The organism is Paraburkholderia sp. J10-1 (genome assembly GCF_905220165.1).
Classification (GTDB): domain Bacteria; phylum Pseudomonadota; class Gammaproteobacteria; order Burkholderiales; family Burkholderiaceae; genus Paraburkholderia.
Genome location: NZ_CAJMYW010000010.1, coordinates 171546 through 286888, shown reverse-complemented (window position 1 = coordinate 286888; position 115343 = coordinate 171546). Strand labels below are relative to the sequence as shown.

At 65.3% G+C, this 115343-nt stretch carries 97 protein-coding genes, 1 other RNA gene and 1 pseudogene (2 of these 99 cut by a window edge); 51 read left to right on the top strand and 48 right to left on the bottom strand.

Annotation, left to right across the window (positions count from 1 at the left end):
• On the top strand, positions 1-321 hold the 3' portion of the coding sequence (locus U5A65_RS28415; protein WP_415765773.1) for a YadA-like family protein. The gene continues 4215 nt to the left of window position 1, outside the view; 321 of the gene's 4536 nt are visible here — the last part of the coding sequence; its start codon lies off the left edge, out of view; it ends in the stop codon at positions 319-321.
• Between the two features lie 171 nt (positions 322-492).
• Here the strand turns inward: U5A65_RS28415 and U5A65_RS28410 are convergent, their stop codons facing one another.
• The gene (locus U5A65_RS28410) at positions 493-1350 is read right to left on the bottom strand and encodes a MurR/RpiR family transcriptional regulator (protein WP_321948582.1); all 858 of its coding nucleotides are present in this window, start codon (positions 1348-1350) and stop codon (positions 493-495) included.
• Positions 1351-1640: 290 nt separating this feature from the next.
• On the opposite strand from U5A65_RS28410, the gene edd reads away from it, so the two are divergent.
• The 4 genes from edd (at position 1641) to U5A65_RS28390 (ending at position 6395) form a co-directional block, all read left to right on the top strand.
• Complete coding sequence (gene edd / locus U5A65_RS28405) at positions 1641-3533, top strand: phosphogluconate dehydratase (protein WP_321934286.1); 1893 nt, start codon at positions 1641-1643, stop codon at positions 3531-3533.
• 23 nt (positions 3534-3556) lie between these two features.
• Positions 3557-4198, top strand: a complete 642-nt coding sequence (eda, locus tag U5A65_RS28400; protein WP_321934285.1) for a bifunctional 4-hydroxy-2-oxoglutarate aldolase/2-dehydro-3-deoxy-phosphogluconate aldolase — start codon at positions 3557-3559, stop codon at positions 4196-4198.
• A 311-nt stretch (positions 4199-4509) separates the two neighbouring features.
• Entirely contained in the window at positions 4510-5871 is a 1362-nt protein-coding gene (locus U5A65_RS28395) for a GntP family permease (protein ID WP_321913190.1), read from the top strand.
• A 14-nt stretch (positions 5872-5885) separates the two neighbouring features.
• Positions 5886-6395 (top strand): gluconokinase, encoded by a 510-nt coding sequence (locus U5A65_RS28390; protein ID WP_321913189.1) that lies wholly within the window; start codon positions 5886-5888, stop codon positions 6393-6395.
• Positions 6396-6464: 69 nt separating this feature from the next.
• On the opposite strand, the gene purB is transcribed toward U5A65_RS28390, so the two are convergent.
• Positions 6465-7853: an adenylosuccinate lyase gene (purB, locus tag U5A65_RS28385; protein WP_321913188.1), complete on the bottom strand. Its 1389-nt coding sequence runs from the start codon at positions 7851-7853 to the stop codon at positions 6465-6467.
• A gap of 255 nt (positions 7854-8108) precedes the next feature.
• Between purB and U5A65_RS28380 the strand changes: the two genes are divergently transcribed.
• The 7 genes from U5A65_RS28380 to U5A65_RS28350 all read left to right on the top strand — a co-directional run bounded on the left by U5A65_RS28380 (position 8109) and on the right by U5A65_RS28350 (position 15790).
• Complete coding sequence (locus tag U5A65_RS28380; protein WP_321948581.1) at positions 8109-9911, top strand: tetratricopeptide repeat protein; 1803 nt, start codon at positions 8109-8111, stop codon at positions 9909-9911.
• A gap of 99 nt (positions 9912-10010) precedes the next feature.
• Positions 10011-10967, top strand: coding sequence for a LysR family transcriptional regulator (locus tag U5A65_RS28375; RefSeq protein WP_321913186.1), 957 nt, complete (start codon positions 10011-10013; stop codon positions 10965-10967).
• A gap of 189 nt (positions 10968-11156) precedes the next feature.
• A complete protein-coding gene (locus tag U5A65_RS28370) occupies positions 11157-12443 on the top strand; it encodes a Glu/Leu/Phe/Val dehydrogenase (protein WP_321913185.1) in 1287 nt (428 codons plus the stop codon).
• Between the two features lie 224 nt (positions 12444-12667).
• On the top strand, positions 12668-13561 hold the full coding sequence (locus tag U5A65_RS28365) for a glutamate/aspartate ABC transporter substrate-binding protein (protein WP_158756957.1): 894 nt from the start codon (positions 12668-12670) through the stop codon (positions 13559-13561).
• Positions 13562-13650: 89 nt separating this feature from the next.
• Complete coding sequence (locus U5A65_RS28360; protein WP_321913184.1) at positions 13651-14391, top strand: amino acid ABC transporter permease; 741 nt, start codon at positions 13651-13653, stop codon at positions 14389-14391.
• Positions 14391-15068: a glutamate/aspartate ABC transporter permease GltK gene (gene gltK, locus U5A65_RS28355; protein WP_201694307.1), complete on the top strand. Its 678-nt coding sequence runs from the start codon at positions 14391-14393 to the stop codon at positions 15066-15068. Before U5A65_RS28360 ends, gltK begins: the two co-directional genes overlap by 1 nt.
• A complete protein-coding gene (locus tag U5A65_RS28350; RefSeq protein WP_254314498.1) occupies positions 15065-15790 on the top strand; it encodes an amino acid ABC transporter ATP-binding protein in 726 nt (241 codons plus the stop codon). Before gltK ends, U5A65_RS28350 begins: the two co-directional genes overlap by 4 nt.
• Positions 15791-15881: 91 nt before the next feature.
• On the opposite strand, the gene U5A65_RS28345 is transcribed toward U5A65_RS28350, so the two are convergent.
• Entirely contained in the window at positions 15882-16790 is a 909-nt protein-coding gene (locus U5A65_RS28345; RefSeq protein WP_321913183.1) for a class II glutamine amidotransferase, read from the bottom strand.
• Positions 16791-17153: 363 nt separating this feature from the next.
• On the opposite strand from U5A65_RS28345, the gene pyrC reads away from it, so the two are divergent.
• The 3 genes from pyrC to rnpB all read left to right on the top strand — a co-directional run bounded on the left by pyrC (position 17154) and on the right by rnpB (position 19628).
• Positions 17154-18209 (top strand): dihydroorotase, encoded by a 1056-nt coding sequence (pyrC, locus tag U5A65_RS28340; protein WP_321934282.1) that lies wholly within the window; start codon positions 17154-17156, stop codon positions 18207-18209.
• A complete protein-coding gene (locus U5A65_RS28335) occupies positions 18206-19147 on the top strand; it encodes a DUF3025 domain-containing protein (protein WP_415765754.1) in 942 nt (313 codons plus the stop codon). The genes pyrC and U5A65_RS28335 overlap by 4 nt, the downstream gene beginning before the upstream one ends.
• A 70-nt stretch (positions 19148-19217) precedes the next feature.
• Positions 19218-19628, top strand: an RNA gene (rnpB, locus tag U5A65_RS28330) — RNase P RNA component class A.
• Between the two features lie 94 nt (positions 19629-19722).
• Here the strand turns inward: rnpB and U5A65_RS28325 are convergent.
• On the bottom strand, positions 19723-20145 hold the full coding sequence (locus U5A65_RS28325; RefSeq protein WP_321913181.1) for an OsmC family protein: 423 nt from the start codon (positions 20143-20145) through the stop codon (positions 19723-19725).
• A 635-nt stretch (positions 20146-20780) separates the two neighbouring features.
• Here U5A65_RS28325 and rplM point away from each other — a divergent pair.
• The 3 genes from rplM to erpA all read left to right on the top strand — a co-directional run bounded on the left by rplM (position 20781) and on the right by erpA (position 22201).
• The gene (rplM, locus tag U5A65_RS28320; protein ID WP_027795838.1) at positions 20781-21209 is read left to right on the top strand and encodes a 50S ribosomal protein L13; all 429 of its coding nucleotides are present in this window, start codon (positions 20781-20783) and stop codon (positions 21207-21209) included.
• 11 nt (positions 21210-21220) lie between these two features.
• The gene (gene rpsI / locus U5A65_RS28315) at positions 21221-21613 is read left to right on the top strand and encodes a 30S ribosomal protein S9 (RefSeq protein ID WP_133196235.1); all 393 of its coding nucleotides are present in this window, start codon (positions 21221-21223) and stop codon (positions 21611-21613) included.
• 222 nt (positions 21614-21835) lie between these two features.
• Complete coding sequence (erpA, locus tag U5A65_RS28310) at positions 21836-22201, top strand: iron-sulfur cluster insertion protein ErpA (RefSeq protein ID WP_042262553.1); 366 nt, start codon at positions 21836-21838, stop codon at positions 22199-22201.
• An 87-nt stretch (positions 22202-22288) separates the two neighbouring features.
• Here the strand turns inward: erpA and U5A65_RS28305 are convergent, their stop codons facing one another.
• Positions 22289-23443, bottom strand: coding sequence for an anhydro-N-acetylmuramic acid kinase (locus U5A65_RS28305; protein ID WP_321948580.1), 1155 nt, complete (start codon positions 23441-23443; stop codon positions 22289-22291).
• Between the two features lie 298 nt (positions 23444-23741).
• On the opposite strand from U5A65_RS28305, the gene U5A65_RS28300 reads away from it, so the two are divergent.
• From U5A65_RS28300 to U5A65_RS28275, 6 genes are all read left to right on the top strand, one after another.
• Positions 23742-24020: a type II toxin-antitoxin system RelE/ParE family toxin gene (locus U5A65_RS28300; protein ID WP_321948579.1), complete on the top strand. Its 279-nt coding sequence runs from the start codon at positions 23742-23744 to the stop codon at positions 24018-24020.
• Between the two features lie 3 nt (positions 24021-24023).
• Positions 24024-24344, top strand: a complete 321-nt coding sequence (locus U5A65_RS28295; protein ID WP_321948578.1) for a HigA family addiction module antitoxin — start codon at positions 24024-24026, stop codon at positions 24342-24344.
• A gap of 154 nt (positions 24345-24498) precedes the next feature.
• A complete protein-coding gene (gene tyrS / locus U5A65_RS28290; protein ID WP_321913177.1) occupies positions 24499-25764 on the top strand; it encodes a tyrosine--tRNA ligase in 1266 nt (421 codons plus the stop codon).
• Positions 25761-26231 carry a D-aminoacyl-tRNA deacylase gene (gene dtd / locus U5A65_RS28285; protein WP_321913176.1) on the top strand — a complete coding sequence of 157 codons (471 nt, stop codon included), beginning with the start codon at positions 25761-25763 and terminating at the stop codon, positions 26229-26231. Before tyrS ends, dtd begins: the two co-directional genes overlap by 4 nt.
• A 3-nt stretch (positions 26232-26234) precedes the next feature.
• Positions 26235-26918: a histidine phosphatase family protein gene (locus U5A65_RS28280; RefSeq protein ID WP_321948577.1), complete on the top strand. Its 684-nt coding sequence runs from the start codon at positions 26235-26237 to the stop codon at positions 26916-26918.
• A gap of 325 nt (positions 26919-27243) precedes the next feature.
• On the top strand, positions 27244-28389 hold the full coding sequence (locus U5A65_RS28275) for a branched-chain amino acid ABC transporter substrate-binding protein (protein ID WP_321948576.1): 1146 nt from the start codon (positions 27244-27246) through the stop codon (positions 28387-28389).
• Between the two features lie 88 nt (positions 28390-28477).
• Here the strand turns inward: U5A65_RS28275 and U5A65_RS28270 are convergent, their stop codons facing one another.
• From U5A65_RS28270 to U5A65_RS28230, 9 genes are all read right to left on the bottom strand, one after another.
• Positions 28478-29422, bottom strand: a complete 945-nt coding sequence (locus U5A65_RS28270; protein WP_321913173.1) for an oxygenase MpaB family protein — start codon at positions 29420-29422, stop codon at positions 28478-28480.
• 62 nt (positions 29423-29484) lie between these two features.
• Positions 29485-30561: a Holliday junction branch migration DNA helicase RuvB gene (ruvB, locus tag U5A65_RS28265; RefSeq protein WP_321913172.1), complete on the bottom strand. Its 1077-nt coding sequence runs from the start codon at positions 30559-30561 to the stop codon at positions 29485-29487.
• A gap of 98 nt (positions 30562-30659) precedes the next feature.
• Positions 30660-31241 carry a Holliday junction branch migration protein RuvA gene (ruvA, locus tag U5A65_RS28260; protein WP_321934277.1) on the bottom strand — a complete coding sequence of 194 codons (582 nt, stop codon included), beginning with the start codon at positions 31239-31241 and terminating at the stop codon, positions 30660-30662.
• Positions 31242-31373: 132 nt separating this feature from the next.
• Entirely contained in the window at positions 31374-31916 is a 543-nt protein-coding gene (ruvC, locus tag U5A65_RS28255) for a crossover junction endodeoxyribonuclease RuvC (RefSeq protein WP_028201962.1), read from the bottom strand.
• Between the two features lie 176 nt (positions 31917-32092).
• Positions 32093-33658 carry a bifunctional phosphoribosylaminoimidazolecarboxamide formyltransferase/IMP cyclohydrolase gene (gene purH / locus U5A65_RS28250; RefSeq protein WP_321913170.1) on the bottom strand — a complete coding sequence of 522 codons (1566 nt, stop codon included), beginning with the start codon at positions 33656-33658 and terminating at the stop codon, positions 32093-32095.
• A 64-nt stretch (positions 33659-33722) separates the two neighbouring features.
• On the bottom strand, positions 33723-33956 hold the full coding sequence (locus tag U5A65_RS28245; RefSeq protein ID WP_028216158.1) for a Fis family transcriptional regulator: 234 nt from the start codon (positions 33954-33956) through the stop codon (positions 33723-33725).
• Positions 33953-35020, bottom strand: coding sequence for a tRNA dihydrouridine synthase DusB (dusB, locus tag U5A65_RS28240; protein WP_321948575.1), 1068 nt, complete (start codon positions 35018-35020; stop codon positions 33953-33955). The genes U5A65_RS28245 and dusB overlap by 4 nt, the downstream gene beginning before the upstream one ends.
• 206 nt (positions 35021-35226) lie before the next feature.
• Entirely contained in the window at positions 35227-36507 is a 1281-nt protein-coding gene (locus U5A65_RS28235) for a UbiH/UbiF/VisC/COQ6 family ubiquinone biosynthesis hydroxylase (protein WP_321948574.1), read from the bottom strand.
• A gap of 53 nt (positions 36508-36560) precedes the next feature.
• Positions 36561-37958 (bottom strand): aminopeptidase P N-terminal domain-containing protein, encoded by a 1398-nt coding sequence (locus U5A65_RS28230; RefSeq protein WP_321948597.1) that lies wholly within the window; start codon positions 37956-37958, stop codon positions 36561-36563.
• 270 nt (positions 37959-38228) lie between these two features.
• On the opposite strand from U5A65_RS28230, the gene U5A65_RS28225 reads away from it, so the two are divergent.
• Positions 38229-38840 carry a glutathione S-transferase family protein gene (locus tag U5A65_RS28225; RefSeq protein WP_158756974.1) on the top strand — a complete coding sequence of 204 codons (612 nt, stop codon included), beginning with the start codon at positions 38229-38231 and terminating at the stop codon, positions 38838-38840.
• 87 nt (positions 38841-38927) lie between these two features.
• Here U5A65_RS28225 and U5A65_RS28220 read toward each other — a convergent pair whose 3' ends face one another.
• The 3 genes from U5A65_RS28220 to U5A65_RS28210 all read right to left on the bottom strand — a co-directional run bounded on the left by U5A65_RS28220 (position 38928) and on the right by U5A65_RS28210 (position 42523).
• Complete coding sequence (locus tag U5A65_RS28220; protein WP_321913168.1) at positions 38928-40535, bottom strand: FMN-binding glutamate synthase family protein; 1608 nt, start codon at positions 40533-40535, stop codon at positions 38928-38930.
• A gap of 269 nt (positions 40536-40804) precedes the next feature.
• Positions 40805-42004, bottom strand: a complete 1200-nt coding sequence (gene mnmA, locus U5A65_RS28215; RefSeq protein WP_321913167.1) for a tRNA 2-thiouridine(34) synthase MnmA — start codon at positions 42002-42004, stop codon at positions 40805-40807.
• Positions 42005-42016: 12 nt separating this feature from the next.
• On the bottom strand, positions 42017-42523 hold the full coding sequence (locus U5A65_RS28210; RefSeq protein ID WP_321913166.1) for an NUDIX hydrolase: 507 nt from the start codon (positions 42521-42523) through the stop codon (positions 42017-42019).
• Between the two features lie 302 nt (positions 42524-42825).
• On the opposite strand from U5A65_RS28210, the gene U5A65_RS28205 reads away from it, so the two are divergent.
• Genes U5A65_RS28205 through U5A65_RS28195 form a run of 3 tightly spaced genes read left to right on the top strand, consistent with a single transcriptional unit; the run spans position 42826 to position 45775 of the window.
• A complete protein-coding gene (locus U5A65_RS28205; protein WP_321913165.1) occupies positions 42826-43977 on the top strand; it encodes a Re/Si-specific NAD(P)(+) transhydrogenase subunit alpha in 1152 nt (383 codons plus the stop codon).
• A 13-nt stretch (positions 43978-43990) separates the two neighbouring features.
• Complete coding sequence (locus tag U5A65_RS28200) at positions 43991-44320, top strand: NAD(P) transhydrogenase subunit alpha (protein ID WP_158756979.1); 330 nt, start codon at positions 43991-43993, stop codon at positions 44318-44320.
• The gene (locus tag U5A65_RS28195; RefSeq protein WP_321913164.1) at positions 44321-45775 is read left to right on the top strand and encodes an NAD(P)(+) transhydrogenase (Re/Si-specific) subunit beta; all 1455 of its coding nucleotides are present in this window, start codon (positions 44321-44323) and stop codon (positions 45773-45775) included.
• 76 nt (positions 45776-45851) lie between these two features.
• Here the strand turns inward: U5A65_RS28195 and U5A65_RS28190 are convergent.
• Positions 45852-46544 (bottom strand): annotated as a pseudogene (locus U5A65_RS28190) (helix-turn-helix transcriptional regulator); the annotation flags it as partial.
• 90 nt (positions 46545-46634) lie between these two features.
• Positions 46635-47024 (bottom strand): VOC family protein, encoded by a 390-nt coding sequence (locus tag U5A65_RS28185; RefSeq protein WP_042262509.1) that lies wholly within the window; start codon positions 47022-47024, stop codon positions 46635-46637.
• 225 nt (positions 47025-47249) lie between these two features.
• Here U5A65_RS28185 and U5A65_RS28180 point away from each other — a divergent pair, with 225 nt between their 5' ends.
• Entirely contained in the window at positions 47250-48041 is a 792-nt protein-coding gene (locus U5A65_RS28180) for a glycosyltransferase family 2 protein (RefSeq protein ID WP_321913163.1), read from the top strand.
• 60 nt (positions 48042-48101) lie between these two features.
• Here U5A65_RS28180 and U5A65_RS28175 read toward each other — a convergent pair whose 3' ends face one another.
• The 5 genes from U5A65_RS28175 to U5A65_RS28155 all read right to left on the bottom strand — a co-directional run bounded on the left by U5A65_RS28175 (position 48102) and on the right by U5A65_RS28155 (position 53430).
• Positions 48102-49418 (bottom strand): class I SAM-dependent RNA methyltransferase, encoded by a 1317-nt coding sequence (locus tag U5A65_RS28175; protein WP_321913162.1) that lies wholly within the window; start codon positions 49416-49418, stop codon positions 48102-48104.
• A 236-nt stretch (positions 49419-49654) separates the two neighbouring features.
• On the bottom strand, positions 49655-50359 hold the full coding sequence (locus U5A65_RS28170) for a PqiC family protein (RefSeq protein WP_321913161.1): 705 nt from the start codon (positions 50357-50359) through the stop codon (positions 49655-49657).
• Entirely contained in the window at positions 50356-51969 is a 1614-nt protein-coding gene (locus U5A65_RS28165) for an intermembrane transport protein PqiB (protein WP_321948573.1), read from the bottom strand. Before U5A65_RS28165 ends, U5A65_RS28170 begins: the two co-directional genes overlap by 4 nt.
• Complete coding sequence (locus tag U5A65_RS28160) at positions 51962-52624, bottom strand: paraquat-inducible protein A (protein WP_321913159.1); 663 nt, start codon at positions 52622-52624, stop codon at positions 51962-51964. The genes U5A65_RS28165 and U5A65_RS28160 overlap by 8 nt, the downstream gene beginning before the upstream one ends.
• Positions 52621-53430: a paraquat-inducible protein A gene (locus tag U5A65_RS28155; protein ID WP_321948572.1), complete on the bottom strand. Its 810-nt coding sequence runs from the start codon at positions 53428-53430 to the stop codon at positions 52621-52623. The genes U5A65_RS28160 and U5A65_RS28155 overlap by 4 nt, the downstream gene beginning before the upstream one ends.
• Before the next feature lie 384 nt (positions 53431-53814).
• Here U5A65_RS28155 and U5A65_RS28150 point away from each other — a divergent pair, with 384 nt between their 5' ends.
• Both U5A65_RS28150 and U5A65_RS28145 read left to right on the top strand, forming a co-directional pair.
• Complete coding sequence (locus tag U5A65_RS28150) at positions 53815-54414, top strand: YceI family protein (protein WP_321948571.1); 600 nt, start codon at positions 53815-53817, stop codon at positions 54412-54414.
• A gap of 39 nt (positions 54415-54453) precedes the next feature.
• On the top strand, positions 54454-55029 hold the full coding sequence (locus U5A65_RS28145; protein WP_321934507.1) for a YceI family protein: 576 nt from the start codon (positions 54454-54456) through the stop codon (positions 55027-55029).
• Between the two features lie 86 nt (positions 55030-55115).
• Here the strand turns inward: U5A65_RS28145 and secF are convergent, their stop codons facing one another.
• The 5 genes from secF to queA form a co-directional block, all read right to left on the bottom strand.
• Positions 55116-56066: a protein translocase subunit SecF gene (gene secF / locus U5A65_RS28140; RefSeq protein ID WP_321913156.1), complete on the bottom strand. Its 951-nt coding sequence runs from the start codon at positions 56064-56066 to the stop codon at positions 55116-55118.
• Between the two features lie 15 nt (positions 56067-56081).
• Positions 56082-58139 (bottom strand): protein translocase subunit SecD, encoded by a 2058-nt coding sequence (gene secD / locus U5A65_RS28135; protein ID WP_321913155.1) that lies wholly within the window; start codon positions 58137-58139, stop codon positions 56082-56084.
• Between the two features lie 167 nt (positions 58140-58306).
• Positions 58307-58636 (bottom strand): preprotein translocase subunit YajC, encoded by a 330-nt coding sequence (gene yajC, locus U5A65_RS28130; RefSeq protein ID WP_028201984.1) that lies wholly within the window; start codon positions 58634-58636, stop codon positions 58307-58309.
• Positions 58637-58855: 219 nt separating this feature from the next.
• Complete coding sequence (gene tgt, locus U5A65_RS28125) at positions 58856-60067, bottom strand: tRNA guanosine(34) transglycosylase Tgt (RefSeq protein WP_321913154.1); 1212 nt, start codon at positions 60065-60067, stop codon at positions 58856-58858.
• Between the two features lie 141 nt (positions 60068-60208).
• Positions 60209-61270, bottom strand: coding sequence for a tRNA preQ1(34) S-adenosylmethionine ribosyltransferase-isomerase QueA (gene queA, locus U5A65_RS28120; protein WP_321934271.1), 1062 nt, complete (start codon positions 61268-61270; stop codon positions 60209-60211).
• Between the two features lie 122 nt (positions 61271-61392).
• On the opposite strand from queA, the gene recG reads away from it, so the two are divergent.
• From recG to ubiA, 6 genes are all read left to right on the top strand, one after another.
• Complete coding sequence (recG, locus tag U5A65_RS28115) at positions 61393-63804, top strand: ATP-dependent DNA helicase RecG (protein ID WP_321934270.1); 2412 nt, start codon at positions 61393-61395, stop codon at positions 63802-63804.
• A 159-nt stretch (positions 63805-63963) separates the two neighbouring features.
• The gene (locus tag U5A65_RS28110) at positions 63964-64923 is read left to right on the top strand and encodes a hydrogen peroxide-inducible genes activator (RefSeq protein ID WP_069268466.1); all 960 of its coding nucleotides are present in this window, start codon (positions 63964-63966) and stop codon (positions 64921-64923) included.
• 396 nt (positions 64924-65319) lie between these two features.
• On the top strand, positions 65320-66759 hold the full coding sequence (locus U5A65_RS28105) for a catalase (protein ID WP_321948570.1): 1440 nt from the start codon (positions 65320-65322) through the stop codon (positions 66757-66759).
• A 96-nt stretch (positions 66760-66855) separates the two neighbouring features.
• The gene (locus tag U5A65_RS28100; RefSeq protein ID WP_321913149.1) at positions 66856-67032 is read left to right on the top strand and encodes a hypothetical protein; all 177 of its coding nucleotides are present in this window, start codon (positions 66856-66858) and stop codon (positions 67030-67032) included.
• 170 nt (positions 67033-67202) lie between these two features.
• Positions 67203-67691, top strand: a complete 489-nt coding sequence (locus U5A65_RS28095; protein ID WP_158756997.1) for a Dps family protein — start codon at positions 67203-67205, stop codon at positions 67689-67691.
• Positions 67692-67844: 153 nt separating this feature from the next.
• Positions 67845-68708 (top strand): 4-hydroxybenzoate octaprenyltransferase, encoded by an 864-nt coding sequence (ubiA, locus tag U5A65_RS28090; RefSeq protein ID WP_321913148.1) that lies wholly within the window; start codon positions 67845-67847, stop codon positions 68706-68708.
• Between the two features lie 78 nt (positions 68709-68786).
• On the opposite strand, the gene proC is transcribed toward ubiA, so the two are convergent.
• From proC to U5A65_RS28060, 6 genes are all read right to left on the bottom strand, one after another.
• Positions 68787-69602: a pyrroline-5-carboxylate reductase gene (gene proC / locus U5A65_RS28085; protein ID WP_321913147.1), complete on the bottom strand. Its 816-nt coding sequence runs from the start codon at positions 69600-69602 to the stop codon at positions 68787-68789.
• Between the two features lie 22 nt (positions 69603-69624).
• Positions 69625-70323 (bottom strand): YggS family pyridoxal phosphate-dependent enzyme, encoded by a 699-nt coding sequence (locus tag U5A65_RS28080; protein ID WP_321913146.1) that lies wholly within the window; start codon positions 70321-70323, stop codon positions 69625-69627.
• A 176-nt stretch (positions 70324-70499) separates the two neighbouring features.
• Positions 70500-71729, bottom strand: coding sequence for a glycolate oxidase subunit GlcF (glcF, locus tag U5A65_RS28075; RefSeq protein WP_321913145.1), 1230 nt, complete (start codon positions 71727-71729; stop codon positions 70500-70502).
• Between the two features lie 18 nt (positions 71730-71747).
• Positions 71748-72836 carry a glycolate oxidase subunit GlcE gene (glcE, locus tag U5A65_RS28070; protein ID WP_321913144.1) on the bottom strand — a complete coding sequence of 363 codons (1089 nt, stop codon included), beginning with the start codon at positions 72834-72836 and terminating at the stop codon, positions 71748-71750.
• A gap of 141 nt (positions 72837-72977) precedes the next feature.
• Complete coding sequence (locus U5A65_RS28065) at positions 72978-74483, bottom strand: FAD-linked oxidase C-terminal domain-containing protein (protein WP_321913143.1); 1506 nt, start codon at positions 74481-74483, stop codon at positions 72978-72980.
• 72 nt (positions 74484-74555) lie between these two features.
• The gene (locus U5A65_RS28060) at positions 74556-75971 is read right to left on the bottom strand and encodes an FAD-binding oxidoreductase (RefSeq protein WP_321948569.1); all 1416 of its coding nucleotides are present in this window, start codon (positions 75969-75971) and stop codon (positions 74556-74558) included.
• Between the two features lie 192 nt (positions 75972-76163).
• On the opposite strand from U5A65_RS28060, the gene U5A65_RS28055 reads away from it, so the two are divergent.
• On the top strand, positions 76164-76739 hold the full coding sequence (locus U5A65_RS28055) for a cob(I)yrinic acid a,c-diamide adenosyltransferase (RefSeq protein ID WP_321948568.1): 576 nt from the start codon (positions 76164-76166) through the stop codon (positions 76737-76739).
• Positions 76740-76946: 207 nt separating this feature from the next.
• Positions 76947-78149 carry an NO-inducible flavohemoprotein gene (hmpA, locus tag U5A65_RS28050; protein WP_321913140.1) on the top strand — a complete coding sequence of 401 codons (1203 nt, stop codon included), beginning with the start codon at positions 76947-76949 and terminating at the stop codon, positions 78147-78149.
• 108 nt (positions 78150-78257) lie between these two features.
• Here hmpA and U5A65_RS28045 read toward each other — a convergent pair whose 3' ends face one another.
• The 3 genes from U5A65_RS28045 to U5A65_RS28035 all read right to left on the bottom strand — a co-directional run bounded on the left by U5A65_RS28045 (position 78258) and on the right by U5A65_RS28035 (position 82227).
• Positions 78258-79262, bottom strand: coding sequence for a GlxA family transcriptional regulator (locus U5A65_RS28045; RefSeq protein ID WP_321934264.1), 1005 nt, complete (start codon positions 79260-79262; stop codon positions 78258-78260).
• 352 nt (positions 79263-79614) lie between these two features.
• Complete coding sequence (locus tag U5A65_RS28040; protein WP_321913138.1) at positions 79615-80067, bottom strand: GDP-mannose mannosyl hydrolase; 453 nt, start codon at positions 80065-80067, stop codon at positions 79615-79617.
• A gap of 183 nt (positions 80068-80250) precedes the next feature.
• Positions 80251-82227 carry a hypothetical protein gene (locus U5A65_RS28035; protein ID WP_321948567.1) on the bottom strand — a complete coding sequence of 659 codons (1977 nt, stop codon included), beginning with the start codon at positions 82225-82227 and terminating at the stop codon, positions 80251-80253.
• A 628-nt stretch (positions 82228-82855) separates the two neighbouring features.
• Here U5A65_RS28035 and U5A65_RS28030 point away from each other — a divergent pair.
• The 7 genes from U5A65_RS28030 (at position 82856) to U5A65_RS28000 (ending at position 92959) form a co-directional block, all read left to right on the top strand.
• Positions 82856-83860, top strand: coding sequence for a GlxA family transcriptional regulator (locus U5A65_RS28030; protein ID WP_321913136.1), 1005 nt, complete (start codon positions 82856-82858; stop codon positions 83858-83860).
• An 89-nt stretch (positions 83861-83949) separates the two neighbouring features.
• The gene (locus U5A65_RS28025; protein WP_321948566.1) at positions 83950-85458 is read left to right on the top strand and encodes a mannose-1-phosphate guanylyltransferase/mannose-6-phosphate isomerase; all 1509 of its coding nucleotides are present in this window, start codon (positions 83950-83952) and stop codon (positions 85456-85458) included.
• Positions 85459-85498: 40 nt separating this feature from the next.
• The gene (locus tag U5A65_RS28020) at positions 85499-86890 is read left to right on the top strand and encodes an undecaprenyl-phosphate glucose phosphotransferase (protein ID WP_321913134.1); all 1392 of its coding nucleotides are present in this window, start codon (positions 85499-85501) and stop codon (positions 86888-86890) included.
• 76 nt (positions 86891-86966) lie between these two features.
• Entirely contained in the window at positions 86967-89198 is a 2232-nt protein-coding gene (locus tag U5A65_RS28015; RefSeq protein WP_321913133.1) for a polysaccharide biosynthesis tyrosine autokinase, read from the top strand.
• Positions 89199-89298: 100 nt separating this feature from the next.
• Positions 89299-90417: a GDP-mannose 4,6-dehydratase gene (gmd, locus tag U5A65_RS28010; protein WP_321913197.1), complete on the top strand. Its 1119-nt coding sequence runs from the start codon at positions 89299-89301 to the stop codon at positions 90415-90417.
• 4 nt (positions 90418-90421) lie between these two features.
• On the top strand, positions 90422-91381 hold the full coding sequence (locus tag U5A65_RS28005; protein WP_321934260.1) for a GDP-L-fucose synthase: 960 nt from the start codon (positions 90422-90424) through the stop codon (positions 91379-91381).
• Between the two features lie 189 nt (positions 91382-91570).
• Positions 91571-92959, top strand: coding sequence for a glycosyltransferase WbuB (locus U5A65_RS28000; RefSeq protein ID WP_321948565.1), 1389 nt, complete (start codon positions 91571-91573; stop codon positions 92957-92959).
• Between the two features lie 30 nt (positions 92960-92989).
• On the opposite strand, the gene U5A65_RS27995 is transcribed toward U5A65_RS28000, so the two are convergent.
• A complete protein-coding gene (locus U5A65_RS27995) occupies positions 92990-93589 on the bottom strand; it encodes a hypothetical protein (protein WP_321948564.1) in 600 nt (199 codons plus the stop codon).
• 247 nt (positions 93590-93836) lie between these two features.
• Here U5A65_RS27995 and U5A65_RS27990 point away from each other — a divergent pair, with 247 nt between their 5' ends.
• Positions 93837-94538 (top strand): putative colanic acid biosynthesis acetyltransferase, encoded by a 702-nt coding sequence (locus U5A65_RS27990; RefSeq protein ID WP_321913129.1) that lies wholly within the window; start codon positions 93837-93839, stop codon positions 94536-94538.
• Between the two features lie 66 nt (positions 94539-94604).
• Here U5A65_RS27990 and U5A65_RS27985 read toward each other — a convergent pair whose 3' ends face one another.
• The 3 genes from U5A65_RS27985 to U5A65_RS27975 form a co-directional block, all read right to left on the bottom strand.
• A complete protein-coding gene (locus U5A65_RS27985) occupies positions 94605-95840 on the bottom strand; it encodes a polysaccharide biosynthesis/export family protein (RefSeq protein WP_321934256.1) in 1236 nt (411 codons plus the stop codon).
• Between the two features lie 195 nt (positions 95841-96035).
• Positions 96036-97265 (bottom strand): glycosyltransferase, encoded by a 1230-nt coding sequence (locus U5A65_RS27980; RefSeq protein WP_321948563.1) that lies wholly within the window; start codon positions 97263-97265, stop codon positions 96036-96038.
• Positions 97262-98659, bottom strand: a complete 1398-nt coding sequence (locus U5A65_RS27975; protein WP_321948562.1) for a sulfite exporter TauE/SafE family protein — start codon at positions 98657-98659, stop codon at positions 97262-97264. Before U5A65_RS27975 ends, U5A65_RS27980 begins: the two co-directional genes overlap by 4 nt.
• Before the next feature lie 314 nt (positions 98660-98973).
• On the opposite strand from U5A65_RS27975, the gene U5A65_RS27970 reads away from it, so the two are divergent.
• The gene (locus U5A65_RS27970; RefSeq protein ID WP_321948561.1) at positions 98974-100137 is read left to right on the top strand and encodes an acyltransferase; all 1164 of its coding nucleotides are present in this window, start codon (positions 98974-98976) and stop codon (positions 100135-100137) included.
• Between the two features lie 51 nt (positions 100138-100188).
• Here U5A65_RS27970 and U5A65_RS27965 read toward each other — a convergent pair whose 3' ends face one another.
• A complete protein-coding gene (locus U5A65_RS27965) occupies positions 100189-101469 on the bottom strand; it encodes a glycosyltransferase (RefSeq protein ID WP_415765735.1) in 1281 nt (426 codons plus the stop codon).
• A 279-nt stretch (positions 101470-101748) separates the two neighbouring features.
• Between U5A65_RS27965 and U5A65_RS27960 the strand changes: the two genes are divergently transcribed.
• Positions 101749-102996, top strand: a complete 1248-nt coding sequence (locus U5A65_RS27960) for an oligosaccharide flippase family protein (RefSeq protein WP_321948559.1) — start codon at positions 101749-101751, stop codon at positions 102994-102996.
• 32 nt (positions 102997-103028) lie between these two features.
• On the opposite strand, the gene U5A65_RS27955 is transcribed toward U5A65_RS27960, so the two are convergent.
• A complete protein-coding gene (locus tag U5A65_RS27955; protein ID WP_321913122.1) occupies positions 103029-104195 on the bottom strand; it encodes a glycosyltransferase in 1167 nt (388 codons plus the stop codon).
• A 433-nt stretch (positions 104196-104628) separates the two neighbouring features.
• On the opposite strand from U5A65_RS27955, the gene U5A65_RS27950 reads away from it, so the two are divergent.
• Positions 104629-105573, top strand: a complete 945-nt coding sequence (locus U5A65_RS27950; protein ID WP_321948558.1) for a glycosyltransferase family 2 protein — start codon at positions 104629-104631, stop codon at positions 105571-105573.
• A gap of 57 nt (positions 105574-105630) precedes the next feature.
• On the opposite strand, the gene aroG is transcribed toward U5A65_RS27950, so the two are convergent.
• The 4 genes from aroG to U5A65_RS27930 form a co-directional block, all read right to left on the bottom strand.
• Entirely contained in the window at positions 105631-106704 is a 1074-nt protein-coding gene (gene aroG / locus U5A65_RS27945) for a 3-deoxy-7-phosphoheptulonate synthase AroG (RefSeq protein WP_321913120.1), read from the bottom strand.
• 427 nt (positions 106705-107131) lie between these two features.
• Positions 107132-108598, bottom strand: a complete 1467-nt coding sequence (tldD, locus tag U5A65_RS27940; RefSeq protein ID WP_321913119.1) for a metalloprotease TldD — start codon at positions 108596-108598, stop codon at positions 107132-107134.
• 121 nt (positions 108599-108719) lie between these two features.
• Positions 108720-109547: a carbon-nitrogen hydrolase family protein gene (locus tag U5A65_RS27935; RefSeq protein ID WP_321913118.1), complete on the bottom strand. Its 828-nt coding sequence runs from the start codon at positions 109545-109547 to the stop codon at positions 108720-108722.
• Between the two features lie 87 nt (positions 109548-109634).
• Positions 109635-114116: a YhdP family protein gene (locus U5A65_RS27930; RefSeq protein ID WP_321913117.1), complete on the bottom strand. Its 4482-nt coding sequence runs from the start codon at positions 114114-114116 to the stop codon at positions 109635-109637.
• A gap of 341 nt (positions 114117-114457) precedes the next feature.
• On the opposite strand from U5A65_RS27930, the gene glnE reads away from it, so the two are divergent.
• Positions 114458-115343, top strand: the 5' portion of a protein-coding gene (glnE, locus tag U5A65_RS27925; protein ID WP_321934248.1) for a bifunctional [glutamate--ammonia ligase]-adenylyl-L-tyrosine phosphorylase/[glutamate--ammonia-ligase] adenylyltransferase. The gene runs 1934 nt beyond the window's last position; only the first 886 of its 2820 coding nucleotides appear in the window; its start codon is at positions 114458-114460; its stop codon lies beyond the right edge, outside the window.

Here is a 115343-nt window from a genome sequence, read left to right as displayed (position 1 = left end):
GCGAATGGCGTCAACCCGACCGACGCTGCGAACATGGGTCAGCTCCAGAGCGGCTTGAACGCGCTCCAGAGCAACGTCAACTCGGTGGCGCGCACCGCGTACAGCGGCGTAGCGGCGGCAACGGCGCTGACGATGATTCCGGACGTCGATCAGGGCAAGACGATCGCAGTTGGCGTCGGTACGGCCAACTTCCAGGGCTATCAGGCCGTGGCGCTGGGTGCATCGGCTCGTATCACCCAGAACCTCAAGGTGAAGCTCGGCGGTGGTTACGGGTCGAGTGGCGGCGCCACCTTCGGCGGCGGTATGTCGTACCAGTGGTAAGCGTTTGAGGCTCAACCGGTTGCGGCGCGGTATGGCCGCTTCCGGTAAGCCGCGCTTTTCCTGTTGGTCGGCCCCGTAGTTCGGGCCAAAACGCAAGGCGGACCCCTCGGGGTCCGCCTTTTATTATGTAGCGAAGTCTGCTGCGGGCCGCGCCATGTGAGGCGCGAACGCTCAGCCTTTCTCGTCCAACCTGCGCCGCGCGATGATCTCCTTCGCGTCGGCGAGTTTTTCCGCAAGCTCCGGCCCCCGCTGCAGTGCCACGCCCACCGCGAGTATGTCGCCGATCGCGAGATGCGAGGTGCGCGAGGTCATCGGCGAAAAAATGTCGGTGTCCTCATCGACGTTTGCGTGCAGCCCAACGCTCGCGAGGCGCGCAAGCGGCGAGGTGCCGTGCGTGATCGCGATCACCTTCGCGCCGCGATCGAGCGCAGTGCGCGCGGCGTCCACAATGTCTCGCGTGCGCCCGGTGTTCGAGATCGTCACGACCACGTCGCCGGGACCGAGCAGCGCCGCCGACATCAGAAACGTTTGTGGATCGGAATACGCGACGCTCGGCATGCCAAGGCGAAAGAACTTGTGCTGCATGTCCTGAGCGGCGATGCCCGAACCGCCCGCGCCATAGAACTCGATACGCGAAGCGCGCGCGAGCAGATTGATGGCGGCGGCGAGCGAGTCGGTCGAAAGGTTGTTGCGCACTTGAACGAGCGCGCCGATCGTCCGATCGAGCACTTTGGCCGCGACGCCCGGCACCGGTTCGTCCGGGCTCACGTCGCGGTAGACGGCTGGATGCTCCGTCGGCAGGTCTGCGGCGACCGCTTGTGCCAACCGGATCTTGAACTCCCGGAACCCCGAGAATCCGAGCGCGTGGCAAAACCGCGCGATGGTCGGCTGGCTCACGCCCGCGCGCTCGGCGACCTCGGTCATCGAAAGATCGAGCACTTCGCGCGGGGCTTGGACAACGTAGTCGGCGAGCTTGCGCTCCGAAGGACGCAATTGCTCGCGCATGGCTTTCACCTGGGACAGCAGCATCAGGAAACTCGCACTATGCTGAAAGATCCGTGGACTATAGCGGATCGGAGGTTATGTACAAAAACTACAGGATCGCCGTTTGCTTCTTTCCGGGCTGGCTGGTGTCGTTCGCTGTGTGGCCCGCCCATAATGAGACTAGGCGTTCGTTTAATGCTACGTTCCCAGGGTCTTTCCGGGATTGTCGGCTTGTAGTTTTTCTACTAACATCGCGCCATCGCTGATCGGACCGTCGAAAACACGCCCGATCCGGCCCCGAGCGTCCCCGCCGAGACAAGAAGGAAGGAGATTCGATGGTTTCCCCGCATTCTCAGTTGATGAAGGTCACGCAACGCGTGATCGAGCGCAGCAAGCCCACGCGCGAGGCCTATCTGGCGCGCATCGCGGCGGCTCAGGACCGGTTCCCGGCGCGCGGCGCGCTCTCGTGCGCGAATCTCGCGCACGGCTTCGCCGGCCTCGAAGGTCGCGACAAGATCGCGATCAAGTCGATTCGCGAACCGAACATCGGCATCGTCTCGGCGTATAACGAGATGCTCTCGGCGCACGCGCCGTACAAGGATTTCCCCGACATCATCAAGAAGGCGGCGCGCGAAGGCGGCGGCGTCGCGCAGTTCGCGGGCGGCGTGCCGGCGATGTGCGACGGCGTCACGCAGGGCAACGCCGGCATGGAGCTGTCGCTCTTTTCGCGTGAAGTGATCGCGATGAGCACGGCCGTCGCACTCACGCACAACATGTTCGATGCGGCGTTGTGCCTGGGCGTCTGCGACAAGATCGTGCCGGGCCTTCTGATCGGCGCGCTGCAATTCGGCCATTTGCCCACGATTTTCGTGCCCGCCGGTCCGATGACGAGCGGCATCACGAACGACGACAAGGCCAAGGTGCGCCAGCAGTTCGCCACGGGTCAGTGCGATCGCGCGGCGCTGCTCGAATCGGAGGCGGCCGCCTATCACGGCCACGGCACCTGCACGTTCTACGGCACGGCCAACAGCAACCAGATGCTCATGGAGATCATGGGCCTGCATCTGCCGGGCTCGGCCTTCATCCACCCGCATACGCCGCTGCGCGACGAACTGACCGCCGCCGCGGCTCGCCGCGTGCTCGAACTCACCGTCGAGCGCGGCAACTACACGCCTATCGGCCATGTGGTCGACGAAAAGGCCGTGATCAACGGCATCGTCGCGCTGATGGCAACGGGCGGCTCGACCAATCACACGCTGCACCTCGTGGCGATGGCGCGCGCGGCGGGCATCATCATCGACTGGAACGACTTCGACGTGCTGTCGGACGCCGTGCCGCTGCTCGCGCGCGTGTATCCGAACGGTAAGGCCGACGTGAACCACTTCCACGCGGCGGGCGGCATTGCGTTCCTCGTGCGCGAACTGCTCGACGGCGGCCTGCTGCACGAGGACGTGAATACCGTCGCGGGCCGTGGCCTGCGTCACTACACCGAGGAGCCGAAGCTCATCGACGGCAAGCTCACGTGGGTGCCGGCTGTCGAGAAGAGCGCCGACGAGTCCGTTCTGCGTCCGCTTCCGACGCCGTTCCAGCCGGACGGCGGCTTGCGCCTGATGCAGGGGCGTCTGGGCCGCGGCGTCATCAAGGTTTCCGCTGTCGCGCCGGAGCGCCGCAAGGTGCGCGCTCCCGCCATCGTGTTCGATTCGCAGGAGGCCGTGCAGGAAGCGTTCGACCGCGGCGAACTCGAGCGCGATTTCGTGGCCGTCGTGCGCTTCCAGGGCGCGCGCGCCAACGGCATGCCGGAACTGCACCGCCTCACGCCGCTGCTCGGCGTGCTGCAGGACAAGGGCTTTCACGTGGCGCTCGTGACCGACGGGCGTATGTCGGGTGCATCGGGCAAGGTGCCCGCCGTGATCCACGTTTCGCCGGAAACGCTGCTGCACGGCCCGATCGGCAAGGTGCGCGACGGCGATACGATCGTGATTGACGCGGTGGAAGGCGTGCTCGACATCGAAGTGGAGGATGCCGAGTGGGACGCGCGCCCGGTCGCGCAGCCCGCGCATCAGGAACTCAACGAAGTGGGCTTTGGCCGCGAGCTGTTCGGCGTGTTCCGCGCCACTGCCGCGCCTGCTGAACTGGGCGCGACGGTGTTCGGTCCGCTCGTGGGCGAGCAGGCCGCACCCGCAGCCGCCGCTGCGGCCGCCCATGCGCCGGCACACGCCGCGAACTGAATTCATCATCAAGGAGCCTGAACATGGCAAGTAACACAGTCGCCGATATCGTCCGCCTGGGTCCCGTCATCCCGGTGCTCGCATTCGACACGCCGGAGCAGGGCGAGCACGTTTCCCGCGCGCTCCACGCGGGCGGCGTGAAGGTGCTGGAAATCACGCTGCGCACGAAGGCCGGCCTCGAAGCCATCGAGCGCGCCGCGAAGATCGCGCCGGACATCGTCGTGGGCGTGGGCACGATCACGAAGCCGGAGCACTGCGCGCTCGCGAAGAAAGCCGGCGCACAGTTCGGCGTTTCGCCGGGCCTCACGCGCGAGATCCATCAGGCCTCGCTCGACGCGGGTCTGCCGCTGCTGCCGGGTGTGATGACGCCGACCGACATCATCGTCGCGATGGAACTGGGCTACGAGATCGTCAAGTTCTTCCCGGCGGTTCCTGCCGGCGGCCTGAACATGCTGCAAGCGTTCCACGGCCCGTTCCCGACGCTCAAGTTCTGCCCGACGGGCGGCATCAGCGCCGAGTCGGCTCCGACCTTCCTCGCGCTGCCCAACGTGGTGTGCGTGGGCGGTTCGTGGCTCACGCCGAAGGCGGCGATCGCCGCGCAGAACTGGGACGAAGTCACGCGCCTGGCGCACGCCGCGAGCGAGCTTTCGCGCCCGGTGCGCTGAAAGCGCGCTACTGCCTGACGCACGCGCCGTATGCTGCGGCGCAACGATGACTGGAACGCCGCGCCCCCCGCGTGTATGAGGGGTGTGCAACGAGCCGCGCAAACGGCGCCTTTCCGGCGCTCGCCTTGCGCGGCTCGCTCGTCTTTCAAGCACGCCACACCAAAAGTCGTTATAAGCTCTACAATCCCCGGCCCGGCGACGGCCGGCCCTTTTGTACCCCATCAGTTCCACGTGTGCCGCAGCCGCTGCGCGCCACACGCGTCGCCGCTCAGGGCGAAAGGACTTCGAACAACTACCTGGAGAAGAGCCTCATGGGAGTGGCCCACGGCAGTTCGCTGCTGATCTACGCGCTCGTCGCGATTGCCGCGCTGATCTTCATGATCACGCGGTTGAAGGTTTATCCGTTTCTCGTCCTGATCATCGTTTCGCTGCTGCTCGGTCTCGCCGTCGGCATGCCGATGGATCAAATCGTCAAGTCGTTCGAGACCGGTAACGGCAACACGCTTGGCCACATTGCCATCGTGGTGGGCCTTGGCACCATGCTGGGCAAGATGATGGCGGAATCGGGCGGCGCCGAGCGCATCGCCACGACGCTCATTCGCTGGTTTGGCGAGAAGAACATCCACTGGGCGATGATGTTCGTCGCGATCATCGTCGGCCTGCCGGTGTTCTTCGAAGTCGGCTTCGTGCTGCTCATTCCGATCGCGTTCAACGTCGCCAAGCGCACGGGCAAGTCGCTGCTGCTGATCGGCTTGCCGATGGTGGCGGGGCTCTCGGTCGTGCACGGCCTGATTCCGCCGCACCCGGCCGCGCTGCTGGCCGTGCAGGCGTATCACGCCGACATCGGCCGGACCATCGCTTACGGTCTGATCGTGGGCGTGCCCACGGCGATCATCGCCGGGCCGCTTTTCGCGCTCTTCATTCACCGCTTTATCAAGCTGCCGGAAAGCAACCCGCTCTCCGAGCAGTTCGTGAGCAAAGCCGACCCCAAGCCCGATAGCGAGCTGCCGGGCTTTGGCATCACGCTCTTCACGATCCTGCTGCCGGTGATCCTCATGCTGGTTGGCAGCTGGGCCGATCTCGTGTTCACGCCCAAGACGTTGCCAAACAATCTGTTGCACTTTATCGGCACCTCCGACGTCGCGCTGCTGATCGCCGTGCTGGTAAGCTTCTGGACCTTCGGCGCGCAACGCGGCTTCACGCGCGAGCAGATCCAGAAGTTCTGCGGCGACTGCCTCGCGCCGATCGCGGGCATCACGCTGATCGTGGGCGCGGGCGGCGGCTTTGGCCGCGTGCTGATGGACAGCGGCGTGTCGAAGCAGATCGTCGAGCTGGCGCAGAACGAACATCTGTCGCCGCTTTTGCTCGGCTGGCTCGTCGCCGCGCTGATCCGTCTCGCAACGGGCTCGGCCACGGTCGCCATGACCACGGCCTGCGGCATCGTCGCGCCGATCGCATCGGCCAGCGCCATGACGGTGAAGCCGGAACTGCTCGTGCTTGCCACCGGCTCGGGTTCGCTGATCTTCTCGCACGTCAACGACGGCGGATTCTGGCTGATCAAGGAATATTTCGGCATGACCGTGGGTCAGACGTTCAAGACCTGGTCGTTGCTCGAAACCATTATTTCGCTGCTGGGGCTGGGCCTGACGTTCGTCCTGGCGGCGGTGTTGTGAAACTGGAGCAGTAAATGATTCTGATAGCGATGGGCGTGTCGGGCGCGGGCAAGACACGCATCGGCGAATTGCTCGCCGAGCGCCTCAAGTGCACCTTCACGGATGGCGACGCCTTCCACAGCGAAGCCAACAAGAAGAAAATGCACGACGGCATTCCCCTCACCGACGAAGACCGCTGGCCGTGGCTGCGCACGATTCGCGCGGCGATCGAGGAGAAGCAGCGCGCCCACGAAACGGCCGTGTTCACCTGCTCGTCGCTCAAGCGTTCGTATCGCGACATCCTGCGCGGCAACGATCGCGACGTGTGCTTCGTCTACCTGAAGGGCTCGTTCGAAGTGCTGCACGAGCGCCTCGCCTCGCGCACCGGCCACTTTTTCGACCCGTCGCTGCTGCAAAGCCAGCTCGATACGCTCGAAGCGCCCAGCGCCGACGAGGCGATCGAGGTGAGCATCGAGCTCACGCCGGAGCAGATCGTCGACGAAGTGATGAAGCAGATGGAAACGCGCCGCAATCAGGCCTCCTGAAATCGCGGCGGTAAACGAAAAAGCGCTCGATTCAATCGAGCGCTTTTTTTGGGCCTTGCGGGGTTGCGATTACGAAATCCGCTTCGCCAGTTCCACTGCCTTGCCGACGTACGACGCGGGCGTCATCTCGAGCAGACGCTGCTTCGCGTCTTCAGGAATCGCGAGACCGCTGACGAACGTCTGCAGCGCTTCGCGCGTGATGCCCTTGCCACGCGTGAGTTCCTTCAGCTGCTCGTACGGATTCTCGATGCCGTAGCGGCGCATCACGGTTTGCACCGGCTCGGCCAGCACTTCCCACGTGGCGTCGAGGTCGTCGTTCAGGCGCTGCGGGTTCACTTCGAGCTTGTCGAGACCGCGGATCAGCGCGTCGTACGACAGCAGCGAGTAGCCGAACGCCACGCCGATATTGCGCAGCACCGTCGAGTCGGTGAGGTCGCGCTGCCAGCGCGAAACGGGCAGCTTGTCGGCGAGGTGGCGCAGCGTCGCGTTCGCGAGGCCGAGGTTGCCTTCCGAGTTTTCAAAGTCGATCGGGTTGACCTTGTGCGGCATGGTCGACGAGCCGATTTCGCCGGCTTTCGTCTTCTGCTTGAAGTAGCCGAGCGAGATGTAGCCCCACACGTCGCGGTCGAGGTCGAGCAGGATCGTGTTCGCGCGCGCGACGGCGTCGAACAGTTCCGCCATGTAGTCGTGCGGCTCGATCTGGATCGTGTACGGGTTGAACGTGAGCTTCAGGCGCTGTTCGACGACTTCCTTCGAGAACGCTTCCCAGTCGAATTCCGGATACGCCGAGAGGTGCGCGTTGAAGTTGCCGACCGCGCCGTTCATCTTGCCGAGCAGTTCGACCTTCTCGATGCGCTGGATCGCGCGAGCCAGACGCGCGGCGACGTTGGCGATTTCCTTGCCGAGCGTCGTGGGGCTGGCCGGCTGGCCGTGCGTGCGCGAGAGCATCGGCTGCGCGGCATGCGTGTGCGCGAGCGTGACGAGGCGTTGATGCACCGAGCGCAGCGCCGGCAGGATCACGTGCTCGCGGGCGCCCGCGAGCATCAGACCGTGCGACGTGTTGTTGATGTCTTCCGAGGTGCAGGCGAAGTGGATGAACTCGCTTGCGCGCTCCAGTTCCGGCTGGCCCTTCACCGACTCCTTGAGCCAGTACTCCACGGCCTTCACGTCGTGGTTCGTCACGCGCTCGATGTCCTTGATGCGCGCGGCGTCGTGCGCCGTGAAGTTCTCGGCGAGCTTGAGCAGGAACTGCTCCGACGCTTGCGAGAAGCGCGGCACTTCAGCGAAGCCGGCTTGCGACAGCGCGATCAGCCAGTGAATTTCCACCGTCACGCGGTTGCGCATGAAGGCGGCTTCCGAGAGCCAGTCGCGCAGCGCTTCGGTTTTCGAGGCGTAGCGGCCGTCGAGCGGGGAGAGCGCGTTGAGCGCGAAGAGGGTATCGGGACGAGTGTCGGACATGATGGGGACGTAACGTGGCGCGTTACGCTCAGTTGGCAGTCGGTTGCAGTCAGATTCGAGACGGCGTGAACCCAAGATTTTATCACCTTGCCGACAGGGGCCGACGCCGGCGCTCTCAGCGGCAGCCGAGCGGTGGGATGCGATGTTCCCCTGAGGCCTGATGTCGCGCCCGCCAGTTAACGGGAATTGGAGTTTTGAGACGGTTATAGAGTGCGTTCACATCAAAAGTTTGCGCTTAATCAAATATTTGCCGCCATGACCACCGATGCCCCCACTCTCTCTTCCGACGAGGCCGCTGTGCTGATCGAAGCCGGTCTTGCTTGCCACCGCGCGGGCCGGATCGACGACGCCCATGCCCACTATCAGTCCGCGCTCGCGGCGCATCCCGAACACTCCGGTGCACTGCACTACCTGGGCGTGATTGCGCTCGGCCGCGACCAGCTGAAGGAAGCCGCGGCACTGATCGACCGCGCGCTCGCGACGGCGCCCGACAATGCCGAATATCTTGCCAACCGCGGCGTGGTCGCGACCCGCCTGGGCGACCACGCGGGCGCCGCCGCCTGGCAGCGCAAGGCGCTCGCGCTCGCACCCGAATTTGCGAACGCACACAACAATCTCGGCAATGCGTTGATGGAGCTCGGCGATATCGCGGGCGCCTCGCAGCACTATCGGCGTGCGCGTGCGCTGGCGCCGCAATCCGCACACTTCGCGTTCAATCTCGGCCGCGCACTGGAAGCCGAAGGCGCAAAAGACGCAGCACTTGCGGAGTTCCGCGCCGCCGCGGCGCTCGATCCCCGTGATCTGAAAGCGCTGATCCACATGGGCCGGCTGCTGCGCGCTAAAGAGAAGCACGCCGAAGCGGCCACCTGCTTCGAAGCCATGATCGCGCGCGAGCCTGACAACGTACTCGCGCTTTTCGAACTCGGCTATGCCTACGACGCGATGCATCGCTATGAAGAGGCGATTCCGCTTTACCGGCGTGCCGCGCAGCTCAAGCCCGATGGCGCGGGCATCATCAACAATCTGGCATTCGCGTTGACTGCGCTCGCGCGCTACGACGAAGCGGAGATCGACTATCGGCGCGCACTCGAACTGAACCCGGACCTGCCTGAATCGGGTTTTCAGCTCGGCATGCTGATGCTGCGGCGCGAAGACTACACCGGCGGCTGGCCGCTCTTCGAGAACCGCAAGCTCACCTCGACCGCCAAGGCCAACTACCGCAAGCTGCCGTGCCCCGAGTGGCAGGGCGAGCCGCTCGCTGGCAAGCGCTTGCTGATCTGCCGTGAGCAGGGTGTGGGCGATCAGATCCAGTTCGTGCGCTATGCGGGCCTGCTGGCGCAGATGGGCGCGCAGGTTCACGCGTGGGTCGCGCCGGAACTGGCGTCGCTCGCGGCGACGGTGCCGGGTGTCGCGCGCGTGCTCGACGCCGCGCCGAGCGACGAAGTCATCGCCTCGGAATACGACTTCTGGTGCGACGTGATGAGCCTGCCGCTGAAGTTTCGCGGCCGGCCGATTTACGCCGACACCCCCTATATGCACGCCGATATCGTGCAGGCCGCCGCCTGGCACGCACGCGTGAACGCGCTGGCCGGCGCCGCGCGTCGCCGCATCGGGCTCGTCTGGGCGGGCAATCCGCGTCACCATTTCGACGCTTTCCGTTCTGTGCCGCTCAAGTCGCTTCTGCCGCTCTCCGCACTCCCTGGCAACGCCTGGTTTGCGATCCAGAAGGGCCCGGGGGCCGCGCAGCTCGCACCGGTCGCGGGCCGCTGGCCGATGGACGCGCTCGGCGACGAGTTGCACGACTTCTCGGCCACGGCGGCGCTCATCGAGGCGCTCGACCTCGTCATCACGGTCGATACGTCGGTCGCGCACCTCGCCGGCGCGCTCGGCAAGCCGGTGTGGGTGCTGCTCGCCGCGCAGCCCGACTGGCGCTGGGGCAAGGATCGCGCGGACTCGGTCTGGTATCCCTCGGCGCGCGTGTTTCGCCAGTCCACGCTCGGCGACTGGAGCGGCGTGGTCGCCGAACTGGAAACCGCGCTCACCGAGCTGCCCCGCTAATGGCATCTGCCCGGCGCGGCGCGATATTCGCCGCGCCGGCGCCCAGGCAAGCGCCCGCAGGCCTAGAATGCGGACTTCTCATCCGCTCGCTGGCCCCGCATGGAACTCAAATGGCTCGAAGACTTCGTTTCGCTCGCGGAGACGCATAGTTTCAGCCGCTCGGCCGAGCTGCGCCACGTGACGCAGCCGGCTTTCTCGCGCCGTATCCAGGCGCTCGAAGCGTGGCTGGGCACCGAGCTGATCGATCGTTCGGTTTATCCGACGCGCCTCACGGCGGCGGGCCAGGTGTTCTACGAGCAGGCGCTCGCGATGCTTTCCCAGTTTCACGAGGCGCGTACCCTGTTGCGCGGCCACACGGCCACGCCCGCCGCGACGATCGAGTTCGCGGTGCCGCACACGCTTTCGCTCACGTACTTTCCGCGCTGGCTGCAGCGCATCGAAGCGAAGCTCGGCCGCATCCACACGCGGCTGCGCGCGCTGAACGTGCACGACGCCGTGCTGTCGCTCGTGGAGGGCGGCTGCGACCTCGTGATGGGCTATCACCACCCGAGCCACCCCGTGACGCTCGACCCCGCGCGCTACGACACGCTAACGCTCGGCATCGAGTCGATCAGCCCGTACTCGGCGGCGCAACGCGCGGGGCGTGCGCGTTATACGCTGCCCGGCACGCCCGATGCGCCCGCGCCGTATCTCTCCTACACGCCGAACGCGTATCTCGGCCGCATGACCGAGGTGATCGTTGCCAACGCTCCGGCGCGGCTCTATCTGGACCGCGTGTACGAAACCGACATGGCAGAAGGGCTCAAGGCGATGACGCTCGCGGGTCACGGCATCGCCTTTCTGCCGCACAGCGCAGTGGAAGACGCGGTAGCCCAGGGGGAACTGATCCGCCTCGACCGGGGCACGCGCGGCGTGCCGGAGGGCCAGTTCACGCTCGACATGGAGATCCGCCTCTATCGCGACAAGTTCGCGACGCAAGGTGACGACGCACGCCAGGCGCTCGTGCGTGAATTGTGGGAGGCGGTGAGCGAGGAGCTCGCGCAGGGCAAGCGCTGACACAGCATCGGCCCGGCGCGCAAACAGTCAGGCTATTTCAACCTGTAAGGCTTGCAATACGAAGCCCGCGACACGTTTTTACGACTTCGGGGACGTTATGCACGAAAAGCATAACGGGATGATCAAACGGCATTGGATTTCACGTGGGCGTTTTCTGACAATGGCACCACTTGTTCGATCGGAGCGTTCATGTCATCCCAACTGCAGTCGGTTCCTTCCTATCTCCACGCCGATGATCTCGGCCCCTGGGGCAACTATCTTCGTCAGGTCGACCGCGTGGCGCCGTATCTCGGCTCGCTTTCGCGCTGGCTCGAAACGCTCAAGCGTCCGAAGCGTATCCTGATCGTCGATTGCCCGATCGAACTCGACAACGGCACCGTTGCGCACTTCGAAGGCTATCGTGTCCAGCACAACGTTTCGCGTGGTCCTGGCAAGGGCGGCGTGCGTTATCACCAGGACGTTACGCTCTCCGAAGTGATGGCGCTTTCCGCGTGGATGTCGGTGAAGAACGCTGCAGTGAACGTGCCGTACGGCGGTGCGAAGGGCGGTATCCGCGTCGACCCGCGCACGCTTTCGCGTGGTGAGCTCGAGCGCGTCACGCGCCGCTACACCAGCGAAATCGGCATCATCATCGGGCCGAACACCGACATTCCCGCGCCGGACGTCAACACGAACGAGCAGATCATGGCGTGGATGATGGACACCTACTCGATGAACCAGGGCCAGACGGCCACGGGCGTCGTGACGGGCAAGCCCATCTCGCTCGGCGGCTCGCTCGGCCGCCGCGAAGCCACGGGCCGCGGCGTGTTCGTCGTCGGTTGCGAGGCGGCGCGCCGCACGGGTCTGTCGATCGAGGGCGCACGCATTGCCGTGCAGGGCTTCGGCAACGTGGGCGGCATTGCTGCCCGCCTGTACCAGGAAGCCGGCGCGAAGATCGTCGCCGTGCAGGACCACACCGGTTCGCTCTACAAGTCGAGCGGCATGAACGCGGAAGCCCTGCTCGAGCACGTCGCGAAGACGGGCGGCGTGGCGGGTTTCGCCGGCGCCGAAGTCATGCCGAACGACGAATTCTGGACCGTCGAAACCGACATCCTCATTCCGGCCGCGCTGGAAAACCAGATCACCGAGAAGAACGCCGGCAAGATCCGCACGAAGATCATCGTGGAAGGCGCAAACGGCCCGACCACGACGGCAGCCGACGACATCCTGCACGACAAGGGCGTGCTCGTGATCCCCGACGTCGTGGCGAACGCGGGCGGCGTGACGGTTTCGTACTTCGAGTGGGTGCAGGACTTCTCGAGCTTCTTCTGGACCGAGAACGAGATTAATGAACGTCTCGAACGCGTGATGCGCGAAGCATTCACGGCGGTCTGGCAGGTCTCCAGCGAGCAGAAGGTCTCGATGCGTACTGCGGCGTTCATCGTTGCATGTAAACGCATCCTGATGGCGCGCGAAATGCGCGGCCTGTACCCCTGATCGCACGCCCGGCGCGCTCGCGCCGCAAGGTGACGGAACCATGACGGCGCAGTGACCGGGCAGTGACACGTTTTTGCGCTGCACATCAAGGCGCATAGAAGGCGGATGTTCTCCACAAGGGAGCGTCCGCCTTCGCACATCCAGCGTTGCGCCAGGGTCACCCTTTATTCTTTCAGAATAATTACTTTGCTAAACTGACGGCGGTTCTTGTACCGGAGAAAACAATGCAAATCAAAAAGACCGCCTCTCTGCTCGCACTCCTTGGTTTCGTCGCCACCAGCGCTTTCGCGCAGGACGCGGGCACGCTCAAGAAGATCAAGGACACGGGCGTCATCTCGCTGGGGCACCGCGAATCGTCCATTCCTTTTTCGTACTACGATGACAAGCAGAATGTGATCGGCTACTCGCAAGACTACGCGATGAAAATCGTCGAGGCGGTCAAGCAGAAGCTGAACATGCCGAACCTGAAGGTCAAGATGGTGCCCATCACGTCGCAGAACCGTATTCCGCTCGTGCAGAACGGCACGGTGGACATCGAATGCGGCTCGACCACGAACAACGCCGAGCGTCAGCAGCAGGCCGCCTTCACGAACACGATCTTCGTGATCGGCACGCGCCTCATGACGAAGAAGGATTCGGGCATCAAGGACTTCGCCGACCTCAAGGGCAAGACCGTCGTGACGACGGCTGGCACGACGTCCGAGCGTCTCCTGCGCAAGATGAACCAGGACAAGAGCATGGGCATGAACATCATCAGCGCGAAGGACCACGGCGAGTCGTTCATGACGCTCTCCACGGGCCGTGCCGTGGCGTTCATGATGGACGATGCGCTGCTCGCGGGCGAGCGCGCCAAGTCGAACAATCCGGGCGACTTCGTGATCGTCGGTCAGCCGCAATCGCGTGAAGCGTACGGCTGCATGATGCGCAAGAACGATCCTGAGTTCAAGAAGGTCGCCGACGACGCCATCGCCAAGGTCCAGACCTCGGGCGAAGGCGACACGATCTACAAGAAGTGGTTTGAATCGCCGATTCCGCCGAAGGGTCTTAACCTGAACTTCCCGATGAGCGACGACATGAAAGCGCTGTTCAAGAATCCGAACGACAAGGCGATCGATTAATACGGCCTCGGCCGTTCGACCCGCATTTAGCGTTTAGCACGGAACGGAAGAAGCGCCGCTTCTTCCGTTCTTTTTCTTGGAGTCTCTTGATGTCCTATCACTGGAACTGGGGCATTCTGCTCAGCCCGGTCTCGACGGGCGAACCCACCACGTATCTTGGCTGGATCCTCTCCGGCTTCTGGGTGACGATTTCGGTGTCGCTGTGCGCGTGGGTGATCGCGCTCATCGTCGGATCGTTCTTCGGCGTGTTGCGCACGGTGCCGAACAAGTTTCTCGCGGGCGTCGGCACGGTGTACGTGGCGATCTTCCGCAATATTCCGCTCATCGCGCAGTTCTTCATCTGGTACTTCGTACTGCCGGAAATCGTGCCGCAATCGCTCGGCAATGCGTTCAAGCAGTCACCACCGGGCGTGCAGTTCTTCACGGCTTCGGTCGTGTGTCTCGGGCTCTTTACCGCGGCGCGCGTGTGCGAGCAGGTGCGCTCGGGCATCAACGCGCTGCCGCGCGGCCAGCGCGCGGCCGGCCTCGCAATGGGCTTCACGCAGTGGCAGACGTACCGCTATGTGCTGCTGCCGGTTGCGTACCGCATCATCGTGCCGCCGCTCACTTCCGAGTTCCTCAACATCTTCAAGAACTCTGCGGTCGCCTCGACGATCGGCCTGCTCGATCTGTCGGCCCAGGCGCGTCAGCTCGTCGATTACACGGCGCAGACCTATGAGTCGTTCATCGCAGTCACGCTCGCTTACGTGCTCATTAACCTCGTCGTCATGGCGCTCATGCGCTGGGTCGAGGCGAAGGCGCGTCTGCCCGGCTACATCGGAGGCAAGTAATGCATCACTTCGACTGGAGCGGCATTCCGGGCGCGCTGCCCACGCTGTGGACGGGCGCAATCATCACGTTCAAGATCACGCTGTGCGCGATCGTGGTCGGCATTCTGTGGGGCACGCTGCTCGCGCTCATGCGGCTTTCCAGCGTGAAGCCGCTCGAATGGTTCGCCAAGGGCTACGTCACGGTCTTCCGCTCGATCCCGCTCGTGATGGTCCTGCTGTGGTTCTTCCTGATCGTGCCGCAGGTGCTGCAAAATGTGCTGGGTCTCTCGCCCGACATCGACATTCGCCTTGCTTCCGCGATGATCGCGTTTTCGCTCTTCGAAGCCGCGTATTATTCGGAGATCATTCGCGCGGGCATTCAGGCGGTGCCGCGCGGGCAGGTGAACGCGTCCTTCGCGCTCGGCATGCGCTACGGCCAGGCCATGCAGTACGTGGTGCTGCCGCAGGCGTTCCGCGCGATGGTGCCGCTCTTGCTCACGCAGGCCATCGTGCTGTTTCAGGACACCTCGCTCGTGTACGTGATCAGCCTCGCCGACTTCTTCCGCACGGCCACCAATGTCGGCGACCGTGACGGGACGATGGTCGAGATGGTACTGTTCGCGGGCGCGTGTTATTTCGTGATTTGCGTGATCGCGTCGAGCCTTGTGAAAGGTCTTCAGAAAAAGGTCGCAAGATGATTTCAATTAAGAACGTTTCGAAGTGGTACGGCCAGTTCCAGGTGCTGACCGACTGCACGACGGAAGTGAAGAAGGGTGAGGTGGTGGTGGTGTGCGGGCCCTCGGGCTCGGGCAAGTCCACGCTCATCAAGACCGTCAACGGGCTCGAACCGTTCCAGCAGGGCGAGATCCTCGTGAACGGCGAGTCGGTTGGCGACAAGCGCACCAATCTCTCGAAGCTGCGCTCGAAGGTGGGCATGGTGTTTCAGCACTTCGAGCTGTTCCCGCATCTGTCGATTACCGAGAATCTCACGCTCGCGCAGATCAAGGTGCTCGGCCGCGGCAAGGACGAGGCCACGCAAAAGGGCCTCAAACTGCTCGACCGTGTGGGCCTGCGCGCGCATGCCGACAAATTCCCGGGCCAGCTCTCGGGCGGTCAGCAGCAGCGTGTGGCGATTGCGCGTGCGTTGTCGATGGACCCCATCGCCATGCTGTTCGACGAGCCGACCTCGGCGCTCGACCCCGAGATGATCAACGAAGTGCTCGACGTGATGGTGGAGCTTGCCCAGGAAGGCATGACCATGATGTGCGTGACGCACGAAATGGGCTTCGCCAAGAAGGTCGCGCACCGCGTGATCTTCATGGACCAGGGCGCCATCGTCGAAGACGACCAGAAGGAAGCCTTCTTCGCGAGCCCGAAGTCGGACCGCGCGAAGGATTTTCTGGCCAAGATCCTGCACTGAGGCTGCGGGTTCGCCCGCTTCCCTCCCGCTTTGCAGAAAGCAAAAAGCCGCGCTCGATGCGCGGCTTTTTTCGTTTCGGGCGTCACCCGGCTTACTCGCCCCAGGTTTGCAGTGCGGCCACGGCCTCCGCGTCGATCTCGCCCGGCTGCGCGACGCACGGCGAACTGGCCGAGGCGTCGAGCGAAGGGTTGGCGAGCTTGTCGAGCACCCTCTGCGGCACCGGCACGCTCGTTTGGGCGATTACGTCGCCGTGCTGGAACATCAGCAGGTCGCCGGGGGCGAAGCGCGTCCAGACCTCGTTGTCGGTGAGCGGCGCGGTGGCGATCACGGCCACGCGGTCTTCTGGCGTCGTGTACTTCGCGAAGTCGATGGAGACATCGGCATCGACGAGATGCGCGGTCGAAAACGGCCAGCGCCGCACGAGATAGTAGAGATGCGTCGAGCAATGCGCGAACAGCGCCTGGCCGTTCGACATCAGAAAGTTGAAGACGCCGAATTGCGTAACCTCGCGCGTGAGCGACTCCAGCGCGGCGAACAGTTCGTCGAGCGGCGGCTGCGCGCCCGGGAACGCCTTGCGTAAGCCTTGTAGCAGCACGCAGAACGCGCGCTCGCTATCGGTCGTGCCCACCGGCTGGTACACGCCCGACATCACCGGATTGAAGTCCTGCAGGTCGCCGTTGTGCGCGAAGATCCAGTGCCGGCCCCACAGCTCGCGCTGGAACGGATGACTGTTCTCGAGCGCGCAGCTGCCTTGTGTGGCCTTGCGGATATGGGCGATGGTGTTGCGCGACTTGATGGGGTAGTGCTTGACCATCTCGGCGATCGGCGAACGCGCTGAAGCCTCGTTGTCGATGAAGAGGCGGCAGGCCTTGTCCTCGAAGAACGCGATACCCCAGCCGTCGGCGTGGTGATCGGTGGCGCCGCCGCGCGCCGCGAATCCTGTGAAGGAGAACGTGACGTCCGTCGGCGCGGCGCAATTCATTCCGAGAAGTTGGCACATGGTGCTGATGGTGCGTAATGCGACTGAGACGGCCGGGACGACTGAGGCGGTGGCTGCAGTGCCAGGCGGGACCCGCCGTCGACCCGTTACAATATGATTTTCCAAGCATATCACCGGCCTGCGGGTCGCCAATACGAATTTTGTCGGATGCATTGCAGGCTTGCGTAGAAGGGCGCGTGCCGGTGTCGATGCAGCGCAATTTGTCGTGTGTACGCGACGGTGCGGGCCATGCGTGTGTTGGACTCGCATCGGTCGACGCCTCGCTTTTTCCCCTGATATGCCCGGAATTTCCGGCGGCCTGAGCGCGTTCGAGTGAACGCGCCGGCGATTCCGCTTGACCTATTACTGCGCCTGACTCTAGCCATGAACGCCTCTTCCCTCACGACTCTCACGCTCGCCCGCCCCGACGACTGGCACCTGCACGTGCGCGATGGCGCGATGCTCGCGGCCGTGCTGCCGCACACGGCGCGCCAATTCGGCCGCGCGATCATCATGCCGAACCTCAAGCCGCCGGTCACGACGACGGAGCAGGCCGCCGCCTACCGCGAGCGCATTCTCGCGGCGCTGCCGGCGGGCTCGACCTTCGAGCCGCTGATGACGCTCTATCTCACCGACAACACGCCGCCCGAGGAAATCCGCCGCGCGAAGGCGAGCGGCTTCGTGCACGGCGTGAAGCTGTATCCGGCGGGCGCGACGACGAACTCGGACGCCGGCGTGACGGATATCCTCAAATGCGCGAAGACGCTCGAAGCCATGCAGGAAGTGGGCATGCCGCTGCTCGTGCACGGTGAAGTGACGAGCGCCGACATCGATCTGTTCGACCGCGAGAAGGTCTTCATCGACCGCGTGATGACGCCGCTGCGCCGCGATTTCCCGGCGCTCAAGGTGGTGTTCGAGCACATCACGACGAAGGATGCCGTCGACTACATCCGCGCCGATCATGCCGCGCCGGGTCTCCTCGGCGCGACGATCACCGCGCATCACCTGCTGTACAACCGCAACGCGATCTTCCAGGGCGGCATCCGTCCGCATTACTACTGCCTGCCGGTGCTCAAGCGCGAGACGCATCGCGTGGCGCTCGTGGAGGCGGCGACCTCGGGCGACCATCGCTTCTTCCTCGGCACCGACAGCGCGCCGCACCCGAAGGGCCTGAAGGAGCACGCGTGCGGCTGCGCGGGCTGCTACACGGCGCTGCACGCACTCGAGCTCTACGCCGAAGCGTTCGACAACGCAGGCGCGCTCGACAAGCTCGAGGGCTTCGCGAGCTTTTACGGCGCGGACTTCTACGGCCTGCCGCGCGCGACCGAAACGGTCACGCTGCGCCGCGAGACCTGGACGCTGCCCGCTGAAGTCGAGGCTGGCGACACGCCCGTCGTGCCGCTGCGCGGCGGCGAGACAATCGGCTGGAAGCTCGCTTGAGCGAGGCGGGGCACGGTGTGGCTGCGGGCGCAACGATTGGGCTGAGTGGGGCAGCCGATGCGCACGCACCGATGCCCGCGCGCGAACCGCGCCGGACCATGCCGTTGGGCAGTTTCACCGACATCGACTGGTCCCGCCCCTGGTTTGCGCAGCACGAAGCGCGGGGGCGGCGCTGGCAGCAGGCCGCGCTGGCGGGATACGCAGCGTACCTCGATGAACTGAACGCCGACGCGCTCGCCGCCGCCCAAAGCACGGGCCGCGGCAAGCCGCTGCGCTTCATTGCCCAGGACGACCTGCCCGATGGCTCGGCCTACGAGGCGCATATCGCGGCGACGGGCTGCGTGCCGACGCGGCACAATCTCCACGACTTCTTCAACGCGCTTGCCTGGTTCGCGTTCCCGCGCATCAAGGCGACGCTCAACGCACGCCAGGCCGCGGCGATCGACGTACTGGGCGTGGGCCCCACGCGCGGCGGCGTGCGCGACGCGCTCACGCTCTTCGACGAGAACGCGGTGCTCTATGCCTCATCGGACGCGGCGCTCATCGCGGCGCTGCGCGGCTTCGACTGGCGCACGCTGTTCGTGGCGCAGCGCTCGAGCTGGGAAGCCGCGTTCGAAGAGACGATTGGCCAGGCGCGCTGCGAAGTGCGCGTCTTTGGCCATGCGCTGCTCGAAAAGCTGATTTCGCCCTATGCGGCGTGCACGGCGCACGCATGGGTGGTCGAGGTGCCGCAAGCCTATTTCGCGTGGTCGCGCGCGCAACGCGACGCGTATCTGGACGAGACAGTGAGCGTCACGCTCGCCTCCGACGCCGCACTCAACGGGCGCAGCTTCGCACCGCTGCCTGTACTCGGCATCCCGGGCTGGTGGGCGCATAACGAAAGCCCGTCGTTCTACGACGACGCCACCGTCTTTCGCGGCGGCCGCCGCGCTCGCTAAAAGGCCGGCGGGCAGCAATCGATCCGGCCCCCGGCGCGGCGCCTCTGGCCGTGCTAATATCGCGCCTCGCAAAGCAGGCCAGGCAGTCGCGGCCCCGAGATTTCGGTCGAGGGGGCGAGGAAAGTCCGGACTCCACAGGGCAGGGTGATGGCTAACGGCCATCCGTGGCGACACGCGGAACAGGGCAACAGAGAACAGACCGCCGATGGCCCGATTTCGGTCGGGATCAGGTAAGGGTGAAACGGTGCGGTAAGAGCGCACCGCGTCTGCGGTGACGTAGACGGCACGGTAACCTCCACCCGGAGCAATTCCAAGTAGGCAGGCGCGCATCTTCGGGATGCAGGATGGGGCCCCCATTCCGTCTGCGGGTAGGAAGCTTGAGCGCGTCAGCAATGGCGCGCCTAGAGGAATGGCTGCCACGCGCGGCGCGTCTTCGGACGCGGCGCGTGCACAGAATCCGGCTTATCGGCCTGCTTTGCAGCCCAAATTTGCCAATGCGCATGCAAAAAGCCGGCGCGGTTCTTCGATGAACCGCGCCGGCTTTTTCTTTTGCCGCCAATCTTCTGCCGCAGATCTTAAGCCGCGACGATCTCGAACGAATGCGTGATCTCGGCGGTCTTGCCGATCATGATCGACGCCGAGCAGTACTTGTCGTGCGAGAGGTTGATTGCGCGCTCGACGGTGGCCGGGTTCAGACTCTTGCCGGTCACGGTGAAGTGGAAGTGGATCTTCGTGAAGACCTTCGGGTCCTCGCTCGCACGCTCGGCCTTGAGCGTCACGCTGCAGCCGCTCACTTCCTGGCGGCTCTTCTTGAGGATCAGCACCACGTCGTAGGCCGTGCAGCCGCCCGTGCCGAGCAGCACCATTTCCATCGGCCGCGGCGCGAGGTTGTGGCCGCCGCCTTCCGGCGCGCCGTCCATGTTGACGAGATGGCCGCTGCCCGTTTCGGCTGCGAACGCCATGCCGTCTTGTCCCATCCAGCTAACTTTGCATTCCATGTGCGTATGCCTCTGCGCGGTTTCTTGATTCAGACGGCATTGTAGCCCGCGCCTTACTGGTATGTCCGGGGGGACACGGCCGCGCGCGCCTTATGCCTTGTGCTTGAATGTTGCGGCGCGACATCCTGGCAACAAGGCGGATTTCCCCTAGGCAATTAGGGGTTTCGCTCTAGTGATCCTGCATGCTTTTCGCATGCTAGATTCCCAACAGACTGATTTTTATGAATTTTTCTCTCGGTGCGCTAGCGACATACAATTTCATATTGTGGTGTCGAATTTCGCAATGCAAATCCTCTTGCGTCGCACAAGGCCCATCCGTATAATTCGTCTCATTGGTTGTCGTGCTTCACGACACCTCAGCATGTCTCCTCCACCCTCCTCCAAAGAGTGGATTAAGCCCGAACAACGCGTTCGGGCTTTTTTTCGTCCGTAGCCCTCGTTTCGCCCCGTCTCTGCCTCATTGCAAGCAATTTTTTGACTTGCAGCCAAATTTCCTTTTATAATCGTGGGTTTCCCGCATCCATGCCCGCGGGGAAAATGGGGAAACCCAGACAGGGAGAGCCTGCGCCGGCGCCAACGAGCGTCACCATACAAGCAGGACCAAAACAGGGCACAAGTTATTTTTTGGATCGATCATGAAGACTTTTTCCGCCAAGGCACATGAAGTGCAGCGCGAATGGTACGTGATTGACGCGACGGATAAGGTTCTCGGCCGTGTCGCCAGCGAAGTGGCACGCCGTCTTCGCGGCAAACACAAGCCTGAGTTCACCCCGCACGTCGACACTGGTGATTTCATCATCATCATCAACGCCGGCAAGCTGAAGGTCACGGGCAACAAGACCACCGACAAGAAGTACTACCGTCACTCGGGTTACCCGGGCGGTATCTACGAAACGACGTTCGGCAAGATGCAAGAACGCTTCCCGGGCCGCGCGCTCGAGAAGGCCGTGAAGGGCATGCTGCCGAAGGGCCCGCTCGGCTACGCGATGATCAAGAAGCTGAAGGTCTACGCTGACGCAACGCACCCGCACTCGGCACAACAGCCGAAGGCGCTCGAGATCTAAGGGGAGCCCACATGATCGGTAACTGGAATTACGGTACGGGCCGCCGCAAGAGCGCAGTCGCTCGTGTCTTCATCAAGTCGGGCAAGGGCGACATCATCGTCAACGGTAAGCCCATCGCTGACTACTTCTCGCGCGAAACGTCGCTGATGATCGTGCGTCAACCGCTGGAACTCACGAACCACGGCACGACGTTCGACATCAAGGTGAACGTGACGGGCGGCGGCGAAACCGGCCAGGCCGGCGCAGTTCGCCACGGCATCACGCGCGCGCTGATGGACTACGACGCAACGCTCAAGCCGGCACTGTCGCAAGCTGGCTTCGTCACCCGTGACGCACGTGAAGTGGAACGTAAGAAGGTCGGTTTCCACAAGGCACGTCGCCGCAAGCAGTTCTCGAAGCGTTAATTTCGCATTGGCGCTTTGGCCTGTGCTCCTTGCGGAGCACAGCGCTGCTGCAAAAGCCGTCCGCGCTCACTGCGCCGGGCGGCTTTTTCGTTTTTTGTCGGCGCGTCGCACGCTTGGCGCGCAGGCTGCGAAAGTTTGGAGAAACCCTTGATTTTGTGGGCTTAAGCACGATCTCGGGAAGAGCCCTACAATAGCGGCTAGAAGCTTTTTTGGAGAGTTCGAATGAGCGCTGTCACCGAAACTACCGCGACCGAAATGCCCGGTCCCTTCGTTTTCACCGAAGCAGCGGCTGACAAGGTCAAGCAACTGATCGACGAGGAAGGCAACCCGGAGCTGAAGCTGCGCGTATTCGTGCAAGGCGGCGGCTGCTCGGGCTTCCAGTACGGATTCACGTTCGACGAGACGGTCAACGAAGACGACACCGTGATGAACCGCAACGGCGTCCAGCTTCTGATCGACTCGATGAGCTATCAGTACCTCGTCGGCGCCGAGATCGACTACAAGGACGATCTCAATGGCGCGCAGTTCGTCATCAAGAACCCGAACGCGACCACCACGTGCGGTTGCGGCTCGTCGTTCTCGGTTTGATCGATCGACTGCAGTAAAAGAAACGGGGCTTCGGCCCCGTTTTTTATTGGTGCGTGCTCATTCAGCGCGCTCAGTCAGCGGGCCTGGTCAGCGCGGATAAATCGCGCCGAGCACGCGCTCGCCGGCCGCGCCGGTGACGGCGGCAAGATTGCCGGGCTCGCGCGCTACGCAGCGCATGGCGAGCCACGCGAAGGCAAGCGGCTCCACCTGGTGCGGCGGCACGCCTAGCGCCTCGGTGGTCATGACCGGCACACCAGCCACACCGCCCGTTTCGAGCGCCTTCTGCAGCGCCGCCATCAACGCCGCGTTGCGCGCGCCGCCGCCGCAGACGTACACGGCGCGGCAGTCGCTCGCGTGACGCTCGATCTCGTGCGCCACGCTCACGGCGGTCAGCGCGACTAGCGTGGCTTGCACGTCGGCCGGCGTGAGCGACTCGAAGTCCTTGAGTTTGTCGTCGAGCCACTGGGCGTTGAAGAGATCGCGGCCTGTGCTCTTGGGCGGCTGCTGCTCGAAGAACGGTTCGTCCAGCAGGGCGTTCAAAAGCGGCTGATGCAGATGGCCGCTCGCGGCGAACTTGCCGTTCTCGTCGTAGGGCTTGCCCAGATGGCGTTCGGCCCAGAGGTCGAGCAGGGCGTTGGCCGGGCCACAATCGAACCCACGCACGGCACCCGTCGACGAAAGCACGGTGATGTTGCTGATGCCGCCCAGGTTGCAGACCACGCGCGTTTCTTCCTGCGAGCCGAACAGCGTCGCGTGGAACGCGGGCACGAGCGGCGCGCCCTGGCCGCCCGAGGCGACGTCGCGGCTGCGGAAGTCGGCGATCACGTCGATGTGGGTGAGTTCCGCAAGCAGCGCCGGGTTCTGTATCTGCACCGTGTAGCCCTTCTCCGGACGATGCCGCACGGTCTGCCCGTGAGCGCCGATTGCGCGCACATCGCCGGCGGAAACATTGCCCGCGCGCAGCAACTCGTGGCAGCACACCGCATAGCGGGCCGCAAGTGCGTTGCCGGCGAGCGCCTCGCGCTCGATCTCGTTCTCGCCTGGCTGCTGCAACGAAAAGAGCGCTTCGCGCAGTCCCTGTGCGAAACCGACGAAGGCCTCGGCCAGCACCACTGGCCGCTGGCCAGCCTCGAAGCGCACGGCAATGCCGTCCACGCCATCCATGCTCGTGCCCGACATCAGGCCGAAATACACGCCGTCGGCGGCGTGTGCGCTCTCGTTTCGTGCGTCGCGTGGCGCCACGTTGTGCTCCTTGATTAAGACAATTCAGTGTCCTGCGAAGGAATTATCGGCGCAATGCCGTTCGAGCGTAAGCCGAACGGCTGACTGTTGGCTGCCTTCGCGACATGCGACGCTCATCTTCGCCGCTCGAACCCGGGCGGCACTGGAGCCCTGCGCGAAATCAACTTCCAGAAGTCTGAGGGTTGACTGCGCAATGTGTGATCCGTATAGTGAAACTATACGCTATACGGGAAGGCGCGTACTGACCCGATCCTGGCTCCAGACCTATCCATGTTCGTTCTGCTTAGTCTGGAGAATCATGCTCAAGTCGTGGAATCACAAAGGGCTGAAGGCGTTCTTCTTCACTGGCAGCAAAGCGGGCATCCGGCCCGATCACATCCCGCGCCTGCGGCGTCAGCTGGCGCGGCTGGACGAGGCCGAGTCGCCGCGGGACATGAACGTGCCAGGCTGGCGCTGCCATGCGCTGGAAGGCCGTCTCGACGGGCACCATGCGATTCTCGTCAATGGCAACTGGCGCCTGACCTTCGCGTTCGAAGGCCGCCACGCGGTCTTTGTCGACTACCACGACTACCACTGAGGCATGAGCAAGATGAACGACACGATACGCATGCATAACCCGCCGCACCCCGGTGAAACGCTGCGCGAGAACATTCTTCCCGAACTGGGGCTCACCGTGACCGAAGCGGCTGCGCAACTCGGCGTCACGCGCGCCGCGCTCTCGCGCGTGCTGAACGGCCGCGCCGGTATTTCGCCGGAAATGGCACTGCGCCTCGAGGCGTGGCTTGGCGAGGAAAACGGGGGCCGCGCCGACCTGTGGCTCGCCATGCAGGCCGCCTACGACCTTTGGCAGGCGCGCGCGAAGGGCATCCCGCGTGTGGAGCGCGCTGCCGCCCGTTCCTGAGCATGAGGCTCGGGGCGCGATGCGAGTCGCCGCAGCGTGCGCGACCCGCAAAGAGCCGCAAAGACCTGCAAAGCGCCGCAAACCTCAGCCTGGCCAGTCGAATCACGTAAAATTGCGGTCTAGACCCAGACTTAACGACAGAACCGATCGAAGCATGAGCAACGAGTCCAACTCCAGCAACGGCGCCAGCGCCGCCGCAAAAGACGCCTTTCCGGTCACCGACGAAGTCCGTCACGCGCTTGCCGTCACGAAGCGCGGCGTCGACGAACTGCTGATCGAAGAAGAGTTCGAGCAGAAGCTCGCCCGCAGCGCGGCCACGGGCAAGCCGCTGCGCATCAAGCTCGGCCTCGACCCGACCGCGCCCGACATCCACATCGGCCACACGGTCGTGCTCAACAAGATGCGCCAGCTTCAGGATCTCGGCCACACCGTGATCTTCCTGATCGGCGACTTCACTTCCCTGATCGGCGACCCGTCGGGCCGCAATGCCACGCGCCCGCCGCTTACGCGCGAGCAGATCGAATCGAACGCGAAAACGTACTTCGAGCAGGCCGCGCTCGTTCTCAACCGCGAAAAGACCGAAATTCGCTACAACAGCGAATGGTCGATGCCGCTCGGCGCCGACGGCATGATCAAGCTCGCGTCGCGCTACACGGTCGCGCGCATTCTCGAGCGCGAGGACTTCACCAAGCGCTTCCAGGGCGGCGTGCCCATCTCGATCCACGAGTTCCTGTATCCGCTCATGCAGGGCTACGACTCGGTCGCGCTCAATGCGGACCTCGAGCTCGGCGGCACGGACCAGAAGTTCAACCTGCTCGTTGGCCGTGAACTGCAAAAGCAGTACGGCCAGGAACAGCAGTGCATTCTCACGATGCCGCTGCTCGAAGGCCTCGACGGCGTCGAGAAGATGTCGAAGTCGAAGAACAACTACGTTGGCATCAGCGAAAAGCCCAACGACATGTTCGGCAAGCTCATGTCCATTTCGGACACGATGATGTGGCGTTACTTCACGCTGCTCTCGTTCCGTCCCATGGACGAAATCGAGGGCTTCAAGCGCGAGATCGAAGCGGGCCGCAACCCGCGCGACTTCAAGGTGCTGCTCGCGCAGGAAATCGTCGCACGCTTTCATTCGCAGGCCGACGCCGAGCGCGCGCTCGAAGACTTCAACCACCGCGCCAAGGGCGGCGTGCCCGACGACATTCCGTCGATCACGCTCGCAGGCGCGCCGCTTGCCATCGGCCAGTTGCTCAAGCAGGCGGGGCTCGTGCCCTCCACGAGCGAAGCACTGCGCAACATCGAGCAGGGCGGCGTGAAGATCGACGGCGCGACTGTGTCCGACAAGGGCCTCAAGGTCGAGGCGGGCGAGTTCGTCGTGCAAGTGGGCAAGCGGCGCTTTGCGCGCGTGACGCTCACCGCATGATTGCCCTGATCCAGCGCGTGCGCCGAGCGGAAGTACGCGTGGCGCAAGGTGGCAGCGAACGCGTGACCGGTGCGATCGGCCAGGGGCTGCTCGCGCTGGTGTGTGCCGAGCGTGGCGACACCGAAGCCAACGCCGACAAGCTGCTCGCGAAGCTGCTCGGCTATCGCGTGTTCAGCGACGCGGCGGGCAAGATGAACCTGAGCGTGCAGAACATCGACGGCAATGGCGCTCCCGGCGGCTTGCTGCTCGTCTCGCAGTTCACGCTTGCCGCCGATACGAACAGTGGCCTGCGCCCGAGCTTCACGCCGGCCGCGCCGCCCGAAGAGGGGCGGCGTCTGTTCGATTATTTCGTCGCCGCCGCGCGCGAGAAGCATCCGACCGTCGAGACCGGCGAGTTCGGCGCCGACATGCAGGTGTCGCTCGTCAACGACGGCCCCGTCACGTTCTGGCTGCAAGTGCGCAACTGAACCATGAACACGCAGATCCTCTTTATCCGCCACGGCGAAACGGACTGGAATCGCATCAAGCGCATCCAGGGGCATATCGACATTCCCCTCGCGCAAAGTGGTGTGGTGCAGGCGCAGCAGCTCGGCGCACGGCTCGCGAAGGAAGTGCAGTCGGGCGCGCGGATCGATGCAATCTGGTCGAGCGACCTGTTGCGCGCGCAACAGACGGCACAGCCCGTTGCGGAAGCCCTGGGTTTGCCGGTGCAGCTCACGGCAGGGCTGCGCGAACGCAACTATGGCGCGTTCCAGGGCCACGACAGCGACGAAATCGCCGAGCGCTTTCCGGACGAGTACGCGCACTGGCAAACGCGCGACCCCGGCTTCGCGCCGCCCGAGGGCGAGTCGCAGCGCGAGTTGTATCACCGCGTGTTGCACGCGCTCGAGCCGATCCTGGCCATGCATCCGGGCGGGCGCATTGCGTGTGTCGCGCACGGCGGCGTGCTCGACTGCGTCTACCGCTTCGCGAACGGCCTCTCGCTCGACGCGCCGCGCGCGTGGCCGCTCCTCAACACGAGCGTGAACGTCGTCGATTTCGAACGCGGCGACTACGTGACGCAGGCGCGCGTCGTCGCATGGGGCGACGTGGCGCATCTGGGCGGCGTTAGCGCCGACGATGGCTTCAAGCGCACGCCGGAGCCGGGCCGCTAATCTGTTTCCTCACACAGCGCGGTGGGCCGCCGCGCTGTCCTGTTTCTCCAGCCTTTCCCTTCCCCGCGTTGATCCCAGTCCCGTCTGACTCCAGGCTAAGGCTCCAGCTATCTCCTTTCCGCTCGCTTGCGGATTCCTTCCAAAGCCCAACCACAAAGTTAAGCGTCCTGCTAACATTTGTCCGACCTTTGGGTGCTCTGGCCACCGGGCTCCTGGCCCGGCTCCGCGTTGTAGAGGGACGCGCGCGCATGACAGGCGTGAAGCCGCGCGCCCAAGGTTGTTATACGAACGGGTATTCCCAGAAAAAAACGCAGGAGAAAGTTCAATGACGTTCAAGCTTCACAAGCTGCTGCCGGTGAGCGCAGCGGTCATGGCGCTCGCAGCGCTCTCGGGCAACGCGGCGGCCGACCAGGTCGTCAAGATCGGCCACGTCGGGCCGCTCACGGGCGGTTCGGCCCACCTCGGCAAGGACAACGAGAACGGCGCGCGCCTCGCCATCGAGGAAATCAACGCCAAGGGTCTTACGATCGAGGGCCAAAAGATTACGCTCTCGCTCGACGCCCAGGACGACGCCGCCGACCCGCGCCAGGCCACCCAGGTCGCGCAGAAACTCGTCGACGACAAGGTCGTTGCCGTGATTGGCCATCTGAATTCGGGCGCATCGATCCCGGCTTCGAAGATTTACAGCGACGCGGGCATCGTGCAGATCTCGCCGTCGTCGACCAATCCTTCGTACACGCAGCAGGGTTTCAAGACGACGTACCGCGTGGTCGCGACCGATGCCCAGCAAGGCCCCGCGCTTGCCGACTACGCAGCGAAAAGCCTGAACGTGAAGACCGTGGCCGTGGTCGACGACTCGACCGCGTATGGCCAGGGCCTCGCCAACGAGTTCGAGAAGACGGCGAAGTCGCTTGGCATGAAGGTGCTCTCGCACGACGCGACCAACGACAAGGCCGTGGATTTCCGCGCGATCCTCACGAAGATCAAGGGCGAGAACCCGGACGCGATCATGTACGGCGGCATGGACGCCACCGGCGGTCCGTTTGCGAAGCAGGCGAAGCAACTGGGGCTGCGCGCGAAGGTGCTGTCGGGCGACGGCGTGTGCACGGAAAGCCTCGCGGAGCTGGCGGGCGCGGCGACCGACAATATCGTTTGCTCGCAGGCGGGCATGGCGGTCGAGCGCATGAATGGCGGCGCGGCGTTCGCGGCGAAGTACCAGAAGCGCTTCGGTCACCCGATCGAATTCGATGCGCCGTTCACGTATGACGCGGTGTACATCGTCGTCGATGCGATGAAGCGCGCGAACTCGACTGATCCCGCGAAGGTCCTCGCGCAGATCCCGGGCACGGACTACAAGGGCGTGATTGGCGAGACCACCTTCGACGCGAAGGGCGACCTCAAGCACGGCGTGATCTCGCTCTACAACTACAAGGCAGGCAAGAAGACGCTGCTCGACGTGGTGAAGATGTAAGCACGCAGGCGCCAGGTCATCTCGGCGCGCTGCAAACGGAACGGCCAACCGGCGCGAGCGAGTTGGCCGTTTTGCTATTGCGCAGTGCTTATTGCGCGGGTTTGGCCGCAGCCCGCCGCCGCGCGCGTTTGGACACGCCATTGACGAGCGCCCAGCGCAATACCGGTGCGACCGCTCGCATGCCAGGCTGCACGAGCGCGCGGCGCGCAAAGGAGAAGGAATCGAAGCCGAGCATCTGCTGCGCGAAAGGCGGCAACAGGTCGATGCCCGCATTCCTGATCAGCGCGCCGGCAGGGCGCATTCCCGGTCGCGGCGCCGGCGCATCCATGAGCACGCGCACGACCTCGAACGTGCGCTCGCTCGCGACGAGTTCGGGCTGCATCGACTGCAAATACGCATCGACTTCGGCGCGCGAGCGTGGCACGTTCGCAGCGCCCAGCAGTTCGGCAATGCGCGCGACTTCGGCGTAGTACTGATCCTGCATCGCACCGGGCAGCGCGGGATTCACGAAGCGCAAATACGCGCCGAGAAAGCTCGATACTTCGGCCACGTGCACCCACGTCAGCAATGCGGGATCGCTCGCGCGGTAGGGGCAGCCATCGGGCGCGGTGCCCGTCACGGCGAAGTGAATCGTCTTGACGCGTTCGATCAAGGCCAGCGCGTCGGCGCGGCTGCCGTATGTCGTGCCCGCGATGAAAGTCGCGGTGCGCCGCAGCCGCCCGAGTATATCGATGCGAAACGTCGAATGGTCCCACACGCCGGCGAGCGCATGCGGATGCAGCGCCTGGAGCAGCAGCGCGCTCACGCCGCCCGCCATCATCGCGGCGAAATCGGCGTGGACTTTCCAGCAGACGGCGTCGGGGCCGAAGAGGCCCGGGTCGCCCGGCGGATGCGAGTAATCGAGTCTCGGGCCGCTGCCCGTGGTTAGATGCGTGATGCTTTCGGCGAGCGTCATGCGCAGGCGGCGCACGAGTTGACCGGCAAGGCCGGTCGGCTCGGGAGCGTTGGGAGGCAGGCCAGCATGATCGGACATCGTGCTCTCGCTCGCGCTGCGTTGAAGTGCGTTGAAGGTGTGCCGCGCAAATGTACTGCGGCTTACGACGCGTCCGGTTCCCAGTCGCCGCCCGTCGATGCGTCGTCTGGCACCGTGAGGCCGAAGTGGCGATAGCTCAGTTGCGTGGCCACGCGGCCGCGCGGCGTGCGCTGCAGATAGCCCTGCTGGATCAGATACGGTTCGAGCACGTCCTCGATCGTGTCGCGTTCCTCGCCGATTGCGGCGGCGAGATTGTCCACGCCCACCGGGCCGCCGTCGAACTTGTGCAGGATGGCTTCGAGCAGCTTGCGGTCCATCAGGTCGAAGCCCACGGGGTCGACGTCGAGCATGCGCAGCGCGGCGTCGGCGACCTTGGCGGTGATCGCACCGTCGGCTTTCACCTCGGCGTAGTCGCGCACGCGGCGCAGCAGACGGTTCGCGATACGCGGCGTGCCGCGCGAGCGGCGCGCGATTTCGAGCGCGCCGTCAGGGTGAATCTGCGCGCCGAGCAGCGATGCGGAGCGTTGCACGATGCGCGAGAGTTCACTCGCGTTGTAGAACTCGAGGCGCGAGACGATGCCGAAGCGGTCGCGCAGCGGGTTCGTGAGCATGCCCGCGCGCGTGGTCGCGCCCACAAGCGTGAACGGCTGGAGGTCGAGCTTCACGCTGCGCGCGGCCGGCCCTTCGCCAATCATGATGTCGATCTGGTAGTCCTCGAGCGCCGGATACAGGATTTCCTCGACGACCGGCGAGAGCCGGTGAATTTCGTCGATGAAGAGCACGTCGTTGGCTTCGAGATTGGTGAGCAGCGCTGCGAGATCGCCCGCGCGTTCCAGCACGGGGCCCGACGTCTGCCGCAGATTGACCCCCATTTCGCGCGCGATGATGTGCGCGAGCGTGGTTTTGCCGAGGCCCGGCGGTCCGAACAGCAGCACGTGGTCGAGCGGTTCGGAACGGCGCTTCGCGGCCTCGATGAAAATCTCGAGTTGGCCCCGCACCTTTTCCTGGCCGACGTATTCGTCGAGCTGGCGCGGGCGCAACGCGCGTTCGAACGCTTCCTCGTGGGTCGAGGCGGGCGTGGCGGCGATCACGCGGTCGGCGCCGGCGTGGTTGGCGGCGAGTTTGTCGGTTTCGATCATCCAGCGATTGTACCGCGCAGACTATGCGGCGGCGGGCCGTCCCGAACCCCGGGATCGTGCCGCAACTAACAGCCTGGCTCGAGCCTGCGCGGCGGCGATCAGGCCTTCGAAAGCGCCTTGAGCGCGAGCTTGATGCCTTCGGAAACGCCGGTGCCGGCGGGCACGTTCTTGATCGCGGCGAGCGCCTCCTTCTCCGAATAGCCGAGCGCGAGCAGCGCGTTGAGGATGTCGTTCGCGTGGTCGGAAGGCGAAGCGGCGGCGGCCATTGCACCGAGGTCCGCACCGAGCTTGCCCTTGAGTTCGAGCAGCAGACGCTCGGCCGTTTTCTTGCCGATGCCGGGCACGCGGGTGAGGCGCGCCGCATCTTGCTGTGTGACCGCTTGCGAGAGGTCGTGCACGCTCATGCCCGAGAGCACGGCGAGCGCCATGCGCGCGCCGATGCCGCTGATCTTGAGCAGTTCGCGAAACGTCGAGCGTTCCTCTTGCGTGCCGAAGCCGAAGAGCAGATGCGCGTCTTCGCGCACGATCATCTGCGTGAGCAACACGATTTTTTCGCCGTTGCTGGGCAGGTTGTAGAACGTGCTCATCGGCACGTCGACTTCGTAGCCGACGCCGTTGCAGTCGATGAGCAGGTGCGGCGGGTTCTTTTCCAGCAATACGCCGGCAATGCGACCGATCATGGCGGTTTCTGTGATGAGGGAAAGCTCAAGAGTGTAGCGGAGGGCAGGGCACTCCGGAGCGCATGGCTGGAACGTTGGCCGTTTGGGCGAGGCGCATTAGTCGCGTAATCAGCCACACATTCAACCGCGCATTTAGCCTATCAACCGCCCACGCCGCACCCGCATGCCCTTCTTCGCGAGCGCAGGCGCAAGTCCGCCGAGCGTGGCGAGCGCATCCCCGCCGTGCGCGTGACAGATCGCCATGCCGAGCGCGTCGGCCGCGTCGGTGCCGGGCGTGCCCGTGAGGGCGAGCAGGCGCACGACCATTTGCTGCATCTGCTCTTTGGTCGCGCGTCCGTAGCCCACCACGGCTTGCTTGAGTTGCAGCGCGGTGTATTCGGCCACCGGCACGCCGCCCGAAACCAGCCCGCAAATGGCAGCGCCGCGCGCCTGACCGAGCAGGAGCGTCGACTGCGGATTGACGTTGACGAACACTTTTTCGATCGCCGCCTGGTCGGGCGCGTGCTGGCGGATCAGCGTGGAGACGCCCTCGAAAATGGTGCCTAGGCGCGTGGGCAGATCGGCGTCGGCGGTGCGGATGACGCCGCTTGCGACATACGTGAGCTGATGGCCGTGACGCTCGATCACGCCGAAGCCGGTGACGCGCAAGCCGGGGTCGATGCCGAGAATTCTCATGAAATGCGGGAAAAACGGATGTGCTGCGATGGTACAACGAACGGCATGCCTGCCGCGAGCCTCGAGGGCGCGAGCGAACCCGGCGCGCCCTGCAAAGAAAAAGCCCGCGGGACGCAAGTCCGGCGGGCCAGGCTCAAGCGGCGCGTCACGTGCAGGTCACGCGCCGCGCGCAAGGATCAGTGACGGAAGTGGCGAATGCCTGTCATCACCATGGCGATGTTGTGCTCGTCGGCGGCGCCGATCACTTCGTCGTCGCGCATCGAGCCGCCCGGCTGGATCACGCAGGTCGCGCCCGCGTTGACCACCACATCGAGACCGTCACGGAACGGGAAGAACGCGTCCGACGCGACCGCCGTGCCCGCGAGCTTCAGGCCCGCGTTTTCGGCCTTGATGCTGGCGATGCGCGCCGAGTCCACGCGGCTCATCTGGCCTGCGCCCACGCCCATCGTCATGCCGTTCGCGCAGAACACGATGGCGTTCGACTTCACGAACTTCGCCACGCGCCATGCGAACAGCAGGTCGTCCATTTCCTTCGGCGTCGGGTGGCGCTTCGTCACGACGCGCAGTTCGTGCGGCTGCACGTTCTTCGCATCGAGCGACTGCACGAGCAGGCCGCCGCCCACGCGCTTGAGGTCGAACGCGTTATGGCCATCGCCCAGCGCGATTTCCAGCAGACGCACATTCTGCTTCGCGGCGAACACGGCCTTCGCGGCTGCCGAGAACGACGGCGCGATCAGCACTTCGACGAACTGCTTCGCCACGGCTTGGGCAGCCGCTTCGTCCACTTCGCGGTTGAACGCGATGATGCCGCCGAACGCCGAGGTCGGGTCGGTCTGGAACGCCTTCGAGTAGGCTTCGAGCGCGTTCGCGCCGATTGCCACGCCGCACGGATTCGCGTGCTTGATGATCACGCAGGCCGGGGCGTCGAACGTCTTCACGCATTCCCAGGCCGCGTCCGAGTCGGCGATGTTGTTGTACGAAAGTTCCTTGCCCTGGAGCTGCGTGTAGTTCGCGAGCGCGCCGGCGGGCGTCGTGAGGTCGCGGTAGAACGCGGCGCTCTGGTGCGGGTTTTCGCCGTAGCGCAGGTCCTGGACCTTGTCGAACGCGAGGTTCAGCACGGCCGGGTAGGTGTTGCGCGACTTGTGCTCGAGCGCTTCGGTCAGGCTCGTGAGGTAGTTCGTGATCGCGCCGTCGTACTGCGCCGTGTGCGAGAACACCTTGGTCGCGAGACGGAAGTTCGTGGCGTAGCTCACGGTGTTGCCGTTCGCGCGCATCTCTTCCAGCACCTTCGCGTAGTCGGCCGGGTCGACCACCACGGTCACGTCGCGATGATTCTTCGCCGCCGAGCGCAGCATGGTCGGGCCGCCGATATCGATGTTCTCGATCGCGTCTTCGAGCGTGCACTCTTCCTTCGACACCGTCTGGACGAACGGGTAGAGGTTCACGACGAGCAGGTCGATCGTCGGGATGTCGTGCTTTTCGAGCGCGGCCATGTGCTCGGGCAGGTCGCGGCGCGCAAGAATGCCGCCGTGGACCTTCGGGTGCAGCGTTTTCACGCGCCCATCGAGCATTTCCGGAAAGCCGGTGTAGTCGGCCACTTCGGTGACGGGAAGGCCCGCGTCCGCGAGCAGTTTCGCGGTGCCGCCGGTCGACAGGATCTTGACGCCGAGATCCGACAGGGATTTCGCGAAGTCGACAATGCCTGCCTTGTCGGAAACGGAGATGAGCGCTTGCTTGATCATGATGTGGGAGAGTTGCCGATAGATCGAGGAGTCCGCGCCGAAGGTCCAGTAAAACGCAGCGGCGTTACAGCAGGCCGTGCTGCTGGAGCTTCTTGCGCAGCGTGTTGCGGTTGATGCCGAGATACTCGGCGGCCAGCGACTGATTGCCGCCTGCCTGCTCGAGCACCACCTCGAGCATCGGTTTTTCGACGCACGCCATTACCATTTCGTAGACGTCGTGCGGATTGCTGCCGTCGAGGTCCTGGAAGTAGATGCCAAGGCTCTCGCGGACGGATTGTTCGATGTTGTGCTTGCTCATGCTGCCAGTCGATCGGTTGATTCGTCGCTGCCGTCGCTGTCGTTGTTCTCGTCGTCGACGTAGACGAGGCGCTCGGAGCGCGCCTTCTGTTCGTCGAAGAACTGGTTGACGGCGACAAGCTGCTCGCGCGTGGTGTCCAGCGTATTCATGCGATGCCGGAACGTGTTGGCGCCGCAAAGGCCGCGAGTGTACCAGCCGATATGCTTGCGTGCAGTACGCACGCCCGTAAATTCGCCATAAAACGCGTAGTGGTCCTCCAGATGCTCATTCATGATCGACTGGATTTCGTCCACGCGCGGCGGCGGCAACAGCTCGCCCGTCGCGAGGAAATGCTCGATTTCGCGGAACAGCCACGGGCGCCCCTGCGCTGCGCGGCCGATCATGATGGCGTCGGCGCCCGTGAGCGCGAGGACCTCTCGTGCCTTTTGCGGCGACGTAATGTCGCCGTTTGCGACCACCGGAATCCGTGCCGCGGCTTTCACCGCGGCGATCGTTTCGTACTCCGCTTCTCCGTGATAGAGGTCGGCGCGCGTGCGGCCGTGCACGGTGAGCATGGAAATGCCGCTTTCTTCGGCAATACGCGCGATGGTGAGCGCGTTGCGGTTGTCGCGGTCCCAGCCCGTGCGGATCTTGAGCGTAACGGGCACGGCGTCGGGGCCCACGCCCACGGCGTCGACCACGGCCTTGACGATGCGCGCGACCAGCGGCTCGTTCTGCAAGAGCGCCGAGCCGGCCGCGACGTTGCAGACCTTCTTGGCCGGGCAGCCCATGTTGATGTCGATGATCTGCGCGCCGTTTGCCACGTTGTAGCGCGCGGCTTCGGCCATCATGTCCGGATCGGCGCCGGCGATCTGCACGGAGATGGGTTCCACTTCGCCCGCGTGATTGGCGCGGCGCATGGTCTTTTCGCTCTTCCAGAGCTGCGCGTTCGACGCGACCATTTCGGACACCGCATAGCCCGCGCCGAGGCGCTTGCACAGCTGGCGGAACGGCCTGTCCGTGACGCCCGCCATCGGGGCGACGAACAGGTTATTACGCAAGGTGTGATGGCCGATAGTGAACATGACGCGCGGGCGAGGCCGGTGCCGCGACCCGGATGGCAATCCGGCTGGCGCGGCGAACGGCGTGAATTTGCAAAAGGGGAAACGCGTATTTTAGCGTTAACGGGATGCAAGGTCGCGCAGCGCGGACCCTGGTCTTGTTGCAGGGCGGCGCTTCAGCGTGAAAACAATCATGCAAAAAAAAGCGATGCGACCCTTAGTTGGCTGACTCAACTCCGCTGCCCAAACATCATCTGCCGCGCGAGCGCCGTCTTCACTGGCGGCGCGAATTCGAGCGCCGTGAGCGCGAGCCCGCGCAGCGTGGCGAGCGGACCGAAATCGACGGTGAAAAGGCGGGCGAGCGTATCCGTTGCGCCGATCGTCATGCGCCGGTCGAACGCGCGGCGGCCCGCGAACTCGGCGAGCGCGCGCGGCGTGGCGCCGTGCTGCGCGAGTGAATCGGCAAGGGCGTGGGCGTCGCGCAGGCCGAGATTGAGGCCCTGGCCCGCCACCGGATGCAGCGTCTGCGCGGCATTGCCGACCGCTGCGATGCGGCCGTTACCGGAAACGAGGGCGTCGAGCGCGTTCAAGCCGAGTGGGAAAGCGGCGCGACCGTGAATGTGCGTGAAGCGGCCCATGCGCGGGCCGAACGCCACACCGAGTTCGGCGAGGAAGTCGGCGTCGGAAAGCTGCGCGCGCCGCTCGGCTTGCGCAGGCGAGCAGCACCACACGAGCGCGTAGTCCGCGCCGCGCACGCCTCCCATCGGCAGGAGCGCGATTGGGCCTTCGCTCGTGAAACGCTCCCACGCCACGTGTGGCTGCGGGGCCGCGAGCGTCACCACGCCGACCAGCGCCGTTTGGCCGTAGTCGCGCGTGCGTTTGGTTTCGGCGGCCGGCACGATCGCATTTGCGTCGGCTTCGTCGGAATCGTTTTGCGTATCGCGCTGGGGCAGCGGGCGATACAGGCCGCCTTCGGCGTTCACGAGGATGCGCGTGCGCAACTGCCGCTCAACGCCCGCGCTCACGACCGGCAGCGTCACGCCGTCGTGCTCCACGACGGGATCGTGCGCCTGCGTGTGATGCAGCCAGTGCACCGGCGTGCCGCGCACGGCACGCGCGAGCGCCTGAACGATCGCGCCGTAGCGCGCCACGTAGCCAAGCGCGGGCAAGTCGTAGTCGTGCCGGTCGATCAGCGTGCGCCCGAAATGGCCGCGCTGCGAGACATGAATACGCTCGATAGACGTCGCGTCGTGCGGCCATGCGAGCGCCTCGAGCAGCGTGCGGCTGCCCTGCGAAACGGCAATGGCGCGCGGGTCGCCGGCGCTGTCCTCGGGTTCGCGCGCGTCGATCAGCGCGATCGAGAGCCCTTGCGTGGCGCTGCGCCGCGCGAGCCACCCCGCGAGCGCGAGACCCACCGGCCCGGCGCCGACGATCGCCACGTCGTGATCGAAATGAGCGGGCGTGTTCGCGCCGGTGGAAGTGTCGTTCGCGCTGCCGGAAACTGCGTTCATGTCGTTTGCTTCGTTTCGTGTGGGATCTTCGCGTGGTTGTGTCTGCGCTTGCGTCAGGCGCCGCGCTGCGCGTCCTGCATCAGCGCTTCGATTTCATCGGCCGCAACGGGCACGCCGCGCGTGATCAGCTCGCAGCCCGTTTCGGTGACGATCGCGTCGTCCTCGATGCGAATGCCGATGTCCCAGTAGCGCTCGGGCACGTCCTCTGCCGCGCGGATGTAGAGGCCTGGCTCGATCGTGAGCGTCATGCCGGGGCGCAGCGTGCGCCAGGGCGGCGGGGCGTCGGGTTTTCCGGCGCCCGGCGCAATATCGCGCTCACGATAATCGCCCGCGTCGTGCACATCCATGCCGAGCCAGTGCCCGGTGCGATGCATATAGAAGCGCGCATAGGCGCGCTCGGCGATCACGTCGTCGACGCTTGCAAAGCGCTGGCGGTCGATGATGCCGGTATCGAGCAGCCCCTGCGCAAGCACGCGCACCGCGGCGTCGTGCGGCGCTTCGAAGTTCACACCGGCGCGCGTGGCATCGACGGCGGCCTGCTGGGCGGCGAGCACGATGTCGTAAAGCTCGCGTTGCGCGCCGGTGAAGCGGCCGCTCGCGGGGAACGTGCGCGTGATGTCCGAGGCGTAGCCGTTCAACTCGCACGCGGCGTCGATAAGCACGAGGTCGCCCGCGCGCGCCACCGCGTTGCCCGCCGGGTAGTGCAGCACGCACGCGTTCGCGCCTGCCGCGACGATCGAGCCGTAGGCGGGGGCCTGCGCGCCGTGCTTGCGGAACGTGTAAAGCAGCTCCGCCTCGATCTCGTATTCGCGCATGCCGGGCCGGCATGTCCGCATCGCGCGCACGTGCGCGAGCGCCGAGATTTTCGCGGCGCGGCGCATCGTGTCGAGCTCGTGCGCGTCCTTGATCACGCGCATGTCGTCGAGCAGCGGCAGCAGGTCGTAGGCGGCTGCGGGCGCGGTGACGCCGCTGCGCCCCTGCGCGCGCACCGCATCGATCCAGCGCTTCACCTGCGCGTCGAAGCGCCCGGAAGCCGCGAGCGCGTAGTGCAGCGCCGGACGGTTCGCAATGAGCTGCGGGATGCGTGCGTCGAGTTCGTCGAAGGGAAACGCGGCGTCGAAGCCGAACGCCTCGCGCGCGGCGTCGGGACCGAAGCGAAACCCTTCCCACGTTTCGCGCTCGACGTTCTTCGCGCGGCAGAACAAGATCGCGGCGGGCTGGTTTTCATCCGCGTTCGAATCGAGCACGAGCAGCGCCTCGGGCTCCGTGAAGCCGGTGAGGTAGTAGAAGTAGCTGTCGTGCCGATAGGGATAGTCCGCGTCGCGATTGCGCAGTGCCTCGGGCGCGGTCGGCACGAGCGCGACGCCACCGCCTTGCGCACGCAGCGCGGCGAGCACGCGTTCGCGGCGCGCGCGATAGAGCGCCGCGCCGCCGTCGGGGCCGCGCTGCATGTCGGCTGCGTCGGCCACGTTGGCGGCTGGGTGGGCTTCGCTCGAGGCGGCCGGGGCGCTGTGCTTGAGGGTCGAGTCCATCGTGAGATTGTAGCGCTGGCTACAAACGGACGCGCGTGGTCGCGGTCAGCCGCAGTGAGCGCCGCTGCCGCCGAGGTTGTCTCCTGCCTACATCATTTGTAGGAAAAATCCTGCACTGCAACAGACGGCACGTCAGAAAAATACGAATCCAACGTATACTTCGGCCGGATTCCAGAAAAGGCAGGTGGTATGAAACTTATCGGTTCGCTCGGCAGCCCGTATGTCCGCAAGGCGCGGATCACGCTCGCTGAAAAGAAAATCGACTACAAGCTGGTGCTCGAGAACGTGTGGGGCGAGGAAACGGAGATTCACGATTTCAACCCGCTCGGCAAGGTGCCGTGTCTCGTGATGGACGACGGCGAGGCCGTGTTCGACTCGCGCGTGATCTGCGAGTACGTCGACATGCTTTCGCCTGTGGCCAAGCTCATTCCGCCCGCAGGCCGCGAGCGTATTGAAGTGCGTTGCTGGGAAGCGCTCGCCGACGGCATGCTCGACGCGACCGTGCTGATCCGCCTCGAAGGCACGCAACGCACGCCGGAGCAGCGCAACGAGGCCTGGGTAAAGCGCCAGGAGCGCAAGATCCACGAAGGTCTCGCCGCGATGGCCAAGGGACTCGACGGCAACCCGTGGTGCGCGGGCAACCGCTACACGATCGCGGATATTTCCGTGGGCTGCGCGCTCGGCTATCTCGACTTCCGCATGCCGGAGCTGAACTGGCGTGAGGCGCATCCGAATCTCGCGCGTCACTTCGAAAAGCTCTCGCAGCGCCAGTCGTTCATCGACACGGTGCCGCAAGGCTGATCGGCAGTTCATAGACAGCCGATGCAAAAACGCCCGACGGCATTGCGTGCCGCCGGGCGTTTTCGCGTCAGTCGCACCTCGCCTTCCTCAAGCGATCTTTTCCTCCGCCGGCGCGAATGAATCGCTGCGCGCGACCGGCCACCACTTCTCGTACAGCTGATAGCGATAGCGGCCTTCGAGCAGATCGCCGGGCTTCAGGTACTTGAGCAGTTCCGACATCAGCTTCACCTCGTACGACGACACGCGCCGCACGATGTGATGCGCACGCAGATCCGACGGGCTCGAAAGGCCAGCGGCCTGTATCAGCTCTTGCAGCGCGTGCAGCGTGTTGTGATGGAAGTTGAAGACGCGCTCGCCCTTGTCCGGCACGTTCAGCGCGCGCTGGCGCACGGGGTCTTGCGTGGCGACGCCGGTGGGGCAGCGGTCCGAGTGGCACTTCTGCGCCTGGATGCAGCCTACCGCGAACATGAAGCCGCGCGCCGAGTTCACCCAGTCCGCGCCGATCGCGAGCGTGCGTGCGATATCGAACGCGGTGATGATCTTGCCGCTCGCGCCGATCTTGATCTTGTCGCGCAGGCCAATGCCCACGAGCGTGTTGTGCACGAGGAGCAGCCCTTCCTGCAGCGGCGTGCCGATATGGTCGGTGAATTCAAGCGGGGCCGCGCCCGTGCCGCCTTCCGCGCCGTCCACGACGATGAAGTCGGGCAGGATGCCGGTTTCGAGCATCGCCTTGGCGATGCCGAAGAACTCCCACGGATGCCCGATGCACAGTTTGAAGCCCGTGGGCTTGCCGCCCGAGAGCTTGCGCAGACGCTCGACGAATTCGAGCAGCCCGCGCGGCGTGGAGAATTCAGAGTGGCGCGCGGGCGAGACACAATCTTTGCCAATGGGAATGCCGCGCGTTTCGGCGATCTCGGGCGTGACCTTCGCGGCGAGCAGCATGCCGCCATGGCCGGGCTTCGCGCCCTGCGAGAGCTTCACCTCGATCATCTTCACCTGCGGTTCGTTCGCGAGGCGCTGGAACTTGTCGGCGCTAAAGGTGCCGTCGTCGTTGCGGCAGCCGAAGTAGCCCGAGGCGATTTCCCAGATGATGTCGCCGCCATTCTCGCGGTGATACTTCGACATCGAGCCTTCGCCCGTGTCGTGTGCGAAGCCGCCTTTCTTCGCGCCCATGTTGAGCGCGCGGATCGCGTTGGCCGAGAGCGCGCCGAAGCTCATCGCCGAAATGTTGAAGATCGACATCGAGTACGGTTGCGCGCGGTTCGCGCCTACGAGCACGCGGAAGTCGCTGCCCGCGAGCTTCGTGGGCGCGAGCGAGTGGCTGATCCATTCGTGGCCCACGGCCTTCACGTCGAGTTCGGTGCCGTACGGGCGGCTGTCCACCGCGTTCTTCGCGCGCTGGTAGACGAGGCTGCGCTGGGCGAGCGAGAACGGCTTTTCGTCGGTGTCGTCCTCGACGAAGTACTGGCGGATCTCGGGCCGCACGAACTCGAACAGAAAGCGCAGATGGCCCCAGATCGGGTAGTTGCGCAGGATCGCGTGGCGCTCCTGGAACATGTCGTAGACGCCGAGCGCGACGAGCAGCACCGGCACGATCACGCAGTACCACGACAGGTGATGGAGGGCAGCCGCGGCGACGCAGGCTGCAAGCAGCAGCACCGCGCCCCACATGGCGAGATAACGTCGGGAAAACATTGGGGGGACTCCTCGAACTTGATGTAATGCGCGCCCTTGTGCGCTCCTCTCGTGAAGGGGCGGTGCGCGTGAGCCGCGCGGTTGCCGGGCGCGGCTTGCGGGAATGATGCCGCAAGTTCGTGAATCTGGCTGGGAGGCGGGCAAGAAGCGGGCAAGAAGCGGGCACGCCGTTTGATCGGTGTCTGGCAGGTGTCGAAAGACGCCAAAAAAAACGCGGCGCCCAGGGCGCCGCGCAGTGTTCTCTTACGTTTTGCTTGACGGTGCTTGCGTCACGCCGTCGTGGCTGCAGCGGGCTTCTTGCGCGCTACGCGCTTCTTTTTCTTCGGCGCTTCGGGCGGCAGTACCGCGGGCACGTGCGGCGCGAGCGTCGTCACCGCTTCGATGATGCCACCGCCCAGGCACACGTCGCCGTCATAGAGCACCGCCGACTGGCCGGGCGTCACGGCCCATTGCGCATCGGGAAAACGCAGCGTGAACTGGCCCGCGCCGAATTCGTCTGCGGTGTGGAACGAGCAGGGCGCATCCGCCTGGCGATAGCGCGTTTTCGCGCCGCACGCATGGTCCTGCGCCGGCGGCTCGCCCGCCACCCAGCTCACATTGCCCGCACGCAGTTCGTGCGCGAGCAGCCACGGATGATCGTGGCCTTGCACGACGTAGAGCGTATTCGAGGCGATGTCCTTGCCCGCGACGAACCACGGGTCGCCGCTGCCGTCCTTGCTGCCGCCAAGACCAATGCCCTTGCGCTGCCCGAACGTGTAGAACGCCAGGCCAATGTGCTCGCCCACGACCTTGCCATCGGGCGTCATCATCGGGCCGGGTTGGGTCGGCAGATAGCGGTTGAGGAAGTCGCGGAACGGCCGTTCGCCGATGAAGCAGATTCCTGTGGAATCCTTCTTTTTCGCGTTCGGCAGGCCGATCTTCTCGGCGATCTCGCGCACCTTCGTCTTCGGAATCTCGCCGAGCGGGAACATCGTCTTCGAAAGCTGCGCCTGGTTCAGGCGATGCAGGAAGTACGACTGATCCTTCGTGTGGTCGAGCGCCTTCAGCAGTTCGAAACGACCGCCACGCTCGTTGTTCTGACGCACGCGCGCATAGTGTCCCGTGGCGATCGTTTCCGCGCCGAGCGACATGGCGTGGTCCAGAAAAGCCTTGAACTTGATCTCGGCGTTGCAGAGCACGTCCGGGTTCGGCGTGCGGCCCGCGGAATACTCGCGCAGGAACTCCGCGAACACGCGGTCCTTGTATTCGGCGGCGAAGTTCACGGCTTCCACGTCGATGCCGATCAGGTCCGCGACCGACACCACGTCGATCCAGTCCTGGCGCGTCGAGCAGTACTCGCCGTCGTCGTCGTCTTCCCAGTTCTTCATGAAGAGACCGACGACGTCGAACCCCTGCTCCTTGAGCAGCCATGCGGTCACCGACGAATCGACGCCGCCCGACATGCCTACCACGACCTTACGTTTGCTCATTTCGTTGCTGCCTTAACTCAACTTGGGTGCGACCTGGGGTGCCGCTTTCGGTGCTGTCGCGTGCGTCTGGATGAAATCCAGCGGCACGCGCTTGCCTGCGAGGTAATCGTCGACACAGCGCATGACGAGCGGCGTGCGATGGCGCTCGCTCGCCGCGCGCAACTCGTCGGCGCTCATCCACACCGTGCGCACGATGTCAGGATCGAGCGCGCGGTTTTCCGGCTCGACTGCAACACTGCCGCAGTACGTGAAGCGCACATACGTCGCGCCGCTTTCGCCCGGCTTGCCGAAGTGCGTCATATACACGCCGACCAGCGCCTCAGGCGTGAACGCATGCGCGGTTTCCTCGAGCGTTTCGCGTATCACCGCCTCGTGCAGCGTTTCGCCCGCTTCCAGATGGCCGGCGGGCTGGTTCAGACGCAGGCCGGCTGGCGTGTGCTCTTCGACGAGCAGAAAACGCCCGTCGCGCTCGACGATCGCGGCCACGGTGACGTGGGGTGCCCAGGTTTCCTCATTCATGGGCCGGTATTTTACCGGGACGCCGCAAACGCTGCCCGGGGCCGGATCAGGCCCCCGGGCGGCGCAACGGGGGCGCATGCCCGGCTCGCCTGGTACTGCCGACCGTCCGGTCGGACGACGCAGCGTGTTGTGTGCATCGCACAAAAGCGGGCAATTCCCGCTACAAAGCCGCCGCCGCTTTCGGTTAAAGTGGTGCCGTCGTTTGCCGTTGCAATGGATGCCGGCGCCTGAATGCCGTCGGTCTCCCTTCGCTCGATTCGAGCCAGAACAGCTAGAACAAGAAGGTCGAGGAGGAAACAACGATGCATATCGGAGTGCCTGCAGAGACGCGGGCGAACGAAACCCGCGTGGCCGCGACGCCGGAGACAGTCAAGAAGTACGTCGCCCAGGGTCACACGGTCACGATCCAGGCCGGCGCGGGTGCCGGCGCGAGCTATCTCGACGAGGCCTACACGGCCGTGGGTGCGCAGGTCGCCGACGCGGCCACGGCCTTCGGCGCGGACCTCGTGCTCAAGGTCCAGTCACCCACCGTCAGCGAATTGCCGTTCATGAAGCGCGGCGCGGTGCTGGTCGGCATGCTCGATCCCTTTAATGCGGAAAACGCCGCGAAGCTGGCCGAGGCAGGCGTGACGGCCTTCGCGCTCGAAGCCGCGCCGCGTACCACGCGCGCGCAAAGCCTCGACGTGCTGTCGTCGCAGGCCAACATCGCCGGGTACAAGGCGGTGCTCGTGGCTTCGAACCTGTATCCGCGCTTCATGCCGATGCTCATGACCGCCGCCGGGACGGTGAAAGCCGCGCGCGTGCTGATTCTCGGCGCGGGCGTGGCGGGCCTGCAGGCCATCGCCACGGCGCGGCGTTTGGGCGCGGTGATCGAAGCTTCGGACGTGCGCCCGGCGGTAAAGGAACAGATCGAGTCGCTCGGCGGGAAATTCCTCGACGTGCCCTACGAAACCGATGAAGAGCGGGAAGCCGCCGTCGGCGTGGGCGGCTACGCGCGGCCCATGCCGCCATCGTGGCTCGCGCGCCAGTCGGCGCTGGTGCACGAGCGCGCCAGGCAGGCCGACATCGTCATCTCGACCGCGCTGATCCCGGGCCGCGACGCACCGACGCTGCTGCCTTCCGAAACCGTGCAGGCAATGAAGCCGGGCTCGGTGGTGATCGACCTCGCGGCAGGACGCGGCCCCATTGCCGAGCAGGCAAGCGGCCGGCGCGGCGGCAACTGCCCGCTCACCGAGGCCGACAAGGTGGTGACGCACCACGGCGTGCAGATCTGCGGCTACACGAACCTCGCCTCGATGGTCGCCGCCGACGCCTCCGCGCTCTACGCGCGCAACCTGCTCGACTTCCTGAAGCTGATCGTCACGAAGGAAGGCACGCTCAACATCGATCTCGCGGACGACATCGTCGCGGCCACGCTGCTGGCCCGCGACGGCCAGGTCACGCGCAAGACATAAGGGGAGAACAGGAATGGAAGTCATCAACCATACCGTCATCAACCTGATCATCTTCGTGCTGGCCGTGTACGTGGGCTATCACGTGGTCTGGAACGTCACGCCCGCGCTGCATACGCCGCTCATGGCCGTGACCAATGCGATTTCGGCGATCGTGATCGTGGGCGCGATGCTCGCCACCGGGCTTACGGTGGGCGGCCCGGGCAAGTTCTTCGGCACGTTCGCCGTGCTGCTCGCGGCCGTGAACGTGTTCGGCGGGTTCCTCGTCACGAGGCGAATGCTGGAGATGTTCCGCAAGAAGGAGCCGAAAAAGCTCTCCTCTCCTGCCAGCAAGGAGGGTGCGTAAATGAGCATGAACGTCGTTACGCTGCTTTACCTGGTGGCGTCGGTCTGCTTCATCCAGGCGCTCAAGGGGCTGTCCAACCCGAAGAGCGCACGCGCGGGCAACGTGTTCGGCATGGTCGGCATGGCCATCGCCATTCTCACCACCCTTGCGCTGATCGTGAAGGAGTCCGCACAGTTCGGCTCGAATCTCGGGCTCGGTCTCGCGCTGCTGTTCGCGGCGCTCGTGGTGGGCGGTGGCCTTGGGGCCTATGTCGCCGCACGCGTCGAGATGACGAAGATGCCCGAACTCGTCGCGGCCATGCACTCGCTGATCGGTCTCGCGGCGGTGTGCATCGCGTATGCGGTCGTCTCCGAGCCGGCAGCGTTCGGGCTGGTCGCAGAAGACGCGCCGTATCCGGGCTTCCTGCCGTACGGCAACCGCATCGAACTGTTCATCGGCACGTTCGTGGGCGCGATTACGTTCAGCGGTTCGGTCATCGCGTTCGGAAAGCTCTCGGGCAAGTACAAGTTCCGCCTGTTCCAGGGCGCGCCGGTGGTCTATCCGGGCCAGCATCTGATCAACCTGATGCTCGCGATCGGCATGGTCGGCTTCGGCATTCTGTTCTTCCTCACGCAGTCGTGGCTGCCGTTCATCATCATGACGCTGATCGCGTTCGCGCTGGGCGTGCTCATCATCATCCCGATCGGCGGCGCGGACATGCCGGTGGTCGTCTCGATGCTGAACTCGTACTCGGGGTGGGCGGCGGCGGGCATTGGCTTCTCGCTGAACAACGCCATGCTGATCATCGCGGGGTCGCTCGTGGGTTCTTCGGGCGCGATTCTGTCGTACATCATGTGCCACGCGATGAACCGCTCGTTCTTCAACGTGCTGCTGGGCGGCTTCGGCGGCGAGGCAGGCGCGGCGGCGGCGGGCGGGGCGCAGGAGCAGCGTCCGGTGAAGTCGGGTTCGGCCGATGATGCCGCGTTCATGCTCGGCAATGCGGAGAGCGTCGTCATCGTGCCGGGCTATGGCCTCGCGGTGGCGCGCGCGCAGCATGCGTTGAAGGAACTCACCGACAAGCTCGTCGAAAAGGGTGTGGACGTGCGTTATGCGATCCACCCGGTGGCGGGCCGCATGCCGGGCCACATGAACGTGCTGCTCGCGGAAGCCGAAGTGCCCTACGACCTCGTGTTCGAGATGGAGGACATCAACAACGAGTTCGGCCAGACCGACGTCGTGCTCGTGCTCGGCGCGAACGACGTGGTGAATCCGGCCGCGAAGAACGATCCGAAGTCGCCCATCGCGGGCATGCCGATCATCGAGGCGTACAAGGCGCGCACGATCATCGTGAACAAGCGTTCGATGGCCGCCGGTTATGCCGGCCTCGACAACGAACTGTTCTACATGGACAAGACGATGATGGTGTTCGGCGACGCGAAGAAGGTGATCGAGGAGATGGTGAAAGCGGTGGAATAAGCGCCGCTTGCTGCAAACCCACACGAAAGGCGCGCAGCGATGCGCGCCTTTTTCAATTCCGGGGTGCCGTTGCCGCTCATAGTGAAGGCGCATTCACGCGGCGCAAATAGTCGGCGAGCCGCCGCCCGCTCATGTCGGGAAATTGTTCGAGCACTTCCACGTTTTCCATGCGCGCGATGTTGAAGTTGCGAAAGTCCTCGCGCATTTCACACCAGGCGCCCACGGTCCACTGCGCGCCCCAGTACACGAGCCCAAGCGGCCAGATGCGCCGCTGCGTATGCGCGCCAATACGGTCGCAGTACGCGAAGCGCACGACGAGCCGCGTGTCGACGGCGCGATGCAGCGCGTCGAGCTTGTCCGAGAATGCGTGATCCATGTGATACGCCGGTGCGAACACGGCAAGCCGTTCCAGCACGGCGCGCTTTTCCGCGGGCATGGCTGCGGCGATCTTCGCGAGCGCGCCGCGGGCGCCGCTCGCGAGCGCCGCGCCGCCCCACGACTCGGCCATGCGTGCGCCCACGGCGAGCGCGGTGAGTTCGTCGGCGGTGAAGGTGAGCGGCGGCAGGCTCGCCGTGCGCGCGAGCCGGTAGCCAATGCCCGCCTCGCCTTCGATGGGCACGCCCGAGAGCTGCAGGTCGCGCACGTCGCGATAGACCGTGCGCGGCGAGACTTCGAGCCAGTCGGCCAGCTGCTGGGCGGTAGTGAGACGCCGGCCGCGCAGCAGTTCGGCGATGCGAAAAAGGCGGTCGGCGCGGCGGGTCATGGCTGGGCGGTTGCGAAGGCGGGCGCGGTGATCGGCGCGGTGTTCGGGATAGCTGCAGATGATAGCGCCGGGCGCGCGCGCGGCGCCCGGTCGCGATCAACCGAGCTTCGGTGCGTGCAGGCCGACGCGGTTGCCTTCGGTATCGATGAAGAAGCCGATATAGCCGTAGTTGTTCGGCAACTCGACAGCGGGCCCCTGCTGCTTGCCGCCGGCTTTTTCCACGCGGTCGAGCACGGCCGTGACCGAAGGCTGGGCGTTCAGATACACGAGTACGCCCTTCGGATCGGGCTTCGCGTCGTGCGGATTGAACACGATGCACCCGCCCGTTTCAGTATCGGTGTGAGCGAACAGCGCCATCGGGACGCCGCCGACCACTTCGCGCTGCAGCGCAGTGTCGAAGGCGGTTTCGTAAAAGCGGGCGGCACGCTCCAGGTCGTGCGCGGGAATTTCGAACCACGAGATCACACGGGACAGATCGGTAGACACGGTGCACTCCTCGAAGGCAACGGCGGACGGTGAATGGCGGCAGCCAGGCGGCGGCAGCCTCGCCGGATGGCGTAGAAGCAGTGTGCCAGGGGGCTGCTGACAGCGTGTTGTCAGTAGGTTTGGCGCGCCGCGCCGGTCGAGCCTCGGCGGCTGTTTCGAATGTTTTCGAGAGAGGCTTCGGCGCGTCTCTGCTGTAATCGAAGAGTTCGATATCCCCGCATCCGCATGTCTCCCACCGTCTCGATCATTACGCCCACGGGCAACCGCGAAGCTTTTCTGCCGGCCATCTGGCGCTGCATCCAGCGACAGCGCGTGGCGTGGGAATGGCTCATCCTCGACGACAGCCCGCAGCCCAGCGCCTTCCTGAGCGCGCTCGCGAAGCGTGACGCGCGCGTGCGCTACTACTGGTCGAAAACGCGCATGTCGATCGGCGGCAAACGCAACTTTCTTGTGAACGAGGCGCGCGGCGCGCTGATTGCCCACTTCGACGACGACGACCACTACGCCTCGCACTATCTCGCGGGTATGGTGCGCATGCTGGAGGAGAACGGTGCGGACCTCATGAAGCTCGCCACGTTCTGGATGTTCGCGCCGCATACGCGGTTCTTTGGCTACATGGACCTGAACGCACGCGTGGGGCTGCACTATGTGCTGACTGGCAATAGCGTCGCGACGGTCGAGTTCCACGACAAGATGAAGATCGGCGCGGACTTCATCCTTTTCTACGGGTTCTCGTACGTGTATCGCAAGGCGCTTTTCGAAGAAGCGCGCTTCGACGATATCGACCTGAGCGAAGACGAGAGCTTCATCCGCCGCATAGTCGAAGCGGGCCGCAAGGTGCTCGCGGCGGACGACACGCAGGCGAGCTGCCTGCACCTGATCCATCCGGCTTCGACCTCACGGTGCTTTTCGCGCTATTCGATGCCGGCGTTCACGGTGCCGAAGATGTTTCCGGAGTACGAAGGGTATCCGTTGGCGCTGAACGCGCCGGACGCGCCTGCAGTGGCGCAGGGCTGAGCCACGCGCGGCGCGGCGGCGGGTGAAATCCTCACCCGCCGTGCGCGCCGTGCGCCAGTGTCAGCTGGCGTTGTCGTTGCCGGCAGCGGGGTTCGCGCCGCCGCTGGCCGGACGCTGACGCACGCTGCCCGCGATCAGGTCGAAGCGGAACAGGCGGCATTCGAGCGCGCCATTGAAGAGCGGCGTCTTGGCGGCTTCGCGCAGGCGCAACAGGCCCGGCAGCTTGCGGTCCGAGGTGAGGACGAAGGCGCGCCAGCCCGTGAAGCGCTGCTTGAGCGCGTCGCCGAGCGCCTGGAAGAACTCGGCGTCGGGCGCTTCGTCCTTGGCGCGGCGGAATCCTTCATCATCGTCGCCGCGCAGCTCGCGCGCCGTCGGGCGCGCCTCGCCGCGCGCATTGCGGCCCCGCACTTCGATACGCTCGCCGTACGGCGGATTGGCCACGAGAATGCCGGGCGCAGCCGAGGGCGGCGTCATGTTGCGCGCGTCGAGCTGCTTGAGCGCCACATTGCCGAAGCCCGCGCGCTTGAAGTTCGCGCGGGCCTTTTCCAGCATGACATCGGAGATGTCGCTGCCATAGATCAGCAGGTCGCTGGTCTTGCTTTGCGCGAGATTGCGCGCGGTGTTCGCCTCGCTCTTGAGGTGCCGCCACGCGGCCATGTCGGCCTGCTTGAGCGACTCGAAGCCGAAGCGGCGATCGAGCCCAGGCGCGATGTCGAGCGCGACTTGCGCCGCTTCCGCGAGGAAGGTGCCGCTGCCGCACATCGGGTCGTAGAGCGGCGTGCCGGGCGTCCAGCCCGTGAGGCGCAGGATGCCCGCAGCGAGGTTCTCGCGCAGCGGGGCAGCGCCCTTGTCCAGACGCCAGCCGCGCTTGAAGAGCGGCTCGCCCGAAGTGTCGAGATAGAGCGTGCACTCGTTCGCGGTGAGGAAGGCGAAGATGCGCACATCAGGGTAGGCGGTATCGACGCTCGGACGCGCACCGGCCTTTTCGCGCATGCGGTCGCAGATCGCGTCTTTCACGCGCAACGTGGCGAATTCGAGGCTGCGCAGCGGCGACTTGATCGCGGTGATGTCGATGCGGATCGTCTCGTTCGCCGAGAACCACTTCTCCCACTGCTGCTCGCGCGCGAGCGCGTAGATGTCCTGTTCGCTGCGGTAGGGGCGCTGCGCGATCTTCAGCAGCACGCGGCTCGCAATGCGCGAATGCAGGTTGGCGGCGATGCCGCCGGCCCAGTTGCCGCGGAAATGCACGCCGCCGGGCACCTCGGCGCCGACCTGGAGTGCGCCGGGCGGCAGGCGCCGTTGCGCGGTTTCGGCCAGTTCGGCGGCGAGCGCGGCTTCGAGGCCGCGCGGGCAGGGGGCAAAGAAATCGAAAGACATGAACGAGGATGGGACGCTGCGGGGAAGGCGCTATTGTACGCGGGTTGCGGGGGCGGCCAGGCCTGCATGCCGCCTCCGCTGCGGGAGATCGCTCAATGCCCGCATGTGGCCGCCATTTGCCTCGTCACTTGCCCTGCGCCGGACGCAATGCGTGCGGGCTCTTTTTATTGGCTCCCGATCACTATCGGAGCCTACGGATCAGGCCCGCCCTAGGTCCCCGTCAGCAAGCCGCCAACTCAGCCAACGACGGCCGCCATCTGCGGACAGGCGACGCTCGGCGCCGGTTTCGCGCGCGCGCCGGCCTTCGCGCCATTCGCTGGCGTGCTCACGCGCGGTGCGGCCGCGAGTGCACGCACGCCGCTCGCGATCGACTGTGAGAGCGCCTCGACCGCCTGCCGGTGGCCGATTACAAGCGCGTCGTAGCCGTCGCCCACCTTCTCGTTGAGCACGCTTCGGCAGGTCAGGACCGTTTCCGTGTTGAGTGCGCGCACGCTCCACACGGCGTCGATCAGCGCATGCGAGCCCGGCCACGATTCGAAGCGCTGCACATTCACGCTTACGCGGTACACGGGCACGCCCTCGGGATGCGGTGAGCCGTACACGTCGATGGTGCCGAGCTGCTGCGTGAGGTCGCCCGAGAGTGCGCGGCGGATCTCGTCGCCAGGCATCGAAGCCCAGCGCTCCTGCTCGAGTACGCGCACCTGGTTGGCGTCGGTTTGCACGACCATCTGCGCTTTGGCGACCTGCGGCGGAACATCCACGGGGGCCAGCTCGATCAGCCACTGCGCGTTGCCCGCGCTGGGCGCGGCGATGGTGCGAGCGGTGTCGTCGGTCGGGCTGAGCGTATAGAACCGGCTGGCGGGCGAACTGCAGCCCGCCAGTGCGGCTGCGATGACCAGCGCGCCGAGCGTGGCAAGAGAGGGGACGCGTCGGAACGTCATGGCTTGTCTCCAGATTTGCCGCGCAGCAGCGATTCGGGATGGCGCTCCAGGTAATCGGCGAGCGTGTTGAGCGATTGCAGCGTACGCGTGAGTTCCTGCATCGCCTGGTGCACGTCGGACTGCAGCGGCGAATCCTGCTGCAGTGTGGACTGCGCGGCGTTGAAGGTCTTCTGCGCTTCGTCGAGCGTGCCTTGCAGCTGCGGCAGGATCTGCTCGTTCACCTTGCCGAACAGCTGGTTGGCGTTCTTGAGCGACTCGTTCAGGTTGTTGCCGATCTTGTCGAACGGAATCTGGTTGAGCTTCTTCGTGATGTCCGCCACCTGCTGCTGCAGCTCTTCGAGCGAGTTCGGCACCGTCGGCAGTTCGAGCGGATCGTGGTTGAAGTCGATCGTCGCCGGCCCCGCCTTCGGGAAGATGTCGAGTGCGATGTAAAGCTGCCCCGTGATCAGGTTGCCGGTGCGCAACTGGCCGCGCAGGCCGCGTGCGACGAGCCGCTTGATCAGCTCCTGGCTTTGCGGCGTGTGCGGCGCGGGCGCTTCGCCGCGGATGCGGCGCGACAGGCGCAGCGGGTAGAGGTCGATCGTCACGGGCATCGTGAAGTTGTGCTGTTTCGGGTCGTACTCGATGCCGATGTCGGTCACCTGGCCGAGCACGATGCCGCGGAAATCGACCGTCGCGCCAACCGAAAGGCCGCGCAACGACTGGTTGAAGTACATGACCACGCGTTGCGGCGCGCCGTCCGGCTCGCGCATTGCCTCGGTCTCGTCGGAGGCAAGCGCGAAGGTGGCGTTGTCGGGCGCCTGCGGGCCCATGGACTGGCCGGCCGGCGCCTGGAACGCGAGGCCGCCCACCACGATCGTGGCAAGCGACTGCGTGTTGACCTTGATGCCGTTCGAATCGAGCTGCACGTTCACGCCGCTCGCGTGCCACCAGCGCGTGTTGGTGCCCACGTACTGGTCGAAGGGCGCGCTCACGAACACCTGCACCGTCACGCCGGTGCCGTCCTTGTCGAGCGAATAGCCTGTGACCTGACCAACCTGAATGCGCCGGAAGAAGATCGGCGTGCCGATGTCGAGCGAGCCGAGTGTCGCGCTATGCAGCGTGTAGCGATGCCCCTTCTCGTCGATGGTGACGGCGGGCGGCGCCTCCAGCCCGACGAAATCGCTTTGCGAATCCTGCGAGCGGCCGGCGTCCGCGCCGATATACGAGCCCGAGAGCAGCGTGGTGAGGCCCGAAACGCCGCTTGCGCCCACGCGCGGGCGCACGACCCAGAAGCGGCTGTCCTTCACGGCGAATCGTTCGGCGTCCTTGGTCAGCTCGACCGTGACGATCACATGCGAAAGGTTGGGCGAGAGCTTGATCGCGCGCACCGAGCCAATGTCCACGTCCTTGTACTTGACCTTGGTCTTGCCGGGCTCGAGCCCTTCGGCGCTCACGAAGCTGATCGTGATGGTCGGCCCGCGCGTGGCGACCGACTTCACGACGAGCGCCACGCCGATCAGCGCCGCGACGATCGGCACGATCCAGACGAGCGAGGGGAGCCAGCGCCGCGGCTTGACGATCTCCGGCTCCGGCAGATTGGGCGGGGTCGGTCCTTTCGGACTATTCATGGGGTTGATCCTGAGAGTGTTGCGCAGGTTTGTGTTTGTCTTCGTCCACCGGATCCCAGATCAGGCGTGGATCGAACTGCATGGAGGCGATCATCGTCAGGATCACGACCGAGCCGAACGCGATCGCGCCGGGGCCCGCCGTGATGACCGCAAGCGACTGGAAGCGTACCAGCGCGACGGTTAGCGTGACAACGAACACGTCAAGCATCGACCAGCGCCCGATGAATTCGACGAGCCGATAGAGCTTCGTGCGTTCGACCGGCCGCCATTTCGAGCCCCGCTGCGACGTGAACGCGAGCAGCGCGAGCACCGAAAGCTTGAGCATGGGAACGAGAATGCTCGCGATGAAAACGATCACGGCGAGCGGCCAGTCCCCGGAGGTCCAGAAGTAGACCACGCCGCTCATAATGGTGTCGTCCTCGTCGCCGACGAGCGAGGACGTATGCATCACGGGCAGCAGGTTCGCGGGAATGTAGAGCAGCGCCGCCGCAATGAGGAGCGCCCACGTGCGCATGATGCTGTCCGGGTTGCGCTCGTGCACGGGCGAGCCGCAGCGTGCGCAGCGAACGTGCTGGCGCTCGCGCTCGTGTGGCTGCACGTGCCCGCAGGCGTGGCAGGCGATGTAGCCGGCGTCGGTGGCGGTCTGGTATTTCATCGGGGCCCCTTGGGGAGCGGGCCGCCGCGCGGCGGCGCCGGGTCTTGCGCGCCTGCGCCTGGCTCGCGGATCTCGGGCTCGGCGAGCGGGTGGGGCGCGGCCGGCGACGGCGTTTGCGGCGATTGTGGCGATTGCGGACCGTCGGCGCCGCCCGCCTGCGCGCCCGGACCCGCGCCGCCCTCGCGCGCCGCGCGTGCGGCGTCGCGCAGGCTGTCGGCGATGTCCCAGAGCGTGCGCGCGTCGAACGTGACGACCACGGTGAACATCAGCGTGAGCGTGCCGAAGGCGAACAGCGCGGTTTCGGGAATGACCCGCGCGAGGCTCACCATTTTCACGATGGTGATGAGCACGCCCAGCATGAACACCTCGAGCATGCCCCAGGGCCGCACGAACTGGATGGCGCGCAGCACGAAGTTAAAGCCTGGCGGAATGAAGCCGCGCCGTATCGGCAGCAGGACGTAGAGCAGCGCCACCATCTCCGTGAGCGGAAAGAGGATGGTTGCGCAGAACACGATTACCGCGATGATCTCCATGTCCTCGTGCCAGAGCACCACGAGGGCGCCGAACAGGCTCGACTCCGTAGTGATACCGTTCGCATCGAGCTCGATGATCGGGAACGACTGGGCGATGATGAAGGTGACGAGCGCCGCGATAGTCATGGCGCAGATGCGGTCGATCTGGGACGCGGCGCTGCTGTAGAGCGTGGCGCCGCAGCGCGAGCAGCGCGCTGTCTGGCGGCCGAGCAGCCGCGGTTTGCGGTAGAGCGCGTCGCAATCGTGACACGCGATCAGTTTGTCCTGGGCCATGCGGGCAGGTGACGCAAAACGACGTGAACGAAAGACGCGCGACGGCGGCGCGCATGCCGGAAGGTGCTGACAGCGCCTCGCGCCATGTTACCAAACGCGCCCGGCGGCGTGCCGCAACGAGCCGCGGGCCCCGGACAGGTCCGCCGCGCAGCAGGCGGCCGGGTGCGACAGCCGGGCGGCGCTCGCCCGCGCGACGAGCGGGCTGCGAGTGTGCCACGTTTGCGCCGTTCTCGCGTGCGAGGACCGCAGTGACCGGGCGCTTATCTGCAGATGTTTGCTGTCACTCAAACTGGATTATCTTTCGGGCATGGGACAGGATGGCTGCGGAACGTGGCCGAAGCCAGTTCACGAAGCGAACGACTACGCAATCAAGGCGAGACGATCATGGAAGCATTGTCGAGGTGGATTCGTTCTTATCGGTGGCAGCCGGCCGTCCGGGCCGCGGCGCTGTGTGCCGGGGCCGCTGCGGCGCTGCTCGCGGGCGGGGCCGCCCACGCGCAACTCGACGCGGCGAAGAGCACGATCGTTGCCGTGTCGCGCCAGATGAACGTGCCCGTGCAGGGCAGCTTCACGAAGTTCGACGCGCAGATCGACTTCGACCCGGGCAAGCCCGCGGGCGGCACCGCGAAGATCACGGTCGACACGGCGAGCTATGATCTGGGCGATCAGACCTACAACGATTCGGTGCGCGGGCCCGAATGGTTCGACGCGAAGACGTTCCCGCAGGCAACCTTCGTCTCGACCGCCGTCACGTCGACCGGAACGAACCAGTACAGCGTGAGCGGCAAACTCACGATCAAGGGGCATGCGCAGAACGTGGCCGTGCCCGTCGTGCTCACGCAGCAGGGCGGGACGCAGACGTTCGACGGCACGCTGCCTGTCCATCGGCTCGCCTTCGAAATCGGCACCGGCGAGTGGAAAGACACCTCGATCGTCGCCGACGCAGTGCTGATCAAATTTCATATCGTCGTCGCGCACAAGTAGAACGACGGCTTCAAGGAGATGCCTTTGAACAAGCTCGTCATGATGGCCGCTGGGGCCGCCGTGGTATCGCTGGCCGCCTTGGTGACGCAAGCCGCACGCGCCGCCGACACTTACCAGCTCGATCCGAATCATACGTTCCCGAGCTTCGAGGCTGATCACTTCGGCGGCCTTTCCACGTGGCGCGGCAAGTTCACGAAAACCACGGGCACGGTCACGCTGGACCGCGCGGCGAAAACGGGCACCGTGGACGTGACGATCGATCCGGCATCGATCCAGACCGGCAATCCGCAGCTCGACCAGCATCTGGTGGGCGACGACTTTTTCGATGTCGCGAAGTACCCCACGGCCACCTACAAGGGCACGCGCATCGTCTTCAACGGCGATACGCCCAAAGAGGTGATCGGCGAGTTGACGCTGCACGGCGTGACGCGGCCGCTCAAGCTCGAGATCGCGTCGTTCAAATGCATGCCGCACCCGGTGCTCAAACGCGAGGTGTGCGGCGTGGAGGCCGAAACCGCATTCAACCGCGACGACTTCGGCATGGACTCGGGCAAGAAGTACGGCTTCAAGATGAAGACCACGCTCCATATCCAGGCCGAAGGCATCAAGCAGTAGGCAGGAGGGCGGAGCGGCGAAGGCCGTTGCGTATGCACGAAAAAAAAGCCGGTTCGTGAGAACCGGCTTTTTTGCTGGTGCGCCGCTTAAACCTGCGCGCCCGCGTTCGGATCGTTCGGATCGAACTTTTCCTTCTTGTCCTTCACGAGGTCTTCGCGCTTCACGCCGAGCCACATCGCGAGCGCCGCCGCGACGAACACCGACGAGTAAATGCCGAAGAGAATACCCACCGTCAGGGCCAGCGCGAAGTAGTGCAGCGTCGGGCCGCCGAAGAAGAACATCGAGAGCACCATCATTTCCGTACAGCCGTGGGTGATGATGGTTCGCGACATCGTGCTCGTGATCGCGTGGTTGATGACTTCGGTGACGCTCATCTTGCGCTCGCGCCGGAAGGTCTCGCGAATCCGGTCGAAGATAACGACCGATTCGTTCACCGAGTAGCCGAGCACGGCGAGCACCGCCGCGAGCACCGAGAGCGAGAACTCCCACTGGAAGAACGCGAAGAAGCCCAGAATGATCACGACGTCGTGCAAGTTCGCGATCACGCCGGCCACGGCGTACTTCCATTCGAAGCGGAACGACAGGTAGATGATGATGCCCGCCACCACGCAGGCGAGCGCGAGCAGGCCGTCGGTGGCGAGTTCCTTGCCGACCTGCGGCCCGACGAACTCCACGCGCTGCAACTGCACTTGCGGGTCCGCCGCCTTGAGCGTGGCCATCACCTGGTCGCTTTGTTGCGCCGAGCTCAGGCCCGTCTTGAGCGGCAGGCGGATCAGCACGTCGCGCGAGGTGCCGAAGTTCTGCACCTGGGCGTCGCCGTAGCCGATCTTCGTGAGCGAGTCGCGCAGCGGCTCGAGCTGCACGGCCTGCGGGTACTGCACTTCGATGACCGTGCCGCCCGTGAACTCGATCGACAGATGCAGGCCACGGTGGAAGAGGAAGAACACCGCCGCAATGAAGGTAATCAGCGAGATCGCGTTGAAGATCAACGCGTGCTTCATAAACGGGATGTCTTTGCGGATGCGGAAAAATTCCATGTTCTTGACTCCGTATCAGCGGGACGAGCCGGTGTTGTTGCCCGAACCGCCGGTGCCGCCCTGGGCGTCGCGGCGGCGCACAACCGGCTTGGCGCGCGTGGCGCCCTTCACACCGGCCTTGGCTGGTTCGCGCTTCGCGGCGTTTGCAGCGACCGCGCGGCCCGTGTCCGTGCCGGCGTCGGCGCCTGCGAGCGCGGGCGTGCCTTCGTCGGGTTCCGGACGCCACACCTGACCCACCGCGAGCGACTTGAGCTTCTTCTTGCCGCCGTACCAGAGGTTCACGAGACCGCGCGAGAAGAACACGGCCGAGAACATCGACGTGAGAATGCCGATACAGTGCACGATCGCGAAGCCGCGCACCGGGCCCGAACCGAACGCGAGCAGCGCGAGACCGGCGATGAGCGTGGTCACGTTCGAGTCGAGAATCGTCGCCCAGGCGTGCGCGTAGCCGTTCTGGATAGCCAGCTGCGGCGGCGCGCCGTGACGCAGTTCTTCGCGCACGCGCTCGTTGATGAGCACGTTCGCGTCGATGGCCATACCGAGCGCGAGCGCGATAGCCGCGATACCCGGCAGCGTGAGCGTGGCCTGCAGCATGGAGAGCACCGCCACGAGCAGCAGCAGGTTCACCGAAAGGCCGATCATCGAGATCGCGCCGAACAGCATGTAGTACGCGATCATGAACACGGCGATGGCGGCGAAGCCGTAGATCACCGAGTCGAAACCCTTGCGAATGTTGTCCGCGCCAAGGCTCGGGCCAACCGTGCGTTCCTCGATGATGTCCATCGGCGCGGCAAGCGAGCCTGCGCGCAGCAGCAGCGCGAGGTCGGCGGCGGCCTGCGGCGTGGGCTGGCCCGTGATCTGGAAGCGGTCGCCCAGTTCCGACTGGATGGTCGCCACCGTCAGCACTTCGCCCTTGCCCTTTTCGAACAGCACCATCGCCATCGGCTTGCCGATGTTGTCGCGCGAGACGGCGCGCACCGCGCGGCCGCCCGCCGAGTCGAGGCGGATGTTGACCGACGGACGCTGATGCTCGTCAAAGCCCGCCGAGGCGTCGATGATGCGGTCGCCGGTGAAGATCACCTGCTTGCGCAGCAGCACCGGCGCGGCGTTGCCTTGCGTGAACAGCTCGTCGCCCGGCGGCACCGGCGCGTTCACGTCCGGATGCAGGCCCATCGGGTCGGCGAGGCGCGCTTCGAGCGTCGCCGTGCGGCCGATGATGTCCTTCGCCTTCGCAGTGTCCTGCACGCCCGGCAGCTCGACCACGATACGGTCGTCGCCTTGCTGCTGGATCACGGGCTCGGCCACGCCAAGCTCGTTCACGCGGTTATGCAGCGTCTGGATGTTCTGCTTGAGCGCGGCCTGCTGAACCGCCGTCTTCACGGCCGGCGTGAACGTGCCGACGAGCTGCACGCCGCCTTCGGGGTTGTTCTGCGAGGCCCACTGCAGCTCGGTAATGCCGCCCGAGCCCGCGAGGACCTTGCGCGCCTGCTCGGCCACGTCGGCGTCGGCGAAATTGACGACCACCGACTGGTTCACGCGGTTCACGCCGCCGTCGCGGATGTTCTTGTCACGCAGGAGCGTGCGCACGTCGGAAGCGTCGGAGTCGAGCTTCTTGTTGAGCGCGCCGTTCATGTCGACCTGGAGCAGGAAGTGCACGCCGCCGCGCAGGTCGAGGCCGAGATACATCGGCAGCGCGTGCAGCGAGCTGAGCCAGCGCGGCGAGGCGCTCTGCAGGTTCAGCGCGACGATGTACTGCGGGTCGCTCGGGTCGGCGTTCAGCGCGTGGTTGAGCGCGTCTTTCAGGCGCAGCTGCGTGTCCGTGTCGGCGACGCGCACGCGGATGTTCGCGTTCATCGACGAGTTGTCGAACGTGAGGTCGGTCGCCTTGATATTGTTCGCGGCGAGTGCGGCTTCGACCTGGGCAAGCGTGCCCGAGTCGAGTTTGACCGTGGCCTTGCCGCTCGACACCTGGACCGCGGGCGCTTCGCCGAAGAAATTGGGCAATGTGTACACGAAGCCGATGACGAGCGCCACCAGCATCACGACATATTTCCAGAGGGGATAACGGTTCATTGGTTGACCCAACGGGGGAGGGGAATGGCCTTAAGCGCTGCGTGCGCGTCCGGCGTTGCCTTCGGGGCGTTCCTGCATTGACGTTTTCTGGTCAGTGGCTGCGAGGGCGGGCCGGGCGCGCGAGGCCGTTCTTTCGGAGGCAACGGCCTCGATGATGCAATGAAGCTTTACAGCGACTTGATCGTGCCCTTCGGCAGGATGGTCGAGACCGACGACTTCTGCACGGTGATTTCCGTGCCATCAGCGATTTCGACGCCCACGTAGGCTTCGCTGACCTTGGTCACCTTGCCGACGATGCCGCCGCTCGTGATCACTTCGTCGCCCTTGGCCATGGCCGAGAGCATGTTGCGATGTTCCTTCTGACGCTTCATCTGCGGACGGATCATGATGAAGTACAGCACGGCGAACATCAGAATGAGCGGCAGGAAGCTCATGAGGCTCGATTCGGCACCACCTGCTGCACTGCCTTGCGCGAAGGCATTGGAAATGAACGACACGTTGGTCTCTCCGTTTTTTACGATCAAAAAGCGAGCCGGTTATTCTACCACCGGCATTCATCGCGACGATGACGCAAAATAGGCTTTGCGATCAAGTGCTTATCTCGAATCCCGCCCCGGCGCGGCATGCTTGTGCGTGAAACCGGGGTGGGTCGAGCGCAGCGAATGCCTTCTCTGCGCCAAGTTGCGAAAGGTTATTGTAATGTCTGGCGGCTGGCCTCAGTCCACGCCGCGTGCGCGCTGCTCGGCGAAGCGCTGGCGGAACGCCGCGAACGTCTTCGTTTCGATGGCCGCGCGCATCTCGCTCATCAATTCCAGGTAGTAATGCAGATTGTGGATCGTGTTGAGCTGCGCGCCGAGGATCTCGCCCACGCGGTGCAGATGGTGCAGGTAGCCGCGCGTGAAGTTGCGGCAGGTGTAGCAGCCGCATTGCTCGTCGAGCGGGCGCAGCGAGTTGCGGTGCACGGCGTTGCGGATCTTGATGTCGCCAAAGCGCGTGAAGATCCAGCCGTTGCGGGCATTGCGCGTGGGCATCACGCAGTCGAACATGTCGACGCCCGCGGCCACGCCCGCCACCAGGTCTTCCGGCGTGCCCACGCCCATCAGGTAGTGCGGCTTGTCGGCGGGCAGCTTCGGCGCGATGTGTTCGAGCACGCGCATCATGTCTTCCTTCGGCTCGCCCACCGAAAGACCGCCGATCGCGTAGCCGTGGAACGGCATCTGCGAGAGACCGGCGAGCGATTCGTCGCGCAGGTCCTCGAACATGCCGCCTTGCACGATGCCAAAGAGCGCATTCGGGTTGCCGAGACGGTTGAATTCGTCGATCGAGCGCTGCGCCCAGCGCATCGACATGCGCATGGAGTCGGCGGCTTCCTTGTGCGTGGTCGGCACGCCGTTGGTCGCGTAGGGCGTGCACTCGTCGAACTGCATGACGATGTCCGAGTTCAGCACCTTCTGGATCTGCATCGACACTTCGGGCGAGAGGAACAGCTTGTCGCCGTTCACGGGCGACGCGAAGCGCACGCCGTCTTCCGAGATCTTGCGCAGGTCGCCGAGCGAGAACACCTGGAAACCGCCCGAATCCGTGAGGATGGGCCGGTTCCAGCCCATGAAGCGGTGCAGGCCGCCGTGCGCCTCGATCGTTTCCAGACCCGGGCGCAGCCACAGGTGGAAGGTGTTGCCGAGGATGATCTGCGCCTTCATTTCCTCGAGCTCGCGCGGCTGCGTGGCCTTCACGGTGCCGTAGGTGCCCACGGGCATGAAGATCGGCGTTTCGACCACGCCGTGATTGAGCGTGACGCGCCCGCGGCGCGCGAGGCCGTCGGTGCCGAGCAGCTCGAATTTCAGGCCGTTTTGCGGGCGTTCGCCCACGAGTTGACCCAAATAAGCGCCGTGTTCGGCGCGTGCGTTGTTTTGATGACCGTCGGTCATGCGTGGACTCCTGTGCAACCGGCGCTCTGCGTGGGACTGGCGTAAGCGCTAAAGCGCTAACGCCAGTCGACAAGTCCGGCGCAGGTAGTGAAACGCCGCCGCGCGTGTGCAGATCGCGTGACGGCCTGGAAAGCGTGGGTGTTACTTGTTCAGCGCGTTGTCTGTTCTGGTGAGCAGCATCGCATCACCGTAACTGAAGAACCGATACCGCTCGGCAATCGCATGACGATACGCCGCGCGGATCGTTTCGATGCCCGCGAACGCCGATACGAGCATCAATAACGTCGATTTCGGCAGGTGGAAGTTCGTGACGAGCCGGTCGACCACGCGGAACGTGTACCCAGGCGTAATGAAGATATCGGTTTCCGCCTGCGTTGCCGCGAGTGCGCGGCCTTCGCGGTCGGCGTCGCGCGCGGCGGCTTCGAGCGCGCGCATCGAGGTCGTGCCCACCGCGATCACGCGGCCGCCGCGCGCGCGCGTGGCGGCGATCTTGTCGACGAGCGATTGCGGCAGTTCGTACCACTCGCTATGCATCTTGTGCTCGGCAATGTTCTCCACGCGCACCGGCTGGAACGTGCCCGCGCCCACGTGCAGCGTGAGCGTGGCGCGCTCCACGCCTTGCGCGTCGAGTTGCGCGAGCAGGGCGTCGTCGAAGTGCAGGCCCGCCGTGGGCGCGGCCACCGCGCCCGGATTTTGCGCGAACACCGTTTGATAGCGCGTTTCGTCGCTCGCGTCGGCGTCGTGCGTGATATAGGGCGGCAGCGGCAGACGGCCGTGTTGCTCGATGAGCGTGAGGCAGTCGTCGGGAAAGTGCAGCGTGTAGAACTGATCGACGCGCTCGCCAACCGTCACCTCGAACGCATCGGCGAGGCGCAGCACCGTGCCGGGGCCCGGGCTCTTGCTCGCGCGGATCTGCGCGAGCGCCGAGCGCGCGCCGGTCAGGCGCTCCACGAGCACCTCGATCTTGCCGCCGCTGGCCTTCTGGCCGAAGAAACGCGCCTTCAGCACCTTGGTATCGTTGAAGACGAGCAAGTCGCCCGGCGCGATGCACGCGGGCAACTCGGAGAAGCGGCGGTCGGTGAAACGCGCAGGTTGCGTGGTGTTGTCGACCTCCAGCAGACGGCTCGCGCTGCGCTCGGGCAGGGCGGTCTGCGCGATCAGTTCCTCGGGGAGGTCGAAATCGAAATCGGAAAGCTTGAACATGCGGCCTGAAGTAACGGAAATGCGCCGGAGGCCCGGCGCGCGGCGGCTTTACTGGGCCGAACCGCCAAGCGGTTGCGCCCCCAAAAGCGGCTGCAATGGCCGCCCACGTTCAGTGAGCGGCTATGATTGCGGGACATGCGCTTGTGCGACATGCGCCCGATGGCAAAGGCCGTCGCGCTGCACGCGCCGCGCCATGCCGGAAAGCCGATATTGTACTTGCGAAGCTGCCCATGCCCTCATCCGTTAGCCGATTGATGTCCGAACCCGATGCCGCGAGCGACGCGCCCGACGACGCGCGCCTGCCCGAGGATGGCGCGCGGACGCGGCAACAGGAGGCGGCGCAAGGGGCCGCACCGCCCGCGCGCAAACGCGCCAGCAAAAAAACGGCAGAAAAGGGCGCAGATGTGGCCGCAGAAAAAGCCGCGGCCAAAGACAAGCCCAAGCTCACCAAAACCGCCGACCGCCTCGCGAAACTCGGCCTGCGCAGCGACATCGATCTCGTGCTGCATCTGCCGATGCGCTACGAGGACGAAACCACGCTCACGCCCATCGGCGAACTGCTGCCGGGCGGCATCGCGCAAACCGAAGGCGTGGTGTTCGACAACGAGATCGCCTACCGTCCGCGCCGCCAACTGGTCGTGAAGCTCCAAGACCACAACGGCGACGAACTGCATCTGCGCTTCCTGAACTTCTATGGTTCGCAGGTCGCGCAGATGGCGATCGGCAAGCGTCTGCGCGTGCGTGGCGATGTGCGTGGCGGCTTCTTCGGCATGGAGATGGTGCATCCGGCCGTGAAGGTCGTGGAAGGCGACGCGCCACTGCCGCAGGCGCTCACACCGGTGTATCCGTCCACTGCGGGCGTGAGCCAGGCGTATCTGCGCAAGGCGATCGACAACGCGCTTTCGCGCGCGCATTTGCCCGAACTCCTGCCCGAAGCCGTGGCGCACGAGTTCATGGCGCCGCTGGACGTGCCGCCGCTCATGGACGCGGTCAAGACCCTGCACCACCCGCCCGTGAACGCCGACGAGTACGCGCTCATCGAAGGCACGCATCCCGCGTGGACCCGCATCAAGTTCGAGGAACTGCTCGCGCAGCAACTCTCGCTCAAGCGCGCGCACGAAGAGCGCCGCACGCGCGCGGCACCCGCCATGGCGCGGCATGTCGCGGGGCGCAAGAGCGAAGAGACGCTGCTCGCGCGTCTGCGTGGCGCGCTGCCGTTCACGCTCACCGGCGCGCAGGAGCGCGTGGTGGCCGAAATCGCTCACGATCTCGAACAGCCGCACCCGATGCAGCGCCTGCTGCAAGGCGACGTTGGCAGCGGCAAGACCGTGGTCGCGGCGCTCGCGGCCGCGCAGGCCATCGACGCGGGCTATCAGGCCGCACTCATGGCGCCGACCGAAATTCTCGCGGAACAGCACGCACGCAAGCTGCGAGGCTGGCTCGAGCCGCTCGGCGTGCAGGTGGCGTGGCTTGCCGGCAGCCTGAAGGCGAAGGAAAAGCGCGCGGCGCTCGAAGCCGCGGCGCTCGGCACGGCGCAGCTCGTGATCGGCACGCACGCGATCATTCAGGAGGCCGTGGAATTCGCGCGCCTCGGCCTCGTGATCGTCGACGAGCAGCATCGTTTCGGCGTCGAGCAGCGGCTCGCGTTGCGCGCGAAGGCGCAGAACGCGCGGTTGCCAACGCAGTCTCCGGATCAGGCGCATCGCGAGTTCCAGCCGCATCAGCTGATGATGTCGGCCACGCCCATTCCGCGCACGCTTGCGATGACTTACTACGCGGACCTCGACGTCTCCACCATCGACGAGCTGCCGCCCGGCCGCACGCCGATCCTCACGAAGCTCATTTCCGACGCGCGCCGCGAGGAAGTGATCGCGCGTGTGCGCGCGGCGGCGCTCACGGGTCGTCAGGTGTACTGGGTATGTCCGCTGATCGAGGAAAGCGAGACGTTGCAGCTGCAAACGGCCGTCGAGACTTATGAAACGCTCGTGGCCGCGCTGCCGGAACTCACCGTGGGCCTCGTGCATGGCCGCCTCGCTTCCACGGACAAGGCCGCGGTCATGGACGCGTTCTCACGCAACGAAGTGCAACTCCTCGTGGCGACGACGGTGATCGAAGTGGGCGTGGACGTGCCCAACGCCTCGCTGATGGTGATCGAACACGCCGAGCGCTTCGGCCTCGCGCAGCTTCACCAGTTGCGCGGGCGCGTGGGGCGGGGCAGCGCCGCTTCGGTGTGCGTGCTGCTCTATACGGGGCCCTTGTCGCTCACGGGCCGCGCGCGTTTGCAAACCATGCGCGAAACGACCGACGGCTTCGAGATCGCGCGCAAGGACCTCGAAATCCGCGGCCCCGGCGAATTCCTCGGCGCGCGTCAATCCGGCGCGGCGATGCTGCGCTTCGCGAACCTTGAAAACGACGCGTGGCTCATCGAGCCCGCGCGCGGCGCCGCCGATCGCCTGCTGCACGAGTTTCCGCACGTCGTCACGCAGCATTTAAACCGCTGGCTCGGCGCGCGCGAGCAATATCTGAAAGCGTAAATAGTCCATTTAGCGCATTGCGCGGAACCTGCGCGCGCCAACGCCGTCTGACCCTTTTGCTTTGATCACGCCCCGCATAGGGGTGTTGATTATTGGCGAATCGCCGCCATAGGTGTATAAGTACAAGCTATTGAATCACCCTTTTTGATTGGTCCCCGAATGACGCTCACTGAATTGAAATACATTGTCGCGGTAGCTCGAGAGCGCCACTTCGGACGGGCCGCGGAAGCCTGCTTCGTGAGCCAGCCGACCCTTTCGGTCGCCATCAAGAAGCTCGAAGACGAACTGAATGTGCAGATCTTCGAGCGCGGCACGAGCGAGGTGAGCGTGACGCCCATCGGCGAGCAGATCGTGACGCAAGCGCAGCGCGTGCTCGAGCAGACGCTCGCGATCAAGGAAATCGCCAAGCAGGGCAAGGATCCGCTCGTCGGGCCGCTGCGCCTCGGCGTGATCTACACGATCGGGCCGTACCTGTTGCCCACGCTCGTCAAGCAGATGATCAAGCGTGTGCCGCAAATGCCGCTCATGCTGCAGGAGAACTACACGCTCAAGCTCATCGAACTGCTCAAGCAGGGCGAGATCGACGTGGCAATCATGGCGCTGCCGTTCCCCGAAACCGGCCTCACGCTGCGTCCGCTCTACGACGAGCCGTTCGTCGTGGCGCTGCCTTCGGGCCATGCGTGGGAGCAGCGCCCGAAGATCGACCCGGACGACCTTAAGCAGGAAACCATGCTGCTGCTCGGCAGCGGCCATTGCTTCCGCGACCACGTGCTGGGCGTGTGCCCGGAACTGATGCGCTTCTCGCAAAACGCCGACGGCATCCAGAAGACCTTCGAAGGCTCGTCGCTGGAAACCATCCGCCATATGGTCGCAAGCGGAGTTGGCATTACCGTGCTGCCGCGCATGTCGGTGACCGAGGTGAAGCCGCACGCGGGCGGCGTCGATTCCGGGCTGCTGTCGTACGTGCCGTTCGACGAGCCGGTGCCGGACCGCCGCGTGGTGCTCGCGTGGCGCAAGAGCTTCACGCGCATGCCGGCGATCGAGGCGATCGTCGACGCCATTCACGCCTGTGAGTTGCCCGGCGTGAAGAAGATCGAGGCACCCGCCGAGGCTGCCTGACGGTCATCGCGCCGTGCGCTTTCGGGCTGCGCGGCGCGTTTTCCTCTCTGGCGCGGCATTCGCCCGCGTCACAGTTCCCTCTCCTTGCGTTTCTTGCGACCCCAATAATCAACGTCTATTCGATAGATTAAGTAAATCAAATTATCGATATAGATAGTCTTTGGTAAAGTTTCCTCCAACCGACACCAACCGGCAACCCAACTGGAGGAAGCGATGCAAACCACCCACTCGAACACGCCCGCACCCAGCACCTCGGCACGCGCCGATTCCGGCCTTCGCACTGTGTGGTTCTCGCTGCTGGTCGACCGCGCGTTGTCTGCCTGACGCTCTCGCGCCAGCGCGCCGCAGCATTCCCCGCATTCCAGAACACACCCGCAAGCAAGAAAGGAATCCAGCATGACCGACCGTACTCTCACCTCGGCAGCCGGCGCACCCGTCGTCGATAACCAGAACTCCCTCACCGCCGGCCCGCGTGGCCCCGTGATGCTCCAAGACGTGTGGCTGCTCGAAAAGCTCGCGCACTTCGACCGCGAAGTGATTCCCGAGCGCCGCGTGCACGCGAAGGGCTCGGGCGCGTTCGGCACGCTCAAGGTCACGCACGACATCTCGCGTTACACGAAGGCCAAGGTGTTCGGCGAAGTCGGCAAGGAAACGCCGCTCTTCATCCGTTTCTCGACCGTGGCGGGTGAGCGCGGTGCAGCCGATGCCGAGCGCGACGTGCGCGGCTTCTCGATCAAGTTCTATACGGAAGAGGGCAACTGGGACATCGTCGGCAACAACACGCCGGTGTTTTTCATTCGCGATCCGCTCAAGTTCCCGGACTTCATCCACACGCAAAAGCGCGATCCGCGCACCAACATGCGCAGCAACGTGGCCGCGTGGGACTTCTGGTCGCGTCACCCGGAGTCGCTGCATCAGGTGACGATCCTCATGAGCGATCGCGGGATTCCGAAGAACTATCGCCAGCAGCACGGTTTCGGCTCGCACACGTTCTCGTTCATCAACGCGAATAACGAGCGCTTTTACGTGAAGTTCCACTTCAAGTCGGCGCAGGGCGTGGAGAACTACAGCGATGCCGAAGCGGCGCAGGTGGTTGCTCAGGACCGCGAATCGGCGCAGCGCGATCTGTTCAACGAGATCGAGATGGGCAATTTCCCGAAGTGGCACTTCCGTATTCAGGTGATGCCCGAGGCCGATGCCGCGAAGGTGCCGTACAACCCGTTCGATATCACGAAGGTCTGGCCGCACAAGGACTATCCGTTGATCGACGTCGGCACGATCGAGTTGAACCGCAATCCGCAGAACTATTTCGCCGATGTCGAGCAGGCTGCTTTCACGCCGGCGAATGTGGTGCCGGGCATCGGCTTCTCGCCGGATCGCTTGTTGCAGGGGCGGTTGTTCTCGTATGGCGACACGCAGCGCTACCGGCTTGGCGTGAACCATCACCAGATTCCGGTGAATGCGCCGCGTTGCCCGTTCCACTCGTTCCACCGCGACGGCGCCATGCGCACCGACGGCAACCTGGGCGGCAACGTGAACTACGAGCCGAGCCGCTTCGGTGACTTCGCTCAGCGTCCGCAGGCCGGTGAACCGCCGCTCGCAGCGGGTGCGGTCGATCACTACGATCACCGCGAAGACGACGACTACTACAGCCAGCCGGGCGCGCTGTTCCGGCTGTTCGACGCGGGGCAGCGCGAACGGCTTTTCGCGAACATCGCGCGACACATCAGCGGTGTGCCCGCGGAGATCGTGGCGCGCCAGATCGAGCACTTCCGCCGCGCCGATCCGGCGTACGCGCAAGGTGTGACCGACGCGATCGCGAAGCTGGCTAAATAAGGTGGAAGGCGCGGTTTGTTGTCGCAACGCCGGGACAACGAGCCGCGCCCGAAGCAGGACTTCCAGGAAGCACCGAAGCACCAAAGGAGCACGATCATGACCCGTACGATGACGATGACCCTCAGGACCATGGGACGAGGCGAGGCCGCCACGATGGCGCGCACGCGCGCGGAAGGCACGCAGATCGTGCGCCGCGTGGTGGGTTTCGCGATTGTGGCGAGCGGCTTCGTGGCGATCGCCATGCAAGCCCTTGCGCACTTCACGGGGCACTAAACGTGCTGCGCACGTTGCTCGGCAGTAGGGCCGGATGAACAGGGTTTCCGATATTTCCAGGCTACACTGACGGCCGATCGAGCGTTCGCGCGCCATTATCGAGAGGCGCCAGGCGACGCAACCGGATCGCAACACGCACGCGTAGTCTCACTGCTACACAAGGAGTCGTCATGGCCAAAAAAGCAACCGTACAGCACGTGAACATCGGCATCAGCGACAAGGATCGCAAGAAGATCGCGGATGGTCTCTCGCGCCTGCTCGCAGACACCTACACGCTGTATCTGAAGACGCACAACTTCCACTGGAACGTGACGGGGCCGATGTTCAACACGCTCCATCTGATGTTCGAGGGGCAGTACAACGAGCTCGCGCTGGCCGTGGACGCAATCGCCGAACGCATTCGTGCGCTGGGCGTGCATGCGCCGGGCAGCTACAAGGAGTTCGCGAAGCTCTCGTCGATTCCCGAAGCGGACGGTGTGCCGAACGCGGAAGACATGATCCGCCAGCTGGTGGAAGGCCAGGAAGCCGTGGTGCGCACCGCGCGCGCGATCTTCCCGTCGACGGAAGCCGCCAACGACGAGCCGACCGCCGACCTGCTCACGCAACGCATGCAGACGCACGAAAAGACCGCGTGGATGCTGCGCTCGCTGCTGGCCTGATGCGCAGCGGCGCCGCACGGGAAGGGCAATGAAAGGCCCGCCGGACGTCCGGCGGGCCTTTGTATTTTGCGCGGGTGCGGCTCGCGGCAAGGGCGCGGGCGGCAAGGCGGCGCCCTGGCCTACAATAGCGGCATCGCTTTTCCCGCCCCGATCATGTTCGCCCGACTCCCGCTCTATTTGCGGCTCGTCCGCATGGACAAGCCGATCGGCAGCCTGCTGCTGCTGTGGCCGACGCTCAACGCGCTCTGGATCGCTTCCGACGGCCGTCCGCCGCTTTCGCTGCTGATCATCTTCACGATCGGCACGGTGCTGATGCGCTCGGCGGGCTGCGCGATCAACGACTACGCCGACCGCGACTTCGACCGCCACGTGAAGCGCACCGCCGAGCGTCCCATCACGTCGGGCCGCATTCGCGCCTGGGAGGCGGTAGCAATTGCCGCGGGTCTCGCGCTCGTGTCGTTCCTGTTGATCCTGCCGCTCAACGCGCTCACGAAGCAGCTTTCGGTCGTGGCGCTGTTCGTGGCGGCGTCCTATCCGTTCACCAAGCGTTTCTTTGCGATTCCGCAGGCGTACCTGGGCATTGCGTTCGGCTTTGGTATTCCGATGGCGTTCGCCGCCGTACAGGATCACGTGCCGGCGCTCGCATGGATCATGCTGGTCGCGAACGTATTCTGGTCCGTCGCCTACGACACCGAGTACGCCATGGTCGATCGCGACGACGACATCAAGATCGGCATTCGCACCTCGGCGCTCACGTTCGGCCGGTTCGACGTGCTCGCGATCATGCTCTGCTACGCGGTGACGCTTGGCATTTACGTGTGGGTGGGTTTGACGCTGGGTTTCGGCTGGCTTTACTGGCTTGGCTGGGCGGCTGCGGCGGGTTGTGCGATTTACCACTACACGTTGATCAAGGGCCGCGAGCGCATGCCGTGCTTCGCCGCCTTCCGCCACAACAACTGGTTGGGCGGCGTGCTGTTCGTGGGGATCGCGGCCCATTACGCCGTCGCGGGACTCTAAGGCCAGCTCGACTCCAGACGAAAAAGCGCCGGGTGCATGACACACCCGGCGCTTTTTTTGTATGACGCTGCGGCAGGCTTACTGCTTGCCGAATTCCTCGCCCATTTCCTTCGCGCGCGCATCGGCCGCGAGCGCGCCCTTGACGATGGCGGCCTTCACGCCCGATGCGTCGAACGACGCCAGTGCGGCAGCCGTCGTACCGCCCTTGGAGGTCACGCGCTCGCGCAGCACGGCGGGCGGCTCGTCCGATTGCAGCGCGAGCTGTGCAGCACCCGCGAACGTGGCGATGGCGAGCGCGCGGCCTTGCTGCTCGTCCATGCCGAGCTGACGCGCCGCTTCTTCGAGCGCTTCGATGAAATAGAACACGTAGGCCGGGCCGCTGCCCGAGATGCCCGTGACCGCGTCGATCTTCGCTTCGTCGTCGAACCAGACCGTTTGGCCCACCGCGCCGAGCACGTCGGACGCGAGCTGGCGGCCCGCCGCGTCCACGCCGCTGCTTGCGACGAGACCGGTTGCGCCCATGCCGATCAGCGCGGGCGTGTTCGGCATCGTGCGCACGACGCGCGCATGGCCGTTCAGCCAGCGCGAAAGGTCGTCGATGCGAATGCCGGCCATGATGCTGATGACGACCTGATGCGCGCCGAGGTGCGGGGCGATGCCTTCGGCCACGGCTTTGGCGATTTGCGGCTTCACGGCGATCAGCACCGCGTCATACGACGCGAGCGCGGAATCCGCGGCGGCGCCGGTGCGCACGCCGAACTGTTCGGCGCTGCGCTTGCGGGCGTCCTCGTTCGGATCGATCGCGTACAGATTGTCGGCGGGAACGCCCTTGCGGATCAGGCCGCCGATGAGCGCGGCGGCCATGTTGCCGCCGCCGATGAAGGCAATTTTCATGGTGATGGAATCGTTCAATGAATCAGTGAGAGTAGTCGCGCGCGCCGAAGATCGCGGTGCCGACGCGCACGATCGTCGCGCCTTCGAGCACCGCGGCTTCGAGGTCGGCCGACATGCCCATGGAGAGCGTGTCGAGCGCGAGGCCTTCTGCGCGTAGCGCTTCGAACAGCTCGCGCAGTTGGCGGTGCGGCGCGCGTTGCGCCTCGAGCGAGGTTTCCGGCTCGGGAATCGACATGAGCCCGCGCAGGCGCAGGTTGGGCAGGGCGGCGATTTGCTTGGCGACCTGCTGCGCTTCTTGCGGGGTGACGCCGCTCTTGCTGGCCTCGCCGCTCACGTTGACCTGGAGGCAGACGTTGAGCGGCGCCATGCCGGCGGGACGTTGCGCCGAAAGGCGCTCGGCAATCTTCAGACGATCGACCGAATGGACCCAGTCGAAACGCTCGGCCACGGGGCGTGTCTTGTTCGATTGGAGCGGCCCGATGAAATGCCATTCGATGCTCGCGCGCAGGTCGGCGAGCGCCTCGATCTTGTCCACGGATTCCTGCACGTAGTTCTCGCCGAACGCGCGCTGGCCGGCAGCGTGAGCGGCGCGTACGTCCTGCGCGGGAAACGTTTTCGAAACCGCGAGCAACTCCACGCTTTGCGGGTCGCGGCCGGCGTTGCGGGCGGCGGCGGCGATGCGCTCGCGGACAGCTTCGAGATTGTGGGAAAGATCGGTCATCGGGCTTGAAGGCTGACGCGTAACGTGGCTCGCGCCGCTTTTGGATCCAAAACGAACAGAACGACGGCCATTATACGGACTGCGCACGGCGCAAAACACTGGCCAGAAAGGCTATACCGAATGGCCGACTGTTGGCGCGCCGCGCGCTTCGTTACGCTGGTTCCGTTGCCGATGGCTCAATTCGTTGCCAGCATATGTTCGACCAGCTCGATCCAGTGCGTGACCGGAATCGCCGTGCCGCTTTGCAGGTGCGTGATGCAGCCTATGTTGGCGGAAACGATCAGTTGCGGCTCCAGCGCCTGCAGCCGGTCCACTTTCTGGTTGCGCAGCGTATAGGAAAGGCGCGGCTGCATGATCGAATAGGTGCCTGCGGAGCCGCAGCAAAGATGGCTGTCGGCGGGCAGCCGCACGTCGAGCCCGAGCGCGGTGAGCAGCTTTTCCACGCCGCCGCGCAACTGCTGGCCATGCTGCAGCGTGCAGGGAGGATGCCAGGCCACCGTCTTGATGCCGCGCCGTCTCGTTGCGGCCACGAGTTGTTCCTCGAACGCGGGCAGCAGCTCCGAAAGATCGCGCGTGAGTTCGACCACGCGGCGCGCTTTCTCCGCATAGGCCGGGTCGTCGCGCAGCAGGTGCGCGTATTCCTTCACCGTCGCGCCGCAGCCCGAGGCGTTCATCACGATCGCCTCCACGCCTTGCTCGATGTACGGCCACCAGGCGTCGATGTTCGCGCGCACGTCGTCGAGCGCATCGTCGGCGTAGCCCATATGCAGGCGGATCGCGCCGCAGCAGCCCGATTGCGGCGAGACGATCGTCTCGATATCCAGTGCATCCAGCACGCGCGCGGTGGCGATGTTGATGTTGGGCATCATCGAGGGCTGCACGCAGCCTTGCAGCATCAGCATCTTGCGCGCGTGCTTCGCCGTGGGCCACGCAAGCGAGCGCTGGCGCACGGGCACCTTGTCGCGCAGGCGCTTGGGCAGAAGCGGGCGCACCTGCTGGCCAAGGCGCATGGCCGGCGTGAAAAGCGCGCGGCGCGGCAGCAGGCCCGCGAGCAGGCGGCGCATGAGGCGCTGGCGCAGCGGCCGTTGCACCATCTGTTCCGCGTGCTTGCGGCCCACTTCCACGAGGCGCCCGTACTGCACGCCCGAAGGGCAGGTCGTCTCGCAACTGCGGCACGTGAGGCAGCGGTCGAGGTGCGTGAGCGTGCTCTTCGTCACGGGCGCGCCTTCCACCATCTGCTTCATCAGATAGATGCGCCCGCGCGGGCCGTCCAGTTCGTCGCCGAGCAACTGATAGGTCGGGCAGGTCGCGGTGCAGAAGCCGCAATGCACGCACTTGCGCAGGATCGCGTCGGCTTCGTCGCCGTCGGGGGTGTTGCGTATGAAGTCCGCGAGGTTCGTCTGCATCGCCGCGTGTGGGTGTCGTCAGAAGTCGGAATACAGCCGGCCGCGATTGAAGATGCGGGCCGGGTCGAAGGCGGCCTTCAGACCGCGATGGATCTTCATGAGCGGCGCGGGCAAGGGCGTGAAGACGCCCGCACTGCGGTCGTAGTCACGCCCCGTGCGGAACATCGTGGCGTGACCGCCGGCCTGCTTCGCGCTGATGCGCACTGTTTGCGCGTCGGTTTCCGTGATCCACCAGCGCTGCGCGCCGCCCCACTCCATGAGTTGCGCGCCCGGCAGTTGCAAGGGCTCCGCGATCGAGGGCAGCGCGAGCCGCCACAGCGCCGCATTCGGTGCGATCGAGGCAAAGAACGGATCGGTCTGCTCGCGCAGGCCCGCCCAGAAGCGCTCGGCCTCCACGGCGTCCACCACTTCGCCCCCCAGGCTCGCGCGCGCGGTTTTCACGGCCGCCTCCGCGCCGGCGAGGCGTACCGCGAGGGTTCCGTTGCGCCAGGCGCTCGCCGTCATCGGCAGCGGGCGGCCGCCCCATTCGTTGAGCTTGCGTACGGCGTCGGTGCCGTTCATGTCGAACTTGAGCGTGGTTTCCGCTTGCGCAACCGGCAGCACCTTCACCGAAAGCTCCAGCAGCAGGCCGAGCGTCCCGAGCGAGCCCGCCATGAGCCGCGAGACGTCGTAGCCCGCCACGTTTTTCACTACCTGGCCGCCGAAATGCAGCACCTCGCCGTGGCCGTTCATGAGCACCGCGCCCAGCACGAAGTCGCGCGGTGCGCCCGCGCTCGCCCGCCGGGGACCGGCAATGCCTGCGGCAATGCAGCCGCCCAGGGTGGCCTGGGCGCCGAAGTGCGGCGGCTCGAACGCGAGCATCTGTCCGTGGGCCGCAAGCGCCGTTTCGATTTCGACAAGCGGTGTGCCGGCGCGGGCCGTGATCACCAGTTCGGCTGGGTCGTACGCGATGATGCCGCGGTGTGCGCGCGTGTCGAGAATCTCGCCCTCGAGCGACTGGCCGTACCAGTCCTTGGTGCCCCCTCCGCGAATGCGCAACGCCCGCCCATCGGCGCTCGCTGCCCGGATGCGTTCGGACCAGTCCGAGACGATGTCGTCCTCTTCCATGTCGTGATGGTCGCGCTCGTTCGTTATATGGTTCGCTCGATTGTACTGAGCGAACCTCGCCTGACAACCCGGAGCGGACCCTCATGCGGGTCACGCGAAACGCATAAATGGCGCGATGCCTTGCGCGTGGTCGTGCGTCTGTCAGAAGCGCGGCAATTCAGGGTGCGGCAGCAGATTGCCCCGCACGTGCATGCGCCCGTATTCGGCGCAGCGCGCTCGCGTGGGGATCCCCTTGTCGGGGTTCAGCAGTCTGGCCGGGTCGAACGCGTGTTTCACCGCGTGAAACGCATCGCGCTCCTGCGGCGAGAATTGCACGCACATCGAATTGATCTTTTCGATGCCCACACCGTGCTCGCCCGTCACCGTGCCGCCCAGTTCTACGCAGGTTTCGAGAATGTCCGAGCCAAAGGCCTCGGCGCGGTGCCATTCGTCGAGGTCATTACCGTTGAAGAGAATGAGCGGGTGCATGTTGCCGTCGCCCGCATGGAATACGTTGATGCAGCGCAGCCCATACTGCTTTTCCATCTCGTGGATGCGCGCGAGCAGCGGCCCGATCGCGCGGCGCGGTACCGTGCCGTCCATGCAGTAATAGTCGGGCGAAATGCGGCCCGCCGCCGGAAACGCGTTCTTGCGGCCCGACCAGAAGCGCAGGCGTTCTTCCTCAGTGCGCGAGATCTGGATGCGCGTGGCGCCATGCTCGCGCAGCACCGTGGTCGTGCGCGCGATTTCGTCGGCGACTTCCTCGGGCGTGCCGTCGGCTTCGCACAGCAGGATCGCGGCGGCGTCGAGGTCGTAGCCGGCGTTCACGAACTCCTCCACGGCGCGCGTGGCTGGCTTGTCCATCATCTCCAGGCCCGCCGGAATGATGCCCGAGGCAATGATGCCCGCTACGGCGTCGCCACCCTTCACGACATCGTCGAAGCTCGCCATGATGACCTGCGCCGTTTGCGGGCGCGGAATCAGCTTGACGGTCACTTCGGTAACGATCGCGAACATGCCTTCGCTGCCGATCATCACCGCGAGCAGATCGAGGCCCGGCGCATCGGGCGCAAGCGAGCCGAATTCGACGATCTCGCCATCCATCGTCACGGCGCGCACGCGCAGCACGTTGTGCACGGTGAGACCGTACTTGAGGCAGTGCACGCCGCCCGAATTCTCCGAAACGTTGCCGCCTATCGTGCAGGCGATCTGCGAGGAGGGATCCGGCGCGTAGTAGAGGCCGAAAGGCGCCGCCGCTTCGGAAACGGCCAGATTGCGCACGCCAGGCTGTACGGTAGCCGTGCGCGCGTACGGATCGACTTCGAGAATGCGCTTGAAGCGCGCGAGCGAGAGCACGATGCCGTGCCGGATCGGCATGGCGCCGCCCGACAGGCCGGTGCCCGCGCCGCGCGGCACGACCGGCACGTCGAGCCGCCGGCAGATCTGCACGATGCGCTGCACCTGCGACTCGGTTTCCGGCAGCGCCACTGCGAGCGGCAGCCGCCGGTAGGCGGCAAGGCCGTCGCACTCGTAGGCGACGGTGTCCTCCTCGCGATGCAGCAGGCAATGCGCCGGCAGCACGGCCATCAACGCCTGGACCACCTCACGCTGACGCTGCGCGAGCGCCTCCGGGCTCAGCTCGGGCAAGTTCGCGTCTGGTGCGTTCATGTCTCCTCCCGTCTGTTGCGGTTGTTTGCGCTCGCTAAGCGCTTTTGCGCGCGTGTCGCGCTTGCTCGTCGGTTACGCCGCCCAGCTGAAGATCTTGCCCGGATTCATCAGGTTGTGCGGATCGAGTGCGTGCTTGATCGCGCGCATCGTGTCGATGGTGTCCGCGCCGTGCTCCTCCACGAGAAAACCCATCTTGTGCAGACCCACGCCGTGCTCGCCCGTGCAGGTGCCGTCCATTGCGATCGCGCGCTGCACGATGCGGTGGTTCAGGCGCTCGGCCTCGTCGATCTCCTCGGGCTTGTCAGGATCGATCAGGATCGCCACGTGGAAGTTGCCGTCGCCCACGTGGCCGACGATCGGGCAGGGCAGCGGCGAGGCTTTGAGATCGGTTTCGGTCTCGATCACGCATTCGGCGAGGCGCGAGATCGGCACGCACACGTCGGTCGTCACGGCGCGGCAGCCGGGCTTCAGTTGCAGCATCGCGAAATAGGCGTTGTGGCGTGCGTTCCACAGGCGGCTGCGGTCCTCGGGGCGCGTGGCCCACTCGAAGCCTTCGCCGCCATGCTGTGCGGCAAGCTCCTGCACGAGCTGTGCTTGCTCCGCGACGCCCGCCTCGGTGCCGTGAAATTCGAAGAAGAGCGTGTGCTTCTCGCGCAGCGTGAGATTCGAATGCTTGTTGATCGCGCGCACCGCGAGCGAGTCGATGAATTCCACGCGCGCGATCGGCACGCCAATCTGAATCGTTTCGATCACCGTGCGCACGGCCTCGGCCATCGAAGGGAACGCGCACACCGCCGCCGAGACCGCCTCGGGCTGCGGGTAGAGCCGCACCGTGATTTCGGTGATCACGCCGAGCGTGCCTTCCGAACCCACGAAAAGGCGCGTGAGGTCGTAGCCTGCCGACGACTTGCGTGCGCGCGTGCCGGTTTTGACCACGCGGCCGTCGGCGAGTACGGCGGTCAGGCCGAGCACGTTCTCGCGCATCGTGCCGTAGCGCACGGCGTTGGTGCCCGAGGCGCGCGTGGCCGTCATGCCGCCGATGCTCGCGTCGGCGCCCGGGTCGATCGGGAAGAAAAGACCCGTGTCGCGCAGTGCTTCATTGAGCTGCTTGCGCGAGATGCCGGGCTCGACCGTCACCGTGAGGTCTTCGGCGTTGATCGAGAGCACGCGGTTCATCTGCGAGAGGTCGATCGACACGCCGCCCTGCACGGCCAGCAAGTGACCTTCGAGCGACGAACCGTTGCCGTAGGGAATGATCGGCACGCCATGACGGGCGCACAGCTTGACGACGGTCTGAATGTCCTCGGTGCTCTGCGCGAACACCACGGCGTCGGGCAGTTGCGGATCGAAGGGGGACTCGTCGCGGCCGTGGTGGGCGCGCACGGCTTCCGAGGTGGAGACGTGTTCGCCGAACGCGCTGCGCAGTTCATCGAGGAGTTCGGCGGGGAACGGGCGGCGTGCGAGGGCCGGCGGCGCGGGGTGATTCACGCGGGTGTCTCCTTCGTATGGGTATGACTTCTGGCGTGGACCATTTTACGCTGAACGTCCGGGGCGCAAAGCCGCGCTCCCTTTGCTGCGACGCATCAAACTTATAATGGCCGCCGGATGTGCGCGCTTTCGGTGGCGCTGGGCGCGCGTCACGCGCGAACTGCGCGAATTTTTCGCCTCGGAGGGCACGACATGGGCAATCGCCTGAGCAAGATCGCAACGCGCACCGGTGACGACGGCTCTACGGGTCTCGGCGACGGCAGCCGCGTGCGCAAGGACGACGCGCGCATCGCCGCGATCGGCGACGTCGACGAACTGAACTCGCAGATCGGCGTGTTGCTGTGCGAGGCACTGCCCGATGATGTGCGCGAGGCGCTCGTCGCCATCCAGCACGACCTGTTCGATCTGGGCGGCGAACTGTGCATTCCGGGCCACACGCTCGTGACCGACGAACACCTCGCGCGGCTCGACGCCTGGCTCGCGCATTACAACGGCACGCTGCCGCCGCTCAAGGAATTCATTCTCCCAGGCGGCTCACGGGCTGCCGCGCTCGCCCATGTGTGCCGCACGGTGTGCCGGCGCGCCGAGCGCGCTGTCGTCGCACTGGGCGCGGCGCCGAACTCGGGCCCGCCGCTCGCCGATACGCCGCGCCGCTACATCAACCGGCTCTCCGATCTGCTGTTCGTGCTCGCGCGCGTGCTTAATCGGGCTGAGGGAGGCAGCGACGTGCTTTGGCGGCACGACCGTGGCGCAGGCAAGGGCGAGTAGGGAATAAAAGGGCGCAAGCAGCGCGTCATCGCCGAAAGGGACTGTCTAACGCACCGCAAAAGCCCTGCCGAAGTCCCCCCACGGCCATCCGCCGCGAATTCACGCCTCGCACAATCCGCAGATTGCCGGGGTGCGACAAAATGCCCGGGTCTGGCTGCCTCGTTAAAGATGTATCTTATGTGCATCTTTAACGAGGAGAAGCTGCAAATGACTGCGCTCACCGCCGACCAGATGGCCCGCGTGAAGGCCACTGCGCCCGTTTTCGCCGAACACGGCGCCACGATCACCAAGCACTTCTACAAGCGGATGTTCGCCGCGCACCCCGAGCTCAAGAACATCTTCAACCAGACGCACCAGCAAAGCGGCAGTCAGCCCGAAACGCTCGCACGCGCGGTCTATGCCTACGCGGCGAACATCGACAATCTGGGCGCGCTCGGTGGCGCTGTCACGCATATCGCGCACAAGCACGCGAGCCTGAACATCCGTCCGGAGCACTATCCGATCGTCGGCCGCCATCTGCTCGGCGCGGTCGTGGACGTGCTCGGCGACGCCGTGGACCAGCCCACGCTCGACGCCTGGGCCGTGGCCTACGAGCAACTCGCGAACATCATGATCGGCACCGAGGCGAAGCTGTACGAGGGCGCCTCGTGGAGCGGCTTCCGCCCGTTCAAGGTGATGCGCAAGCAAGTCGAAAGCGACGAAATTACCTCGTTCTATCTCGCGCCGGCCGACGGCGCATCCGCAGGCGGCTTCGAGCCGGGGCAGTACGTGAGCGTGACGCGCTTCGTCGACAAGCTTGGCGTGGACCAGCCGCGTCAGTACAGCCTTTCGGACGCGCCTCACGGCAAGTGGCTGCGCATTTCGGTGAAGCGCGAAGCCGGCCGAGGCGAGGCACAGCCGGGCCACGTGTCGAACCTCATGCATGACGGCGTGGAAGAGGGCGCGGTGGTGCACGTGAGCGCGCCGATGGGCGAGTTCACGCTCGATCGCAAGAAGACGACGCCGGTCGTGCTGATGAGCGGCGGCGTGGGCATCACGCCGATGAAGTCGATGCTCTCCACGTTGATCGCGGAGCGCAGCGAGCGCAAGGTGACCTTCGTGCACGCATGCCGCAACGCGAAGGTGCACGCATTCCGCGACTTCCTGCGTCACGCTGTTTCCGAGTACCCGAACGTCAAGCGCGCGGTGTTCTACGAAGAAGTCGGCGCAAACGACCGCCGCGGCGTGGACTACGACTTCGAAGGGCGCATCGATATCGGCCGCATCGAAGCCGACGTGCTGCTGCCCGACGCCGACTACTACCTGTGCGGCCCCGTGGCGTTCATGCGCGAGCAGCGCGAGGCGCTCGTTGCCCGCGGCGTCGACGCCTCGCGCATTCACACGGAGATTTTCGGCTCCGGCATGCTGTAACGGCGCGTACTGGTGTTAACTATTAGTAGAACGAATGAAAAGACGCCGCGTGAAAACGCGGCGTCTTGCGTGTGAGGCAGTCAATCGTGTATCGATTTGCAACGGAAGTCATTCGGTCGAAGCCCGCCGGTTGACCGCGCGATACCCCGATGGCGAAATCGAGAGCCTGCGCCGGAAGATGCGCGCAAGGCGCTCGCCGCGCGGCACGCCGCAGCGTTGCGCGATCTCGTCGATCGGAAGATTGGTTTGCGCGAGCAACAGGCAACTCGCATCGAGCCGGGTACGCAGCAGGTATTCGGACGGCGTGAGTCCCGTTTGCGTCTTGAAGTGGCGCAGGAAGTTGCGCATGCTCATCTGCGCGACACGCGCCGCATCGGCGACCGAGATCGGCTGATGGTAGTTCTCGCGCAGCCAGTGAGCGGCCGAGCTGATCTTGCCGTTTGCGCTGTCCGCTTCGCCATCGTCGAGCATAGGGCCGAGCCGCTCCCACGAGCCCGGCATCGAGTCCTCGGAAACGCGCTGCGCAAGCGCCACGCCATGATTGCGCTTGACCACCTTCAGCGCCGCGACGAGCGCCTCGGAAGGCGTCACGACCGAAGCGCCGGCGTTGCGCGCTTCCAGCGCGCGGCGCAGCCGCTGCGCCGAGTTCGCCGTATTGCCGCCCGTGCGCAGGAAGGGCACGTCGGCGGCGGCGAGCACGGCGCGTCCCTCGCCGAGTGCGCGGATGATGCGCACTTTCGGTGCGAGCATCTGAAGCCGCGTGATGAGCCGCGGATTGTCGCGCGCCATCATCGCACCGGGGCCGCCGGCGATGAACAGTGTGTCAAAGCCGCTGCGCAGCGGGCCATGCAGGCTCTCGGACCAGATCCGCAAGCCGCAGCCGCTGGCCACGTTGCCGCCAGGCTCGGAAAGCATCACGACCGAATAAGCAGGAAGCGTGTCGGCGCAGGCATCGTTCGCGAGACGAAACACGTCGGCGAGCAAGGTCACATCCCCGAGCGGGAAGCCCTCGAAAACCAGGATGCCTATGCGTTTGGCCACGTGTCCGAACTTCAAGTGAGCGCCGCGCGGCTGGAAAGCGGCTTGCCGGCAGACCACCCTGTCGATGTACATGGCCGGTTCCTCGCGCAGAAAGGATTCGCAGGAGTACGTTGCGTTTTTGCGCCGCGCGCCCTGATCCGGCTGCTTGGGGCTGCTTTGGGCTGTTACATGCGGTCACATCACGCTCTCGGGATTCATGATAGGCCGGTGCGTCCCTGACGCACGGCGCAGTCTGAAAATGCCGAGAAGTTGGCAGAATGGCTCGATATGCGCTGGGAGGCGGGGCTGGCCCTGGCCGGGCGTTGCGCTTGGGCGCCGTCAGTACATACAAGCGCGCACAAGGGCGAACGCGCCCCACGCGCGAGGTATTCGAAAGCCGCGCGGAACGCAGAGGGGCGGGTGTGTGTGTGGCGCTTGCGCGTTTTCAGCAAAAATATTGTTTCGTATTCTTGTGCACGTCGTCGCGCTTGAGTAGCTCCTCGGGCCAGAGCCACGCGTACTGGCTATGCTGGTCGAAGCGCCCGACGGGCACCGTGCTGTCCAGCATGAATGCATAGGCGAGCACCACATAGTGCGTGCCGATACCGTTCTCCGCCGCGAAGTTGTCGGGATAGTGATGTTCGTATACGCCGACGAAGCGCGCCGAGGAGCGTTGCATGCTCGCAATGCCCAGCTCTGTTTCGACGATGCGCGTGAACGCGGCGTCCAGCCGTTCGTCCTTGTGAATGCGTCCGCCCGGAACGAACCAGGTGCCGCGTGCGGGGCGATTGCGCCGCTGGCCCACGAGCACACGGCCGTCGGCGTCGGCGACGATCAAGTCGATCGCGACGAGCGGTGCGAGCCGCACCACCTCCAGGAATTCTGTCGGTGAGAGCATGGACGAGCGTATCCGCGGGGTGTCGGTCGTGTCGATTAGATGATCCGAAGCGCAGTCGCTGCGCACACGGCGCGTGCGAGGCACGTTCAAGAGCAGTCTAGGCGGGCCAATATCGCGTTGCACTGTCCGCAACCGCCGAAGTCTCGCTATCGTGGGCCAAGATGCGGCTAGCCGACCAGGCGCTCAAGGCTTCGGCGCGACGTAGCCCGCGGGTGTGACAGCGTTCGATCTGGCGATATCGGCGTTGTCCGACACCACATAAACGGGCGATTCGGTCAGGCGCAGCGGGAGCATGCCGTCGTTGTAAGTCATCGTGGTCGGATTGCCCATCATGTCGAAGACGCTGACCTGGCCCGAGCGCCCGCGCGCGTCCACCTGAAGCGTGTAGTTCGTTGCACGCGTGGCATCGAAGCCCGTCTTCGCGCTCCAGCGAGCGTTGTCGTGGCTCCACAGCGCGGTGATCACCTTGCCGCCGCCTTTGCCGTCTTTATTGCCGCCACCGCCCGGACGCGCGAACGCGTACGCATAGACGCCCGCCGGCGTGCCGCGCAGCGGCCCGAGCGTATACGTACCGTCGATCAGCCGCGTCATGGTCGCGACCGCGAGCGCGGCCGGCTTCGGACTGATGTTCGACGCGCCATACATGCCCTTCGGATGCTCGAGTTCAAAGAACACGCCATAGCCGGGCGTCGTCTCCGGCATGTCCGCGCCATAGAAGATGAACGTGGTGTCCGCGCCTTCGCCAAGCAGGATCAGATGCGCGCGCGCGACCACCGCACCTTGCGCGTAGAGCGTTTGCGCGTCGGGATAGTTGGCCGCGTAGTTCGTACCAATGTCGTAACTAATACCTGTTTCGGTGACAAAGAGCGGCGCGCCGGGCTTGAGCATGTCGCGCATTGTCGCGCGCAGCTCGCGCATGGCCTCGGGCAGCGAAAGCGTGCCCTTTTCGGGCGCGCCGTACAAACGCTCCGGTGGATGCGAAGGGCTCGTGCCGAAATCGTAGTAGCCGTGGATCGTCACGCCGTCGATATATTTAGCAATGCCAAACGGTGCGAACTTCTTGAGCCACTCGGTGTTGCCCTGCACGCCTGCATAGGTTGGGCCCATCACGATCGCCGACGTGTCGGTGGAGTGCAACCCCTCGTAGACGGTCTTGTAGAGATCGACGAAATGCGCGTCCGTGTCTTTCCACGGCAGCCCGCCGTCCTTGTCGGGCTCCCATGTGACCTGATAGTAATTGTGCGCCTGGCGGGGGAAGACGCGCGCGCGGATGCGTGCGGACTCCGTGCCTACGCGCGCCATGTAATCGCGCAACTGGGCCAGTGAAGAAGGCAGGTAGCTGTGGGTCTCCTGGCCGTTCGGGCTCGCCCACGCGGGAAAGCCGTCGACCGTGATCAAGCGCATGATGTCGCCGGGCTTGAACTGCAGATCGAGTTCTGAGGCGGCGGGGTCGAATGTATTGGGACCTTTCGGTTCCATGACGTACCAGCCGCGCTTGTCGTTGGCCCATGCCAGGCCGAGGTTCGTGTAGAGCGGACGCAAGCCGTCGCCGCCGCAGCAGTGCTGGCCGGGCGCGATATATGCTGAGCCTTGGCCGCCGAAGCGGTGCAGGTCCTGGCGCGTAAAGGCGGGTGCGGGAAGTGCTGCGCTCACATCGGGCAGCACGCCGAACGTCGTGATGCCGGCTGGCCGCGTGCCGCGCTGGGGCAAACCAGTCGAGGGCTGCGAAGCCAGCGACGCCGAAAACGCGAAGTAGCCCGCCTGTGGCAGCGTGCAGGTGAGCGACGTGATGCGAGGGCCGGCTGCTACCGTGAAGTTGCCGCTGGCCTGCGGGCGGCTCCACGTATCCGCGATCTGCCATTGCACCTTGTCGTCGCGCGTCGCGCGCGTGGTCACGTCGATTCGCACGCTCTTGCCGCGCGGAAAAAGCCGCGTGCCGTCGCTGCCGGGCGTATCGGCCGAGATGGGATCGTCGCTTGCGTCTGTCGCCGCGCGGCTGTCGGCGCTCCTGCAAACGGGCGCGTCGGCGGCGCGGCAATTCATGGCCGGCAGAAGGATGCCGAGTGCGAGCGCCGCAGCCGGCAACCATGAACAGGCGCGCGAGCGGCGCGCGAAACGAGGCGTCACGAGTGCGGATGCAAGGGCTAGGCGCGATGTCATGGGCAGGTTCCTCACTGCATGAAAGGGTAAGCCTAGTTGTTCGAGCCAGTCATTTGACGCCAGCGTCCAGGCTTTTCGCGCAATTTTCCCTCGAAGCTCCGCGTGCAGGTTGTGCAGTGCTCTCGGAGTCCAATCATATAAGGCGGGATTTTGTGAATTTTTTTATTGTGCGGCGCAAACAGGATTTAACAGGTTTAAAATTCGCATCGCGTGCTCGAAATCCGGGCGCAAAGCTTCTTAAACATCATTTAATCAGACGAATAGAGGCGCAGTCTTTTATTGCTCGTTTCTCTTCCATCCCATGCGCACGCATCGATCGGAAGGCATCGAACGATTTTGTCGTAACAAAGGCGAAAATACCGGCCTGTAACGGTTATCCGGCACTTTTGCCCAAACCGATGTAATCGAACAAATTGCCTTTCACGCAGTTTGCGTTTTGTCATTCGACTTGGCGCCCAAGCTTCTAAACGGTCCTCGACCGGACTAAATGCGCCAATGTCTCGCCAGTTTCGGTCAGTCGTCGTTGCAGGAATTTTTCTCTGCATATGATGCACTGCACATGGAATGCTATCGAAATGCTATTACCGGGACTTTTCGCTTGATACGGGGGATTGTTTAGGGGAAAAGCATGGCGTACGCAAGTCTGGATTTACCGTCGTTCAGTCGCCCGCATCTAGTGACCGCGGGCATCAGTCGAGAGGTGCGTCATATCGCAATTCTGCTGTTCGATGGTTGTTCGCTCCTCGGCGCCGGCATTGTGGCTGAAGTGTTTCATGTGGCGAACGAACTCTCGACAGACACCGCTCGCAGTTCACCATACGATGTCAGCATCCTTTCGGCCGATGGCGGCAACGTGACGTGCTCGTCGTCGGTACGGGTCTGGACGGACGGACTCGATGCTCGCCACTACGTCGGTTTCGACGCGCTGTTCGTGGCGGGTGGCAAGGGCGCCTTCGCGGCCGCCAACGACGAGCGTCTCGTCGCATGGCTGCGTCGCGTGCATGCGAATACCGGCACCATTCGTCCGATTGGTGAAGGTCGTTCACTGCTCGAGGCGGCGAGTCTGTGCGGCCAGCGCACCCAGCACGAGTTCGGCTCGTATGCGGTGCAAACGGGCCGCGAGGAAGCAAGCGGCGACGCCGGCGACCGGCTCGAGTCGATGAAGAGCGCACTCACGCTCGTCAAGCGCGATCTCGGTGTGGATGTGGCGCGTGCCGTGACTGAGCGGCTCATGCCCGATTCGGGCGGCAACCTGTTGCCGTTTCTCGGCGATGCGCTCGGCAGCGCACCGGCTGACAAAGTCCGTGCAGCCGCGCGTTGGCTGCAGGAAAACTGTCAGCGCGCCATTTCGATAGCCGACGCGGCACAGGTCGCAGCGATGAGCGAGCGAAACTTCCTGCGCCGCTTCAAGCTGGAGATGGGCATCACGCCATCCGATTACCTCTTGCATGCGCGCCTTGCCATCACCTGCAGCCTGCTCACCGATTCGGAGTTGCCGGTCGACAAGATCGCGCGCCGCACGGGCATGGGCAATGGCGACCGCCTCGCCAAGATCTTTCGCAAGCGCATGATGATTTCGCCCACCGAATACCGCGAGCAAAGCCGCCGCGAGGCCGGCGTAGCCGTCTCGTAACGCCGCGGTAACAACGGTCGCACTTCGTTACAAACGGGGTCGCTTTTCGCGAGCCGAGGTGATCCTGCCCGATATGAAGGAGTCCGAAGATGAATGAGAGGTCATCGATTCAGGAGGGCCAGAGTCAGGCTCGCGTCGAAGCCGCGGCGTGCACGCGTATCGTGCCTGTCGTGCTGGCGGGAGGGTCCGGAACGCGTTTGTGGCCGATGTCGCGCGAACATTTCCCTAAGCAGCTAATTGGTGTGGTGGGCAGCGATACGCTGCTGCAGGCAACCGTGCATCGGTTAGACGGCTTTTCATCGGAGTGGCAGGTCGCGAGCGCGCCAATTGTCGTATGTGGTGAAGAACACCGCTTCGTGATCGCAGAGCAGTTGCATGCGTGCGGTATCGACGCGCGGCTCGTGGTCGAGCCCGCGCGGCGCGACACGGCGCCGGCGCTCACGCTCGGTGCAGCGCTTGCGTGCGCGAACGGTGACGACGCGATTCTCATCGTCATGCCTTCGGACCATGCGATTGCCGATACGGATGCGCTGCAGAGCGCGCTCGAATGCGCCGCGCGCCACGCGCAGCGCGGCGCGATCGTGACGCTCGGCGTGCCGCCGCGCTCGCCCGAAACGGGGTTTGGTTACATCCGTGTGGGCGAGGCGATTGCCGACGGCGCGCACCGTATCGACGGCTTCGTCGAAAAGCCCGCGCCGGAACTCGCCACGCAATACATCGCACAGGGCGGCTACTGGTGGAACAGCGGCATCTTCGTGATGCGCGCGAGCGTCTGGCTCGACTCGCTGCGCGCACTGCAGCCCGACATGCATGCAGCGTGCCTTGCTGCATTCGTCGATGGAAAGGAAGACGGCGCCGTGTTCCGTCCGGGCACGGAGGCCTTCAAGGGCGCGCCCGCCGACTCGATCGACTACGCGGTCATGGAGCGGCTATCGGGCAGCAATGGCTGGACGCCCGAGGGCGTGGTGGTCGCGCTCGATGCGGGCTGGTCCGACCTCGGCTCGTGGGACGCCGTGTGGGCCGCGATGGAAAAAGACGAAGACGGCAACGTCGGGCGCGGGCGCGTGGTGTTCGAGGGGGCGGTTGCGACGTACGCGCATTCCGACGGCAGGCTCGTGGCTTGCGTGGGGACCTCGAACCTCGTGGTGGTCGAGACCGCCGATGCGGTTCTCGTCGCGGACCGCTCGAAAGTGCAGGACGTGAAGGGGCTCGTTGCGCGCATCAAGGCCGAGCATGCGCCCGAAGCGGATTCGCATCGCAAGGTGCAACGTCCGTGGGGCTTCTACGATTCGATCGATTCCGGCGAGCGCTTTCAGGTCAAGCGCATCGTCGTCACGCCTGGCGCGCGGCTCTCGCTGCAACTGCATCACCATCGCGCCGAGCACTGGACGGTCGTGCGCGGCACCGCGCTCGTCACGCGTGGTGAGGAATCCTTTCTTATGACGGAGAACGAGTCCACGTACATTCCGCTCGGCGTGCGTCACCGGCTGGAGAATCCGGGCAAGGTGCCACTCGAAATCATCGAGGTGCAGTCGGGCGCGTATCTGGGAGAGGACGACATCGTCCGTTTCGACGATACGTATGGCCGCTGCGGTTGAGGGCAGCAGCACGGCCTGCAGGGAGAAAAAAGGAGAAAGCATGCGCGAGCTGCAAAATCTGATGGCGAGAGTGCTCGACGTATCTGCCGTGATGATCGGCGCGAGCGTAGCTTCGGAGATCCGCTTCGACGATGTGGTGCCGCGCGGCGTGAACGAAGCCTTCGTGCTGCTCGCCGCCGCGTTCGCGCTCGTGATCTTTCCGGCGTTCGAGCTTTACCAGTCGTGGCGCGGCCGCTCCAAGGCGCTGCTCGCGGGCCAGGTGTCGCTTGCGTGGCTCGTCGTGCAGGGCTGCGCGCTGATCTCGATGTACTCCACGATGCATCATGTCGACGTCGTTTCGCGCCTGTGGTTCGCTTACTGGACCGCGCTTGCAGGCGGCTTGCTCATTACGTGGCGCTTCCTCGCGCACGGCGTGCTTGCGCACATGCGGCGCGCGGGCATGAATCTCCATCAGGTCGCCATTGCGGGGTCCGCGACGCAGTGCGACGAGATCGTGCGGCGCATCGGCGCGGAGCCGGGTTCGGGCTTTCGCGCGAGCGCCCTCTACAACACGACGCCGCAATCGGCGCGGCCCGCCAGCGAGAAAGACACGCCGGTGTGCGACACGATCGAGGCGTTCGCGCAGTACATCCGCGAGCATGACGTGCATGAGTTGTGGCTCGCCCTTTCGCTTGCCGAGGAGCGCACAGTGGTGCGGCTCGTGAGCGAATTTCGCAACGACCTCGTGAATATCCGCTTCATTCCGGACGTGCGCTCGCTGGCGCTATTCGACACCAGTACGGTGATCGAGCTGCTCGGCGTGCCCGCGATCAACCTCGTCGCTTCGCCGCTGCCCGCGAGCGCGCAGTTCAAGAAGGCGGTGTTCGATCGCGTGTTCGCGGCGCTTGCGCTCGTGAGCCTCATGCCGCTACTCATCGGCATCGCCATTGCGGTGAAGTTTTCCTCGCCGGGGCCGGTGCTGTTCAGGCAGCGCCGCAAGGGCGCCGACGGCCGCGTGTTCACGATCTACAAGTACCGCACGATGCGCGAGCACAAGGAAGCGCCCGGCACGGTGAGCCAGGCCACGCGTGACGACCCGCGTGTCACACGTCTCGGCGCGTTCCTGCGCCGCACGAGTCTCGATGAGTTGCCGCAGTTCTACAACGTGCTGCGCGGCGATATGTCGGTGGTCGGTCCCCGCCCGCATGCGCTCGAGCACGACGATCTGTATCAGAGCGTGGTGAAGGGCTATATCCACCGTTATCGCATCAAGCCCGGCATTACCGGCTGGGCGCAGGTCAACGGATTTCGCGGCGAAACCGATCGCCTCGAAAAGATGGAAATGCGTGTAGCGCACGATCTGTATTACCTCGGGCATTGGTCGTTCTGGCTCGACATGCGCATCATCGCGGCCACGGTCGTTCACGGGCTGGTGGGCCGCAACGCGTACTGAGCGCGGCGGCGCATCCGGGCAAGCATCACCAGTCAAGCATCACGAGCAAGCAATACCAGGTTTCGGGAGAAGCAAGATGGCGATGAATTATGACGGCGCTTACTACGGCGCAGCAGCCGCCGACGAGCGATACCTAGGCGACTATCTGCAAACGATGGTGGCGAACTGGCGCGCTATCGCGATCGTGACGCTCGCCGTCACGCTGCTGGGCACGGCCTATGCCTTCCTGGCCACGCCGACCTATCGTGCCGACGTGCTGTTCCACCTCGTCGACAAGGGCGACGCCAGCAAGAAGGACAGCAGCCTGCCGCCGCTCACGGGCATGTTCGACGAGAAGTCGACCGCGAACGGCGTGATCGAAATGCTGAAGTCGCGCAACGTGACCGAGGAAACGGTGCGCAAGCTGCACCTCGACATTTCTGCGCGGCCGCGCGAAATGCCCGTGATTGGCGGCATGCTCTCCAGCATCATGGGCTCGCCCTGGGCGCAGAAGCTGCCCGGCTTCATGCGCCCGGCCGGCTATGCATGGGGTGGCGGCGAGATCAAGGTGTCGCGCTTCGATACGCCCGAAGCGATGTATGAGCGCGATTTCACGCTCGTCGCGGGCGACGAGCCCGGCACGTTCACGCTGCGCGACCCCGACGGCATTCCGCTCCTGGAGGGCCGCGTGGGCGAGGACGTGAGCGCCAATACATCAGTCGGGCCGATCGCGCTGCATGTGGACAGCTTGAGCGGGGAGCCCGGAACGCCTTTCCTGCTCATGCGCGCCTCGACGCTCACCACTGTCGACCGGCTCGAGCGCGCACTCGAAATCCAGGAAGTCGGGCTGCAGTCCGGCGTGATCCGCGCGAGTCTCGAAGGCCACAACAGCAAGATGACGGCCGCGATCCTCAACAACGTGGCGCACGAGTTCATCAAGCAGGACATCGCGAGCCGTTCGGCCGAAGCGGAGCACATGCTCGCGTTCCTCGACGACCAGTTGCCGCAACTGCGCGCGCAGGTGGATACGGCCGAGCAGAAGTACAACAAATTCCGCAACGAGCACGGCACCGTCGATCTCGGCGAAGAAAGCCGGCTGCTGCTCCAGCAGGTGAGCGACAACAAGATTCGTCTCGAAGACCTGCGCCAGCAACGCGCGGAACTCGCGCAGCGTTTCACCGAGCATCACCCGGCCGTTCAGTCGCTCGACGCACAGATCGGCACGCTGCAGGCCGCGCAGTCGCAACTCACGCGCAATGTGGCGCAACTGCCCGATACGGAGCAGTCCGCAGTGCGCCTGTTGCGCGACGTGCATGTGAGCACGGAGCTGTACACGAGCCTCTTGAACAGCGCGCAGCAACTGCGTGTGGCGCGCGCGGGCCAGGTGGGCGACGTGCGCGTGGTCGATTTCGCCGAAGCGCCGGACGATCCCGTGCGTCCGAAGAAGCTGCTCGTGATCGCGCTCGCGATCGGCGCGGGTCTCGTGCTGGGCGTGCTCGTCGCGTTCGTGCGCAAGTCGCTGTACGGCGGCGTGGAGCGCCCGGACGAACTCGAAGCCGCGCTCGGCGTGCCGGTTTTCGCGGTGGTGCCGCGCAGCCCGCAGCAACTGCGGCTGCAGCATCACGTCTCATCGCGCCGGCGCGGTCTGCACGTGCTCGCGCAACAGAACCCGCAGGACGTGGCGGTGGAAGGCGTGCGCAGCCTGCGCACCTCGCTGCAGCTCACGCTCAACGACGCGCGCAACAACATCGTGATGCTCACGGGCTCGCGCCCCGACATCGGCAAATCGTTCCTCTCGGTCAATCTCGCCGCGCTGGTCGCCTCAGTGAACAAGCGCGTGCTGATCGTCGACGGCGACATGCGGCGCGGCGACGTGCACTCGCACTTCGGCATTGTTCACCAGCCGGGCCTCTCCGACGTGCTGCTCGGCGCGGAGCTGGAGCGGGCGATCCAGCGCGAGGTGCTGCCGGGCCTCGACGTGCTCGCCAAGGGCTCGCTGCACTCGCATCCGTCCGAGCTCCTGATGAGTCCGCGTTTCGAGTCGCTGCTGCAGGAGCTGGGCGCGAAGTACGACCTCGTCATCGTCGATACGCCGCCGGTGCTCGCGGTGACCGACTCGACGGTGATCGGACGCTACGCGGGTACGACGCTTCTCGCGATCCGCCATGGCCGCCACCCGATTTCGGAGCTCGAGGAAACGGTCAAGCGCCTGCGCATAGGCGGCGTGAATCTGCGCGGCGTGCTGCTCACCGACGTGCCGAAGACCGGCGCATTCATCGGCGGCGGGTATCGCGGCGGCTACTACGGGTACGAAAGCATTGCAGGGTAGGGCAGCAGGCAGGCAGCAGGACCGCGGCCGGCCGGGGGGCCGCCGCGGCTAGTGGAACCACCGAATCCCATTTCGCTCACGCGAGGAGAGAACGATGGCGATGGCTCGCAAGGTTGCGTTGATCACCGGTATCACCGGTCAGGACGGTTCGTATCTGGCAGAACTGCTGTTGAACAAGGGCTACGAAGTGCACGGTATCAAGCGGCGCTCGTCACTCTTCAACACGGACCGCATCGATCACCTGTATCGGGACGTGCACGACCCGGAACCCGGCATTCAGCTGCATCACGGCGAGCTGACCGATTCCACGGCGCTGCTGCGCGTGATCCAGCGCGTGGCGCCCGACGAAATCTACAACCTCGCCGCGCAAAGCCACGTGGCGGTGTCGTTCGAGGAACCCGAGTACACGGCGAACGCGGACGGCCTCGGCACGCTGCGCATTCTGGAGGCGATTCGCATTCTCGGCCTTACGCAGAAAACGCGCTTTTATCAGGCGTCGACGTCCGAACTGTACGGGCTCGTGCAGGAAGTGCCCCAGCGCGAAACCACGCCGTTCTATCCGCGCAGTCCCTACGCGGTGGCGAAGCTGTTCGCCTACTGGACCACGGTCAATTACCGCGAGGCGCATGGCATCTACGCGTGCAACGGCATCCTCTTCAATCACGAGTCGCCGCAGCGCGGCGAGACGTTCGTCACGCGCAAGATTACGCGTGCGCTAGCGCGCATCGCGGTCGGCCTGCAGAAAATGCTGTATCTCGGCAACCTCTCCGCCATGCGCGACTGGGGCCATGCGCGCGATTACGTCGACATGCAGTGGCGCATGCTTCAGCAAGAGAAGCCCGAAGACTTCGTGATCGCAACCGGCGTGCAGTACAGCGTGCGTGACTTCGTGCGCGTGGCCGCCGAGGAACTGGGCATCACCGTGCGTTTCGAAGGCAGCGGCGTGGACGAGGTCGGCATTGTCGACCAGGTGCAAGCGCGCGACATGCGCATAGAACCGGGCGACGTGATCGTGCGCGTGGACCCGCGCTACTTCCGCCCGACCGAGGTCGAGACGTTGCTCGGCGACGCCTCGAAGGCCCAGGAGAAGCTGGGCTGGAAACCGGTGACGACGTTCCATGCGCTCGTCAAGGAAATGGTGCGCGCCGACTACCAGGCTGCCCGGCGCGACGCACTCGTCAAGCTGGCCGGATTCAGGGCTCTCGAACATCACGAGTGAACGCATGGACAAGAACTCCCGAATCTTCGTGGCCGGCCACCGGGGCATGGTGGGCTCGGCGCTCGTGCGCGCGTTGCAGGCGAATGGATACTGGAACCTCGTCATGCGCACCCATGCGGAACTGGACCTCACGGATCAGGCTGCGGTCGATCGATTTTTCGAAGGCGAGAGCATCGATGCGGTGCTGCTCGCGGCCGCACGCGTGGGCGGCATCCTCGCGAATTCGACGCGGCCCGCGCAGTTCGCGTGGGACAACCTGGCAATCGAGACCAACGTGATCCGCGCGTCGCACAACGCGGGCGTGGAGCGCCTCGTGTTCTTCGGCTCGTCGTGCATTTATCCGCGCGAATGCCCGCAGCCGATCCGCGAAACCTATCTGCTCACCGCGCCGCTCGAGCCGACCAACGAGGCCTACGCGATCGCGAAGATCGCCGGCCTGAAGCTTTGCGAAGCGTACAACCGCCAGTACGGTACGCATTTCGTCTCGCTCATGCCGACCAACCTGTACGGCCCCAACGACAACTACGACCTCGGCAGCAGTCACGTGCTGCCCGCGCTGCTGCGCAAGGCGCATGAGGCGCGCACGAACGGCCAGCGCACGCTGACTGTCTGGGGGTCGGGCAAGCCACGCCGCGAATTCCTGCACGTCGATGATCTCGCCGATGCGACGATCTTCGTGCTGGAGCACGAGACCGGCGACGGCGTCTACAACGTCGGCGTGGGCGAGGACCTGTCGATCCACGATCTCGCGCAGCGCGTGTGCGACGTGGTGGGCTTCGACGGCGAACTGGTATTCGATTCGACCAAGCCCGATGGCACGCCGCGCAAGCTGCTCGATGTGTCGCGCCTGGGCGATCTGGGCTGGCACGCGCACATTGGCCTCGAGGAGGGGCTCGCCCGCACCTACGACGACTTTCTTCAAGCCTATGCCGCACCGGCGCACGAGGCAGGCATGCGGGCTTGATGCGGCCTCACAGGGCCGACGGCTTGCAAACAATCGGCTCGATGGACGAGGGGGAAAGGCGTTTGTTTGGTGGTGGGCGTCGTGCGCGGACCGGATGCACGGCGCCCGCTTTTTTTCGCTCGGCGCGCGAGTCGAAGGAAAGCGGTAGACCAGCAGCTCAAAAAGCAGTTCAGGGACGGAAACAACGCAATGAGAATCCTGATCTACGGACTGAATTACGCGCCCGAAGTGACAGGCGTCGGCAAATACAGCGCCGAAATGGCGGAGCTGCTCGCGGCGCACGGCCATGAAGTGCGCGTGATCTGCGCGCCGCCCTATTACCCGCAATGGCGCGTGCACGACGGCTATCGCGCGGGGCGCTACGCACGCGAAACCTTGCGCGGCGTGAGCGTGTGGCGCGCGCCGCTGTGGGTGCCTTCGCAGCAGGGCGGCCTCAAACGCATCGTGCATCTGGCGAGCTTCGCGCTTTCCTCGCTGCCGCTCCTCGCGCGGCTCGCGGCGTGGCGGCCGGAGGCGGTCATGCTGATCGTGCCGACATTCTTTTGCGCGCCTGGCGCACTGATGCTCGCGCGCGCCGTTGGGGCGGGCAGCTGGCTGCATATTCAGGACTTCGAAGTCGACGCGGCGTTCGATCTGGGGCTGCTCAAGGGCGGCCAGGGCTCACGTCTCGGGCGCGCGGCGCTCGCCTGCGAGCGCTGGCTGTTGCGGCGCTTCGACGCCGTCTCGTCGATTTCGCCGCGCATGGTCGAGCGCGTCATCGACAAGGGCGTGGACGCCTCGCGCGCCGTGTGCCTGCCGAACTGGGTCGATACCCAGGCGATCTTCCCGCTGCCGTATCCGAGCGCGTTCCGGCAGCGCCTTGGCATCCCGCAGGACAACACCGTCGTGCTGTACTCGGGGAACATGGGGGCGAAGCAGGGCATCGAAATTCTCGCGGACGTCGCAACGGCGCTCGCCGCGCGCACGGATATCAGCTTCGTGTTCTGCGGCGACGGCGCGGCCAGGCGAGACCTGATCGCGCGTTGCGAGCCGCTTTCGAACTGTCACGTGCTGCCGCTGCAGCCTGCGTCGATGCTCAATGAACTGCTGAACGTGGCCGATATCCACGTGCTGCCGCAGCGCAACGACGCCGCCGACCTTGTCATGCCCTCGAAGCTCACCGGCATGTTCGCGAGCGGGCGTGCGGTGATCGCCATGGCGCGGCCCGGCACGAGTCTCTTCGACGTGGTCTCGGATCACGGGATTGTCGTGCCGCCCGAAGACGGCGAGGCGCTGGCGGCCGCGATCGTCGAACTGGCCGGGAACCCGGCGCGGCGCGCCGCGCTCGGCCATGCCGCACGGCGCTACGCGAAGCGCATGCTGTCGCCGCAAGCGATCTTCGACGTGCTCGAAGCGAGGCTTGCCGGGCTCGCGAGCGGGGTTGCCGAGCCGGCGAGTCAGACGCGAGTGGAGCCGCAGCCGGCGGCAAGTGGCGCTGCCTCGACGCATCGAGGCGCGGATCAATCTGCCAATGAACCCGCGCATCAAGCAGGCAAAGGCGGATCGACGTTGCCCGAGGTCGAGCAGTCCGATGTCTGATCGACGGCGGCCTTGGGCCGCTAGCAGAGCTTACCAGGGCGACTTGTAGAGCTCGGAGTTGGCCTGGTCCGGCGACCCGTACGGGTTGCTGTATGGATTGCCATAGACCTGGGCGGTCGGCGAGGTTTCGCGGGCGCCGTAGTCGTATCCGGCGCTCGACCGATGGCTACCGGCAGGGTTGCCTGCCGAGCTTCTCACCACCGCGTTGCCGGCGCGAGACCGGCCGTTCGATCCGATCCTGCTGCTCGCGCCACCTCGGCCGTTTCTGCCGCCCGAGGCGCTCGCTTCGCTTGCCGCGTAATCCCCAGGCGTGACGACGTGCATGTGCTTTTCGTTCGTGAGCGCGTCTTGCGCGTCGTCTGGCGAAGCGCCGTTGCTGCTGTATGGGGTCGCGCTGTACGGGTTGTCCGAAGTGCCCGGGCCGCCGAGCAGGCGCTGCTCGTCGAGTTTCTGGCGCTGCACGGCGTTGGTGAGGGTGTCGCCCTGGCTGCTCTGGTATTTCGCATTAGCGGACGAGCCGCCGGAAGGGGCGTTTTGCGCGAACACCGCGCCCGGCCATGCGGCGCACGCGGCTTGCAGCGCAGCGGCGAGCACGTAGGGCGCAAACTGATGTCGATTCAGGCTGGACATGGCATGGATCCCGCGCGCCGCGAATCATGCGGCGTCAAGCCTTCATGTTGCCCACGCAGCGTCGCCCCGCTGCGCCAAAACCCCTGCCGTGTCGGCCACGCGCGGGAGGCGATGCGCAGGCCGCCGGATAATGAAATCGCGGCTCGACGCCGCCCGTTGTCCCGTTGCCGGTTTTCGGCACGGGCTCGCGACGAGCCGGGAAGCACGCAAGCCACATAGAACCGACCCGGGTGGGCAAGGAGCGTTCATGACGGAAGCGGTCGAAGGTTTAGGAACCCTCAAAGGGAACGTCGGCGCGGCCGGCCGCAGGGATGGCGCTGGCGAGGCACCGTCTGCAGGCGTCGCGCCGCCGCAAGCCGCCGCGCAGTCTGCAAGCGCGGAAATCCGCGTGATCGATTTGAGCCGCGCGGGCAAGGGCAACTTCGTTGCGCGCCGCGGCAAGCTCGTGCAGGCCGCCTGGTATCTGGTCGAGACCTGCGTGCTCGACAACCGTCTGCTGCCGCTCTCCGCGCTGCGCGTGAGCTTGCTGCGCCTGTTCGGCGCGAAGGTCGGCGCGGGATGCCGCCTCGTGCACCCCATGCGCGTGAAGGCGCCGTGGAATCTGGAGATGGGCGAGAACTGCTGGATCGGCGTGGACGTGTGGATCTACAACCAGGCGCCCATCCGCATCGGCTCGAACGTCTGCATTTCGCAGGGCGCGTTTCTCAGCGCCGGCTCGCACGACATGCGCACGAACATGGACCTGCACGTCGCGCCTATCGTGATCGAGGACGGCGCGTGGGTCTCGTCGAAATGCGTGGTGCAAATGGGCGTGACGATCGGGCGCTCGGCGGTCGTCACGCCGCTTTCGGTCGTGCATCGCTCGCTGGAAGCCGGCGGCGTGTATGGCGGCAATCCGTGCCGCTTTATTCGCTGGCGTTTTGAGCAGAGCCAGCCGCCCAAGGCATGAGGCGGCGCTCAAGCCGCGGTATGAGCAGGCCAGCAGGCCTGCTCATACGCACACGAACTCCACCCGCTAGTAACCGCCGTAACCGACCGCCCGGCCCGCAGCGGCTGCCTGCGTACTCGGCAGGATCAGGTTGATGACGCGGCTCCACTTCACGAGCGCCGAGGCATCGACGAACACCACGTCGTTCGGCTTCAGGTCGAACTCGTCGGCCGTGGCCATGGCTTCCGGCGTCGACGCGTCGAGGTGGTAGACCGTGCGGTGTCCTTCCTTCTGCCCGCGCACCACGTACACCTGCGAGGCGTCGCCCGATCCCTGGCTGATGCCGCCCGCGTTGCCTAGCGCGTCGTTCAGCGAGAGATGGCCGTTATCGAACGGAAGCGGCCCTGGGTGCCCGACTTCGCCGAGCACGAACACGCGGCTTTCGTTCGCCGAATACACGCGCACGAGGTCGCCGTTTTGCAGCAGGATTTTGTCCGGGTTCACGCCTTCCTTGATCATGTCGGGAATGTTCACCATGATCGTCTTGTCGCCGCGCGTCACGCTAACCCGCGAGCGGTCGCCCGCCGCCGTGAAGCCGCCCGCGCGGTTGATCGCCTCGGGCAGCGACATCGTCATGTCGTTGAGCACCATGAGGCCTGGCGTGCGCACTTCGCCGTCCACATACACACGCCGGCTGCGGTACGACTCGATGCGCAGCGTCACCTGTGGCTTGTTCAGGTAGTAGGCCAGCTTGCTCGCCACGAGATTGCGCGCCTCCATCTCGGTGAGCCCCGCTACGTGGATCGGCCCCACGTAGGCCACCTGGATCGCGCCAGTCGAGTCCACGGTATAGCCCGACTGCACCTGGCTCGCGCTCTGGTCCTGCGACCCGTTACCGCCGCCACCGCCGCCCGTCGGCAAGTTCATCTCGGGGTGATCCCACACGACAATGCTCAGCACGTCGCCGGGCCCGAGCGTGTAGGGCTTGGGCGTGCCGAACAGCGACGAGACGTTGGTCGGGACCGCCGTCGGTCTCTCTGCCGCCTGTTTGGCGACCAACGCGTTGTTGATTTCGACGAGCGCACCCGGCGGCGGTTGATCCCCGTTGCCGCCCGAGCGCGCAGAGTCGGTGGCGGCTTTCGCCTGCGTGACGCTCGACGGCGCCGTCATGCCAGGCGAGAGCGCGCAGCCCGAAATCATGGCTGCGGCCGCCACGATGGCCGCCACCGCCGACAGGGCCGCCCGTGCGCGGCCCGCCGATAACTTGCGCAAACTGCGCGCGGGCTGCGTCGCGGTTGCGGCAGTGGCTGCAGTTGCATGCACGGCTTCGCCGCCAGAACAATCAGGTGTGCTGTTTAACATAGTGTTGCCCCCTTACTCACAGGATTCGCACATCGCCACGAAGGTGCAACGCGCTCACATCGTTCGATTGGTTATGACGCTTGAGCTGCGTTGCTTCGTCACCCCTGCCAATCCCTACCATGACCGCTATCTGATGCTGTTTTTTCTACTTTCCGTTTATTCGGTTTGCTCCGCGGGCTCGCCCTGCGCCATGGCGCTCATCGCACGCCCTCGGTGAAATCGAGCGCCCGCATACGAAGGATGTTCCTGCAGCAAGCCGAGCAGCGAGCGCACCATGCCATCCATCGCGAAGCGTGCATCGAACGTGCGCCGGGCCTGCGCGCGCATCGCGTCGCGCGAGGGTTCGTCGAGCGCGCGCCATGACGCGAAGTTGCGCTGCGTGCCGGCGACCGTGTCGGGCGCGACGAAACCGGCGCCATCCTCATCGATCTCGCGCCATACGCCCACCTTGTCCGAGACCAGCGCGGGCAGCCCGCACGCCAGCGCCTCCGCTACGGATACGCCGAAATTCTCCTGGTGCGAGGGCAGCACGAACACGTCGCTGGCAAAGAACGCACCCCACTTGAGGTTGCCCTGCAGCATGCCCGGCCAGCTGATGCGGTGCGTGATGCCGTGCGTTTGCGCCATCGCCTGCAGCGCGGGCTGCCAGTTGCCCTTGTCGGGGCCGGCCATCAGCAGATGCGCATCCGGCGTTTCGCGCGCATGATCGGCGAACGCCTGAACCAGCACGTCGCAGCCCTTCTTCGGGTGCAGGCGCCCGAGGAACAGCACGATGCGCTTGTTGCGCAGATGCGGCGACTCTTGCAGGAAGGCTTCACGCAACGTGTCCGGGTCCTCGCGCGGCGCATTGGTGCCGAACGGCACGACGCGCTCGTTGGCGCGGTACAGCCAGAACGAATCGCGCGCGAGCAGGCGTTCTTCTTCGGTTGTGAAGATCACGGCGGCGGCGTCGCGCAGCACGCGAAAATCGGCCCACGGCCAGTAGGCCCATTTCTTCAGATGCTTGAGCGGATAAGTCGCCTTGAACCACGGGTCGAGCATGCCGTGCGTGTACACGTAATACGGCAGTTGGGCGTGGCGCAGCGCGCGCCACGCGCCGAAGCCGTGGTATTGCCAGAGCCCGTGCACGATCGCCGCGTCGAAGCGCCTTGCGTTCGCGCGCAGCCACGGCACATAGCCGGGGCTGTATCCGTAGTGGCCGCGGCCCGGGCCCAGGGCGTGCAGCGGCAGCGGGAATTCGCGCACGTAAGGCGCGTCGATCGGGTCGAGCGAGGCCACTTCGATCTGGTGATCGAGCGCCGTCATCGCGAGGCCGCTCTGGCGCACGCCTTCAATCGGGCCGCCCGAACGGGGGTCGACCGTGGACACGAGGTGCAGGATTTTCATCGGGGCTCCGGAGTCGCGTACGTGTTGAGCGGCACCGGCGCCGCCGCGGGCGCCGTGGGTCGGAAGGCAGGCTCGCGCCCGTAGGACGGGTGCAGGCGCTGTCGCTTGCGTTGAAGGTCGATGCGGTAGTGAAGCTGCGAATACAGCGAGACGATGAGCCCGAGCGCGAGGCCATACACGAGGCCCGAAAAACGCGTGCCGAGCGGATTGCCGCCAATCGACGCGCCGGGCAGCGCGGCGAGCACGAGCAGCGCCATGCTGAGCGGCATGAGCATCGGGTGGCGCGGCGCAATGCGGCGCCAGCGCCTGAATGCGCGTCCCGCGACGATGAGCGCGACGATCACCGCGACCGGCATGCAGCCGCCGAACACGATGCCTTCGGCGTAAAGCTGATACACCCAGAAGTTGTGGCCAGCCACCCAGTCGCTGGTGTTGAAGTAATCGTCCTTGCTGAACGTCTGGTTCACGTACTGGTAGTAAATGGGCGAGTAGCGGTAGAGGTGCCCATAACCCTTGCCGAACAGTACCGACTCCACCGATTCGGTCACCTGGTCGTACTGGTCGCGCATTTCCGCAATACGCGTGACCGTGGTGGGGTCGCGGTCGGAGTCCGAGTTTTGCGCGGCGGTCACGCGCTGCGTCCAGTGTTCGGTGATGGACGGGAAGAGCCACGCGGTTCCCACGCCCAGCGCCACAATGAATGAAAGCGCGATGCCGGTGCGGAAGAACGATTTGATCAGATGGCTCACTGAAGGCGAGGCGAGCCACGCCGCGAACATGGCGAGCAGGACGGTCGCGATCAGCAGGCTGCGCGTGACGCTCAGCAACTCGACGATCAGGGTGGCGAGGAACACGATCACCATCGTCATGTTGAAGCGCCGGGCGACGATGAACTGGTGCAACAGCATGCCCTGCAGCGCGAGCATGGTCGGCGAGACGATGCGAAAGCGGATGTCGGCAAGCGGCCCGCCGACAGCCAGCAAGCCGAAGAAGAACGTAAACACGAGGCACAGCACGTTCGCGTAGTAAAGCGCGCGCTGCAACTGCATGACGCGAATGGGGTGCCACGGGCGGCACATGGCCCAGTAGCCGAGCACGAACAGCAGGAACGGCAGGATCACGCGCAGGTACTGGCCGACCGGATTGTGCTGCAGCACTTGAGCAATGAGGCTGCCTATGAGGCTTGCGACGAGCGCGCCCGTCACGAACGAGCGCAGCCGGATCGGACGCGCGAAGCGCGGGCCGATCATCGCGAGAATCAGCGCGCCTGCCAGGGCCGGAATGACGGCCAGCCATTGCGCGCCGTGGCCGAACTGGGAGTCAGGGGCCTTGTAGTCGAAAGCGAGAGGCACGAGGCACACCCAGAGCCACAGAACAGCATGTTTGTTTCGCATCCGCGTTTCTCCCGGTGCGGTGCATAGGGTTGCAAACGCTGCGCAAGAAATATGCGCACCAAACGCGTTGGTTCGACTCAATATAAAACGCCGCAAGCGCCTTGCGCATGCGCGTGGCGGGAAGCGGCTGGGTTGTGGCGGCAGGAAAAAAATTCTGATTTGGCGTGTGGTTTGCTCCACACACCTGGCCGAGAACGGCGGGAACTTGGCGCACGCTGCACGGCGCCAGTGTTCATGATGGGGTCGGCAGGAGTAAGTTTTCCATCGTCTGCCTTGCGCAAGAATCCGGCATGGACGAAAGCGAGGGAAAGGTCATGAAGCTGCTACACGGAGTGAGTCAATCGACGAAAGGGCGCTCCGTCGAACTCGACTTCGTGCGTGGCATCGCGATCTTCGTGGTGATGGGCTTTCACTTCCACACGGTGCGCACGGGCCATGCGTGGGTGAGCGTGATCGAGTACCCGCTGAAAAGCTTCGGCCACGAAGGCGTGAATCTTTTCTTCACACTAAGCGGCTTTCTCGTGGGCGGCCTGCTGCTGCGCCAATACGCGCAAACGGGCCATATCGGCGCGCGCCGCTTCATCGTGCGGCGGATCTTCAAGATCTGGCCTGCCTACTACGTGCTCATTCTCTTTCACCTGCTGGCGGGCCGCCACCGGCCCGATACGTTCCTCTGGCAGAACCTCACGCACATGCAGAACTACTTCGGCACCTCCATTGCGCAAACGTGGAGCCTCGCTGTCGAAGAGCACTTCTATCTGTTCCTGCCCGCACTGCTGATCCTGCTCGCGCACTTCCGGTTGCGCGCGAACGCCCTGATCGCCGTAATGGCCGGCCTTTGCGCGATCGTTTTGACCGCGCGTTGCATTGCGGTATCGCACGGCGATCTCGTCGGGGCGTTCAACTACACGCAGTACCGCATGGACAGCCTGCTTATCGGCGTGATACTCGCGACGATTTACTGGATGAAGCCCGACGTCTGGCGCATGCTCGTTGCGAAGAAGCGCTGGCTGTTCGCGGCGGTGGGGCTGCTCCTCGCCTGGCTCATCTTCGCGACGCCCGATGTCGCGCTGGACGAGAGCATTGGCTACACGATTCAGGCCATCGGCTTTTGCGCGCTCATCATGCTCGTGCTCGAACATTCGGGCGGATTGCGCACGACGTGGCTGTATCGCGGGCTTGCGTGGCTCGGCGTGTACTCGTACGGCATCTACCTCTGGCATTCGCTCGCGCTCGCGCCCGGCGACTATCTGATCCACAAGGCGAGCGCGCTCGGCGTGCCGCCGCTCGCCGCCTGGCCGGTCGTGATCTTCGCGCAGTTCTTCATCGCTGCGGCGCTCGGCTATCTCACCACGCGCGCGGTCGAGTTTCCGTTCCTGCGTCTGCGCGAGGCGATGTTCCCCGACTCGCGCGGGGCCGTGCCCGCCGAGCGCCCCAACACGAACGCGGCGGATCGCAAGATCGAAGGCGTTGCGTGAGCGGGTTGAACTGCTTCGGGATGCTGACTAGCTGCGGGCGTTTGCCCAGGTTCATACCATCGCGGCCTGCAGCGTGTGCTTGAACTGCGCGAGCGTGTTGCTCGACAGGAGGTGTTCGCCCGCCGGTTGCGCGGCGCCCGGGCCTGCGCGCCAGCGCTGCGCGAGCGCATCGAGCGCGTGGGCGATCGTGGCGGGCTCGAGGTCGTCGAGGAGCGGGCCGAGCGCGCCGTCGCGGCAATACCAGCCAATCAGGCCATCCGCGCTGGCCACCACGGGCTTGCCGAAACGGTATGCCTGCACGAGCACGCCGCTCATGCCGTAGTGCTGCTTGTAGCCGAGCCACACGGCGTCGCAGGCGCAGAAGAGTTCGCGTTCCATCTCATCGGAGATGAACTGGTTGAAGATGACCGGCGCGCTCGCGAGTCGCGGTGCGTGTGCGTCGATGAACGCGCGCGTTTCGTCGTCCTGCTGGCCGGCGATCACGAGGCGCGGCGCGTCGGGCTTGCGCTCGAGCGCGAGCATCAGTTCGCGAATGCCCTTGCGTTCGCCAATCGCGCCGTACACGAGCAGATAGCGCGTATGCGCATCGAGCTTCAGTTGTGTGCGCGCAAGCAGCGGGTCCATGCGCTCGATTTCGGGAAACGGGTCGGCCAGATAGCTGAGCGGCGCGGCGCCCTGGGGCTTCGTGACCGCGAACCAGTCGGGCAGCGTCGGGTCGATCGTGAAGAGTTCGCGCAGCCCGCGCGAGCACATGGCGCGGCGAAACAGCGCCGACTTGGCCATGTCGACGAAGCGCCGGCGCGGCGTGCGCAAGCCGATGCCCGCGTGATGAAACGTCATGCCCATGACGATGGCGATCCACGGAGTGTTGCCGAATGGCGAGTCGAACCCCGCGAGCGTGTAGAAGAAGTAGTCGGCATAGGGCGCCACGACGAGCCGCACATGCATCGTTTTGCTGATCTGGCGGAAGGCGCGCGCATAGAAGTTGCGAAAGCGCATATACACGCTCACGGCGAAATGCGGGCCGGGCGGAACGGTGTGCAGGTCGAGCAGCACGAGGCGCAGATCGGGCCGCGCTTCGCGCACGATGCGCTGCGCGAGCGGATGGTCCGCGTACTCCGTGTCGGTGACGACGAGGCAGCGGTGTCCGGCTTCCACGCACGCCTGCGCGATCCACTCGACGTAGCGCCAGCGGTGGCCCGTGAAGTTCGGCTCGATGATGGCGATCCAGTCGCCGCTCGCCGTTGCGCGCACGCCGGCTGGCTCGGTCACTTCGGCGTCCGGGGTGTTGGGGTCGGCATTGCGGTATCTGGCGATCGACACGTTTTCCATGCGGCAGGCCCGATGAGCATTATTACGAACAAAATAGCAGTGGTGCGCAAGCGGTATGCGCCAGATTGCAGGGCAGGGTGGCTGAAAATGCCTGGGCATATGCCGATTGATTGAGTGGGCGTGCCCCGTCCGAATCCGCCTGGTTGATGGCGCGTCGTGGCAACTGCGGCGCGGTAAGGTCCAGAACGGGTCACGAAAACGCGTTCTCAAACATGCCTGAAGGGAACTCGGAAAAAGGGCAAAAGCCCCGACTCAGGGATCGAAAACAGGAGAGGTATTTTGCGCGTCATGCGGCTGCCAGCAATACCGATCAAGGCCGGCTTCGGACCCGGCGCGGCGACCTGGGTGCTGTTGCAGCAGGTCGTCGTGCGCGGCCTCGTGGCCGTCAAGTTCCTCGTGATTGGGCGCATTCTCGGGCCGTCCGCAATCGGTCTCGCGAGCGTCGCGCTGCTCGCGGTCGCGATTGCCGAAGCGCTGTCCGACACCGGGCTCGCGCAAGCCGTGATCCAGGGCCAGTCGCCGCCCACGCGCCAGGAGGCCGGCGCCGTCTGGACCACGCTCGCCACGCGCGGCCTGCTGATCGGTGTGCTGCTCGTCGCGAGCGCGCCGCTTATGGACGCGCAGTTTCACCTGGGCGGCGCCATCGGGCTCGTGCAGCTTGCCGCGCTGCTGCCGCTCTTGCGCGGACTCGCCTCGCCCGCGTATTTCATCACGCAGCGCGAGCGTCACTTCCAGCACATCGCGGCGATCGAAATCTCGTCGGCGGTGCTCGACTGCGGCTTCGGTATTGCGCTCGCACTCGCGGGTACGGGGCCGTATTCGCTGCTGCTCGGCATGATGATCGGCGAGGCCTTCAAGAGCGTCGTGACATGGATCGCGCTCTCGCCGCGTCCGCCGATCCGGCTGCGCTGGTCGGGCATCGGCCACTACGTGGGATTTAGCCGCTGGATCTGGGCGAGCAGCGTGATCATCCTCATCACCAACCAGTTCGACAAGGTGGTGGTGGGCAAGCTGCTCGGACCGACACAACTGGGCGCCTGGCAGATGTCCTCGAAGCTCGCGCAGATGCTGCTCGCCGACGCCGCGCTTGCCCTCTCGCAGTATCTGTTTCCCACGTTCGCCGCGCATCATCGCGGCGGCCCGCAATCGGCCGCGCGCCTGTTCCGGTTGTATCTCGTCGCGGCCGTGGCGGGGCTCGCGTGCGTGGTGATCGTGCTGCGCTTCGCGGCCGAGCCGCTCTTCTCGCTCGTGCTCGGCGCCGCGTGGCTGTCGGCCGTGCCGCTCTTTCGCATCTTCGTCGTCAACATGGCGATCAGTGCGCTGAACTCGGTGCTCGCTTCCTATCTGCGCGCTGTTGGCGACGCGCGCGCCGTTACGGTTGCGTCGCTGCTGCAGGTCGTGGCGCTCATCGTGTCCGTGCCGCCTTCGCTGCATATGTGGGGCGTGACGGGCGTGGCATGGTCGATGACCTTCGGGCTGGCCTCGTGCGCAGCGTGGATGCTGTTGCGCGTTTCGCGGCAGAAATAAGCGGGAATTCAGGCGAGGATTCAGGCAACGTCTCAGGCGCGCAGCGCCGCTTCGACGATCTCGGCAAGCTGATGGCCAAGCGTTGGCGAGTTGAGCTGGCAGTACACCGCATGCGCGGCGGCGGCCGCCGCGCGCATTTCGTCGGGCGGCATGGACCAGATGCGCCGCAGCGTGGCGGCAAGCGCTTCTGTGCCGCCTTCGCGCCCGAAGAAAAATCCCGTACGGCCGTCCTCGACATAGCCCGGCTCCGGGCCCATATGCAGCGGCAGCCGGTCGTGCACGATGGGCGGCAGGCTCAACGCGAACATGTGCACGACGCTCAAGCCCGCCGAGCCCGGATAGCAGCCCACGCGGCAGCGCCGGCTGATGGTCGCGATCGCGTCGTCGTCGAACACCGCGCCATACCAGACCACATAGCGGCGATCGCTGTACTTGCGCTTCAGGCGCTCGCCGTGTTCGCCGTCGCCGATCACGTGCAGCGTGATGTCGTTGCCTTCGCCGTGGAGCTGGCCAACCACCTCGATGAGCGGCTCGATCTCCGAACCTTCGCGCAGCCTGCCAATGAAGAGGACGCCGCTCTCCGCGCCTGTTTTGGTGGCGGGCTCTACGCCGCACGAGACCGTGAGCGCGTTGTTCGCGACGACGAGTTTCGCGGGCGGGCAGCCGATGCCAATGAGCGAGCGCCGCGAAGCCTCGGTATAGCAAACGTAACGTACGGCGAGCGCGACCGCGAGGCGGTAGCAGACCGTGCGCATGATTCCCGCGGACTCGTGCCGATAGAGCCCCTGGCCGTGAATCAACACGGGTACGCGCATCAGGCGCCCGGCGATCAGCGCGAGCCACAGCGAGAGATACCGAACGTCTGCGAAGATCAGCACGGCGTCGGGACGTTCGAAAACGATACGGCTCAGCACGCGGCTTTGCATGCGGATACGCCGCGAAGGCAGGCCCGCAATACTCGCGATATGCGTTTCGACGAATTCGTCGCAGGCGGGTTTCTCGCGCGAAAAGCCATTGGCTTCCACGCCCTCGGAGCACGCGAATACCTTGACGGAGAAAAGACGATTGAGCGACTCGATGACTTCAATGCGATAGCGCGCGATCAACGGCTGCACGTAGAAGACCACTGGGCGTTTGCGCCGCGCGCCGGATTCGGTTTCGCAAGCCGTTGTGTCCGGAGCGAGGATCTCGTGTTCCACTGGCTGGCTCCGACGTGTCGACGCAGTCATGTTGAGAGGATCTTTCCGGGGGATGGGTCAGTCGGTCATATTTGCGCAAATCTCTTTTAGCAGTTGTAGGCGAGTCTTATCAAAAGAGGAATCCGAAAATTGCTATTGAACGAATTTCACCTGCGAGGCTGCGCTATGGGCGATGCGTAATCGATAAAAGCACAAGGAAAGTGCAATCAATGCGAAATTAATTAACGAAAGGAAAAGCGGTAAAAGCGATGCAAATGCGCGGGCGGCGGACAACGCTCACACAGCGAGCGCATGCATGCTCGTTCACAAACAGGTGGAATCAGTCGTTGAATAGATCGTTTCGGACAACTTGAATCCGGCCCGACTGGCAGCGCGGGGGCCTCGTGCTAACCTCGATTCGAGTCGAAACGACCACCGGAATGCGGAGAAACCGATGCCAGCGCTCGCAGCCGATGATCTCGCGTCTTCCCCGGCCCAGAACGTCATGAAGGCCGCGAAGGCGCGCATGCGCGTCGCGGTGGTGATCGCGACCAAGGGGCGGCCAACCGCTACCGCATGGGCCGTGCGTCTGCTCGCGCGGCAAACGGTGCGCCCGGATCAGATCATCCTCTCGGCGAGCAGCGCAGACGACATCGGACCTTACGATGCTAACGGTTTGCGCGTGAACGAAATCGTTGGCACAGCGGGTTCGAGCGTGCAGCGCAATCGCGCGCTCGATGCACTCGCACCGGACATCGACGTCGTGATCTTCCTCGACGACGACTTCGCGCCCGAGCGGCACTGGATCGAGCTGTGTATCGCGCTGTTCGAAAGCGACGCGAATCTCGTGGGTTTTTCGGGGCGCACCCTGCGCGACGGCGCGAATACGCAGCCCATCGCGTGGGAAGAAGCCGTCGAGCTCGTGGACGGTGCGCAAGCCGAGACGATGCGGCGTCCGCCGCTGCGGCCCTGCGTGGAACTGTATGGTTGCAACATGGCGTGCCGCGCGCAGGCTATCGCCGATTTGCGCTTCGACGAGCGGCTCGTGCTGTACGGCTGGCTGGAAGATAAAGACTTCTCGCGGCGCCTCGCGCGCCGTGGCGGGATCGTGTACTGCGACTATCTGCTGGGCGTCCACCTCGGGCTGCGAGGCGGCCGCGTGTCGGGCCGGCGCTTCGGCTATTCGCAGGTGGTCAACGCCATGTACCTGTGCAACAAGGGCGTGATGTCGCGCAAGGAGGCGACCAGCAACATCCTGCGCGCGCTGAGCATGAACTGCGTGAAGTCGGTGCGCCCGGAGGCGCATCTCGACCGGCGCGGCAGGCTCATCGGCAACGTGATCGGGATTGCCGATCTGTGCATCGGCGCAGTGCGGCCCGAGCGCGCAGCGCGGTTGTGAACTCACGCGCAGCGCGGCTTTGAGCGTCCGCACCGCGCGCTTCACACGCTATCGCGCTCAGTTGCCCGAGCCGCGCGCGATGCGGCGCTGCTTGACCGCTTGCGCGAGCCCTTCGAGCACGCCCACGCTTTCGTCCCAGCCAATGCACGCATCGGTGATGCTCTGGCCATAGGTCAGCTCGCAACCTTCCTTGAGGTCCTGGCGGCCTGCAACGAGGTGCGACTCCACCATCACGCCGACGATGCGCTCGTCGCCCGACGCCACCTGGCGGCCAATATCGGCGCAGACGGGAATCTGGTTCTCATGCTTCTTCGAGCTGTTGGCGTGGCTCGCGTCGATCATGAGGCGCGCGGCGAGACCCGCCTTGCCGATGTCGCTGCAGGCGGCGTTCACGCTCTCCGCGTCGTAGTTCGGCGTCTTGCCGCCGCGCAGAATCACATGGCAGTCCTCATTGCCTGCGGTCGAGACGATCGCCGAGTGGCCGCCCTTCGTGACCGAGAGGAAATGGTGCGGCTGCGAAGCGGCCTTGATCGCGTCCACGGCGATCTTCACGTTGCCGTCCGTGCCGTTCTTGAAGCCCACCGGGCACGACAGCCCCGAAGCCAGCTCGCGGTGCACCTGCGATTCCGTTGTGCGCGCACCGATCGCGCCCCACGAGATCAGGTCGGCGATGTACTGCGGGCTGATCATGTCGAGGTATTCGGTGCCGGCGGGCAGGCCCAGTTCGTTGATCGAGACGAGCAGCTCGCGCGCGGTGCGCAGACCGTCGTTGATCTTGAAGCTGTTGTCGAGGAACGGGTCGTTGATGAGGCCCTTCCAGCCCACCGTCGTGCGCGGCTTCTCGAAGTACACGCGCATCACGATTTCGAGCTCGTTGGAAAAGCGCTTGCGTTGCTCGACGAGCTTCTTCGCGTAGTCGACCGCGGCCTTGGTGTCGTGAATCGAGCAAGGCCCGATGATGACGATCAGGCGGTCGTCCATGCCGTGCAGGATGCGGTGCATGGCGCGGCGCGATTCGAAGATCAGCGTGGAGGCGGCTTCCGAGCACGGGAATTCGCGGATCAGGTGAGCGGGCGGCGTGAGTTCCTTGAGTTCGCGAATGCGGACATCGTCGGTGTTGTGCGGGGGCATGTCGTTTTCTCCTGATCCTGTGCGTAGCGTGCGTCGCGTGGACGGTGCTTCAAAAAATCGGTTAGATGAAGTTAAGGCTCTGGGCTAAGGGCGAAAAAAAACCGCCAGGCTTGGCTGGCGGTTTCTCGTGTGTTCGGGGTCCTGCGCGTACTATCAACCCTCTCGATCCGCCAGCGGTCTGAGATACCAAAAGAAGTAAAAGTAAAACTTCGTGGCGAACATGGCGGTGGGTGTCTGAACGTTCGTGACTTCGGTTCGTTACGTCGAAAGGTTGATTGCCTTTATAACCCGCGCTTCTCGTGGCTGGCAAGCGGGGTGCGGTAAAAAAGCGGACTATCTGCGAAAAAAATGGCTCATGCGCAGAAAATCCGCACGGCGATGCGGAAATTCCGCATCGCCGTGCATGGAGTGCGCGTGGACGACGGCCTTAAACCGTGCCGCCGACCGTCATGCGGTCGATACGCAGCGTAGGCTGGCCCACGCCCACCGGCACGCTCTGACCCTCCTTACCACACACGCCCACGCCCGAGTCCAGACGCATGTCGTTGCCGATCATGCTCACGTACTTGAGCGATTCCGGGCCGCTGCCAATGAGCGTTGCGCCCTTCACGGGGTAGGTGATCTTGCCGTTCTCGATCATGTAGGCCTCGGAGGCCGAGAACACGAACTTGCCGTTCGTGATGTCGACCTGGCCGCCGCCGAAGTTCACGGCATAAAGGCCGTTCTTCACCGAGCCGATGATTTCCTGCGGGTCCTTGTCGCCGTTGAGCATGTACGTGTTGGTCATGCGCGGCATCGGCAGCGCCGCGTACGACTCCCGGCGCGCATTGCCCGTGACGGGCATCTTCATGAGGCGCGCATTCAGCGAGTCCTGAATGTAGCCCTTGAGAATGCCGTCTTCGATCAGCGTCGTGCACTGCGTGGGGTTGCCTTCGTCGTCGATGTTCAGCGAGCCGCGGCGGTTGGGCAGCGTGCCGTCGTCCACCACGGTCACGCCCTTGGCGGCCACGCGCTCGCCAATCCGCCCCGCGAACGCCGACGAGCCCTTGCGGTTGAAGTCGCCTTCGAGACCGTGGCCGATCGCCTCGTGCAGCAGCACGCCGGGCCAGCCCGGGCCGAGCACGACGGTCATCGCGCCGGCCGGTGCCGGGCGCGCTTCGAGGTTCACGAGCGCCGCGTGCACGGCGTCGTCCACGTACTTCGACAGAATGTCGTCGGTGAAATAGGCGTAGTCGTAGCGGCCGCCGCCGCCGCCGTTGCCGATCTCGCGGCGGCCGTTCTGCTCGGCGATCACCGTGACCGAAACGCGCACGAGCGGGCGGATGTCGGCGGCGAGCGCGCCGTCGCTGCGCGCAACGAGCACCACGTCGTACTCGCCCGCGAGCGCGGCCATGACCTGGGTGATGCGCGGGTCGCGCCCACGCGCCATCTCTTCGATGCGCTCAAGCAGCTTCACCTTTTCGGTGGCGTCGAGCGAGGAGAGCGGGTCGGACGGCAGATACAGATCGCGGCCCGCAATGCCGGTGAGCGACTTCGCCACCTGGATCTTCTGTTTGCCGCCGCCGGCCTTGGCGATCGAGCGCGTGGCAATGGCCGCCTGGCGGATCGCTTCGGGCGAGAGGTCGTCGGAGTAGGCGAAAGCGGTGCGCTCGCCGGACACGGCGCGCACGCCGACGCCCTGGTCGATGCTGAAGCTGCCCGACTTGACGATGCCTTCCTCGAGGCTCCATGCCTCGCTGCGCGTGGTCTGGAAGTAGAGGTCGGCGTAGTCGATGCGGTGCGTGAAGATCTCGCCGAGCGTGCGCGTGAGCACTGCCTCGTCGAGGCCGTAGGGCGTGAGGAGCAGGTCCTTCGCGGTCGCCAGATTGCGGATGCCGGGTTCGATGATGTTCATGCGCTCTTTGGGATCAATCGATGAGTCTGTCAATGGAGATTCGGGCGCGGTGCTGCGAAATCAAGCGCCTGAATGGGGAATTCGTGTGCACTGCGCGTGGGGTTCATTCGCGTGGTGCGCGTCACGCGCAGTCGAGCACGCGGTGCCGCCAAGCGGGCAGGCTCGCGCGCACGCTGGCGATGCGTTCGAGGTCGATGTCGCCGGCCACCACGCCCGCGCCTTCGTCGCGCACCGCGACGATCTCGCCCCACGGGTCGATCAGCACGCTGTGGCCCCAGGTGCGCCGGCCGTTCTCGTGCTTGCCGCCTTGCGCCGCGGCGAGCACGTAGCACTGGTTCTCGATCGCACGGGCGCGCAGCAGGATTTCCCAGTGCGCGCGGCCGGTGGTGTAAGTGAACGCAGAAGGCACGACCATCAGTGCGCAGTCGCCCATGCGCCGGTACAGCTCGGGAAAGCGCAGATCGTAGCAGACCGAAAGGCCGACACGGCCGAACGGCGCCTCGAACGTGCGCACCTCGGCGCCGGGCCGGATCGTGCGCGCTTCGTCGAATGATTCGGCGCCTTTTTCGAAGTTGAAGAGGTGGATCTTGTCGTAGCGCGCACGTTCCTCGCCGCTCGGGTCGAACACGAGCGTGGTGTTGAGCACACGCGTGTCTTCGGGCGCTTTCAGCGGCAAGGTGCCGCCGATCACCCACACGCCATGGCGCTTCGCCGCATCGGCGAGAAAGCGCTGAATGGGCCCGTCGCCGTACGGCTCGCGGATGGCGAGCTTGTCGCTGTCCTTGTGACCCATGAAGCAAAAATATTCGGGCAGCAACACGAGGCGCGCGCCTGCGGCGGCGGCCTCGGCGATCAGCTTGTCGGCTTCGGCGAGATTGCGCTCACGATCGGGCGTGCTGACCATCTGCAGCGCGGCGACGCGAAACGGGTCGAGAGGGGGAGCGCTCATCGGCAAGTCGTGAATGGGTTCGGGGTGCATGGGGCGCATGCTGCGCGCCCGCGGCGCGGCCCGGTAGTGCTCAATTCAGTGCGCAATTCAGTGCACGGTGGCCGGCGTCTGCGCGTCCATCTTACCCTGATCGCCATGCAGCCGCTCGACGTGCGGTTTGGCCCACGGGCCCGTGATCGCGAAGTCCATCGCGAACGCGTGCTCGAGCGTATGCGAGAGCACGACGTCGCCGATCAGCGCGCCGAGGCCGAAGAGCGGATTGATGATGGTCGCCGCGACCACGCCCGCGCCCGCGCTGACCGTCGGCACCACGTGTACGCGCAGGTCCTGGGTTTCGTGCGCCAGGTCCACGCTGCCCATCATCGTCGCGCGCCCGGGGGCGGTCACGAGCTTGAAGTCGTTGGTGCTGCCAATGCCGTTATGGATTTGCGCGGTGGCCGTCGCGCTCGTGAACGGCAAGCCTTCGCCGATGATGTCGCGGAAGTCCATTGTCGCGAAGCGCGCGAGGCTTTGCAGGCTCAGCACGCCGAGCAGTCTCGCCACGCCCGGATCGACCTTGAGGATCTGGCCGTGGTGCAGGTCGAGCGTGAGGTTGCCGTTGAGCGACGGGAAGTCGATTTTCGTGGGGCCGCCTTGCCACTCCAGGTTGCCCGAGAGCGTGCCCGAGCCGCTCTTGAGCACGTGCGGCCTGCCGGCGCGTACGAGCAGCGCGCCGGCGTCCTTGATGTCGAGATGGAAGTCGAGCGCGGTGCGGCGCGGCGTTTGCATGCCGGCGGCGGCCGAGTCGTCGCCGGCGGCCGTGTCGCCCACCGCGCGCCAGTTTTCCGTGGCGGTGAGGTGCGCATCCGGGTTGCTGATGTCGAGCTGGTCGAGCTGCCAGACAGGCACGCCGTTGTCGTCGAAGTTGTGCGCGTTCACCTGCAGGCGGCCGAGATCGCGCTCGCGCACGATGAGCTGGTTCACGACGAGGTCGATCGACGGCATGTTCTGCGCCGGCTGCGACATCGCCTGGCCGAGCAGGTCGTTTTCGGTGGCGGCGGGCACGGTGAGCCGGGCGAGCCGCGCTTCGAGCGTGCCGGGCGCGCCCGGCACGGCGCCCGGCTTCCACGAGACGTGGCCGGAGACCTGGTTGGAGGCGACGTTCGCCTGCCATTCGTTGCCGCGCTCGCCGGTGCGCGACGCGCCGAGCACGACGTTCTCCCAGTGGCGCTTGAGCAGCGTGAGCGTGCCGACGTGGACGGCGAAGCGCGACGGCAGGAACTGGCCGACCGCGCTGCTGGGGGCGAGCGGGGACGAGGCGGCGGTGGGTGCGGCTGCCGCTGCCGCCGTGGCCGATGCCGGGTTTTGCGGCGCGGCAGCGGGGTTGACCGCCGCAGCTTCGGCGCCTGCGGAAGCGGCTGAGGCTGCGGAGGCAGCCTCAGCCGCGGCGTTTTGAGCTTGCCTTTCTGCTGCCCTTTCTGCCGCGGTTCGCGGCGGAGGCACCGGCGTGGCCGCTGCGCGCGCAGGCGTCGAGCCCTGGGCTTGTGCTGCCGCCGTGCCGCGCATCTGCTGCACCACGGCGCGCCAGGCGTCGGCGTCGAAGGTGGGCAGATCGACGGCGGCGGTCACGCCTTCCGAGGGCAGATCGGCCGGTCGGTTCATACCGATCGCACCGCGCACCACTTCGGGCATGCGGCCCGGATGGCGGCGCATCACGTAACGCGCGGCAAGCGGCCCGAGCGTGAGCTCTGCATGTTCGAACGCGGCGTCGTCGGCCTTGGCGTCGGCGCTGCTGGCAGACTCCGCGCTCGTGCCCGTGCCCGGCTGCAGTTCGAAGTCCAGCGGCATCGGCGTGCCGGCCGCCTTGCCGAACGGCGCGGGGAGGTCGAGCGCGAGGCCGGTGAGATCGGCGTTGGCCTTCACGTCGGGCAGGCGGCCGCGCTGCCCGGCCACAGAAAGCGAGTAGGGCGCCGCGCCCGAAAGGCGTCCGACTGCCGCCGCCGCCATGCCGTGCAGGTTCAGGCCACGCGCGGCATCGACCGCCACGTCGCCCGCCACGTTCACTGCATAGTGCCCGTCGTCGCGCATTGCGCCGCTCGCGCGCAGGTCGCCGCCGAGAAAGCGCGCCGTGAGCCGGTCGACATTGGCGGTGTGAGTCGTGAAGCGCACCCGGCCGGTGAGGTTCGAGACCGGCGGCACGTTCTTCGCCGTGAGCGTGTTGTTCTCGAAGCCGATGGCGCCCGCGACCAGCACCTTCGGCATCGGATGGCGCGGGATCGTGAGCTTGAGCGCGAGCGTGGACTGCCCTTGCGCTTGCACCTTCGCGGTGGCGTGCTTCGCCATGTAGCCGATCGAGCTGTTGTCCGCGTAGTCGAGCAGGTCCGCGAGCGGACCGCGCCCGCTGCCCTCGATCACGATATCCGAGCCCTTGATGCCGAGTTCCTCGATGCGCCCGCTTACGTTGCGCAGCACGAAGTTGCGATAGTGGCCGCGATCGACGTCGAAGCGCAGCTTGTTCTCATGCAGCTTGAAGATGCCGTCGATGCCGTCGAAGGCCGGCCAGACGTTCGGCGCGCCGTTGCGCATCTTGCGCGGCGGGAACGGCGACGGGTCGAAGCGCCCGCCCGTGAACGGCGCGACGATGCGGAACTGGCCCGCGTCGGGGTCGCGCGAATAGGGGAATTTGGTGAGGTCGCCGTGGATCTCGATCGTGCCGCCCTTCGACATGCCCGCCTGCAGCCCGTGGCCGAGATAGATGCGCGTCTTCTCGCTGATGGCGGTCGGCAGGTAACGCGGGATCGCCTTGACCTTGGCCTCGTCGAAGTGCGCGACGAGGTCGAGCGAACCGCGCCCCTTGCCGGGATTCGTGTAGTGCGCGGTCATTTTCGCGCGTGCGTCGGCGTTCTCCACGCCGAGGTTCGCAACGTCGACGGTGAAAGACTTCAGCCGGTTGCCGGGCTCGCGCTCGGCGGCCACGGTCCATTTGGCCGCGCCGTAGAGCCGGTCGAACGTGAGGCGCGGATTATCGAACACGCCGGGCAGCGTGATGGCCACCTGGTTCGTGTCGAGGTCGATGGTGCCGTGCGACTCGTCGGCGTCGATGTGCCCCCAGAGGTTCTCGACCCCCGGCAGGCCCGCGCGCGGGTGGCCGCGCGGCGTGAGGCCCGGCCCCGGCTCCTGCGCGTTCACGCTGATGCCTTGCAGGTCGCCCTTGAAGCGATAGTGCGTGACCGGCTCGACGCTCGTGGAGCGTTGCTCGGCGGCCGCTTCGCCCGACTCGGGTTTCGCGCGCTCGAGGGAGAGGTCGTAGTTCGCCACCAGTCCGCGCGGGTCAAAGCGCACGAGCGCGCCCTGCACGCGCCCGGGCAGCGGCAGCGCGCGCATGAACTCGGCGAGGATGCCGAGATCGATGCGGTCGCCTCGCACGCTCATCAGCTGGCCGTGCTGGAGCGTTTGCTGGCGAAAGCGCGCGTCGAGCGTGGTGAGCGCGAGCGAGCGCGTGAGCGGCGTGCCGTCGTCGAGGGGCGGCTGGCCGAGTTCGGCGTGGAAGTCGCGCAGCTTGAGCGCGTAGTCGCCGGGCTCAATCCCGATGCTCCACTGAAAACTCGCGACCGGCAGGTCGAGCAGCGGCTGCGTGGGCCGCGTGCGCAGCGAAACATTCGTGCCTTCGAGCGCGCCGCTCGCTTCGAGAATGCGCCCGTTCGAGAAGTGCGCCCAGATCGCGTTGTCGATGCGCCCGCCATAGGTGGCGATCGGGATGTTGATGTAGCGCGAGAGCGTGGGCAAATCGACGGGGCCGGTCGAGAGATAGGTGTCGCCGGTCCAGCTGATCGGCTTGCCTGCCTGCGCGTTGCGCGCGTGCCTGAAGTGCGCGCGGAAGTCGAGCGGGCCGTGCAGCACGGTGCCCTCGGCCGGCGCCTGGAGCGCGACGCGGTGATCGTAACCGTCGTTGAGAATCGCAAGGCGAATGTGCGAGAGCGCGAGGTCGGGCACGTCGCGCGTGGCGTCGTGCCAGCGCAGCGTGCCGCCGCGCAGCACGATGGCCTCCTGGCGCATGAGCCACGTCGTGAAGGTGGCGTTGCCCGTGTGTGCGGTGGGCACCGGCACGCCCGCCACGGTGAGGGTGCCGTCGTCTTCGCGCGCGATGTGCACATCGGGCTGCTCGACCACGATGCTCGAGAGCAGCGGTTCGAACAGCACGACCGAGCGCCACGACACCGAGGCCGTGGCATGCGGCACGTCGAGCGCGACGTTGCCGTGGCGGTCGCGAATCGTCAGATCGCTGATGTCGATGCCGGGCTGGAAGCCCGACCAATGCGGCGCGAGCTTGCCGATGCGGAATTCGGCGTGAATCTTCGAGGAGACGAGCTGCTCGATACGCGGACGGAAGTTGTCCACGTACGGCAGCACGACGTAGCGCAGCCCGAGCAGCAGGACCGAGACGATGAAATACAGGACGAGCGCGATGATCGCCAGCACGCGCAGCGTGTGGCGCAGGACCGGGTGATGATGGTGCGGGCCCCCGGGCTCCGTAGCCTGGCTGGCATGTCCAGATTGGGGTAGGCCGGCGTGATCGTTTCGCTCGGACATGCTGCGGCGGGTGGGGTATGGTAGCGTTGCGTTCTAACGACGAAATGTATCACAGAGGGCCGTCAAAACGCCCATCCGGGGAACCCGGGATGGCCGTGCGGCGCGTGATACGCATGATTTTTTTGCACTGCAGCGGCGACTATGCCGGACGCATTGGCGAGTCGAGGCGCAACAGCCGGCGGTCGGTGCGTGCCGTGCGTGTAGTGCGTGCGTCATGTGGCGGGGCGAACCCTCGCGGTCGAACCATCGATATCGGCATCGTCGCATCGGCACCGTCGTCAACCCAGGCGCGCGCGGCGAAACAACAGCGGACAGCGGGCCTTCCCGGCAAGCAGCACTTCATGACTGACATCCCTCTTCTGAGTTCCAGCTATTCCCGTTATGCAGCGCGAGCTTGCGCCGCGCGTCCCGAACTGGCGGCACAGGTCGAGGCGCTGGCCGCCGCGCCGATCTCGCGCGAGCGCATCGTCGCGCGGCTCGACGCGCTGAGCGGCCAACTGCTTGCTGCAGCAAACGCTGCGCCCGGCACGCCACTCAACGACGAGCAGTTGAAGAAAGTCCTGCGCCAGCTGCGCGTGGAAGTGATCTGCGCCGTGATGGAGCGCGATCTCGGCGGCGTGGCCGACGTCGCCGAAGTGACCGGCAGCATGACCGATCTCGCCGAAGTCACGATCCAGCGCGCACTCGCCTGCGTGAGCGCCGATCTCGAGACGCTCTTCGGCGAGCCGCGCGGCCCGAACGGCGAGCGCCTCACGCTCGGCGTGGTGGGCATGGGCAAGCTGGGCGGCCGCGAGCTGAACGTCTCGTCGGACATCGACCTGATCTTCGTGTACGAGGACGACGGCGAAACCACGGGCGGCCAGCGCTCGCCCATCGCCACGCAGGACTTCTTCACGCGCGTGGGCAAGCGCCTGATCGCCGCGCTGAGCGACGTGACGGCCGACGGCTTCGTGTTTCGCGTCGACATGCGCCTGCGCCCGAACGGCGACTCTGGGCCGCTCGTGTGCAGCCTCGGCATGCTTGAAGAATACTTCTATGTGCAGGGCCGCGAGTGGGAGCGCTATGCGTGGATCAAAGGCCGGCTCGTTTCCGAAGACGAGAGCGACAGCGCGCTGCGTCTCGCGCGCCAGCTCGATTCGCTCGTGAAGCCGTTTGTTTACCGGCGCTATCTGGACTTCGGCGTGATCAGCGCGATCCGCTCGCTGCACGTGCAGATCCGCCAGGAAG

Coding starts and splice junctions, on each gene's coding strand:
- tyrS (WP_321913177.1), top strand. CDS start 24,499: ATGAGCAACGAGTCCAACTCCAGCAACGGCGCCAGCGCCGCCGCAAAA.
- tgt (WP_321913154.1), bottom strand. CDS start 60,067: ATGACCGACGGTCATCAAAACAACGCACGCGCCGAACACGGCGCTTAT.
- U5A65_RS28410 (WP_321948582.1), bottom strand. CDS start 1,350: ATGCTGCTGTCCCAGGTGAAAGCCATGCGCGAGCAATTGCGTCCTTCG.
- U5A65_RS28205 (WP_321913165.1), top strand. CDS start 42,826: ATGCATATCGGAGTGCCTGCAGAGACGCGGGCGAACGAAACCCGCGTG.
- rplM (WP_027795838.1), top strand. CDS start 20,781: ATGAAGACTTTTTCCGCCAAGGCACATGAAGTGCAGCGCGAATGGTAC.
- U5A65_RS28225 (WP_158756974.1), top strand. CDS start 38,229: ATGAAACTTATCGGTTCGCTCGGCAGCCCGTATGTCCGCAAGGCGCGG.
- U5A65_RS28110 (WP_069268466.1), top strand. CDS start 63,964: ATGACGCTCACTGAATTGAAATACATTGTCGCGGTAGCTCGAGAGCGC.
- U5A65_RS28350 (WP_254314498.1), top strand. CDS start 15,065: ATGATTTCAATTAAGAACGTTTCGAAGTGGTACGGCCAGTTCCAGGTG.
- rpsI (WP_133196235.1), top strand. CDS start 21,221: ATGATCGGTAACTGGAATTACGGTACGGGCCGCCGCAAGAGCGCAGTC.
- secD (WP_321913155.1), bottom strand. CDS start 58,139: ATGAACCGTTATCCCCTCTGGAAATATGTCGTGATGCTGGTGGCGCTC.
- U5A65_RS28040 (WP_321913138.1), bottom strand. CDS start 80,067: ATGCTCTCACCGACAGAATTCCTGGAGGTGGTGCGGCTCGCACCGCTC.
- edd (WP_321934286.1), top strand. CDS start 1,641: ATGGTTTCCCCGCATTCTCAGTTGATGAAGGTCACGCAACGCGTGATC.
- U5A65_RS28020 (WP_321913134.1), top strand. CDS start 85,499: ATGCGCGAGCTGCAAAATCTGATGGCGAGAGTGCTCGACGTATCTGCC.
- U5A65_RS28035 (WP_321948567.1), bottom strand. CDS start 82,227: ATGACATCGCGCCTAGCCCTTGCATCCGCACTCGTGACGCCTCGTTTC.
- U5A65_RS28180 (WP_321913163.1), top strand. CDS start 47,250: ATGTCTCCCACCGTCTCGATCATTACGCCCACGGGCAACCGCGAAGCT.
- U5A65_RS27965 (WP_415765735.1), bottom strand. CDS start 101,469: ATGGAAAACGTGTCGATCGCCAGATACCGCAATGCCGACCCCAACACC.
- U5A65_RS28275 (WP_321948576.1), top strand. CDS start 27,244: ATGACGTTCAAGCTTCACAAGCTGCTGCCGGTGAGCGCAGCGGTCATG.
- U5A65_RS28295 (WP_321948578.1), top strand. CDS start 24,024: ATGAGCAAGATGAACGACACGATACGCATGCATAACCCGCCGCACCCC.
- U5A65_RS28195 (WP_321913164.1), top strand. CDS start 44,321: ATGAGCATGAACGTCGTTACGCTGCTTTACCTGGTGGCGTCGGTCTGC.
- U5A65_RS28105 (WP_321948570.1), top strand. CDS start 65,320: ATGACCGACCGTACTCTCACCTCGGCAGCCGGCGCACCCGTCGTCGAT.
- U5A65_RS28165 (WP_321948573.1), bottom strand. CDS start 51,969: ATGAATAGTCCGAAAGGACCGACCCCGCCCAATCTGCCGGAGCCGGAG.
- secF (WP_321913156.1), bottom strand. CDS start 56,066: ATGGAATTTTTCCGCATCCGCAAAGACATCCCGTTTATGAAGCACGCG.
- U5A65_RS28045 (WP_321934264.1), bottom strand. CDS start 79,262: ATGTACATCGACAGGGTGGTCTGCCGGCAAGCCGCTTTCCAGCCGCGC.
- U5A65_RS28095 (WP_158756997.1), top strand. CDS start 67,203: ATGGCCAAAAAAGCAACCGTACAGCACGTGAACATCGGCATCAGCGAC.
- aroG (WP_321913120.1), bottom strand. CDS start 106,704: ATGCCCCCGCACAACACCGACGATGTCCGCATTCGCGAACTCAAGGAA.
- U5A65_RS28325 (WP_321913181.1), bottom strand. CDS start 20,145: ATGGAATGCAAAGTTAGCTGGATGGGACAAGACGGCATGGCGTTCGCA.
- U5A65_RS27935 (WP_321913118.1), bottom strand. CDS start 109,547: ATGAGCGCTCCCCCTCTCGACCCGTTTCGCGTCGCCGCGCTGCAGATG.
- erpA (WP_042262553.1), top strand. CDS start 21,836: ATGAGCGCTGTCACCGAAACTACCGCGACCGAAATGCCCGGTCCCTTC.
- U5A65_RS28245 (WP_028216158.1), bottom strand. CDS start 33,956: ATGAGCAAGCACAACATCGAACAATCCGTCCGCGAGAGCCTTGGCATC.
- dtd (WP_321913176.1), top strand. CDS start 25,761: ATGATTGCCCTGATCCAGCGCGTGCGCCGAGCGGAAGTACGCGTGGCG.
- U5A65_RS28065 (WP_321913143.1), bottom strand. CDS start 74,483: ATGAACGCACCAGACGCGAACTTGCCCGAGCTGAGCCCGGAGGCGCTC.
- hmpA (WP_321913140.1), top strand. CDS start 76,947: ATGACTGCGCTCACCGCCGACCAGATGGCCCGCGTGAAGGCCACTGCG.
- ruvB (WP_321913172.1), bottom strand. CDS start 30,561: ATGATCGAAACCGACAAACTCGCCGCCAACCACGCCGGCGCCGACCGC.
- U5A65_RS28200 (WP_158756979.1), top strand. CDS start 43,991: ATGGAAGTCATCAACCATACCGTCATCAACCTGATCATCTTCGTGCTG.
- U5A65_RS28365 (WP_158756957.1), top strand. CDS start 12,668: ATGCAAATCAAAAAGACCGCCTCTCTGCTCGCACTCCTTGGTTTCGTC.
- U5A65_RS28235 (WP_321948574.1), bottom strand. CDS start 36,507: ATGAACGCAGTTTCCGGCAGCGCGAACGACACTTCCACCGGCGCGAAC.
- U5A65_RS28025 (WP_321948566.1), top strand. CDS start 83,950: ATGAATGAGAGGTCATCGATTCAGGAGGGCCAGAGTCAGGCTCGCGTC.
- U5A65_RS28345 (WP_321913183.1), bottom strand. CDS start 16,790: ATGTGCCAACTTCTCGGAATGAATTGCGCCGCGCCGACGGACGTCACG.
- U5A65_RS28220 (WP_321913168.1), bottom strand. CDS start 40,535: ATGTTTTCCCGACGTTATCTCGCCATGTGGGGCGCGGTGCTGCTGCTT.
- U5A65_RS28150 (WP_321948571.1), top strand. CDS start 53,815: ATGGAAGCATTGTCGAGGTGGATTCGTTCTTATCGGTGGCAGCCGGCC.
- U5A65_RS28030 (WP_321913136.1), top strand. CDS start 82,856: ATGGCGTACGCAAGTCTGGATTTACCGTCGTTCAGTCGCCCGCATCTA.
- eda (WP_321934285.1), top strand. CDS start 3,557: ATGGCAAGTAACACAGTCGCCGATATCGTCCGCCTGGGTCCCGTCATC.
- U5A65_RS28370 (WP_321913185.1), top strand. CDS start 11,157: ATGTCATCCCAACTGCAGTCGGTTCCTTCCTATCTCCACGCCGATGAT.
- U5A65_RS28390 (WP_321913189.1), top strand. CDS start 5,886: ATGATTCTGATAGCGATGGGCGTGTCGGGCGCGGGCAAGACACGCATC.
- ubiA (WP_321913148.1), top strand. CDS start 67,845: ATGTTCGCCCGACTCCCGCTCTATTTGCGGCTCGTCCGCATGGACAAG.
- glcE (WP_321913144.1), bottom strand. CDS start 72,836: ATGGAAGAGGACGACATCGTCTCGGACTGGTCCGAACGCATCCGGGCA.
- tldD (WP_321913119.1), bottom strand. CDS start 108,598: ATGAACATCATCGAACCCGGCATCCGCAATCTGGCGACCGCGAAGGAC.
- U5A65_RS28015 (WP_321913133.1), top strand. CDS start 86,967: ATGGCGATGAATTATGACGGCGCTTACTACGGCGCAGCAGCCGCCGAC.
- U5A65_RS28145 (WP_321934507.1), top strand. CDS start 54,454: ATGATGGCCGCTGGGGCCGCCGTGGTATCGCTGGCCGCCTTGGTGACG.
- U5A65_RS28360 (WP_321913184.1), top strand. CDS start 13,651: ATGTCCTATCACTGGAACTGGGGCATTCTGCTCAGCCCGGTCTCGACG.
- dusB (WP_321948575.1), bottom strand. CDS start 35,020: ATGTTCACTATCGGCCATCACACCTTGCGTAATAACCTGTTCGTCGCC.
- U5A65_RS28210 (WP_321913166.1), bottom strand. CDS start 42,523: ATGAATGAGGAAACCTGGGCACCCCACGTCACCGTGGCCGCGATCGTC.
- pyrC (WP_321934282.1), top strand. CDS start 17,154: ATGAACGCCTCTTCCCTCACGACTCTCACGCTCGCCCGCCCCGACGAC.
- gmd (WP_321913197.1), top strand. CDS start 89,299: ATGGCTCGCAAGGTTGCGTTGATCACCGGTATCACCGGTCAGGACGGT.
- U5A65_RS28270 (WP_321913173.1), bottom strand. CDS start 29,422: ATGTCCGATCATGCTGGCCTGCCTCCCAACGCTCCCGAGCCGACCGGC.
- U5A65_RS27990 (WP_321913129.1), top strand. CDS start 93,837: ATGACGGAAGCGGTCGAAGGTTTAGGAACCCTCAAAGGGAACGTCGGC.
- glcF (WP_321913145.1), bottom strand. CDS start 71,729: ATGCAGACGAACCTCGCGGACTTCATACGCAACACCCCCGACGGCGAC.
- U5A65_RS28230 (WP_321948597.1), bottom strand. CDS start 37,958: ATGCAGCGCGGCCCCGACGGCGGCGCGGCGCTCTATCGCGCGCGCCGC.
- ruvC (WP_028201962.1), bottom strand. CDS start 31,916: ATGAGAATTCTCGGCATCGACCCCGGCTTGCGCGTCACCGGCTTCGGC.
- U5A65_RS28155 (WP_321948572.1), bottom strand. CDS start 53,430: ATGGCCCAGGACAAACTGATCGCGTGTCACGATTGCGACGCGCTCTAC.
- U5A65_RS28380 (WP_321948581.1), top strand. CDS start 8,109: ATGACCACCGATGCCCCCACTCTCTCTTCCGACGAGGCCGCTGTGCTG.
- U5A65_RS28375 (WP_321913186.1), top strand. CDS start 10,011: ATGGAACTCAAATGGCTCGAAGACTTCGTTTCGCTCGCGGAGACGCAT.
- U5A65_RS27975 (WP_321948562.1), bottom strand. CDS start 98,659: ATGCGAAACAAACATGCTGTTCTGTGGCTCTGGGTGTGCCTCGTGCCT.
- purH (WP_321913170.1), bottom strand. CDS start 33,658: ATGATCAAGCAAGCGCTCATCTCCGTTTCCGACAAGGCAGGCATTGTC.
- U5A65_RS28160 (WP_321913159.1), bottom strand. CDS start 52,624: ATGAAATACCAGACCGCCACCGACGCCGGCTACATCGCCTGCCACGCC.
- U5A65_RS28005 (WP_321934260.1), top strand. CDS start 90,422: ATGGACAAGAACTCCCGAATCTTCGTGGCCGGCCACCGGGGCATGGTG.
- mnmA (WP_321913167.1), bottom strand. CDS start 42,004: ATGAGCAAACGTAAGGTCGTGGTAGGCATGTCGGGCGGCGTCGATTCG.
- U5A65_RS27930 (WP_321913117.1), bottom strand. CDS start 114,116: ATGTCCGAGCGAAACGATCACGCCGGCCTACCCCAATCTGGACATGCC.
- U5A65_RS28000 (WP_321948565.1), top strand. CDS start 91,571: ATGAGAATCCTGATCTACGGACTGAATTACGCGCCCGAAGTGACAGGC.
- U5A65_RS28100 (WP_321913149.1), top strand. CDS start 66,856: ATGACCCGTACGATGACGATGACCCTCAGGACCATGGGACGAGGCGAG.
- proC (WP_321913147.1), bottom strand. CDS start 69,602: ATGAAAATTGCCTTCATCGGCGGCGGCAACATGGCCGCCGCGCTCATC.
- U5A65_RS28280 (WP_321948577.1), top strand. CDS start 26,235: ATGAACACGCAGATCCTCTTTATCCGCCACGGCGAAACGGACTGGAAT.
- ruvA (WP_321934277.1), bottom strand. CDS start 31,241: ATGATCGGTCGCATTGCCGGCGTATTGCTGGAAAAGAACCCGCCGCAC.
- recG (WP_321934270.1), top strand. CDS start 61,393: ATGATTGCGGGACATGCGCTTGTGCGACATGCGCCCGATGGCAAAGGC.
- U5A65_RS27980 (WP_321948563.1), bottom strand. CDS start 97,265: ATGAAAATCCTGCACCTCGTGTCCACGGTCGACCCCCGTTCGGGCGGC.
- queA (WP_321934271.1), bottom strand. CDS start 61,270: ATGTTCAAGCTTTCCGATTTCGATTTCGACCTCCCCGAGGAACTGATC.
- U5A65_RS28055 (WP_321948568.1), top strand. CDS start 76,164: ATGGGCAATCGCCTGAGCAAGATCGCAACGCGCACCGGTGACGACGGC.
- purB (WP_321913188.1), bottom strand. CDS start 7,853: ATGTCCGACACTCGTCCCGATACCCTCTTCGCGCTCAACGCGCTCTCC.
- U5A65_RS27995 (WP_321948564.1), bottom strand. CDS start 93,589: ATGTCCAGCCTGAATCGACATCAGTTTGCGCCCTACGTGCTCGCCGCT.
- U5A65_RS28175 (WP_321913162.1), bottom strand. CDS start 49,418: ATGTCTTTCGATTTCTTTGCCCCCTGCCCGCGCGGCCTCGAAGCCGCG.
- U5A65_RS28080 (WP_321913146.1), bottom strand. CDS start 70,323: ATGACCGATCTTTCCCACAATCTCGAAGCTGTCCGCGAGCGCATCGCC.
- U5A65_RS27950 (WP_321948558.1), top strand. CDS start 104,629: ATGCCAGCGCTCGCAGCCGATGATCTCGCGTCTTCCCCGGCCCAGAAC.
- U5A65_RS28300 (WP_321948579.1), top strand. CDS start 23,742: ATGCTCAAGTCGTGGAATCACAAAGGGCTGAAGGCGTTCTTCTTCACT.
- gltK (WP_201694307.1), top strand. CDS start 14,391: ATGCATCACTTCGACTGGAGCGGCATTCCGGGCGCGCTGCCCACGCTG.
- U5A65_RS28395 (WP_321913190.1), top strand. CDS start 4,510: ATGGGAGTGGCCCACGGCAGTTCGCTGCTGATCTACGCGCTCGTCGCG.
- U5A65_RS28170 (WP_321913161.1), bottom strand. CDS start 50,359: ATGACGTTCCGACGCGTCCCCTCTCTTGCCACGCTCGGCGCGCTGGTC.
- U5A65_RS27970 (WP_321948561.1), top strand. CDS start 98,974: ATGAAGCTGCTACACGGAGTGAGTCAATCGACGAAAGGGCGCTCCGTC.